This is a genomic window from Goodfellowiella coeruleoviolacea (assembly GCF_024171785.1).
GTDB lineage: Bacteria > Actinomycetota > Actinomycetes > Mycobacteriales > Pseudonocardiaceae > Goodfellowiella > Goodfellowiella coeruleoviolacea.
In genome coordinates this window covers 55,660-168,296 of sequence record NZ_JAMTCK010000004.1, presented here as the reverse complement: position 1 = coordinate 168,296, position 112,637 = coordinate 55,660, and the positions used below count along the sequence as shown (strand labels likewise).

The 112,637-nt window shown below is 72.7% G+C and carries 109 protein-coding genes and 3 tRNA genes (2 of these 112 only partly in view); 59 read left to right on the top strand and 53 right to left on the bottom strand.

Annotated elements, in window-relative coordinates:
* Positions 1-1,101, bottom strand: partial view of an MFS transporter gene (locus tag LX83_RS09610; RefSeq protein WP_253770137.1) — the 5' portion only. The gene continues 105 nt to the left of window position 1, outside the view; 1,101 of the gene's 1,206 nt are visible here — the first part of the coding sequence; its start codon is at positions 1,099-1,101; the stop codon falls past the left edge of the window.
* A gap of 380 nt (positions 1,102-1,481) precedes the next feature.
* Between LX83_RS09610 and LX83_RS09605 the strand changes: the two genes are divergently transcribed.
* From LX83_RS09605 to LX83_RS09595, 3 genes are all read left to right on the top strand, one after another.
* Positions 1,482-1,554, top strand: a tRNA-Arg gene (locus LX83_RS09605).
* A 654-nt stretch (positions 1,555-2,208) separates the two neighbouring features.
* Complete coding sequence (locus LX83_RS09600) at positions 2,209-2,946, top strand: EndoU domain-containing protein (protein ID WP_253769520.1); 738 nt, start codon at positions 2,209-2,211, stop codon at positions 2,944-2,946.
* Positions 2,943-3,317, top strand: coding sequence for a hypothetical protein (locus tag LX83_RS09595; RefSeq protein ID WP_253769518.1), 375 nt, complete (start codon positions 2,943-2,945; stop codon positions 3,315-3,317). Before LX83_RS09600 ends, LX83_RS09595 begins: the two co-directional genes overlap by 4 nt.
* Before the next feature lie 16 nt (positions 3,318-3,333).
* Here the strand turns inward: LX83_RS09595 and LX83_RS09590 are convergent, their stop codons facing one another.
* Complete coding sequence (locus tag LX83_RS09590; protein WP_253769516.1) at positions 3,334-4,098, bottom strand: SDR family oxidoreductase; 765 nt, start codon at positions 4,096-4,098, stop codon at positions 3,334-3,336.
* A 101-nt stretch (positions 4,099-4,199) separates the two neighbouring features.
* Here LX83_RS09590 and LX83_RS09585 point away from each other — a divergent pair, with 101 nt between their 5' ends.
* The gene (locus tag LX83_RS09585; protein WP_253769514.1) at positions 4,200-5,075 is read left to right on the top strand and encodes a helix-turn-helix transcriptional regulator; all 876 of its coding nucleotides are present in this window, start codon (positions 4,200-4,202) and stop codon (positions 5,073-5,075) included.
* Positions 5,076-5,120: 45 nt separating this feature from the next.
* On the top strand, positions 5,121-5,885 hold the full coding sequence (locus LX83_RS09580) for a TetR/AcrR family transcriptional regulator (RefSeq protein ID WP_253769512.1): 765 nt from the start codon (positions 5,121-5,123) through the stop codon (positions 5,883-5,885).
* Between the two features lie 128 nt (positions 5,886-6,013).
* Here LX83_RS09580 and LX83_RS09575 read toward each other — a convergent pair whose 3' ends face one another.
* The gene (locus LX83_RS09575) at positions 6,014-6,742 is read right to left on the bottom strand and encodes a YqeB family protein (RefSeq protein WP_253769510.1); all 729 of its coding nucleotides are present in this window, start codon (positions 6,740-6,742) and stop codon (positions 6,014-6,016) included.
* Positions 6,743-6,840: 98 nt separating this feature from the next.
* Positions 6,841-7,341 carry a MarR family winged helix-turn-helix transcriptional regulator gene (locus LX83_RS09570; protein WP_253769508.1) on the bottom strand — a complete coding sequence of 167 codons (501 nt, stop codon included), beginning with the start codon at positions 7,339-7,341 and terminating at the stop codon, positions 6,841-6,843.
* Between the two features lie 155 nt (positions 7,342-7,496).
* On the opposite strand from LX83_RS09570, the gene LX83_RS09565 reads away from it, so the two are divergent.
* A complete protein-coding gene (locus LX83_RS09565) occupies positions 7,497-8,351 on the top strand; it encodes an NAD(P)H-binding protein (RefSeq protein ID WP_253769506.1) in 855 nt (284 codons plus the stop codon).
* A gap of 4 nt (positions 8,352-8,355) precedes the next feature.
* On the opposite strand, the gene folE is transcribed toward LX83_RS09565, so the two are convergent.
* On the bottom strand, positions 8,356-9,033 hold the full coding sequence (folE, locus tag LX83_RS09560) for a GTP cyclohydrolase I FolE (RefSeq protein ID WP_253769505.1): 678 nt from the start codon (positions 9,031-9,033) through the stop codon (positions 8,356-8,358).
* Between the two features lie 132 nt (positions 9,034-9,165).
* Here folE and LX83_RS09555 point away from each other — a divergent pair, with 132 nt between their 5' ends.
* Complete coding sequence (locus LX83_RS09555) at positions 9,166-9,933, top strand: helix-turn-helix transcriptional regulator (RefSeq protein ID WP_308203939.1); 768 nt, start codon at positions 9,166-9,168, stop codon at positions 9,931-9,933.
* A 13-nt stretch (positions 9,934-9,946) separates the two neighbouring features.
* On the opposite strand, the gene LX83_RS09550 is transcribed toward LX83_RS09555, so the two are convergent.
* From LX83_RS09550 to LX83_RS09540, 3 genes are all read right to left on the bottom strand, one after another.
* Positions 9,947-10,615 carry a hypothetical protein gene (locus LX83_RS09550; protein ID WP_253769503.1) on the bottom strand — a complete coding sequence of 223 codons (669 nt, stop codon included), beginning with the start codon at positions 10,613-10,615 and terminating at the stop codon, positions 9,947-9,949.
* Between the two features lie 150 nt (positions 10,616-10,765).
* Positions 10,766-11,539, bottom strand: coding sequence for a phosphotransferase (locus tag LX83_RS09545; protein ID WP_253769501.1), 774 nt, complete (start codon positions 11,537-11,539; stop codon positions 10,766-10,768).
* The gene (locus tag LX83_RS09540) at positions 11,536-12,513 is read right to left on the bottom strand and encodes a helix-turn-helix domain-containing protein (RefSeq protein ID WP_253769499.1); all 978 of its coding nucleotides are present in this window, start codon (positions 12,511-12,513) and stop codon (positions 11,536-11,538) included. Before LX83_RS09540 ends, LX83_RS09545 begins: the two co-directional genes overlap by 4 nt.
* Positions 12,514-12,608: 95 nt before the next feature.
* On the opposite strand from LX83_RS09540, the gene LX83_RS09535 reads away from it, so the two are divergent.
* A complete protein-coding gene (locus LX83_RS09535) occupies positions 12,609-12,863 on the top strand; it encodes a hypothetical protein (RefSeq protein ID WP_253769497.1) in 255 nt (84 codons plus the stop codon).
* 229 nt (positions 12,864-13,092) lie between these two features.
* On the opposite strand, the gene lpdA is transcribed toward LX83_RS09535, so the two are convergent.
* Complete coding sequence (gene lpdA, locus LX83_RS09530) at positions 13,093-14,493, bottom strand: dihydrolipoyl dehydrogenase (protein WP_253769495.1); 1,401 nt, start codon at positions 14,491-14,493, stop codon at positions 13,093-13,095.
* Positions 14,494-14,754: 261 nt separating this feature from the next.
* On the opposite strand from lpdA, the gene LX83_RS09525 reads away from it, so the two are divergent.
* Positions 14,755-15,726, top strand: coding sequence for an aminoglycoside phosphotransferase family protein (locus LX83_RS09525; RefSeq protein WP_253769493.1), 972 nt, complete (start codon positions 14,755-14,757; stop codon positions 15,724-15,726).
* 136 nt (positions 15,727-15,862) lie between these two features.
* Here the strand turns inward: LX83_RS09525 and LX83_RS09520 are convergent, their stop codons facing one another.
* Positions 15,863-16,042: a hypothetical protein gene (locus tag LX83_RS09520; protein ID WP_253769491.1), complete on the bottom strand. Its 180-nt coding sequence runs from the start codon at positions 16,040-16,042 to the stop codon at positions 15,863-15,865.
* Between LX83_RS09520 and LX83_RS09515 the strand changes: the two genes are divergently transcribed.
* Positions 16,041-16,361, top strand: coding sequence for a hypothetical protein (locus LX83_RS09515; protein WP_253769489.1), 321 nt, complete (start codon positions 16,041-16,043; stop codon positions 16,359-16,361). The genes LX83_RS09520 and LX83_RS09515 overlap by 2 nt on opposite strands.
* 83 nt (positions 16,362-16,444) lie before the next feature.
* The gene (locus LX83_RS09510) at positions 16,445-17,344 is read left to right on the top strand and encodes a MerR family DNA-binding transcriptional regulator (protein ID WP_253769487.1); all 900 of its coding nucleotides are present in this window, start codon (positions 16,445-16,447) and stop codon (positions 17,342-17,344) included.
* Positions 17,345-17,354: 10 nt separating this feature from the next.
* Here LX83_RS09510 and LX83_RS09505 read toward each other — a convergent pair whose 3' ends face one another.
* The 6 genes from LX83_RS09505 to LX83_RS09480 form a co-directional block, all read right to left on the bottom strand.
* Positions 17,355-18,158, bottom strand: a complete 804-nt coding sequence (locus LX83_RS09505) for a MerR family transcriptional regulator (protein WP_253769485.1) — start codon at positions 18,156-18,158, stop codon at positions 17,355-17,357.
* Positions 18,151-18,336: a hypothetical protein gene (locus LX83_RS09500; protein ID WP_253769483.1), complete on the bottom strand. Its 186-nt coding sequence runs from the start codon at positions 18,334-18,336 to the stop codon at positions 18,151-18,153. The genes LX83_RS09505 and LX83_RS09500 overlap by 8 nt, the downstream gene beginning before the upstream one ends.
* 126 nt (positions 18,337-18,462) lie before the next feature.
* Positions 18,463-19,758 carry a choice-of-anchor Q domain-containing protein gene (locus LX83_RS09495; RefSeq protein WP_253769475.1) on the bottom strand — a complete coding sequence of 432 codons (1,296 nt, stop codon included), beginning with the start codon at positions 19,756-19,758 and terminating at the stop codon, positions 18,463-18,465.
* Between the two features lie 146 nt (positions 19,759-19,904).
* On the bottom strand, positions 19,905-21,119 hold the full coding sequence (manD, locus tag LX83_RS09490; RefSeq protein WP_253769473.1) for a D-mannonate dehydratase ManD: 1,215 nt from the start codon (positions 21,117-21,119) through the stop codon (positions 19,905-19,907).
* Positions 21,116-22,165: an alcohol dehydrogenase catalytic domain-containing protein gene (locus LX83_RS09485; RefSeq protein WP_253769471.1), complete on the bottom strand. Its 1,050-nt coding sequence runs from the start codon at positions 22,163-22,165 to the stop codon at positions 21,116-21,118. Before LX83_RS09485 ends, manD begins: the two co-directional genes overlap by 4 nt.
* On the bottom strand, positions 22,162-23,571 hold the full coding sequence (locus tag LX83_RS09480; RefSeq protein ID WP_253769469.1) for an MFS transporter: 1,410 nt from the start codon (positions 23,569-23,571) through the stop codon (positions 22,162-22,164). Before LX83_RS09480 ends, LX83_RS09485 begins: the two co-directional genes overlap by 4 nt.
* A gap of 222 nt (positions 23,572-23,793) precedes the next feature.
* On the opposite strand from LX83_RS09480, the gene LX83_RS09475 reads away from it, so the two are divergent.
* A complete protein-coding gene (locus LX83_RS09475) occupies positions 23,794-24,507 on the top strand; it encodes an IclR family transcriptional regulator (protein ID WP_253769467.1) in 714 nt (237 codons plus the stop codon).
* A gap of 20 nt (positions 24,508-24,527) precedes the next feature.
* On the opposite strand, the gene LX83_RS09470 is transcribed toward LX83_RS09475, so the two are convergent.
* Entirely contained in the window at positions 24,528-24,932 is a 405-nt protein-coding gene (locus tag LX83_RS09470) for a winged helix-turn-helix transcriptional regulator (protein WP_253769465.1), read from the bottom strand.
* 76 nt (positions 24,933-25,008) lie between these two features.
* On the opposite strand from LX83_RS09470, the gene LX83_RS09465 reads away from it, so the two are divergent.
* Complete coding sequence (locus LX83_RS09465; RefSeq protein ID WP_253769463.1) at positions 25,009-26,412, top strand: MFS transporter; 1,404 nt, start codon at positions 25,009-25,011, stop codon at positions 26,410-26,412.
* Between the two features lie 57 nt (positions 26,413-26,469).
* On the opposite strand, the gene LX83_RS09460 is transcribed toward LX83_RS09465, so the two are convergent.
* The gene (locus tag LX83_RS09460) at positions 26,470-26,943 is read right to left on the bottom strand and encodes a VOC family protein (RefSeq protein ID WP_253769461.1); all 474 of its coding nucleotides are present in this window, start codon (positions 26,941-26,943) and stop codon (positions 26,470-26,472) included.
* Positions 26,944-27,264: 321 nt separating this feature from the next.
* On the opposite strand from LX83_RS09460, the gene LX83_RS09455 reads away from it, so the two are divergent.
* Both LX83_RS09455 and LX83_RS09450 read left to right on the top strand, forming a co-directional pair.
* Complete coding sequence (locus LX83_RS09455) at positions 27,265-27,867, top strand: TetR/AcrR family transcriptional regulator (RefSeq protein ID WP_253769459.1); 603 nt, start codon at positions 27,265-27,267, stop codon at positions 27,865-27,867.
* 163 nt (positions 27,868-28,030) lie between these two features.
* On the top strand, positions 28,031-28,927 hold the full coding sequence (locus LX83_RS09450; protein WP_253769457.1) for an SAM-dependent methyltransferase: 897 nt from the start codon (positions 28,031-28,033) through the stop codon (positions 28,925-28,927).
* A gap of 13 nt (positions 28,928-28,940) precedes the next feature.
* Here LX83_RS09450 and LX83_RS09445 read toward each other — a convergent pair whose 3' ends face one another.
* The 6 genes from LX83_RS09445 to LX83_RS09420 form a co-directional block, all read right to left on the bottom strand.
* Positions 28,941-30,500: a glycoside hydrolase family 76 protein gene (locus tag LX83_RS09445; RefSeq protein ID WP_253769455.1), complete on the bottom strand. Its 1,560-nt coding sequence runs from the start codon at positions 30,498-30,500 to the stop codon at positions 28,941-28,943.
* A 142-nt stretch (positions 30,501-30,642) separates the two neighbouring features.
* Positions 30,643-31,587: an ROK family protein gene (locus tag LX83_RS09440; protein WP_253769453.1), complete on the bottom strand. Its 945-nt coding sequence runs from the start codon at positions 31,585-31,587 to the stop codon at positions 30,643-30,645.
* 41 nt (positions 31,588-31,628) lie between these two features.
* The gene (locus tag LX83_RS09435; protein WP_253769451.1) at positions 31,629-33,368 is read right to left on the bottom strand and encodes a dipeptide ABC transporter ATP-binding protein; all 1,740 of its coding nucleotides are present in this window, start codon (positions 33,366-33,368) and stop codon (positions 31,629-31,631) included.
* On the bottom strand, positions 33,365-34,270 hold the full coding sequence (locus tag LX83_RS09430) for an ABC transporter permease (protein WP_253769449.1): 906 nt from the start codon (positions 34,268-34,270) through the stop codon (positions 33,365-33,367). The genes LX83_RS09435 and LX83_RS09430 overlap by 4 nt, the downstream gene beginning before the upstream one ends.
* The gene (locus LX83_RS09425; protein ID WP_253769447.1) at positions 34,267-35,247 is read right to left on the bottom strand and encodes an ABC transporter permease; all 981 of its coding nucleotides are present in this window, start codon (positions 35,245-35,247) and stop codon (positions 34,267-34,269) included. The genes LX83_RS09430 and LX83_RS09425 overlap by 4 nt, the downstream gene beginning before the upstream one ends.
* A 5-nt stretch (positions 35,248-35,252) precedes the next feature.
* Complete coding sequence (locus LX83_RS09420; protein WP_253769445.1) at positions 35,253-37,082, bottom strand: peptide ABC transporter substrate-binding protein; 1,830 nt, start codon at positions 37,080-37,082, stop codon at positions 35,253-35,255.
* Between the two features lie 265 nt (positions 37,083-37,347).
* On the opposite strand from LX83_RS09420, the gene LX83_RS09415 reads away from it, so the two are divergent.
* From LX83_RS09415 to LX83_RS09400, 4 genes are all read left to right on the top strand, one after another.
* Positions 37,348-38,652, top strand: a complete 1,305-nt coding sequence (locus LX83_RS09415) for an ROK family transcriptional regulator (RefSeq protein WP_253769443.1) — start codon at positions 37,348-37,350, stop codon at positions 38,650-38,652.
* 107 nt (positions 38,653-38,759) lie between these two features.
* Positions 38,760-40,262, top strand: a complete 1,503-nt coding sequence (locus LX83_RS09410; RefSeq protein WP_253769440.1) for a M81 family metallopeptidase — start codon at positions 38,760-38,762, stop codon at positions 40,260-40,262.
* Complete coding sequence (locus tag LX83_RS09405) at positions 40,262-41,140, top strand: copper homeostasis protein CutC (protein WP_253769438.1); 879 nt, start codon at positions 40,262-40,264, stop codon at positions 41,138-41,140. Before LX83_RS09410 ends, LX83_RS09405 begins: the two co-directional genes overlap by 1 nt.
* Before the next feature lie 359 nt (positions 41,141-41,499).
* On the top strand, positions 41,500-42,147 hold the full coding sequence (locus LX83_RS09400) for a class I SAM-dependent DNA methyltransferase (RefSeq protein WP_253769436.1): 648 nt from the start codon (positions 41,500-41,502) through the stop codon (positions 42,145-42,147).
* Positions 42,148-42,205: 58 nt separating this feature from the next.
* Here LX83_RS09400 and LX83_RS09395 read toward each other — a convergent pair whose 3' ends face one another.
* The gene (locus LX83_RS09395; protein ID WP_253769434.1) at positions 42,206-42,520 is read right to left on the bottom strand and encodes a putative quinol monooxygenase; all 315 of its coding nucleotides are present in this window, start codon (positions 42,518-42,520) and stop codon (positions 42,206-42,208) included.
* A gap of 558 nt (positions 42,521-43,078) precedes the next feature.
* Here LX83_RS09395 and LX83_RS09390 point away from each other — a divergent pair.
* Positions 43,079-43,834 (top strand): cutinase family protein, encoded by a 756-nt coding sequence (locus LX83_RS09390; protein WP_253769432.1) that lies wholly within the window; start codon positions 43,079-43,081, stop codon positions 43,832-43,834.
* Between the two features lie 70 nt (positions 43,835-43,904).
* On the opposite strand, the gene LX83_RS09385 is transcribed toward LX83_RS09390, so the two are convergent.
* Positions 43,905-47,090, bottom strand: a complete 3,186-nt coding sequence (locus LX83_RS09385; protein ID WP_253769430.1) for an efflux RND transporter permease subunit — start codon at positions 47,088-47,090, stop codon at positions 43,905-43,907.
* 127 nt (positions 47,091-47,217) lie between these two features.
* On the opposite strand from LX83_RS09385, the gene LX83_RS09380 reads away from it, so the two are divergent.
* Positions 47,218-47,709 carry a MarR family winged helix-turn-helix transcriptional regulator gene (locus tag LX83_RS09380; protein ID WP_253769428.1) on the top strand — a complete coding sequence of 164 codons (492 nt, stop codon included), beginning with the start codon at positions 47,218-47,220 and terminating at the stop codon, positions 47,707-47,709.
* Between the two features lie 163 nt (positions 47,710-47,872).
* Positions 47,873-49,501, top strand: coding sequence for a beta-N-acetylhexosaminidase (locus tag LX83_RS09375; RefSeq protein ID WP_253769426.1), 1,629 nt, complete (start codon positions 47,873-47,875; stop codon positions 49,499-49,501).
* A 30-nt stretch (positions 49,502-49,531) separates the two neighbouring features.
* Here the strand turns inward: LX83_RS09375 and LX83_RS09370 are convergent, their stop codons facing one another.
* Positions 49,532-50,299: an SGNH/GDSL hydrolase family protein gene (locus tag LX83_RS09370; RefSeq protein ID WP_253769424.1), complete on the bottom strand. Its 768-nt coding sequence runs from the start codon at positions 50,297-50,299 to the stop codon at positions 49,532-49,534.
* Positions 50,300-50,423: 124 nt separating this feature from the next.
* Here LX83_RS09370 and LX83_RS09365 point away from each other — a divergent pair, with 124 nt between their 5' ends.
* Positions 50,424-51,077, top strand: a complete 654-nt coding sequence (locus LX83_RS09365; RefSeq protein ID WP_253769422.1) for a nucleoside/nucleotide kinase family protein — start codon at positions 50,424-50,426, stop codon at positions 51,075-51,077.
* Here the strand turns inward: LX83_RS09365 and LX83_RS09360 are convergent, their stop codons facing one another.
* The gene (locus tag LX83_RS09360; protein WP_253769419.1) at positions 51,078-52,286 is read right to left on the bottom strand and encodes a glycoside hydrolase family 16 protein; all 1,209 of its coding nucleotides are present in this window, start codon (positions 52,284-52,286) and stop codon (positions 51,078-51,080) included.
* A gap of 353 nt (positions 52,287-52,639) precedes the next feature.
* On the opposite strand from LX83_RS09360, the gene LX83_RS09355 reads away from it, so the two are divergent.
* Complete coding sequence (locus tag LX83_RS09355; RefSeq protein ID WP_253769417.1) at positions 52,640-53,206, top strand: 3'-5' exonuclease; 567 nt, start codon at positions 52,640-52,642, stop codon at positions 53,204-53,206.
* On the opposite strand, the gene LX83_RS09350 is transcribed toward LX83_RS09355, so the two are convergent.
* From LX83_RS09350 to LX83_RS09340, 3 genes are read right to left on the bottom strand one after another with little or no spacing between them, the layout of a single operon-like run.
* A complete protein-coding gene (locus tag LX83_RS09350; RefSeq protein ID WP_253769416.1) occupies positions 53,203-54,426 on the bottom strand; it encodes a metal-dependent hydrolase family protein in 1,224 nt (407 codons plus the stop codon). The genes LX83_RS09355 and LX83_RS09350 overlap by 4 nt on opposite strands.
* A complete protein-coding gene (locus LX83_RS09345) occupies positions 54,423-54,962 on the bottom strand; it encodes a GAF domain-containing protein (protein ID WP_253769414.1) in 540 nt (179 codons plus the stop codon). The genes LX83_RS09350 and LX83_RS09345 overlap by 4 nt, the downstream gene beginning before the upstream one ends.
* On the bottom strand, positions 54,959-56,371 hold the full coding sequence (locus LX83_RS09340) for an MFS transporter (RefSeq protein WP_253769412.1): 1,413 nt from the start codon (positions 56,369-56,371) through the stop codon (positions 54,959-54,961). The genes LX83_RS09345 and LX83_RS09340 overlap by 4 nt, the downstream gene beginning before the upstream one ends.
* Positions 56,372-56,474: 103 nt before the next feature.
* Between LX83_RS09340 and LX83_RS09335 the strand changes: the two genes are divergently transcribed.
* The 3 genes from LX83_RS09335 to LX83_RS09325 all read left to right on the top strand — a co-directional run bounded on the left by LX83_RS09335 (position 56,475) and on the right by LX83_RS09325 (position 58,677).
* Entirely contained in the window at positions 56,475-57,344 is an 870-nt protein-coding gene (locus tag LX83_RS09335) for a MurR/RpiR family transcriptional regulator (RefSeq protein ID WP_253769410.1), read from the top strand.
* Between the two features lie 50 nt (positions 57,345-57,394).
* Positions 57,395-57,715 (top strand): DUF6412 domain-containing protein, encoded by a 321-nt coding sequence (locus LX83_RS09330; protein WP_253769408.1) that lies wholly within the window; start codon positions 57,395-57,397, stop codon positions 57,713-57,715.
* A gap of 203 nt (positions 57,716-57,918) precedes the next feature.
* Positions 57,919-58,677, top strand: coding sequence for a YidC/Oxa1 family membrane protein insertase (locus LX83_RS09325; protein ID WP_253769406.1), 759 nt, complete (start codon positions 57,919-57,921; stop codon positions 58,675-58,677).
* Here the strand turns inward: LX83_RS09325 and LX83_RS09320 are convergent.
* Positions 58,659-60,326, bottom strand: coding sequence for a PucR family transcriptional regulator (locus LX83_RS09320; RefSeq protein ID WP_253769403.1), 1,668 nt, complete (start codon positions 60,324-60,326; stop codon positions 58,659-58,661). The two genes, LX83_RS09325 and LX83_RS09320, sit on opposite strands and share 19 nt — an antisense overlap.
* Positions 60,327-60,525: 199 nt before the next feature.
* On the opposite strand from LX83_RS09320, the gene pruA reads away from it, so the two are divergent.
* Together pruA and LX83_RS09310 are read left to right on the top strand one after the other, a co-directional pair.
* A complete protein-coding gene (gene pruA / locus LX83_RS09315; protein WP_253769401.1) occupies positions 60,526-62,151 on the top strand; it encodes an L-glutamate gamma-semialdehyde dehydrogenase in 1,626 nt (541 codons plus the stop codon).
* 497 nt (positions 62,152-62,648) lie between these two features.
* Positions 62,649-63,578, top strand: a complete 930-nt coding sequence (locus LX83_RS09310; RefSeq protein WP_253769399.1) for a proline dehydrogenase family protein — start codon at positions 62,649-62,651, stop codon at positions 63,576-63,578.
* A 288-nt stretch (positions 63,579-63,866) separates the two neighbouring features.
* On the opposite strand, the gene LX83_RS09305 is transcribed toward LX83_RS09310, so the two are convergent.
* From LX83_RS09305 to LX83_RS09295, 3 genes are all read right to left on the bottom strand, one after another.
* Positions 63,867-65,228 (bottom strand): MFS transporter, encoded by a 1,362-nt coding sequence (locus tag LX83_RS09305; RefSeq protein ID WP_253769397.1) that lies wholly within the window; start codon positions 65,226-65,228, stop codon positions 63,867-63,869.
* Between the two features lie 201 nt (positions 65,229-65,429).
* Positions 65,430-66,881 carry an ABC transporter substrate-binding protein gene (locus LX83_RS09300; protein ID WP_253769395.1) on the bottom strand — a complete coding sequence of 484 codons (1,452 nt, stop codon included), beginning with the start codon at positions 66,879-66,881 and terminating at the stop codon, positions 65,430-65,432.
* Positions 66,863-67,225, bottom strand: coding sequence for an ArsR/SmtB family transcription factor (locus tag LX83_RS09295; RefSeq protein ID WP_253769393.1), 363 nt, complete (start codon positions 67,223-67,225; stop codon positions 66,863-66,865). The genes LX83_RS09300 and LX83_RS09295 overlap by 19 nt, the downstream gene beginning before the upstream one ends.
* Positions 67,226-67,590: 365 nt before the next feature.
* On the opposite strand from LX83_RS09295, the gene LX83_RS09290 reads away from it, so the two are divergent.
* The 5 genes from LX83_RS09290 (at position 67,591) to LX83_RS09270 (ending at position 73,407) form a co-directional block, all read left to right on the top strand.
* The gene (locus LX83_RS09290) at positions 67,591-69,144 is read left to right on the top strand and encodes an amidase (protein WP_253769391.1); all 1,554 of its coding nucleotides are present in this window, start codon (positions 67,591-67,593) and stop codon (positions 69,142-69,144) included.
* A gap of 50 nt (positions 69,145-69,194) precedes the next feature.
* On the top strand, positions 69,195-69,524 hold the full coding sequence (locus LX83_RS09285) for a hypothetical protein (RefSeq protein WP_253769388.1): 330 nt from the start codon (positions 69,195-69,197) through the stop codon (positions 69,522-69,524).
* Between the two features lie 150 nt (positions 69,525-69,674).
* Positions 69,675-71,348: a bifunctional 3'-5' exonuclease/DNA polymerase gene (locus tag LX83_RS09280; RefSeq protein WP_253769386.1), complete on the top strand. Its 1,674-nt coding sequence runs from the start codon at positions 69,675-69,677 to the stop codon at positions 71,346-71,348.
* A gap of 143 nt (positions 71,349-71,491) precedes the next feature.
* Positions 71,492-72,622 (top strand): nucleotide disphospho-sugar-binding domain-containing protein, encoded by a 1,131-nt coding sequence (locus LX83_RS09275; RefSeq protein WP_253769385.1) that lies wholly within the window; start codon positions 71,492-71,494, stop codon positions 72,620-72,622.
* A 47-nt stretch (positions 72,623-72,669) separates the two neighbouring features.
* Positions 72,670-73,407 (top strand): helix-turn-helix domain-containing protein, encoded by a 738-nt coding sequence (locus LX83_RS09270; RefSeq protein WP_253769383.1) that lies wholly within the window; start codon positions 72,670-72,672, stop codon positions 73,405-73,407.
* On the opposite strand, the gene LX83_RS09265 is transcribed toward LX83_RS09270, so the two are convergent.
* The 3 genes from LX83_RS09265 to LX83_RS09255 are packed head-to-tail and all read right to left on the bottom strand — an operon-like array spanning position 73,361 to position 75,392.
* On the bottom strand, positions 73,361-74,284 hold the full coding sequence (locus tag LX83_RS09265) for a hypothetical protein (RefSeq protein WP_253769381.1): 924 nt from the start codon (positions 74,282-74,284) through the stop codon (positions 73,361-73,363). The two genes, LX83_RS09270 and LX83_RS09265, sit on opposite strands and share 47 nt — an antisense overlap.
* A 9-nt stretch (positions 74,285-74,293) precedes the next feature.
* Positions 74,294-74,521: a DUF397 domain-containing protein gene (locus LX83_RS09260; protein WP_308203938.1), complete on the bottom strand. Its 228-nt coding sequence runs from the start codon at positions 74,519-74,521 to the stop codon at positions 74,294-74,296.
* 13 nt (positions 74,522-74,534) lie between these two features.
* Complete coding sequence (locus LX83_RS09255; RefSeq protein ID WP_253769379.1) at positions 74,535-75,392, bottom strand: helix-turn-helix domain-containing protein; 858 nt, start codon at positions 75,390-75,392, stop codon at positions 74,535-74,537.
* A 119-nt stretch (positions 75,393-75,511) separates the two neighbouring features.
* Between LX83_RS09255 and LX83_RS09250 the strand changes: the two genes are divergently transcribed.
* The 11 genes from LX83_RS09250 to LX83_RS09205 all read left to right on the top strand — a co-directional run bounded on the left by LX83_RS09250 (position 75,512) and on the right by LX83_RS09205 (position 83,986).
* The gene (locus LX83_RS09250; RefSeq protein WP_253769377.1) at positions 75,512-75,958 is read left to right on the top strand and encodes a hypothetical protein; all 447 of its coding nucleotides are present in this window, start codon (positions 75,512-75,514) and stop codon (positions 75,956-75,958) included.
* Positions 75,955-76,155, top strand: a complete 201-nt coding sequence (locus tag LX83_RS09245; protein ID WP_253769375.1) for a hypothetical protein — start codon at positions 75,955-75,957, stop codon at positions 76,153-76,155. Before LX83_RS09250 ends, LX83_RS09245 begins: the two co-directional genes overlap by 4 nt.
* A gap of 303 nt (positions 76,156-76,458) precedes the next feature.
* The gene (locus LX83_RS09240) at positions 76,459-77,697 is read left to right on the top strand and encodes a hypothetical protein (protein ID WP_253769373.1); all 1,239 of its coding nucleotides are present in this window, start codon (positions 76,459-76,461) and stop codon (positions 77,695-77,697) included.
* Between the two features lie 174 nt (positions 77,698-77,871).
* Positions 77,872-78,078, top strand: coding sequence for a hypothetical protein (locus LX83_RS09235; RefSeq protein WP_253769372.1), 207 nt, complete (start codon positions 77,872-77,874; stop codon positions 78,076-78,078).
* A gap of 261 nt (positions 78,079-78,339) precedes the next feature.
* Positions 78,340-78,969: a DUF3558 domain-containing protein gene (locus LX83_RS09230; protein WP_253769366.1), complete on the top strand. Its 630-nt coding sequence runs from the start codon at positions 78,340-78,342 to the stop codon at positions 78,967-78,969.
* Positions 78,970-79,500: 531 nt separating this feature from the next.
* The gene (locus LX83_RS09225; protein ID WP_253769364.1) at positions 79,501-80,133 is read left to right on the top strand and encodes a DUF3558 domain-containing protein; all 633 of its coding nucleotides are present in this window, start codon (positions 79,501-79,503) and stop codon (positions 80,131-80,133) included.
* 135 nt (positions 80,134-80,268) lie between these two features.
* Positions 80,269-80,394, top strand: a complete 126-nt coding sequence (locus LX83_RS37765; protein WP_301327916.1) for a hypothetical protein — start codon at positions 80,269-80,271, stop codon at positions 80,392-80,394.
* A 176-nt stretch (positions 80,395-80,570) separates the two neighbouring features.
* Positions 80,571-81,041, top strand: coding sequence for a hypothetical protein (locus LX83_RS09220; RefSeq protein WP_253769362.1), 471 nt, complete (start codon positions 80,571-80,573; stop codon positions 81,039-81,041).
* Positions 81,038-81,679, top strand: a complete 642-nt coding sequence (locus tag LX83_RS09215) for a DUF3558 domain-containing protein (protein WP_253769360.1) — start codon at positions 81,038-81,040, stop codon at positions 81,677-81,679. The genes LX83_RS09220 and LX83_RS09215 overlap by 4 nt, the downstream gene beginning before the upstream one ends.
* Positions 81,679-83,076 (top strand): PPE domain-containing protein, encoded by a 1,398-nt coding sequence (locus LX83_RS37760; protein WP_301327915.1) that lies wholly within the window; start codon positions 81,679-81,681, stop codon positions 83,074-83,076. Before LX83_RS09215 ends, LX83_RS37760 begins: the two co-directional genes overlap by 1 nt.
* A gap of 67 nt (positions 83,077-83,143) precedes the next feature.
* A complete protein-coding gene (locus tag LX83_RS09205) occupies positions 83,144-83,986 on the top strand; it encodes an ESX secretion-associated protein EspG (RefSeq protein ID WP_253769357.1) in 843 nt (280 codons plus the stop codon).
* On the opposite strand, the gene LX83_RS09200 is transcribed toward LX83_RS09205, so the two are convergent.
* From LX83_RS09200 to LX83_RS09175, 6 genes are all read right to left on the bottom strand, one after another.
* Positions 83,967-84,944 carry a 2-hydroxyacid dehydrogenase gene (locus LX83_RS09200; protein ID WP_253769355.1) on the bottom strand — a complete coding sequence of 326 codons (978 nt, stop codon included), beginning with the start codon at positions 84,942-84,944 and terminating at the stop codon, positions 83,967-83,969. The genes LX83_RS09205 and LX83_RS09200 overlap by 20 nt on opposite strands.
* Positions 84,941-86,125, bottom strand: a complete 1,185-nt coding sequence (locus LX83_RS09195) for a lactate 2-monooxygenase (protein WP_253769354.1) — start codon at positions 86,123-86,125, stop codon at positions 84,941-84,943. Before LX83_RS09195 ends, LX83_RS09200 begins: the two co-directional genes overlap by 4 nt.
* A 74-nt stretch (positions 86,126-86,199) precedes the next feature.
* Positions 86,200-87,405, bottom strand: a complete 1,206-nt coding sequence (locus LX83_RS09190) for a cation:proton antiporter (protein WP_253769352.1) — start codon at positions 87,403-87,405, stop codon at positions 86,200-86,202.
* A 124-nt stretch (positions 87,406-87,529) separates the two neighbouring features.
* Positions 87,530-87,922, bottom strand: a complete 393-nt coding sequence (locus LX83_RS09185) for a hypothetical protein (protein WP_253769350.1) — start codon at positions 87,920-87,922, stop codon at positions 87,530-87,532.
* 69 nt (positions 87,923-87,991) lie between these two features.
* A complete protein-coding gene (locus LX83_RS09180) occupies positions 87,992-89,011 on the bottom strand; it encodes a tetratricopeptide repeat protein (protein WP_253769348.1) in 1,020 nt (339 codons plus the stop codon).
* 167 nt (positions 89,012-89,178) lie between these two features.
* Complete coding sequence (locus tag LX83_RS09175; protein ID WP_253769346.1) at positions 89,179-89,817, bottom strand: FMN-dependent NADH-azoreductase; 639 nt, start codon at positions 89,815-89,817, stop codon at positions 89,179-89,181.
* Between the two features lie 122 nt (positions 89,818-89,939).
* Between LX83_RS09175 and LX83_RS09170 the strand changes: the two genes are divergently transcribed.
* Entirely contained in the window at positions 89,940-90,449 is a 510-nt protein-coding gene (locus LX83_RS09170) for a MarR family winged helix-turn-helix transcriptional regulator (protein ID WP_253769344.1), read from the top strand.
* Between the two features lie 93 nt (positions 90,450-90,542).
* Here LX83_RS09170 and LX83_RS09165 read toward each other — a convergent pair whose 3' ends face one another.
* Entirely contained in the window at positions 90,543-91,976 is a 1,434-nt protein-coding gene (locus LX83_RS09165) for an MFS transporter (RefSeq protein ID WP_253769342.1), read from the bottom strand.
* Position 91,977: 1 nt separating this feature from the next.
* On the bottom strand, positions 91,978-92,415 hold the full coding sequence (locus LX83_RS09160) for a MarR family winged helix-turn-helix transcriptional regulator (RefSeq protein WP_253769340.1): 438 nt from the start codon (positions 92,413-92,415) through the stop codon (positions 91,978-91,980).
* Between the two features lie 362 nt (positions 92,416-92,777).
* Between LX83_RS09160 and LX83_RS09155 the strand changes: the two genes are divergently transcribed.
* The 3 genes from LX83_RS09155 (at position 92,778) to LX83_RS09145 (ending at position 96,481) form a co-directional block, all read left to right on the top strand.
* Positions 92,778-94,040, top strand: a complete 1,263-nt coding sequence (locus LX83_RS09155) for a Bcr/CflA family multidrug efflux MFS transporter (protein ID WP_253769338.1) — start codon at positions 92,778-92,780, stop codon at positions 94,038-94,040.
* 190 nt (positions 94,041-94,230) lie between these two features.
* A complete protein-coding gene (locus LX83_RS09150; RefSeq protein ID WP_253769336.1) occupies positions 94,231-95,475 on the top strand; it encodes an MFS transporter in 1,245 nt (414 codons plus the stop codon).
* A gap of 7 nt (positions 95,476-95,482) precedes the next feature.
* Positions 95,483-96,481 carry a small ribosomal subunit Rsm22 family protein gene (locus LX83_RS09145; protein WP_253769334.1) on the top strand — a complete coding sequence of 333 codons (999 nt, stop codon included), beginning with the start codon at positions 95,483-95,485 and terminating at the stop codon, positions 96,479-96,481.
* 21 nt (positions 96,482-96,502) lie between these two features.
* Here the strand turns inward: LX83_RS09145 and LX83_RS09140 are convergent, their stop codons facing one another.
* Positions 96,503-96,670, bottom strand: coding sequence for a hypothetical protein (locus tag LX83_RS09140; protein WP_253769332.1), 168 nt, complete (start codon positions 96,668-96,670; stop codon positions 96,503-96,505).
* A 100-nt stretch (positions 96,671-96,770) separates the two neighbouring features.
* On the opposite strand from LX83_RS09140, the gene LX83_RS09135 reads away from it, so the two are divergent.
* The 3 genes from LX83_RS09135 (at position 96,771) to LX83_RS09125 (ending at position 99,943) form a co-directional block, all read left to right on the top strand.
* A complete protein-coding gene (locus LX83_RS09135; protein WP_253769330.1) occupies positions 96,771-97,322 on the top strand; it encodes a GNAT family N-acetyltransferase in 552 nt (183 codons plus the stop codon).
* 136 nt (positions 97,323-97,458) lie between these two features.
* Positions 97,459-99,108 (top strand): AMP-binding protein, encoded by a 1,650-nt coding sequence (locus LX83_RS09130; protein ID WP_253769329.1) that lies wholly within the window; start codon positions 97,459-97,461, stop codon positions 99,106-99,108.
* A 145-nt stretch (positions 99,109-99,253) separates the two neighbouring features.
* Positions 99,254-99,943 carry a TMEM175 family protein gene (locus LX83_RS09125; protein ID WP_253769327.1) on the top strand — a complete coding sequence of 230 codons (690 nt, stop codon included), beginning with the start codon at positions 99,254-99,256 and terminating at the stop codon, positions 99,941-99,943.
* 29 nt (positions 99,944-99,972) lie between these two features.
* Here LX83_RS09125 and LX83_RS09120 read toward each other — a convergent pair whose 3' ends face one another.
* Complete coding sequence (locus LX83_RS09120; protein ID WP_253769325.1) at positions 99,973-103,740, bottom strand: glycoside hydrolase family 2 TIM barrel-domain containing protein; 3,768 nt, start codon at positions 103,738-103,740, stop codon at positions 99,973-99,975.
* 300 nt (positions 103,741-104,040) lie between these two features.
* Here LX83_RS09120 and LX83_RS09115 point away from each other — a divergent pair, with 300 nt between their 5' ends.
* On the top strand, positions 104,041-105,174 hold the full coding sequence (locus LX83_RS09115; RefSeq protein ID WP_253769322.1) for a sensor histidine kinase: 1,134 nt from the start codon (positions 104,041-104,043) through the stop codon (positions 105,172-105,174).
* Positions 105,171-105,845 (top strand): response regulator, encoded by a 675-nt coding sequence (locus tag LX83_RS09110; RefSeq protein WP_253769320.1) that lies wholly within the window; start codon positions 105,171-105,173, stop codon positions 105,843-105,845. Before LX83_RS09115 ends, LX83_RS09110 begins: the two co-directional genes overlap by 4 nt.
* A 111-nt stretch (positions 105,846-105,956) precedes the next feature.
* Here LX83_RS09110 and LX83_RS09105 read toward each other — a convergent pair whose 3' ends face one another.
* Positions 105,957-106,388 carry a DUF6223 family protein gene (locus LX83_RS09105; protein ID WP_253769318.1) on the bottom strand — a complete coding sequence of 144 codons (432 nt, stop codon included), beginning with the start codon at positions 106,386-106,388 and terminating at the stop codon, positions 105,957-105,959.
* A 207-nt stretch (positions 106,389-106,595) separates the two neighbouring features.
* Between LX83_RS09105 and LX83_RS09100 the strand changes: the two genes are divergently transcribed.
* The 5 genes from LX83_RS09100 to LX83_RS09080 all read left to right on the top strand — a co-directional run bounded on the left by LX83_RS09100 (position 106,596) and on the right by LX83_RS09080 (position 110,049).
* Positions 106,596-107,126 (top strand): PH domain-containing protein, encoded by a 531-nt coding sequence (locus LX83_RS09100; RefSeq protein ID WP_253769316.1) that lies wholly within the window; start codon positions 106,596-106,598, stop codon positions 107,124-107,126.
* Positions 107,123-108,769: a PH domain-containing protein gene (locus tag LX83_RS09095; RefSeq protein WP_253769314.1), complete on the top strand. Its 1,647-nt coding sequence runs from the start codon at positions 107,123-107,125 to the stop codon at positions 108,767-108,769. Before LX83_RS09100 ends, LX83_RS09095 begins: the two co-directional genes overlap by 4 nt.
* A gap of 10 nt (positions 108,770-108,779) precedes the next feature.
* Complete coding sequence (orn, locus tag LX83_RS09090) at positions 108,780-109,391, top strand: oligoribonuclease (protein WP_253769312.1); 612 nt, start codon at positions 108,780-108,782, stop codon at positions 109,389-109,391.
* A gap of 90 nt (positions 109,392-109,481) precedes the next feature.
* A tRNA-His gene (locus LX83_RS09085) sits at positions 109,482-109,557 on the top strand.
* A gap of 419 nt (positions 109,558-109,976) precedes the next feature.
* A tRNA-Lys gene (locus LX83_RS09080) sits at positions 109,977-110,049 on the top strand.
* 258 nt (positions 110,050-110,307) lie between these two features.
* On the opposite strand, the gene LX83_RS09075 is transcribed toward LX83_RS09080, so the two are convergent.
* The 4 genes in view from LX83_RS09075 to LX83_RS09060 are tightly spaced (at most 36 nt apart) and all read right to left on the bottom strand, a layout consistent with a single transcriptional unit that may run on beyond the window.
* On the bottom strand, positions 110,308-110,931 hold the full coding sequence (locus tag LX83_RS09075; protein ID WP_253769310.1) for a GTP-binding protein: 624 nt from the start codon (positions 110,929-110,931) through the stop codon (positions 110,308-110,310).
* Positions 110,912-111,283: a DUF742 domain-containing protein gene (locus LX83_RS09070; RefSeq protein WP_253769308.1), complete on the bottom strand. Its 372-nt coding sequence runs from the start codon at positions 111,281-111,283 to the stop codon at positions 110,912-110,914. Before LX83_RS09070 ends, LX83_RS09075 begins: the two co-directional genes overlap by 20 nt.
* The gene (locus LX83_RS09065) at positions 111,280-111,687 is read right to left on the bottom strand and encodes a roadblock/LC7 domain-containing protein (RefSeq protein WP_253769305.1); all 408 of its coding nucleotides are present in this window, start codon (positions 111,685-111,687) and stop codon (positions 111,280-111,282) included. Before LX83_RS09065 ends, LX83_RS09070 begins: the two co-directional genes overlap by 4 nt.
* A 36-nt stretch (positions 111,688-111,723) precedes the next feature.
* Positions 111,724-112,637, bottom strand: the 3' portion of a protein-coding gene (locus tag LX83_RS09060; RefSeq protein ID WP_253769302.1) for a sensor histidine kinase. It continues 2,059 nt past the right edge of the window; only the last 914 of its 2,973 coding nucleotides appear in the window; its start codon lies beyond the right edge, outside the window — the gene reads right to left on this strand; it ends in the stop codon at positions 111,724-111,726.

The window sequence follows — 112,637 nt, the reverse complement described above, 5'->3', positions numbered from 1 at the left end:
CGCGACCACGGCCATGGACACGGTCAGCGAACTCGCCTGGGCCAGCCCGCCGACCAGGGGTGGGCCCGCCAGGAAGCCGGTGTAGGAGACGGCGGTGACAAAGCCGATGGCGCTCTGCCCGCCGGTGCCGTCCGGCCGGCGGCCGACCCGGCTGGCCAGGTCCATGACGAGCGGGAAGGCGAACGCCAGCCCCATGCCGGCCAGCACGAACCCGGCGTAGGCGGTGGCCGCGACCGGCACCAGCACCGCGGTGGCCAGGCCCACCGCCGCCACCACGGCACCGGTGCCGAGCAGCCGGAACGGGCCCCACCGGCGTTGGGCGGGCTCGCCGAGCAGTCGGGTCAGGGCCATCGCCACGGCGAACCCGGAGAACGCGATCGCGGCGGCGCCCTCACCGCTGCCCCGCTCGGTCACCAGGAACAGCGCGGACCAGTCACTGGAGGCGCCCTCGGCGATGGCCGCGCACAGGGCGATCCCGGCCAGCAGCCACAGCACCGGCTGCCGGATCGGCGCCGGTCCGGGCGCGGCCGGCACGGCATCGGGGGTGGGTCGGCCGCTGGCCGCACCGGGCAGCGCCCTGGCCACCAGGCCGATCGCGGCGAGGCTGAGCACGGCGACCGCGGCCAGGTGCCGCAGCGGGCTCCACCCGGCGGTGGCGGCCAGTCCGGCCGCGGCCGAGCCGAGCAGGCCGCCGAAGCTGAACCCGGAGTGGAACTGCGGCATGAGTGGGCGGTCCAGCACCCGGCCCACCTCGGCCGCGGCCACGTTCATGGCCACGTCCCACAGGCACACCAGCAGGCCCATGCCGAACAGCACCACACCGAGCTGGACGGGGGAACCGGCCAGGCCGAGCAGCGGCAGCAGCAGTGACGCGAGCCCGCTGGCCAGCGCCAGCACCAGTCGTTCGCCGAGTCTGGCGCAGATCCGCCCGGCGAACGGGGCCATCAGCACCATGCCGACGCTGCTGCCGAGCAGCGCCAGGCCGAGGGTGCCCTCGGTCGCGCCGACCTGGGTGGTCAGCGCGGGCACCCGCGCCGCCCACGAGCCGTAGGTCGCGCCGTTGAGCACGAAGATGACGAACACGGCGGTGCGAGCCGACAGCACTGCGCTCCCTTCGGACGGGGCAGGCCCGGGGAGACCGAGAGAGTCGAGCGGGTGGGGATCGGTCGGCTCTCCCCGTCGGGCGTGTCCGCAATCCTCGGTGACGCGTGTCAGTGACGTCCAGTGTTCGTCCGGCTACCCGTGGCCGCTTCCGGCCGCACCGCCGCTGAGCTGGGGTTACGCTTGCGTGCGGGTACCGGACGGGGCCTGGCTGACCGGGTGGGGTGGTGGTCGGTCCACGGAGTGGCCAGGCCGGCCGGCATCCGCCCACGTCCACCAGATCACCCTTTCGGTGACGGCGGAGAAACGGAAGCGCCGTCACGAGCGATGTGGTGAGCGGAGGCCGTTACCCTGCCAGCGCCGGCAGGCACGCGGTCCCAGCCCCCGTAGCTCAGCGGAGAGAGCGAAGGACTTCTAATCCTTTGGTCGCAGGTTCGAGTCCTGCCGGGGGCACACGTTGACCAGCGGTTCTACCTCGCACAGCCGGAACGCCCCGTTCGCCCGTGGCCTGCGCCACGACGTGGACGGGGCGTTGTCGTGTGTCCGGCGCACAGCTCGGGGACGGGGTGGGGACAGTGGTGCACGCCGGCGTGAGTACCCACGCCGGCGGCCGGGTAATCACGACTTCAGGTAACGATCCGGTCACGAACAGCGGGCGCCGTCGATGCCGTCGGCTGGGCGCCGAGCCACCGAGCGGGACCGGCTGCTCGACAAGGTCGTTCAGATCGCCGCCGGTGTCGCCGACCACCCTGACGCGGGTGATGCGCCGCCTGCCCGCGGTGGTGCTGGACCGCGCCGACACCGAGCAGCCGCCACGATCCGCGGCGCTGGCGCGACCGAGGCACCGCACCAGCATTGTCCGGATCGCCACCGAAAATGACCCGCTTCCGAACTATGAACCCACCCGGCGGAAAGTCGGGAGACCACCGCGGGCACTTACTTAGTTTTTCCAGCAATCTCACCCCGACGGACTAACGATTAACTGCTTGCCCCATTCGGTACGCTGCGCATCAGGCGAACAAAAGCCGATCAGGGGGTTGTCGGTTGCCGGGGAAACCACCCACGTTTCAACAGATAGCGGACGCGTGCGAACACGCGGTTGATCTCATGGGCCACCTCGACCAACTCGTCTACCACGTCAGCGACCTCACCGATGAGATCGTGGGAATCCTCGTCGTTGTCGGTGCGGGCAGCACGCGCAACGACTTCGGTTTGGCAGTCGCCCGGTTCGGCGAACTCCGGGCGCGAATGCCAGGACTCGTCGCGCACTGCGAGAAGGCCAGGCAGCACGTGGCGACCTGGTTGGGCAGGGCACTGGGCATGACCCTCGCGGGCAGGCCGGTGTACCCGCTTCCTGACGAGGTCCCCGCCCCAACGCCGTTCGCGCTGCCCAAGTACCCGCTGCGGGAATGGGTGGACACCCACCTGTTCGAGGGGCATCTGAGAGGAACGCTCCTCTCAGGGGTGCATCATTTCCAGGACGGGGTGCTGCCACCAGGCATGTTCCTGGAAGATCGGGCACCAGACGACAGCAACGGCGTCTTCGCGGCCAAGGTAGGACAGGCGCTACCCGATGGAGAGGTGGCCGAGAAGGAGTTCTCCACCTTTTTCCCGAGCCACTGGAGCCGGGAAGAGGTAGCACATGCCATTCGCTCCGCGTTCGCCGACCGTCGCCGCCCTGCGCCTTCCGCGCAGAACCAGAATCCCCGCCGGAGCCTGTGGGAAGGCTATTATCGAGGAGTGCGCATCCGAGGCTTTGTGCTGCCTGGCAAAGACGCCATGACAGCGACCTTCGACGATGTGGGAACAGCCTGGCCGATGTACGAGCCCGGGAGGATGCGGTGAAAGCTCGGATCGATCGCCTGCCAGACGGCAGGCTCACCATCGAGATCGACACGAGAACCCATCCCGAGGCGCAGGTGCTCTACGACCTGATCACGGACACCGAGCCCCGCCCCGAACTGCTTGCGCGCGGGGCAGAACAGGCACGGCACGCGGGGCGGCTCGCCGCGGACAACCGCCCCTTCTTCAGTGGCAACCAGACCCTGGCTCAGGTAACTCCGGACGGCGTTCTTGTCGAGCATCTCTGGGAAGGGGACAAACTGCTGCTCAGCCACGAGGACTTCGTCGACTTCGTCGAGACGTACATGCGGTTGCTGGCGTTGCGGAGGACGGAAGCGGAAGCCAGAAGCAGTGCGGGCGGCCCAGCCCAGTAGTGGTGGCGGCGCCGGCTCACGCCTGGCGGGTGGGCAGCACGGTGACCTGGCCCAGGTTGACGTGGGCCGGCCGGCTGGTGGCGTAGGCGACCAGGTCGGCCACGTCCGCGGCGGCCAGGCCACCCAGGTTGTCGAACATCTGGCCGAGTTGGCCGGCCAGCTCCGGGTTGTCGATGTGCCCGCCGAGTTCGGTGTTGGTCAGCCCCGGCTCGATGTTGGTCACCCGCACGTCCTGGGGGCCGAACTCGGCGCGCAGCGCCGCGGACAGCTGGGTGAGCGCCGCCTTGGTCGCGCCGTAGACGGCGTAGTCGGGGAACACCACGTGCGCGCCGATGGAGGAGATGTTGACCAGGTCGGCGCGGTGGCCGGCGGCGGCGCTGGCCACCAGGTCGGGTGCGAAGCCCCGGATGACGCGCAGCGCGCCGGTCAGGTTGAGGTCGATCATGTGCTGCCACTCGTCGTCGCGGCCGTCCAGGATCGGGTTGGGCAGCATCACCCCGGCCGCGTTGACCACCAGGTCGGCCCGGCCGTGCTCCTGGTGGACCCGCCGCACCGCGGCGGCCACGGCGGCGGCGTCGGTCACGTCCACCGCGACCGGCAGGGCCTGGCCGCCGTTCGCGGTGATCCGCGCGGCCAGTTCGGTGAGCCGGTCCTGCCGGCGGGCCAGCAGGGCCACCCGGGCGCCGGACGCGGCGAGCAGTTCGGCGACGGCGGCGCCGATGCCGCTGGAGGCTCCGGTGACCACGGCGGTGCGGGTGGCGAGGCTGTCGTAGGAAGTCATGGGACAAGGGTGCGGCGCGGCCCGCGGCCCACCCAGGGCTTGGCCGTTCCCCAGGTCTGCCAGTACCAGGATGCGCCGAGGTGGTGGTCATACTCGGCGGTATGGAGCAACACCCCACCGGTGAGACCATCGGCGAGTTCCTGCGCGCGCGGCGCGCCCGCATCCGGCCCGAGGAGCTGGGCCTGCCCAGCTATGGGCGGCGGCGGGTGCCCGGGCTGCGCCGGGAGGAGCTGGCCCAGTTGGCCGGGGTGAGCGTCGACTACTACGTGCGGCTGGAGCAGGGCCGCAGCCCGAGCGTGTCGGACGCGGTGCTGGACGCGATCGGCCGGGTGTTGCGGCTGGACCGCACCGAGCAGGCCCACCTGCGGGCCCTGGTGCGGCCGGGCAGCAGCGCGGCCGCACCGGACCAGCGGGTGGTCCGGCCGGGGTTGCGGCGGGTGCTGGAGATGATGACCGACCTGCCGGCGTTCGTGCTCGGCCGGCGGATGGACTTCCTGGCGTGGAACCGGCTGGGCGACGCGGTGATGGGTTTCGAGCGGATGGCGCCGGCCGACCGCAACGCCGCCCGGTACGCGTTCCTGCACCCGGAGGCGCGCGCGTACTACCCGAACTGGGCCGAGGTGGCCGAGGAGACCGTGGCCCACCTGCACCTGGACGCCGGCCGGTACCCCGACGACCCGGAGCTGGCCGCGCTGCTCGGTGAGCTGTCCGCGCGCGACGAGACGTTCCGCCGGCTGTGGGCGCGGCACGACGTCAGGGAGAAGTCCCACGGCCGCAAGCTGATCCGCCACCCGGTGGTCGGCGAACTGGACCTGGGTTACGAGACGTTCCCGTCCCCGGGCGACGTGGACCAGCTGCTGGTGGTCTACACGGCCGAGGCGGGGTCGGCCACGCAGGAGCGGCTGCGGTTGTTGGCCAGCTGGCGGGCGGACGGCCCGGAGCGCACGCCCGCTGTCGTGCCGGGCCACCCGGGCTGATCAGGGCCCCGGCGCTGGTGATCATCGGTTCTAGGATGGGGCGGGATGGCAGCCGAGGACGCTGGGGCCGACCCGGGCAGCGTGGATCCCACGCGTGCCCTTGACCTGCTGTGGGGTCCGGCCCCGCAGCCGAGTCGCGGGCCCCGGCGCGGCCTGACCCTCGACCAGGTGGTGCGGGCCGCCGTCGAGGTGGCCGACGCCGAGGGGCTGGCGGCGCTGTCCATGCGCCGGGTGGCCGCCCAGCTCGGGGTGGGCACCACCTCGCTGTACACCTACGTGCCCGGCAAGACCGAGCTGTTCGCGCTGATGCTGGACCACATCGTCGGGGTTGGTCCGCTGCCGCACACCCTGCCCGGCGGGTGGCGGGAGCAGTTCGAGGCGTGGGCGCGGGAGGACTGGGTGGAGTTCCGCCGGCACCCGTGGACGATCCAGTTGGCGTCGATGCGCCTGGCGCCCGGGCCGCACCAGCTGGCGTGGTTCGACTCCGCGCTGCGGGTGCTGGCCGACACCGGGCTGTCCGAGCACGACATGGCCGCCGTGGTCGGCAGCGTGGACGGCTACGTGCGGGGCCTGGCCAGGCAGGCCGTGGACGCCAGTGAGATCGAGGCGCGCACCGGTGTCAGCGACGCGGCGTGGGACGCGGCCTACGAGCCGCACCTGGTGAAGTACGTCGACTTCAGCCGGTATCCGATGCTGCTGCGGGTGGCCAGGGCGGACGCGTTTCCCACCGCCGAGTCCACCTTCGAGTTCGGGCTGCGGCGGATGCTGGACGGTGTCGAGGCGTTCATCGCCGAGCGGGCCGCGCGCTGACGGGGTGTCAACCAGGGCTCTGGCCCGGCTCCGCCAGCCGGTCCGCCCCGGCTTCTCGGGGGCGTGGATAACGCTCCCGCCTGGCGGTGGCGTTCCCGCCTGGCGGTGGCGCTCCCGCCTGGTGGCGGTCAGCGGACCAGGCGCCAGTACTGGCGCTTGCCCTCCTCGCGCACGGCGACCCCGAGCTTGCCCAGTTCGGCGGCGAGGTCGGCGGCTTCGGCCGGGTCCGAGCCCAGGGCCTTGCCCCGGGCGCGCAGCAGGGAGTTGGCGCCGGCCGGCAGGTCGGGGGTGTCCTCGATCCAGCGCCGGTAGTCGTCGCGGTGCGGGTCACCGCCGTCCAGCCACGGGTAGCCGTGCGTGGTGAACGCGTGGCGCAGCTGCCCCTGGTTCAGTTCGCAGCGCTCCCTGGCCAGCGGCGCGGTGTCCGGGCCGAGCAGGGTGAGGTCCTTGCCGTCGAGGAAGACCGCGCTCACCCGGGCGCGGTCCACGGTCCGGGTGGCCTTGCCCCGGGTCAGCCCGACCTGGTGGGCGTCCACGGTCACGGTCAGCGCCTCGTTGCTGCCGATGGCGCCCAGCACCAGGCCGGCGAGCACGCCGAGCGCGGCGCCGCCGAACTGGCCGTAGGGGTCGGGGATGGACGCGACCAGCTTGAACAGCCCCTGCATGGGCGCCCACTCCAGGCCGGCGACCCAGTCTGCGATCAGCGCGAGCAGGCCGCCAGCCACCGCGCCGAGCAGCGGGAACCCCAGCCACAGCAGCAGGTGGGACCACATCGGCTCGGCGACCACGAGCTGCTCCGTCCGCGTCGCCGCGGTCGACGGCGTGGACTCCCACCCTGACGAGTCCTGGTTGCGCACGACTCCCCCACAGGAAACTCCGAACACGATCGGCTCAACTCCGAACGTTATACGGAGTTTTCCGGCGGGACAAACCGAGGCCGCTCCGGATGCCGCGGTCAGCCCTGGGCGGCGTCCTCGGCCAGGGCCTCCCGCTCGTAGGTGAGCAGGGTGTCGACGAACAGCCGCCGCTGCTCGGGCGTGAGCGGTTCCAGCGCCACCCGCCACGCCCGGGCGCCCCTGGACAGCCAGGCGTCCACCGCGGCCCGGTGCCGCTCGGCCACGCTGACGATGGTGCGGCGCCGGTCGGCCGGGTCCTCCCGCCGGTCCAGCACGCCCTGGCGGCTCAGCTCGCCGATCATCAGGCTGGCGGTCGCCGGCACCACCTCCAGCCGGGCGGCCAGCTCGTTGACCGTCATCGGGCCGTCGAACAGCAGGTAGGAGAGCAGCGAGAGGTGGCGCGGGGCCAGGGAGAACGACCGGAGCTGTTCCGGCACGGGCAGCCGCTTGACCCGCCCCACCACGCGCGGCATGAGCAGCAGCAGCGTGCGGATGCCCTCGTCCACGCTCAGCCCCGCCGCGTCGGCCGCGTCCGCGTGGGACCGCTCACCCGTTGACATAGCTATGACTCCAAAGTAGTTTTGCTTTCAAAGCTAAACCTCACTTCCGCGGCGCCGATCGTAGTGACCGCGACCCGCCGCGCTCCTCACCGTCCACCGTGGACTATCCACTGTGGACGTTCGATGCCCACCGCCACCCCGGGGAGAACACGCCCATGACCTTCCTTGTCACCGGAGCCCGCGGCCAGGTCGGCCGGCACGTGCTGCGCGGCCTGGTCGACGCCGGCCTGCCGGTGCGCGCCGCCAGCCGGGACGCCACCACCCTGGACCTGCCCGCCGGGGTCGAGTCCGTCAGCGTGGACCTCACCGCGGCCGAGACCCTGGACGCCGCCCTGCGCGGGGTGACCGGCGTCTTCCTCTACACCCAGCGCTCCGGCGTCGAGGACTTCGTCACCGCCGCCCGCGCCGCCGGCGTCGCCCACGTCGTCCAGCTGTCCTCGGGGTTCAGCGCCGCGCCCGACGCGGACACCAACCCAATCGCGCGACTGCACCTGCGGGTGGAGCGCGCGCTGGCCGACTCCGGCCTCGGCCACACCGTGCTGCGCCCCGGCGCGCTGGCCCACAACACCCTGGCCTGGGCCGAGTCCATCCGCACCCGCTCCGCCGTGGCGCTGACCCACCCCGACGCGCACGAGGCCGTCATCCACCCGGCCGACATCGCCGACGTGGCCGTGCGGGTGCTGGCCACCGGCGCGCACCAGGGCGAGACGCTCACGCTGACCGGCCCGGAGTCGCTCACCGCGCGCGACCAGGTGGCCATCCTCGCCGACGTGCTGGGCCGGCCGATCACGCTCACCGAACTCACCCGCGACCAGGCGCTGGCCCAGCGGCCGGCGGCCATCCCGGAGCCCGTCCTCGCGGTGCTGCTCGACACCGCGGCCAGCCACGTCGGCGTGCCCGCCGAGATCACCGACGTGGTGGGGACCATCACCGGCCACCCGGCCCGCACCTTCCGCGAGTGGGCGGTCGAGCACCGGGCGGCCTTCGCGGATCCGACCGCCTCGGCCTGACCGGTCAGGCGTTGACGCCGGTGAGGGCGAAGAACTCCTGCCGGGACCTGGCGTCCTCGCGCAGGGTGCCCAGCAGGGTGGAGGTGACCGTGCTGGCGCCCACGGCCTGCACGCCGCGCAGCGTCATGCAGGTGTGCTCGGCCTCGATCACCACGCCGACGCCCTTGGGGGACAGCTGGTCCGCCAGCCAGTCGGCGACCTGCTTGGTCAGGCGTTCCTGCACCTGCGGGCGGCACGCGAAGTGCTCGACGATCCTGGCCAGCTTGGACAGGCCGAGGATGCGCGCGCCGGGCAGGTAGCCGACGTGGGCCACGCCCACGAACGGCAGCAGGTGGTGTTCGCAGACCGAGCGCACCGGGATGCTCCTGGCCAGCACGAGTTCGTCGTAGCCCTCGTCGTTGGGGAACGTGGTCAGGTCGAACGGGCGCGGGGTGAACAGCTCGGCGTAGGCGTGCGCCATCCGCCTCGGCGTGTCGGCCAGGCTCTCCGACCCCAGTTCCACGCCGAGGGCGCGCAGGAACGCGCCGGCGGCCTGCTCGGCGGCGGCGAGATCAACGCCGTGGTCGGGTTCGTGGACCACGCGCAGCGCGGCCGCGGGGCGCGCCGGCGCGGCGCCGCTCTCCTCGCGGGTGACCGGCACCGCACGCACCCGGGGTGTCGCCTGCTGTCCTCCGCCGGCCATCGTCGACCTCCGCTCCACCCGGCAATTACGCCAACAAATCTTGGTCTTATTGCCCGGCCCGGGTCAAGGACGGCTGGCGGAATCGGTTGTTCGCCACATTGCGGAAAGACGGGTGGGCGATATGGTGCCCTGGTGACGACGGATCCGGCGATCAGTGCCGTGGCCGCGCTGGACGACCCGCTGCGGCGCGGGATGTACCGGTTCATCCGGCAGGCCCACCGGCCGGTGACCCGGGACGAGGCCGCCGCGTCGGTGGGCATCTCCCGCAAGCTGGCCGCGTTCCACCTGGACAAGCTGGTCGACGCGGGCCTGCTGCGGGCGCGCTACGAGCCGGCCGGCGGCATCCGCCGGGTCGGGCGCGCGCCCAAGGTCTACGAGCCGGCCGACACCGACATCCGGGTGAGCATCCCGGAGCGCCGGCACGAGCTGCTGGCCGACATCCTCCTCGGCGCGGTGCTCACCGAGGCAGGTGACGAGAACGCCCGCCAGGCCGCCGTGCGGGTGGCCGGTGAGCGCGGTGCGGAACTGGGCGGCGCCGAACGCGACCGCGCCCGGCCGGGCCGGCTCGGCGCGGAACGCGCCCTCACCCTGGCCGAGGGTGTGCTGGCCAGGCACGGCTTCGAGCCCGCCAGGCAGTCGCCGACCTGCGTGCGACTGCGCAACTGCCCGTTCCACCCGTTGGCGGCCAGCGCGCCCGACCTGGTGTGCGGCATCAACCACGCGTTCCTGTCCGGTGTGCTCACCGGGCTGCGCGCCGCCACCGTGCGGGCGGTGCTGGCGCCGCGGGCCGGCGAGTGCTGCGTGGAACTGCGCGCGGCGGCGGCCCCTCGGCAGGCGGCGGGCTCGACCGACGGCGGCGGGAGCGGGGACGCCGCCGCCCCGCGCCCTGGCGCGGACTGAACCGGCGGGCTGGTCAGCCCTGGGGGTGGGTGGGGTGGTTCGGCGGACCGCCCGGGGGCGGCGCCTGGTAGCCGGTCGGCGCCTGGTAGCCGGTCGGCGGCGGGTACCAGGGCACCGGCGGGTAGGGCGGGGCGGCCAGTGCCCGGTCCCGGGCCCGCCGGCGCCGCCGCAGCACGAGCAGGGTGATGACCAGCGCGCCGGCGGCCAGCAGGCCCAGCACGACGACCAGGACGACGACGAGGGCGATGGTGCCGAACTCCTCGGGTTCCCGGTCCAGTTCGGGGTTGCGCGGTCCGAGGCGCGCGCCGAGGGTCGCCCGGCCGGCGGCGACCACGGTGTGTCCGTTGACGTAGACCACCAGTTCGTCGATCCGGCGGGGATAGGTGTTCCACACCAGGCTGGCGATCCGCTCGGCGTCGACCCCGTCCACCTGGGTGGCGCCGGTCGGGGTCACCGCCTGGACGATCAGGCGGTCGGTGCCGTTGGTCTGCCGGTGTTCGACCTGGACCTGTCCGTAGCCGGCTTCGCTGATCCGCCGGCTCAGGCCGGCCACCTCGGTCAGCGTGGCGCAGCCGCCGACGAGCAGGATCGCCAGGACGGCGGTGAGCAGCCGGAGCGCGCCCCGGTGCGGGCGTCCTCGCGCGGGCGGCGCGGGGGCCGCCGGAAGCGGCGGAGTGGGCATGGGCACACGCTAGGTTCGCCGGATTCGCCGGTCCCGGCATTGCGCCAACCGTTATCGAGCTAAACCCGGTGCAGGCCGGGCCCGGCCCGCCGCTGCCCCGATCGGCGCGCCGCCCGCGACCGGACGGCCCAGCCGGCACGGGTGGGCCGGTCAGCGCGGCAGTCGGCGCAGCACACCGTCCACACCGGACCGGACGGTCTCCGCGTCGCCGGTGTCCAGCCCGTGCACCACCTCGTACCAGGGGCCGAGCCGGTGCCAGCGCAGGGCGTGCTCGCGCAGCCGAGGCGTGACGCCGTAGGCCTCGGCCAGGGCGGCGGTGAACGCGGGTGGCGTGCCGTGCAGTGCCCAGGCCAGGTCGATGGCGGCGTCGCCGAGGTGGGCGTCGGAGAAGTCGATCACGCCGGTCAGCCCGGCGTTGCCGGTGAGGACGTGTTCGGGGCCGAGGTCGCCGTGCACCACGGTGTCGGCCGGCAGGTCGGTGACGGCGGCCAGCAGGTCGCGGGCACGCGCGCGGGCCGCCGGCGGCAGCAGCGGCAGCACGTCCGCGCGGAACCGCGCCACGGTCTCGGCGCGCTCCCGCGCGGTCGGGCCGGCGCCGGGCAGGCCCAGGGCGAGCGCGCCGGCCGGGTCGGTGGTGTGCAGCGCGCGCAGGAACTCGCCCAGCTGGCGCCCGTGCTCGGCGGTGGGCTCGGCCAGCGGCTGTCCTGGCACCAGCGCGTGCCGGACCACCAGGGGCGCCTCGCGCACCACCCGAGGCACGGGCACGGCCAGTGGCAGGCGCGGCGCCAGCCACGGCATCAGCCGGGTCTCCAGCAGCAGCCGCCCGGCCACCTCCGGCCGGCGCGGCCGGCGCTCGATCCACCGCCCGTCCACCAGGCTGGCCGCGCTGTCCCAGCCCCCGGCGATCTCCACCGACCCGGTCACGGCGTGGCCAGCAGCGTGGTGGCGGGGCGGGTGGCGAAGGTGCGGCGGTAGTCGTGCGGGGTGACGCCGACCAGGCGGCGGAAGTGGTGGCGCAGCAGGGCGGCGGTGCCGAAGCCGCACCGGTGGGCGATGTCGTCGACGCCGAGGTCGGTGTCCTCCAGCAGCCGACGGGCGTGCAGCACGCGCTGGGTGGACAGCCAGCGGTTCGGGGTGGTGCCGGTTTCCGCGGCGAACCGGCGGGCGAAGGTGCGTTCGGACATGCGTGCCCTTCGGGCCAGGCTGGCCACGGTGTGCTCGCTGGCGAGGTTGTCCAGCATCCAGGTGAGCAGGGGTTGCAGGCTGTCGGCGGTGCAGTCGGGCACGGGCAGTTCGACGAACTGGCGCTGGCCGCCGTCGCGCTGCGGCGGCACCACCATGCGGCGGGCGATGGCGGTGGCCGGGCCGGAGCCGAGTTCCCGGCGCACCAGGTGCAGGCACGCGTCGATGCCGGCGGCGGTGCCGGCGCTGGTCACGATGCCGCCCTCGTCCACGAACAGCACGTCGGGGTCGACGCGGGCGCGGGGGAAGCGGCGGGCGAGTTCGGCGGCGTGCCGCCAGTGGGTGGTGCAGCGCCGCCCGTCCAGCAGGCCGGCCGCGCCGAGTTGGAACGCGCCGCTGCACACCGACAGCAGGGTGGCGCCGCGCTCGGCGGCCTGGCGCAGCGCGGCCAGCACCGCGGGCGGGTACTCGTCGCGCAGTTCGGCCGCGGGCACCGCGATCAGGTCGGCGTCGGCCAGCGCGGCCAGGCCGTGCTCGGGCACCAGCGACAGGCCGACGTTGGTGCGCACCGGCCGGCCCGGGTGTTCGGCGCAGGGCAGGAAGGTGAACGGGGGCACGCCGTCCTCGGTGCGGTCGATGCCGAACACCTCGCAGACCACGCCGAACTCGAACGGGGCGACCCCGTCGATGAGCACCACCGCCACGGTTTCCAGCACGCCGGCCAGCCTAACTCACCGATTGGCAGGATTTTGTGGTAGACGGTCAGCTCTGCCACTGTTGGCAGGATTTGGTGCGGCGGAAACTTCATGCCATGACGTCCGCACTGATCCTCATCCCGCTGGTGGCACTCGTCGGCTACGCGCTGGCCCGCAGCCACCGCCAACACCCCGACCTGGGCCACCGGTTGGTGGGCAGCGCGCAGGTGGTCGACCGGGACCTGGAGCGCGTCCGCCACGACCTGGCCGCCCGCGACCCCGAGCCCGCGTCGGCGCCGGCGCCGGTGGCCACCGGGCACCGCCGGGCCGTCCGCCGGCTCGGGCGGAACGGCGTCGCGCCGGCCCGGTGAGATCCGGCCCGGCAAGAACCAGTCCAGAAAGATCCGGCCCGGTGAGATCCGGCCCAGAAAGATCCGGCCCGGTGAGAACCAGTCCAGGAAAGATCCGGCCAGCCGAGTGCGGCCGGCCTGGTGATGCCGAGCCGGTCCGCGCCGGGGGCGGTCGGTGGAGCGGGCGGGAAACCCCGCGCTGTCCACCGCGCCCCCGGCGGCGCAACGGTGACCGGGTCCGGTCGGCGACTCAGAAGTTGATCATGTGGCCGGCCAGGCCGTGGATGGCCTCCTTGACGGCCTCGCCGAGGGTGGGGTGGGCGTGCACGTTGCGCGCCACCTCGTGCACGGTCAGGTCCCACTGCTGGGCCAGGGTCAGCTCGGGCAGCAGCTCGGTGACGTCCGGGCCGATCAGGTGGGCACCCAGCAGCTCGCCGTACTTGGCGTCGCTGAGGATCTTCACGAAGCCCGCGGAGTCACCGAGGCCGTGCGCCTTGCCGTTGGCGGTGAACGGGAACTTGGCCACCTTCACGTCGAAGCCCTCGGCCCGCGCCTGCGCCTCGGTCCAGCCGAAGCTGGCGACCTGCGGCTGGCAGTAGGTGGCCCGCGGGATCATCCGGTAGTCCAGCTCCATGGTCTCCGCGCCGGCGATCGTCTCGGCCGCCACGATGCCCATCGACTCGGCGGCGTGCGCGAGCATGAGCTTGGCGGTGACGTCACCGATGGCGAAGATGTGCGGCACGCTGGTGCGGCACCGGCCGTCCACGTCGATGGCGCCCCGCTCGGTCAGCGCCACCCCGGTGTTCTCCAGCCCGTAGCCCGTGACCTGCGGCTGGAACCCGATCGCCTGGAGCACCTTGTCGGCCTCCAGCACCTGCTGCTGGCCGTCCTTGGACACGGTGACGCGCACCTTCGGGCCGGAGTCGTCGATGGACTCCACCCGGGTGGAGGTGAGCACGTCGATGCCCAGCCGCTTGTAGCGCTTGGCCAGCTCGGCGGACACCTCCTCGTCCTCCAGCGGCACCATCCGGTCGAGGAACTCCACGATCGTCACCTTGACGCCGTAGTTGCGCAGCACGTAGGCGAACTCCACGCCGATGGCGCCGGCGCCCGCGATGACGATGCTCTCCGGCAGCTGGTCGCTGAGGATCTGCTCCTCGTAGGTGACGACCCGCTCGCTCTTCGCGGTGCCGGGCAGCAGCCTCGGCTGGGCACCGGCCGCGATGATGCAGTGGTTGAACGTGACGGTCTCGGTGGTGCCGTCCGCCTTGGTCACCACCAGGGTGTTGGCGTCGGTGAAGCTGCCGCGCCCCTCGAACTGGGTGATGGCGTTCTTCTTCATGAGGAAGTGCACGCCCTTGACCCGGCCGTCGGCGACCTTGCGGCTGCGGGCGAACGCGGCGCCGTAGTCGAAGCTGACCTGGCCGTTGACGGTGATGCCGAAGGTCTTCGCCTCGCTGGTGAACAGGTGGGCGAGTTCGGCGTTGCGCAGCAGCGCCTTGGACGGGATGCAGCCGACGTTCAGGCAGACCCCGCCCCAGTACTTCTCCTCGACGATCGCCGTCTTCAGCCCGAGCTGCGCCGACCGGATCGCGGCGACGTACCCACCCGGACCCGCGCCCAGGACCACGACGTCAAAGTGTGTGCTCATGCCCCGAACCCTATGCGCCGCAATCCGACCGCACCGCGCCCGCCCCACCCGTGCGCGCGGACATCCCCCCACGTGGCGGGCGTGCGGGTCGGGTCGGGTGGCGCGACGAGATCGACATCACGTGCGGTGACGCCGCGGTCGCGGTGCGGCGCGCACGGCCGCGCGGGATCCGCGGCGACGCGGGGTGCCCGGGCGAACGCCCGGTGTGAGCCAGATGAATTCTTTTCGCCCGCAGGGGGTGGGTGCGGCAGGATCCCGCCGGTGACCAATCCGGACCCTTCCGACAACACCGTCAGTGACCGCGCCGCGCACGCCGTGCGCCTGGCCACCGAGGCCGGCCGCCAGGTGGGGCTGCGGGCGACCGAGCCGCGCGTGCTGCACGACGTGTTCAACGTGCTCGTGCACCTCGCGCCCGACCCGGTGGTGGTGCGGGTGCCATCGCTGAGCCTGGCCTCGGTCGAGGAGCAGGCCGCCAAGCAACGCCGTGAGCTGGCCGTCACCGGCTGGCTGGCCGACCGGGGCGCGCCGGTTGTCCGGCCGAGTCCGCTGGTGCCGGACCAGCCCGTGGCGATCGAGGGGAAGTCGCTGACGTTCTGGGAGTTCGTCAGCGAGACCGAGCCCATGTCCGAGCTGGTCGCCGCCGGCGACATGGCGCGGGTCATGGACCGCTTCGTCGAGCAGACCGGGTGGGTGGCGCACCTGCACGACCTGCTCGCCGACTACCCCGGTGAGCTGCCCGTGCTGTCCCCGGTCGGGCCGGAGCTGGGCCGGTCGCTGGCCGAGCTGACCCGGCAGCCGCACTCCCCGCTGAGCACCGCGGACCTGGACCGCGCCCAGCAGGAGCACGCGGTGCTGGAGACGCTGCTGGCCGACCTGCCCCGGTACTTCCCCGACGCCCGTGTGCAGGCACTGCACGGTGACGCGCCCGCCTACAACGTGCTGCGCACCGCGACCGGCCACCTGTTCAGCGACTTCGAGGACACCACCCGGGGCCCGGTGGAGTGGGACCTGATCGTCGGCGTGGACAGCGCCGCGGCCGTGGCCGCCTACGAGCGGGCCGGCGGCAGGCGGGTGGACCCGGTGCTGCTGCGGGTGATGGACGGGGCGCGCCGCCTGCAGGCGACCGGTGCCCTGGCCCTGGTCCCGTTGATGCCGGAGCTGGGGCCGATGCTCGAACCCGTGGTGGCCCAGTGGCGGGACAGCGCCCCGCTGGCCCTGGACTCGCTGGGCTGAACCGCGGTGGGGCGCGCCGGGTCCGCCCGGCGCGTCCGGTCACCGGGTCCGCTGGCCGGTCAGTCACCGCCGCTGGTGTCCCAGCGGAACAGGTAGGACTCGGTGCGCACGGCGTTCCGTTCCATCAGTGTCCACATCAGACGAACAGCGGCAGCAGCCCGGTGGCCACCAGCACCCCGATGACCAGGATGGGCGCCACGAACCAGAGGATCAGCCGGACGACGGTGCGTGCCGGGTCGACCCCGGCGATGCCGCTGGCGAGGTAGATCGGCGCCGTGCCGGGCGGGGACGCGCCCTCGGTCGAGGCGAAGATCATGCTCGCGGTGGCGGTGGCGGTGGCGGTGGCGGCCGGGGGCCGGGGGCGCGCCGGCCGCGGTGAGCGCGCTGAACGCGACCCCGCCGACCGCGGCGATGGTGGCCGTCCCGGTCAGCGGCGCGGCGATGACGACCAGCGGCAGCCCCACGATGACCGCGACCAGCCACGGCGGCGCGTCCAGTCCGCCCATGACGGCGGTGAGCTGGTCCACCAGCCCCAGTTCACCGAGGCTGCCGGCGGCGGCGAAGGCGAACAGCAGGGTGACCAGGATGGTGAGCACCGGGATCCACACCACCACGCTGATGTCGTCGGCGGCTGACCGGCCGCCACCGTCCACACCGGACAGCCCAGGGCGGCCGACTGGACTCTCCCCCTGGGGGAGTGCCCACACTGGACCGCGTGATGAGCATCGGGGAGTTCGCGCAGCTGACCGGACTGAGCGTGAAGGCGCTGCGGCTGTACGCCGACCAGGGGGTGCTGACCCCGGCCGAGGTCGACACGTGGTCGCGCTACCGCCGCTACAGCGGCGCCCAGCTGGTCGACGGCGTCCGGCTCAAGGCGCTGCGCGACGCCGACGTCAGCCTGGCCGACGCGGCGGCGGCACTGGCCGACGAGCACCGGGCGGGCGCCCTGCTCGCCGCGCACCGCGCCCGGCTCGCCGCCCAGCGGGAACGCCAGGACGCGGCACTGGCCGCGGCCGAGGCGCTGTTCGCGGCGGAGCGGTGGCGGTCCGGCTGGCCGGTCGTCGAGCGGCGGACCGAGGCGCGGCCGTGGGCGGGTGTGGTGCTGCCGGTGCTGGACACCGACAGCACCGGCAGTGACGGCGCTGGTACCGACAGCGCTGGCAGCGCCGGCACGCACAGCGATGACCCGGACACCGACCGCGCCAACCAGGCGTTCGCCGTGCTGTGGCAGGCGCTGACGGCCGAGGGCAACCCGCCGGTCGGGCCGTTCTGGTCGTCGATGCGGGCCGCGGACTCGGACGCGGGCGCCGGGGAGGACGCCGTCGAGCTGCTGTGCTGCTGGCCGGTCGCCCGCCCGCTGCCGGCGGACTGGTCGGTGCCGGGCTGGAGGGTGGTGGTGGGGCAGCTGCCGGCCGGCCCCGAGCTGGCCGTGCGCTGGCGCCACGACCAGCCGATCCCCACCGTGCCGGGCGCGGTGCACCCCGCGGTGCTCGCCCTGCTCGCCACCGCCGACGAGCGCGGGGTGGACCTCGACCTGTCCCGGCTGCGCCAGATCGGCCTGCTGGAGGACGGCCAGCCCGTGGGCGTGGAGATCGCCGTGCCGCTGGCCCAGCCGTGATCGCCCGGCGCTACTGCCAGGTCGCGGTGTCCGGGTCGATGCCGTGGGCACGGGCACTGGCGTCGATGCTCTGCCGGAGCCACGTGGCGAGGCCGGCGCGGATGCCGTCGTAGTGGGCGGCGAATCCCGGATCGGCCTCGAACGTGCGGCCGAGGCAGACCTGCATCTGCCTGCTGAGGGGAAAGTACGACGCGAAGACCTCGCGGTGCCGCTCGACGAGTTGGTTGGCCTCCGGGCTACCGGGGGTGACGCCGGCGTCCACCGCGTCCGCCAGGGCGCGCTCCAGGTCGGCCACGGCGTCGGCGACGGCCTGCCACTCCTCCGGGCCGCGCGCGGCCGAGCGTTCGGCGTACTGCTGCCACTGCGTCGTGCCGCCGTAGCGCTGCCTGGCCTGGGCGTGCCGGTCCGGGTTCCACTGTGGACCGAAGATCGCGGCCTGCTGCTCGGCGCTCAGCAGCAGGCCGCGCTCGTGGGCGTCGATCATCCGGTCCAGTCCGGCGCCGAGCTGCTGGAGGCGTTCGAGCCGTTCGGCGACCTGGGTGCGCTGCGCGCGCAACGCGCCGAGCACGTCCGCGGTCGACTCGTCCAGGATGGACTGGATCCGGTCCAGGGCGAGACCCAGCTCGCGGTAGACGACGACGCGGTGCAGGCGTTCCAGATCACCAGCGGTGTAGAGCCGGTACCCGGCAGCCGTGCGCAGCGACGGTCGCGCCAGCCCGATCTCGTCCCAGTGGTGCAACGCGCGGACCGTCACGCCCAGCCGCGCCGAGACCTGACCGACGGTCAGGCCATCGGCGTCAGTGCAGTCAAGCATGGTCCCCATTGTCGCCGCGGCCGGAGTTCGGGGGCGCGATCCCGACGGCCGCGACGTCGCGGGCCTGCTGGCCGGCCGGGGGCATCGCGTGGATGCCGCGGAACAGCTCGGCCGGAACCGCGTCCGGGCCGGGCGCGGGCACCGGGCTGATCTCGGACGCCTCGTGGTGGTCGCGCACGCACCCCACCCTCCGGCCGCACGCGTCGTGAGGGTCAAGCCGGCGCGGTGTGCCCCGCCGCACTGCCCGTCGGGGGTGGGTGGGGCGCCCGGTCGTGTCGGCCGCCCCACCGGGAAGAACTCGGGGCTACTGGCGTTCGTAGGCGCCGGCGTCCACGGCGCCGCCCACGCCGGTCGGCTTGTCGTCCAGGTCGGTGGCCCAGTACTGCCTGACGCCCCGGTTGATCGCCGGGCTGCCGGCCTGCAGGTGCAGGTCGGTGGCGGAGACGTACCTGGGGTCGGCCACCGTGTCACCGGTGCCGGTCCTGAACTGGACCTGGCCGCCGGAGAAGACGTTGTGGTCGGAGGCGGTGAAGGTGTCGTCGGCGTAGCCGACCTTGCCGGCCGCGTACACGATGTTCTGCGACATGCTCAGGTGCTCGTTGGTGCACCCGGCGTAGCAGACCACGCCCTCGGCCTCGGCGTTGCCCAGGCGCAGCGAGTTGTTGCGGAACACGGTGTTGAACACCGGGCCGTTGGGGTCCTCGGCGCCGCGGGTGATCAGCCCGCCCCGGGTCTGGTCGCCGTAGATCGCGTTGTACTCGAAGTAGTTGTCGGTGCTGATCCCGTCCGGGTCGTCCGACCAGGTGCCGAGTTCGGTGAACGACTCGTTGTCGATCGAGGTGTTGTGGTGGATGTAGTTGTGCGAGGCGTAGAAGATCTCGATGGCCGCGCCGTCCAGCCCGTAGTCGTAGCTCCGCGCGATGGAGCCGCTGATGAGGTTCCAGCTGATGGTGGAGTTGTTGCCCTGCAACAGGATGCCGAACGCGCCCGAGTCGTTGTCCGGCTTCTCGTCGTTGACGCTCATGTGGTTGTTGTCGACGAGTTCGTTGCTGGTGACCTCGGTGGAGTCGGCCTCGGGCGCGATGAACACGCCGGCCGCCGCGCCGGTGACGTGGTTGTCGACCACCTGGTTGTGGTCGCCGGTGACGCTCACCCCGGCCCACGAGCAGCGGCCGGCGTTCTGGGCCACGCCCACCTGCAGGCCGGTGACGCGGAGGTAGTCGCCGGCCAGGTTCACGCAGGCGTCGTTGTGGCCCTTGATGACCGGCCGGGCGCCGCTGCCGTAGGCGCCGACGGTGATGCGGGCCGACTCCGTTCCGGACCTGGTCAGGTTCAGCTGGCCGGTCCAGGACTGGCCGCGCTTGAACAGCACGCTGTCACCGGGTTTGAGGTCGGCGCTGGCGACCTTGGTCAGGCTCTTCCACGCCGTGCCGGTGGACGTGCCCGCGGCGCTGTCGTTGCCGGCGCTCTGGTCGACGTAGTAGGTCCTGGCGGCCAGCGGGCTGGCCGCTGGCTCAGCCGAGGCCTGCGCGCCACCGGCGCTCAGGGCTGTGGCCACCCCCAGGGCGGTGGCCAGCGCGAACGACCCTCTTCGACGCACTTGTTACCTCTCCTTCGAGATCGCGGTGGTGATTTTCCAACGCGATCTCACTACAGGAGGGTCACTTCTGGCAATGATCGGCCCGGGGTGACCAGCACGGCTCGGTCGCACCGCCGTGCTGGTCACCCGTGCCTACGCCGGCCGGCTCACCAGTCGTGCACGCTGCCGTCGCGCAGCCGGTTCACCGGCAGGTAGGCGCGCTGGTACGGGTAGCGGGCCGCGGCCTGCTCGTCGATGTCCACGCCCAGGCCGGGCGCGTCGCCGGGGTGGAACAGGCCGTCGGTGAACGTGTAGTTGGTGTGGAAGACCTCCTGGTAGGGCTCCAGGTGGCCCATGTACTCCTGGATGCCGAAGTTCGGCACGGTCAGGTCCACGTGCAGGGCGGCGGCGAAGGACACCGGGGACAGGTCGCCGGCGCCGTGCGAGCCGGTGCGCACGCCGTGCAGCGCGGCCAGGTCGAACACCCGGCGCAGGTGGGTGATGCCGCCGGTGTGCGACACCGAGGTGCGGATGTAGTCGATCAGCCGCTCCTCGATCAGGTACTGGCAGTCCCAGATGGAGTTGAAGATCTCGCCGACCGCGATCGGCGTGGTGGTGTGCTGGCGGATGGTGCGGAACGCGGCCTGGTCCTCGGCCGGGGTGGGGTCCTCGATCCAGAACATCCGGTACGGCTCCAGCGACTTGCCCAGCCGGCCGGCCTCGATCGGGGTGAGCCGGTGGTGCACGTCGTGCAGCAGGTGGAAGCCGAAACCGAAGCGCTCCCGCACGGCCGCCATCACCTCGGGCACGAAGTCCAGGTAGGCGCCGGTCTCCCAGACGTGCTCGCTGGGCAGCTCGCCGTCGGCGGGCTCGTAGGTCAGGCCGGCGCTGTTGCCGCCGATGCCGTAGGTCTTCTCCAGCCCGGGCACGGCCGCCTGCACCCGCACCGCGCGGTAGCCCCGGTCCAGGAACCGCGCCACGTCGTCGAGCAGTTCGGGGATGGTCTGCCCGTTGGCGTGCCCGTAGACCAGCACACCGTCCCGGGCCGCCCCGCCGAGCAGCTGGTACACGGGCAGGCCGGCCACCTTGCCCTTGATGTCCCACAGCGCCACGTCCACCGCGGCGATCGCGGTCATGGTGACCGGGCCGCGCCGCCAGTAGGCGCCCTTGTACAGGTACTGCCAGATGTCCCCGATGCGGTGCGCGTCCCGGCCGATCAGCAGCGGGCACACGTGCTCGGTGAGGTAGGCGGCCACGGACAGCTCGCGGCCGTTGAGCGTGGCGTCCCCGATGCCGGTCACCCCGTCCTCGGTGGTGATCTTCAGGGTGACGTAGTTGCGCCCCGGGCAGGTGACGATGACCTTGGCGTCGACGATCTTCACGAAGTGCTCCTGGTCGGCAGGTCGACAACGATCTTGAGCTGGGTGCGGTCGGTCAGCGCCGTCTCGATGGCGGCGGCCGACTCGGCGAGCGGGAAGCGCGCGGTGACCAGCGGGGCCAGTGCCACCCGGCCGGATGCGGCCAGCGCGATGGCCGAGGCGAACGCGCCCGGCCCGTAGCGGAAGCAGCCCACCACGTCGACCTCCCAGCGCTGCAGGTGGCCCAGTGGCGTGGCCGCCTCGGCCGGCGGGGTGCCGACCAGCGCCAGCACCGCGCCCGGGGCCAACCCGGACAGGTCGGCGATGGCGGCCGGCGCGCCCGAGCACTCCAACTGCCGGTCGAACACGCCGTCGCCGGGGCCGGCGGCGACCTCGACGCCGGTGCCGGCCAGGGCGCGCTCGGCCCCGGCCCGGCGCTGCTCGGACACGTCCACCACGCGCACCCGCGCCGCCCCGGCCGCGCGCGCCGCCTGCGCGGCCAGCAGGCCGATCGGGCCGGCGCCGGTGACCAGCACGTGGTGGCCGGGCCGCACCCGGGCCCGCTCCACCGCCCAGCAGGCCACGGCCAGCGGCTCGATGAGCGCGGCCACCGCGTCCGGCAGGTCGTCCGGCAGCGGGTGGGCGAACTCCTCGGGCACGGCGACCTGGCCGCGCAGCAGCCCGTGGGTGGGCGGCGAGCCGAAGCAGATCCCGGTCGGGCACAGGTTGTAGCGGCCGGACCGGCAGGTGGCGCAGCGCCCGCACGGCCGCGCCGGCTCGATCGCCACCCGCTGGCCCACCCGCGCCGGGTCCACGCCCGCGCCGACCGCGCTGATCACGCCGTGGCCCTCGTGGCCGAGCACGGTGGGCGCGCGCAGCACGTTGGGGCCGTTGCGGCCGTCGGCGTAGTAGTGCAGGTCCGACCCGCACAGGCCGACCGAGCCCACGGCCACCAGCACCTGGCCGGCGCTGGGCGCGTCCACCGGGGCCGGTTGCACCCGCAGGTCGCGCGCGCCGTGCAGCACCGCGGCCATGCCCTGTTCGGTCCTGCCCTGTTCGGTCGTGCTCACGCGTTGACTCCCGTTCCGATCCGCAGCGGCTCCACCCGGCGGATGCCCACCGCGTAGGTGAGCGCCCCGACCACCGCGACCGCGCCGGCCAGCACCAGCGGCACCACGTAGGACCCGCCGCTGATGTCGAGCAGGATGCCGACCAGCGAGGGGCCGATGAACCCGGCGATGTTGGAGGCGAAGTTCTGGATGCCGGCCAGCGAGGACACCTGCGCGGGCTGCGGCGCCACGTCCGCGGGCAGCGAGGCCACGCTGGCGGCGGCGAAGGCGACGCTGGCGTAGCAGATGGCCAGCAGGGCCAGGGCCAGCCCGGCCGACTCGACCACCACGGCCAGCGCGATCACCGACGAGCACAGCATGCCGCCGGCCAGGCAGGTCTTGCGCGCCCGGTTCAGGCTCCAGCCTCGGCGCAGCAGGCTGTCCGACACGATGCCGCCGGCCAGGCTGCCGAAGATGGCCACGATGCCGGGGATGGTGCCGAACACGCCCAGCTGCAGCAGGTCGAAGCCGCGGGCCTTGACCAGGTAGCTGGGGAACCAGGTGATGAAGAAGTAGATGACGTAGTTGAGGCAGAAGAAGCCGAGCATCATCGCCCAGACCGTGCGGTAGCGGAACAGGTCCCGCCAGCGCACCTTCTCCGCCGGTGTCGACGACGCCGCCGCCTGCTGCTGGGCGCGGTCCTGCTCGATGTAGGCGCGCTCCTCCGGGGTGAGCTTGCGGTGCTTGTCCGGCTCCCGGTACAGGGCCAGCCAGCCGGCCGTCCACACCAGGGCCAGCGCGCCGGCGATGACGAACGCGATCCGCCAGCCCTGCCAGGCGATCAGCGCGGTCACCAGCGGCAGCGACACGACCGCGCCGACCCGCGAGCCGTTGTCCCACACGCTGTTGGCGAAGGCGCGTTCCCGGCGCGGGAACCAGCGGGAGACCACCTTGGCCGAGCCGGGGTAGGCGGTGGCCTCACCGACGCCGAGGCCGAGCCGGGCCAGGACCAGTTCCACCGGGCCGCGCACCAGGCCGGTGAGCATGGTGACCGCGCCCCAGATGAGGGCGCCGCCGGCGAACAGCGGCTTGACCCCGTAGCGGTCGATCAGCGAGCCGGCCGGCAGCTGGCACAGGGCGTAGCCGATGAAGAACGCGGCGAACAGGAAGCCCTCGACCGTGGGGCTGATGTGCAGGTCGCCCGACATGTACGGCAGGGCGACGCTGAGCGTGGTGCGGTCGATGTAGTTGACCATGAACGCGGCCGAGCAGAGCAGCACCATGCCCCACCGCACGTTGTTGCGCAGCCCCCGCGGCCGGGGGACCTCCAGGAAGTCCGGTGTGGACGCGTCCGAAGTGGACCCCTGCGGTCCGGCCGCGCCGGGCGCGGCCGATGACGTCACCGGTGACGTCGGCTCGGATGTCATGCCTACTCCTCTCCGGCGGGAAGCGACATGGCCTGTGCGGGCGGCCACCGGTGGGTCACGGTCAGCCCAAGCCATTCAGCGTTGCAAAACGGCATCTCGTGTTGTTGAATGGCGCGGACGTTAGCACCGCGTATCCCGGAGATGTCAATGGCCGACCCGCAGAAAACTGCTCCACCCAGGCGCGGGGGCAGGTCCTCCGAAGGGGGTAGCGCGATCACCAAGATGCTGCGGGTGCTGGAGGAGGTGGCCGGCAACGAGCCGCGCAAGCTCGCCGACATCGCCACCGCCGCCGGCGTCACCAAGCCGAGCGTGCACCGCATCCTGGCCGAGCTGACCGAACTGGGCTACGCGGTCGCCGACGGCGCCGGCTCCTACTCGGCCGGCCCCCGGCTGCGCGCCCTGGCCGCCGAGGTCGCCGACGGCACCGCCGCGGCCAGCATCGACCAGCTGCTCACCGCGTTGCAGCGCCAGGTCGGCCAGACCGTGCACCTGGCCCTGCGCAACGGCGACCACGCGGTCTACACGCAGAAGGTGGAGAGCGACCAGCCCTACCAGATGGCCTCCCGGGTGGGCATGCGGCTGCCCCTGCACTGCACGGCCATCGGCAAGAGCGTGCTGGCCCACCTGCCCGCCGACGAACTGGCCGCGGTGCTGGCCAGCACCGGCCTGCCCGGCCGCACGCCCGCCACCATCACCACACCCGAGCACCTGGCGCGGGAGCTGGCCGCGGTGCGCGAACGCGGTTACGCCATCGACGACGAGGAGAACGAGACCACCATCCGCTGCATCGGCGTGCCCGTGCTGGACGCCAGTGGCACCGCCATCGGCGGGATCAGCGTGTCCACGGTGAAGTTCCTGGTCACCGCCGAGCAGCTGGCGGGCTTCGCCCCGGCCCTGCGCGCCACCGCCGACCAGATCGCCCTGCTGCTGCGCTGACCCGGCCCGGTGGTGTCCGGTCAGGACACGGGCGTGACGGGCTCGGCGGACGTGGCGGGCTCGGCCGCGTCCCGCTCGACCAGCTGCCGCTTGTACCACGCGCCCCACAGCCGCAGCTGCTCGGCGGCGGGCGCGAAGCGGCGGCCGGCGTCGGTGAGGTCGTAGTCGACCCGGGGCGGCACCTGGTGGTGCACGGTGCGGGTGATGATGCCGTCCGCCTCCAGTTCGCGCAGCTGGCGGGTGAGCATGCGCTGGGTGATCCCGGGCAGCCGGCGGTGCAGCTCGCCGAACCGGTGCGGGTGCTCCAACAGGTACTCGACGATGACCAGCTTCCACTTGCCGCCGAGCACGCTGACCGCCACCTCGATGGCGCAGTGGTCGGCCATGTCCTGGACGCGTTCCCTGGCCATGCCCGCTACCTCCATCGGTATCCACCCCGACCGTACCGGTCAACGAAGACCGTACTTGCCCGCGCGGCCGGTGCCGGGTGACGGTGGGCCGGTGTCCGCGTCACCCGCCGTCCGCCACCCCTGGGCCGTGCTCGCCGTGCTGTGCGCCAGCCTGGTCATGGGCGCGATCGACTTCACCGTGCTGAACCTGGCCCTGCCCGACCTCACCGCCGACCTGTCGCTGCACGTGGACGAGCAGCTGTGGGTCGTGGACGTCTACCCGCTGACCAGTGCCGCGCTCATCATCACCGCGGGCACGCTGGCCGACCGGGTGGACCGCAAGCGGCTGTGGCTGGCCGGCATGGCCGTGTTCGGCGCCGCGTCCGCGCTGGCCGCGCTCGCCTGGTCCGGGCCGGTGGCCATCGCCGCGCGGGTCGTGCTCGGCGTGGGCCACGCCATGATCCTCACGGCCACGGTCGCCCTGCTGCGCGCCACGTTCCCCGACGCACGGCAGCGCAGCACCGCCGTGGGCATCTGGACCGCCAGCTCCAGCCTGGGCGCGGCACTGGGGCCGGTCCTGGGCGGCGTCCTGGTCGACCACCACGGCTGGCGCTCGGTGTTCGCCATCAACCTGCCGGTGGTGGCGGTGGCCCTGGTCGCCGGCGCCCTGCTGATCGCCCGCCAGCCCAGCGGCCCCGGCCGCCCCTGGGACGTGCGCAGCTCGGTGCTGTCGGTCGCCGCGATCGCCGGTGCGGTGTACGCGACCAACCACGCCACCACCAACCCCCTGGCCCTGACCGCGCTGCTCGCGGTGGCCGGCCTGGCCCTGGTGGTGGTGTTCGTGCGCCGGCAGCGGCGACTGGCCGAGCCCCTGCTGGACGTGCGCCTGTTCACCAACCGGCGGTTCACCCTGGCCGCGCTGCTCATCATGCTCAGCTACGGCAGCTACATCGGCTACCTCTACCTGGTGGCCCAACAGCTCCAGCTCGCCGAGGGCCGCACCCCCAGCCAGTCCGGCCTGGTCCTGCTCCCCCTGGCGCTGGCCAACGCCGCCGGCGCCGCCCTGGCCCCCCGGCTGGCCGCCCGCCTCGGCCCGCGCGCCACCACGATCGCCTCGCTGGCCGCGATCGGCGTGGCCCTGGCGCTGTTCGCCGGCTTCGGAGCGTCCGGCGCCGGCCCGCTCACCGCGCTGATCCTGCTCGGCTTCGGCGCGGGCGTGATCATGACCCTGGCCTCGGACGACCTGCTCTCCAGCGCCCCGGTGCACCGCGCCGGCGAGATCGGCGCCATCCAGGAGACCGCGTTCGCCCTCGGCTCCGGCCTGTCCCTGGCCGGCCTGGGCAGCCTCACCACCCTGGTGGCCAGCAGCCCGCCCACCGTCCCCAGTGGACAGTCCACTCCGGACTCACTGGGCACCGCGTTCACCGTGGCGAGCCTGACCATGACCGCGCTGACCGCCCTGGCCACCGCCGGCTACGCCTACCTGACCCGAAGCCGCGTCCAGGTCACCACATGAGTGACTCACCGGCCGCGGGACACCCCCAGTGTGGTCCCGCGGCCGGCGCGGGCTGGCCTACTCGCCGCGGTAGGCGCGCTCGATCTCGGCGATGTCGATCTTGGTCATCCGGTAGATCGCCGAGACGACGCGCTGGGCGGCCTCGGGGTCGGGCCCGTAGAGGTAGGCGTCCTCCACGGCCGCGGTGATCTGCCAGGACAGGCCGTAGCGGTCGGTGACCCAGCCGCACGGCTGGGTGGTGCCGCCCGCGCGCAGCCGCTCCCACAGCTCGTCGATCTCGGCCTGGGTGTCGCAGGCCACCAGCAGGGAGACGCCCTCGGTGAAGGTGAAGTGCGGGCCGCCGTTCACCGCGAGGAACTTCTGGCCGAGCATCTCGAACCGGATGGTGCGGACCGTGCCCTCCGGTCCCGGCTCGTCGGCCCGGAAGTGGGTGATGCCGGTGATCCGGGAGTTGGGGATCAGCGAGGTGTAGAACCGCACGGCCTCCTCGGCCTGGTTGTCGAAGGCCAGGTGGGTGACGATCTCGCGCATGTCGGTGTCCTCTCGGCCGATGCGTCCGGTGTTACCGGGTACGACCCGGCGGCGGCGGAGAACTCATCGCGGCACCCGCGGTGGTTCATCCGGTGGACAGGTCCGGGGCGCGGTGCTACGACTCTGGGCAGCCGGTTTTGGTCGGGTGACCAAGTCAGTGGTGGGAGGTTGGCATGGCGAGCACGGGTGGTCAGCCACGCAGGTGGTGGCAGGGCGTGGCGTCCCGGCAACCGAGGGACGGGGCCGAGGCGAGCTGACAACGTCCGGTCGGCGGCCCGGAACGGCGACCGGCCGGGCCGCCGGCGGCGATAGGGTGCCCCGGTGTCCCGCGCACCCGGCGAACAGCGGCGGTCCCAGATCATCGTGGCCGCCAGGGCGGTGTTGGCCCGCTGCGGTGTCGAGGCGACCACGACCAGGGAGATCGCGGCCGAGGCCGGGGTGCGGGTCGGGCTGCTGCACTACTACTTCGCGTCCAAGACCGAGATCCTCAGCGCCGTCATCCACGACACCACGGCCGGCCTGGTGACCGCGATCGGCACGCTGTCCGGCCCCGGCGCGGACCTGGAGCGGTGCGTGGGCGACCTGCTGGCACTGGGTGAGCCGGCCAGGGCCGAGCAGGTGGGGCTGCGGCTGTCCATGCTGCAGCTCACGGTGACGTTGCTGCGCACCCCGGCGCTGGCCCCGATCGCCGAGGCCAAGTACGCGGAACTCACCTCGGCCATCGCCACCCGGCTGACCGCCTGCGTGGCCGAGCGGCCGCTCGACCGGGAGGCCGCCACCCAGCTCGCCCGGTTGCTGATCGCGCTGGTCGACGGGATCACCGTGCTCGGCCCCACACTGCCGGCCGCCGAGCGGGGCGCGCTGCTGGCCAACGCGCGGCGCTGCGCGCTCGGCGTGGTCGGCGACCTCGTGGCGCAGGACTGACCGCGGCCAGCCCCAGGGTCCGGGTCGAGTCCGGACAAAGCCGGACAAGGCGGACCACGGGGTGTGGTGCGCGCCACCCACGGGCTGACCGCCGGTAATGCTCTGCCCCGCCCCGCCGTTGCACCGCGCGTACCCGTGGTTTCCGAGCGTGAGGTGAGACATCGTGGACACGGCAGGAGACAGCGGCACCAGCATGGCCCAGGTGAGCTTGACGGCACTGGCCGTGGCCTCGGCGCGGGCGGCCGAGACCAGGCGGCCCGACCGGCTCTTCGACGACGCCCTGGCCCAGCACTTCATCGCCGCGGCCGGCCCGGACGTGCCGTTCACCGCGGGGCCGGCCGAGTCGACCGGCCCGGACGGGGCGGCGCGGCCCGGGCTGGAGCCGCTGGGCGACTACGTGGCGATCCGCACCCGGTTCTTCGACGACTTCTTCACCGAGGCCGCCTCGGCTGGCTGCCGGCAGGCGGTGATCCTGGCCGCCGGCCTGGACACCAGGGCGTTCCGGCTGGACTGGCCGGCCGGCACCCGGGTGTTCGAGCTGGACATGCCGGAACTGGTGGCGTTCAAGGAGCGGGTGCTGACCGAACGGGCCGCGCACCCGGTGGCCGAGCGGGTGGTGGTCCCGGTGGACCTGCGCACGGACTGGCCGGCCGCGCTGCTGGCCGCCGGACTGGACGCCGACCAGCCCACGGCGTGGCTGGCCGAGGGCCTGCTGCCGTACCTGACCCCGGCCGACGCCGACCGGCTGCTCGCCGGGATCAGCCGGCTCTCCCCGGCCGGCAGCCGCCTGGCCGTCGAGCACATCGACCCGGCCCTGTTCGCCCACCCGAGGGTGCGGCGGACCAACGAGGAGATCGGGTTCCCGGCCGACCAGCTGATCCAGGGCGGCCCCGGTCGGCCGCCGCGGCGGTGGCTGGCCGAGCAAGGCTGGCACGCCACGGCGTTCACCGTGGCCGAGCGGGCCCGCGCCTACGGCCGGGCGGTGCCGCCGATCTTCGACCCGGCCGGCCCGGACCCGGTGGCCGGTGACAACCTGGTCTCGGCCACCCGGGTGGGCTGACCGGGTCGGCGGGTCAGCCGGTGGCGTTCATCAGGTCGACCGCGCTGTGCTGGCGGGCCGCGTCGCTGCGCTGGAACGGGCCCGCCCACGGCTGGTCGTAGGAGTCGGCGCTGGACCGGTCCCGCGTGTGGGCCGAGTCCGCCTGCCGGGTGAGGTAGCCGGTGTAGGGGTGGTCGGGCAGGACCCGGTTCAGCGCGGCCAGGCCGCGCACGTACCCGCCCTTGAAGGACGGGACGTCCCCGCCACCGCCGTTGTCGAACAGGATGCCGCCGGGGTTGAGCGTGCTGTCCGATGTGGACGCGTTCGCCAGGGTGCGGGCCCGGTCGAGCAGGGCCGGGTCACCGGTGGCGCGGGACAGCTCGACCAGCGCGGCCAGTGGCACGCCCTGGTTGTAGCTCCACGCCGTCTGGTTGTTGTTCCGGCAGGTGTCGGTGGTCAGGCCGTCGTTGACCAGGTTGGCGCTGTTGATCATCCCGCTGTTCTGGAACCACGCCCACCCGGCGCGGGCGCGGTCCAGGAAGGCGGTGTCACCGGGGATCCTGTTGTGCAGTGCCGCGTTGAGCTGGATGTAGAGCGCGTTGGTGATGGCGTTCTTGTAGGTCCGGCTCGACGTCCACCACACGCCGCCACCGCACACCGCGTCCCAGTACCCCGCCATGTGTTCGGCGTCGACCCGGGCGGTGTCCAGGTAGCGGCGCTCACCGGTCAGGTCGTAGGCGGCGATCCAGGCCAGCCCCCACCACGCGGTGTCGTCGTTGTACTCGTTGACGAAGTCGCCGTCCCACGCGTCGCGGTTGCGCTCGTAGGTGCGCGCGATGGTGTAGCGGTAGCTGCCCATCCCGCTCACCCGGATGTTGTCGATGATCGCGGTGAGCGCGTTGGCCGAGTTCCACCAGCCGGTGGTGTCGAACAGGCCGGTGCCGAGGTTGTAGCGCTGCATCAGCGCGGTGGCCGCGGCCGTGCGGCGGTCCCAGGCGTTCCAGGTGGTGCGGTACCAGCTCGTGCAGGCGATGGTGGCGGAACCCGACGGCTGACCGCAGGCGCGCAGCAGGCCGACGCCCAGGTTGGCCCAGTCGTCCACGTTGTACATGAGGGTGCGCCACCCGCCGTGGCCCGACGGCACCCGGGTCTCACCCAGCTTCGACCCGGACGCCCAACTGGCCCCGGCGTCGAACGAGCGGTCCAGCCACACCGCGTCGCCGGCGCCGCCGCCGGAGATGACGCCCCAGCCCATGGTCTCGGTGTTGTCGAAGCGCAGCGAGACCTGCCGCCCGCCGACGGACACGGTCTGCGCGACGCGTTCACCCGACGACAGCGCCGGATCGCGCGCGTCGCAGTGGGTGTTGCACACCGCGGCCCGCGCGGTCGGCGGCTGTTGCCCGGGCTGGGCCGAGGTGTCCGGCCGGGTCGGCGAGTGCCGCGCGCTGGGCGGCAGGGCGGGATCACGCGTGTCGCAGTAGCCGTCGACGCAGACCGCCGCCGGCGTCGTGGGGTGCGGCGGTGCTGTCGGCTCGGGTGGGGTGATCGGCAGGAGGGACAACACCAGGGACGCGAGAACGGCGGTGTGCGGCACGGGACCTCACCATCGGGTCGTGCTGGCGGACAGGTGTGTGAGCGCTCTCACACCGCAGGCTAGGGTTCGCGCCGCGCGACCGTCAACACCGCCGGGTGGACAGGTTTCGGGTCAACCGCACCGGTTTGTGCCCGCCCCTCGGTCACCGGCTGGCCGGCACACCCCCGATCCGGGCGAGGGCCAGTGCGGCGGCGCCGATGGCCACCGCGTACTCGCCGAGCACGCCCGGCCGCACCCGCACGGGCTCGCCGGTGAGCAGCGGGCGCTCGCGCAGCACCCGCGTCACCGCGTCGGCCAGCAGCGGCCAGGACCGCACCACGCTGCCGCCGACCACGGCGAGGTCCACGCCGAGCAGGCCGCACCCGGTGGCGATGGCCTCGCCCAGGAACCGGCCGGCTTCCCGGTAGATCCGCAGCGCGTCGGCGTCACCGGCCCGCGCGGCCTCGGCCACGGCCGCGGCGGTCCGCTCCTGCCCGGTGGCCTCGGTGTAGCGGCGGCCGAGGGAGCGGCCGGACGCGTACGCCTCCAGGTGGCCGATCTGCCCGCAGGTGCACCGGCGGTCGCCGAACCGGCCGACGTGCCCGATCTCGCCGGCCCCGGCCGGGCCGCCGTGCAGCAGCACGCCGTCCACCAGCAGCGCGCCACCCACGCCGGTGCCCAGGGTGATGGCCATGGCGTGCCGGGGCGCCGGCTGCTCGCCGGCGGCCAGCTCCCCGAGCAGGAACGCGTTCACGTCGTTGTCCGTCCACACCGGACACCCGCCCAGCAGCCCGGACAGCTCCTGGTTGACGTCGGTGCCGACCCAGTCGCGGAACGAGTCGCTGGCCGCGAGCACCCGGCCGGTGTCCGGGTCGATCACGCCGGCCGCGCCCACGCCGACCCCGGCCAGCGCGGTCGCGGGCGTGCCGGTGTCGGCCAGCAGGGTGCGCACCGCGCTGGCCGCCGCCGCGAGCATGGCCGCACCGCCCTGGGCGGCCGGGGTGGCCAGCCGGGTGGTGGCCAGCGGGCGCGGCCCGCCGTCGCTGAGCACCGCCAGCGTGGTGGTGCCGCCGATGTCCACGCCGGCCAGCACTGCCCCGCCGGTCACCGGGCCACCGGCGGTTGGACCACCGGTCACCGTCCCGCCGGTCACCGGGCGGCACCGGTGGTCGTGCCGGCGGCCCGGTCGCCGCGGCGCCGGCGTTGCCGCACCGGGTCGGGCACCGGGGAGGACATCACCAGCTGCCGGGTGTACTCCTGGCCGGCGTTGGTCAGGATGTCCCGGCGCGGCCCGTCCTCGATGATCCGCCCGGCCCGCATCACCGCCACCCGGTCGCAGACCGCGTCGACCACGGCCAGGTCGTGGCTGATGAACAGGCAGGCGAAGCCGAGTTCGCGGTGCAGCCGGGTGAGCACGTCCAGCACGGTCGCCTGCACCGAGACGTCCAGCGCGCTGGTGGGTTCGTCGGCCACGAGCAGTTTCGGCCGCAGCACCAGGGCCCTGGCCAGGCTCACCCGCTGGCGCTGGCCGCCGGACAGCTCGTGCGGGAACCGGTGGTGGACCGCGCTGCCCAGCTCCACCGCGTCGAGCAGTTCCGCGACCCGCCTGGCGCGTTCGGCGCGGTCGCGGACCCGGTGCACCAGCAGGGGTTCGGCCACGCACTGGGCCACGGTCATCCTGGGGTCCAGTGAGGACGCCGGGTCCTGGAACACCACGCCGAGCTGACCGCGCAGTGCCCGGCCGGCCCGGCCCCTGGCCCGGCGCAGCGGGGTGCCGAACACGCGCACCTCGCCGGCGTCGGGGGTGATCAGGCCCAGCGCGCACTGGCCGAGGGTGGACTTGCCGGACCCGGACTCGCCGACCAGGCCCAGCATCTCGCCCGGGGCCAGCCGCAGGCTGACCCGGTCCAGCGCGCGCAGGCCGGTGCCCCGCCCGGTGGCGTAGCTGACCACCACGTCGGTCAGTTCCAGCGCGGCCGGCGCGGCCCCCGTGTCCGGTTCGGACGAAGCGTTCCCGGTGTCCACTTCGGACGCCTTAGTGTCACCGTCCACACCGGAGTCGGTGGCGCGGTCACGGTCGCCCAGCTTGGGCACGGCGGCCAGCAGCGCGCGCGTGTAGTCGTGGCTCGGGGCGGCGAACAGCCGCTCGGTGCCGGCCTGCTCGACCAGTTCGCCGTGGCGCATCACCAGCACCCGGTCGGCGATGTCGGCGACCACGCCCATGTTGTGGGTGATCAGCAGGACCGCGGTGCCGTCGGTGTCGCGGATGTCGCGCAGCAGGTCGAGGATCCCGGCCTGCACGGTGACGTCCAGCGCGGTGGTCGGCTCGTCGGCGATGATCAGCCGGGGCCGGCAGGACAGCGCCACGGCGATCACCACGCGCTGGCGCTGGCCGCCGGACAGCTGGTGCGGGTACTGGCGCAGCCGGCGTTCCGGTTCGGGGATGCCCACCCGGTGCAGCAGCCGCACCGCCTCGGCCCGGAAGTCCCGGGACCTGCGCTCCTGCGGGGTGGCGTGGTTGCGCATGGCCTCAACCAGTTGCGCGCCGATGGTGTGCAGCGGGTTCAGCGCGGTCATCGGCTCCTGGAAGATCATGGCCGCGTCCTTGCCGCGCACCCGGCGCAGCTGTTCGCCGCGCAGCGCCAGCACGTCCCTGCCGAGCAGCTGGATGCCGCCGCTGACGTGCGCGTTGGGCGCGAGCAGTTGGAGCACGGCCATGGCCGTGGTGCTCTTGCCCGAGCCGGACTCGCCGACCACGGCGACGATCTCCCGTTCCCGCACGGCGAAGGACACGCCGGACACCGCGGTCACCGGCCCGCTGCTGGTACGGAAGTCCACGGACAGCCCGTCCACCCGCAGCACGGGTTCGTTGTCACTGGTCGCGCTCACCGGTCACGTCCCCTCACCTCGAATGCGTCCCGCAGGCCGTCGCCGACGAAGTTGAACGCGCACACCACCAGCACGATCGCGATGCCCGGCGGCAGGATCAGCCACCAGCTGCTGTCGTAGGTGTAGGTGATGCCCTTGCTGAGCATGCCGCCCCAGTCGGTGGCCGGCGGTTGCAGGCCCAGGCCGAGGAAGCTCACGTAGGCGACCAGCAGGATGGCGTCGGCGATCTGGAAGGTGGCGGCCACCACGACCGTGCCGATCGCGTTGGGCAGGATGTGCCGGAACACCGCGCGGGCCCGGCCGCCGCCGACCACCCGCAGCGCCCTGACGTAGTCGCGTTCCCGCAGCGTCACGGTTTCCGCGCGCATCAGCCTGGCCGGCACCAGCCAGGACACCCCACCGATGACCAGCGCTAGCACCCACGTGTTCGGGGTGACCAGGGTGGCGGCCACCAGCAGCAGGAACAGCGCGGGGATGGCCACGCCCGCGTCCACGACCCGCATCAGCACCAGGTCCAGCCAGCCGCCGACGTAGCCGGCCACCGCGCCCCACAGCGCGCCAAGCGCGGTGGCGATGAGTCCGGCGACCACGCCGATCAGCAGCGAGACCTGGCCGGCCACCATGAGCCGGCCGAGCGTGTCGTAGCCGAGGTCGTCGGTGCCCAGCGGGTGCCCGGCGCTGCCCGGGGCCAGCCGCGCCGCGCCGAGGTCGGTGTGCACCTGGTCGGTGACGTAGAGCAGCGGACCCAGGTAGCAGAACAGCACCAGCCCGACCAGGAGGGCCAGGCCGACCAGGGCCAGCCGGTGCCGGGCGAACCGGCGCAGCAGGCCGGCGGCGCGCGGCGTCTCCCGGTGGGTCAGGCCGGAGGTGGGGTCGAGTTCGACCAGTGGTGGGGTTGTCATGACCGGCCGGCCCCCTTCGCTCGACTGGACTGGGCGGTGCGCACCCGGGGGTCGATCAGCAGTTGCGCCAGGTCGGCCAGGAGCGAGCCGACCACCGTGGCGACCGCGATGACCAGCACGACGCCGAGCAGCACCGGGTAGTCCGAGGTGCGGGCCGCGTTCCACAGCAGCAGACCGACCCCGGGGTAGTTGAACATGGACTCCACCACGAGCGCGCCGCCGAAGATGACCGGCACGTAGTAGCCGAGCATGGCCACCACCGAGGTGAGCGAGTTGCGCCAGACGTGCCGCCACAGGATGACCCGCTCCGGGGTGCCCTTGGCGCGCGCGGTGCGCACGTAGTCCTCGGCCAGGTTGTCCACGACGGACGCCCGCGCGTAGCGGCTGAACGCGGCCACGGTGGCGCCGGCCCCGGCGATCACCGGCAGCACCAGGGACCGGGGCTGGGACAGCAGTTCGCCGATGCTCTCCCCCTGCGCGGCCTGCGCCGGGAACACCGGCCACAACTGGGTGAACACGATGATCAGCAGCAGCGACAGGAAGAACACCGGCGTGGCGTAGAGCACGAAGGTCAGGCCGGTGGCCAGGTAGTCGAAGCGGCTGTTGCGCCGCACCGCCTGGGCCACGCCCAGGGGCAGCGCCACCAGGATGGCCAGCAGGGTGGACGCCACGGTGAGCAGCAGGGTGCGCGGCAGCCGCTGCGCCAGCAGCGTGCCCACCGGCGAGTTCAGCGTGTAGGACGCGCCGAGGTCGCCGCGCAGCAGCCGGGTCAGGTAGTCCCAGTACTGCACGTGCACCGGCTGGTCAAAGCCGTGGTCGTGGTTGAACTGCTCGATCTGCTGCGGGGTGGCCTCCGGGCCGAGCACGCCGCGCGCCGGGCCGCCGGGCAGCAGGTGCAGCAGCAGGAAGGTGATCAGGCTGACCAGGAACACCACGACCGCGGCCAGCAGCAGTCGCCTGAGGACAACGCGCCACACGGGCCTCACCTCGTCCAGTACCAGCGCTGCGGCGCCATGTTGGCCAGTGGGTTCTGGCTCACCCCGCGCAGCGCCGAGTCGATGGCGGAGACCTGGTATGCGGGGTTGGGCAGCCAGATCACCGGCAGGTCGGTCGCCAGGTGGGCGCTGTAGTCCCGCATGGCGTCGTTCGCCTCCTCCTGGGTGGACTTGGTGATCAGCTCGTCGGCGAGCGGGTCGGAGTAGTTGCCGAAGTTGGCCGACGAGCCGGTGGCGAACAGCCGGTCGCCGGTCGGGTCGGCCGGGAAGTACCAGCTGCCCTGGGTGCCGAAGAAGGACAGCTGCCAGTCGCAGCCGGGTTCGTCGGCCTGGCACGGCACGGTGGCGTTGAGCACCGAGTTCAGCGGCTGCTGGCTGATGGTCAGCTCGATGCCCACTTTGGACAGTGACGACTTGAGTTCCTGCATGGTGCCGTCGGTCTCGGTGGAGCCGGACTCGGCCAGGATGTGCATGCTCAGCCGGGTGCCCTCGGCCACGCCGGGCCCGCACTGGTCGGCTCCGCCGCCGGCGTTGGCGCACACCGCGATGCCGTCGTCGCCTGGCCGCCAGCCGTGCGCGGTGAGCAGCTGCCTGGCGCCGTCCAGGTCGAACGGGTAGGGGTTGGCGCGCTGCTGGTCGGACAGGTAGTCCGAGTCCACGCCCTGCGGCACCGGCCCGTAGCCCACGGTGGCCGCGCCCCGCCACAGCACCCGGGTGATGGCGGCCTGGTCCACCGACTTCTGGATGGCCTGGCGCACGTAGAGCTGCCGGAACACCGCGCCCATGGCCGGGTTGTTGAAGTTGTACGGGATGTAGGTGATGGCCCACCCGTTCCACGGGGTGACCTGGTAGCCCTGGGCCTCGATCAGCGCGCGCTGGCCGAGGTTGGACACGGGCAGGTAGCCGTAGTCCACGCCGCCGGCGCGCAGCACGTTGTACTCGGCGGCGGCGCTGGTGAACGTCTCGAAGCGCACCTCGTCCAGGTGGGCCGGGTCGGGTCCGGTGTACCTGTCGTTGCGCACCAGGGTGACCTGACCGTCCACGGTGAACTGGGCCAGTCTGAACGGGCCGGCCACCACCTGCCACAGCGGGTTGGTGCCGTAGGAGCCGAGGTCCTTGGCCGCGGCGACCAGCTGGTCGAACACGGCGGTGGCGCCGTCCGGGGTGCGGTCGAAGTCGCCCACGGGTCCGTCCGCGCTGGTGCGGTCCCACACCGCCTGCGGCAGCGGGGTGATCAGGGTGAGCTGGTTGGCGGTGAACCAGTCCTGGTTGTAGGGCTTGTCCAGGTGCAGCACGAACGTGTCGGCGCTGACCGTCTCGAACGCGGTGATGCTGTCCGGCACGCGGCCGGCCGAGTAGCCGGCCCAGCGCTTCTTGTTGGCCTTGATCAGGTTCAGCCAGAACTCGACGTCCCGGCTGGTCACCGGCGTGCCCGTGGACCAGGTGAGGTGGTTGAGGGTGATGGTGACGCTGCGCCCGTCGGCCGCGTACACCGGCGGCTTGGCCGCGCCGGCCGCCTCGTCCATCGTCAGCTTGCCGTTGACCTCGCCGAACGCGTACAGCCTCGGGTACATCGTGGACTGGATCGACGAGTTGTAGCTGGCGGTGTAGCCGGACATGCCGATGGGCAGGATCCAGTTGGGCGTGGCCGAGGGCGGCAGCGCGAACGACACCGAGCCGCCCTCGACGGGCACGCCGTTGCCGCCGCCGTGCGGGCGGACGGACTGCGCGCACCCGGTCAGGACCAGGCCGGCCAGCAGGGGCACGGCCAGCAGGGCCAGCGCCCTGGTGAGGTGCCTGGGTCGGGACACGGTCATGTTCCTCCTCGCGACATCAACCACGCACCCTTGTTCCAGCGTCGAAATAAGTTCCGGTGATGCGAACGGTTCCCGCCCGAACTGACCAATTCCGGGAAACCGCCCGGCTTCCCCTGACTTGACGGCGGTACCAGCGGACCAACATGCTTGAGCGGAAGTTGGCGGAAATTAGAACACCGAACACCGGTGCAGAAAATTACGTCCTGGTAAAGATGTTCCGGCCGACTTGCTCCAATACCGAAACAAGTAGTCGGGAGAGTGACGCGTGGCATCTTCCTGGTCCGCGCCGGACTCGGCGGTCGGCGCCCGCCTGCTCCAGCTGGTCGCCCGCGGCCAGGCCCGCTCGCGCACCGACCTGGCCCGGCTGCTGTCCCTGGCGCCGTCCACGGTGTCGCTGCGGGTGCAGGCCCTGCTCGCGGCCGGGGTGCTGACCGAGACCGGCGACGGCCCGTCGCAGGGCGGCCGGCGGCCCCGGCTGCTGTCGGTCAACGCGGGCGCGGGCCACGTGCTCATGGCCGATCTGGGTTCCCAGCACGCCCGGATCGGCGCGATGGACATCGGCGGCGGCCTGCTCGCGGTCGAGGAGGTGCCGCTGCGCCTGGCCGACGGCCCCGCCGCCACCATCGCCGCGCTGGCCACCGCGTTCGCCGAGCTGACCGGGCGCGCCGCGCCACCGGGCCGGCTGCTCGGCATCGGCGTGGGCATTCCCGGGCCGGTCGACGTGACCACCGGCTCGGTCACCCTGCCCTCGCGCATGCCCAACTGGCGCGGCTTCGCCATCCAGGACGCGCTGGCGCAGCGGTTCGGCGTGCCGATCGTGGTGGACAACGACGCCAACCTGATGGCCGTGGGCGAGTCCCGCGGCCGGGAGCGGATCAGCGACCACCTGGTGGTGGTCAAGGCCGGCGCGGGCATCGGCACCGGGGTGATCTCCGGCGGTGTGGTGCACCGCGGCGCCGCGGGCGTGGCCGGCGACATCAGCCACGTGCGGGTCGGCTCCGGCGGCACCACCCCGTGCAGCTGCGGCAACCTGGGCTGCCTGGAGACCGTGGCCAGTGGCGCCGCCCTGGTGCGCGAGCTGCGGGCCAGCGGGATCGACGTGGCCAGCACCGCGGACGTGGTCGCACACGCGCAGAACGCCGAGCCCACCGTGATCACGGCGGTGCGCCGGGCCGGCGCGCAGCTCGGCGAGGTGCTGGCCACGGTGACCAACTTCTTCAACCCACACGCGGTGCTGCTCGGCGGCATGCTGTCCACATCGGAGGCGTTCGTCGCGGCCGTGCGCAGCGCCCTGTACGAGCGCTGCCTGCCGCTGGCCACCCGCGCGCTGGAGATCGAGCGGGTGCGCGCCGGCGCGGACGCCGGCCTGCTCGGCGCCGGCCTGCTGTGCCTGGACGCCGTGCTGGACGCGGCACTGCACACCGTGCCGGACGCGGCACCGCCCGCCGGGGCAGCTGCGGCACCGCCCACCGTGCCGGACGCGGCACTGCACACCGTGCCGGACGCGGCACCGCCCGCCGGGGCAGCTGCGGCACCGCCCACCGTGCCGGACGCGGCACCACCCGCCTGACACAACGCGGCACCGCCCGCCTGACACAACGCGGCACCGCCGCGGTCGTGATCCCACCCCTGCCCGAGCCCCGCCACCTGAAGCCAATCCCAGGAGAAAGGCCCCTCGTGAACGCTTCCCGGCCGCGCGTCGGCATCACCGGCATCGCCATCGAGTCCAGCACGTTCTCCCCGCACCGCACCACGCTGGCCGACTTCCGGGTCACCCGGGGTGAGCAGCTGCTGGCCCGCTACGACTTCCTGCGGCCGGGCAGCGCGCTGCGGGAGAGCGTGGAGTGGGTGCCGATCCTGCACGCGGTGTCCCTGCCCGGCGGCCCGGTCACCCCCGACACCTACACCGAGCTGGCCACCGAGATCACCGACCGGCTGGCCGGCCTGGCCGAACCGCTGGACGGGCTGTTCTTCGACATCCACGGGGCCATGACCGTGCTGGGCCGCACCGACGTGGAGGCCGACCTGATCGAGTCGATCCGCGCGGTGATCGGCCCGGACGTGCTGGTGTCCGCGTCGATGGACCTGCACGGCAACGTGTCCCGCCGGCTGGCCGCCGCCCTGGACCTGGTCACCGCCTACCGGATGGCCCCGCACGAGGACGCCTGGCAGACCAGGGAACGGGCCGTGCGCAACCTGGTGGACCGGCTGCACTCCGGCGCGGGCCGGCCGCACAAGGCGTGGGTGCAGGTGCCGGTGCTGCTGCCGGGTGAGAAGACCAGCACCCGCATCGAGCCGGCCAGGAGCCTGTACGCGCGGCTGGACGAGGTGGAGCGGCTGGACGGGGTGCTCGACGCGGCCATCTGGGTCGGCTACGCCTGGGCGGACGAGCCGCGCTGCCAGGCCGCGGTGGTGGTCACCGGGGACGACCCGGCGGTGGTCACCGCGCAGGCCGGGCAGCTGGCCTCGGCGTACTGGGCGGCGCGCGCCGACTTCGCGTTCGTGGCACCCACCGGGTCGCTGGCCGAGTGCCTGGACACGGCGCTGACCAGCCCGGCCCGCCCGTTCTTCATCAGCGACTCCGGCGACAACCCCACGGCCGGCGGCGCCGGTGACGTGTCCGCGACCCTGGCGCACCTGCTGGCCACGCCCGCACTCACCAGCGGTGAGCGCACCACCATCTACGCGTCCATTGTGGACCCCGAGGCCACGGCACAGGCGCTGGCCGCCGGGGTGGGCGCGCGGGTGGACGTCGCGGTGGGCGGCAAGATCGACTCGGGGCCGGCCGGTCCGGTCGCGCTGACCGGGGTGGTCACCGCGCTGCGCACCGACGACCCGGTGGCCGGCACGGTGGCCGTGCTGACCGTGGGCGGGCCCGCCGGTGCCGCGCGGTCCGGTGCTGGGCTGCACGTGATCGTGACCGAGCGGCGCAAGCCCTACCACCTGGAGTCGGACTTCACCGCGCTCGGCCTGAACCCGCGCGCGGCCGACCTGGTGATCGTCAAGATCGGTTACCTGGAGCCGGAACTCTACGAGATGGCCGAGGACTGGCGGTTGGCGCTCACCCCCGGCGGCGTCGACCAGGACCTGCTCCGCTTGGGGCACAAGGGAATCGTCCGGCCGATGTTCCCGTTCGACCCGGACATGGCCGACCCCGACCTGACCCCGGAGCTGGTGTGATGATCCGCCTGGAACTGTCCGTGGACACCCTGGCCGGCGCGGTGGCCGCGGACGCGCTGGGCGCGGACCGGGTCGAGCTGTGCGCGGCGGCCGTGGACGGCGGCCTCACCCCGAGCCGGGGCGTGGTGGCGCGGGCGGTGCGCGGGTGCCACCGTGCCGAGGTGCACGTGCTCATCCGGCCGCGCGGCGGCGACTTCACCTACACCGGCGACGAGGTGGCGGCGATGGTCGCGGACATCGCCGACGCGGTCGAGGCGGGCGCGGCCGGCGTGGTGACCGGCGCGCTGGACGCGGCCGGGCGGGTGGACCGGGCGGTGCTGCGGGAACTGGTGGCCGCCGCGCGGGGCCGGCCGGTGACCTTCCACCGGGCCATCGACGTGTCCGCCGACCCGCTGGCCGCCCTGGCCGAGGTGGCCGATCTCGGGGTGGCGCGGGTGCTCACCTCGGGCGCGGCCACCACGGCCGAGGCCGGTGCGGCGCTGATCGCCGAGATGGTCCGGCAGGCACCGCCCGGCGTGGCGATCATGGCGTGCGGCGGCATCCGGCCGCACAACGCGCGGGCCGTGCTGGCCGCGACCGGCGTGCGCGACCTGCACGCGGCACCGCGCCGGCCGGTGCGGTCGGCGGCACTGGGCGCGGACCGGGCGGGCGCCGTCGGCCAGCCGGGCACTGTCGGCCAGCCGGGCGCCGTCGGCCAGCCGGGCGGCGCCGGCCAGCGGGTGAGCTTCGCCAGCGGCAACCCGCCGGCCGGCTACGACCGGTACGAACTGGACGAGCAGGCAGCACGCGAACTGCGCGCGATCACCGCGGGGCCGTTCCGCGGGACGCCGGTGGACGGGACGCCGGTGGCCGGTGCGCCGTTCGACCCGGCGGGCTGACCGCGCGGGGCGGGGTAACCGCGCGGGCCGGCGGTGCGGGGCGAGCGGGCGGGCTGGCCCGGCCAGGTGAGCGGGCGGGCCGGGGCGGCGGGGCCGGCGTGCCGGCTGCTGGCGTGGCAGGGTGACATAGCACGGATCAGTGGGCCGCCGGCGAACATCACCCGTTCGAGCACGGGGTTGTCCACAGTGGCCCGGGTTGTCCACAGGTGCGGCCGCGCGGGGCGGTGTCCGGGGTGGGGGTGGGTAGGCTGGACCTGGGGTCGCCCCCCTGGGAGGGCGGGGGCTGGGTTCGGGCCGGTTTCCCCACCACCCGACCAGTTCCGTCGACCGCGCCAACCCGGCCGGCTACGGTCGGCCCGGTGAGTGCCACGCCGTCGGACATCGTCGAAGCCGGCTACGACCGCATCGCCGCCCGGTACCTGGCCTGGAGCGAGCAGGTCGAGGGCGATCCCCGGCTGCGGTTCCTGCACGACCTGCTCGCCCGGCTGCCCGCCCACCCGGCAGTGCTCGATCTCGGCTGCGGCGCTGGCCTGCCGTGCCTCGCCCTGCTCGCCGCGCGGGGTGAGGCCGTCGGCGTGGACCTGTCCGGTGACCAGCTCGCCCTGGCCCGCCAGCGCGTTCCCACCGCGCGCCTGGTCAAGGGTGACATGACCGCGGTCGAGTTCCCGCCGGCCAGTTTCGACGCGGTCACCGCGTTCTACTCGATCGGGCACGTGCCGCGCGACGAGCACGGCGCCCTGTTCCAGCGCGTCGCCTCCTGGTTGCGGCCGGGCGGGCACTTCCTGGCCGCGCTGCCCAGCGGGGACGGCCACGGCACGGTCGACGACTGGCTGGGCGCGCCGATGTTCTTCAGCGGCCACGACCCGCGCACCAGCCGCCGGCTGCTCGCCGAGGCCGGACTGGACGTGCTGGTCGACGAGATCGTCACGATGCGCGAACCCGAGGGCCCGGCGAGCTTCCAGTGGGTGCTCGCCGCCCGCCCCGGCTCGGCCTACGGCGTGTTCTAGAAGTCGTCGTTCGATCAGGGAGCGGCGCGAGCCGGACAGATGGCTTCCGAAACACGCCCTAACCGGCGGTCACGCCCTTGCCGCCGGCCGGGCGCAGTTCGACGCGCTCCGGTGGGCCGGCCAGCAGCGGCAGCGCCTGCTGGATCAGCTCGGCCGCGCCCGGCGCGGTCAGTGACGCGTCGTGCTCGGCCTGGCTGTCCCACACCTCGGTCACCCACACCACGTCCGGCTCGGTCACCGACTCGTTGACCACGTACAGCTGGCAGCCGGGCACCGCACCGGTCTGCCCGGCCGCGGTCAGCAGCACGTCGACCAGGGCGGCGCGCTGCCCAGGCCGCGCCACGAACTTCACGTACAGCCCGAAGCCACTCATCAGACGCCTTTCCCGGTCGCGGTGTCGCCGATGGCATTCTCACCCCGGTGCCTGACATCCGCTGACCGGTGCGGGGGCGCGGTGTGGCAGCGCACGCGGGCCGTCGTCCGAACCGGGCGACACCGGGTCGACCGGCCGGTGCGGGCCCGATTTCCGCGGAAATGCGGACAGTCCGACAAAAGGTGTCCACACCACCGGCGGTCCAGACCAGAACACGTGTTTTCGCGCGGCCGGCCGCGTCCGCCGACCCCCACCAATTGGGCAGCCGCACACGGAATCGGCGATCAGCCAGGGCGACGGCACACACCTCGCCCGGCACCCGCTCGCGGGGTTGCCGCGCAGGTCACCGCCTGGCTGGCCGCACCGGGGGTGCTCCACCACCCACCAACCACAAAAGGCGACTTCACCGGGCGAGCCGCCGGGGACACAAATGCCACCCGCACCCATTCGGTGATCAATCGCACGGCGTCCACCGGCTGGAAACCGGTCTTGACCCGGTTATTCACCGTGGCAATACTGCGGGCCCAGGAATCCGCTTTCCACACACAGGAGTCACGCATGCTCCACAGCAGTGGTCCCGCACCGCGCCGCGGTGACTCGACGACGCCCCGCACCGGCCGCCCGGTGTCGCGCCGCGCCGCCGCTGCCGCGGCGCTCGCCCTGGTCGGTGTGACCGCCGCCGTGTCCGCGGCGACACCCGCGTCAGCGGCCCCCTCCTCCTCGACCGCCTCCACCGCCTCGACCCGCGCGGCCTGCGCCGACCTGGAGGTGGTGTTCGCGCGCGGCACCGGGGAGGTGCCCGGCCTTGGCATCACGGGAACGCCGCTGGTCTCGGCGGTGAAGTCCGCCCTGCCCGGGGTCAGCGTGGCCTCCTACGCGGTGAACTACGCGGCCAACGTCTCGCAGACCAGCGCCGGCCCCGGTGCCACCGACATGAGCAACCACATCAAGGCTGTGGCCGCGCAGTGCCCGGACACCAGGTTCGCGGTGGGCGGGTACTCGCAGGGGGCCAGCGTCACCGACATCGCCATCGGCATCCGCACCGTGCTCGGCGTGGGCGGCACGATTCCGGCGGACCTCGCGCCCCGGGTGGTCGCGGTGATCGCCTTCGGCAACCCGCTCGGCCTGTCCGGCCGGACCATCGCGACGGCCAGCCCCACCTACGGGCCCAAGTCGCTGGAGTTCTGCAACCGCGGCGACTCGGTGTGCGGCGGCACCGGGACCGGCCCCGGCTACGGCCACCTCAGCTACGCCTACGACGGCAGCGTGCCGGCGGCGGCGGAGTTCATCGCCGCGCGCTACACCGCGTCCTGACCGGCGCCGGCAACGCGCGGGGCGGCCGGCACTCTCCCGGACCGCCCCGCGCCTGCTCCGCGAACCCGACCTACTCGGGCGCCCCGGCCAGTTCGGGCACCCGGTCCACCTCACTGTCCACATCGGACACGTTGCCGTGCCGGCGCTGGCGCCGCCGGCGCATCCGCTCCTTGGTGTTCTCCACGATGGTGTACAGCGCGGGCACCAGCAGCAGGGTCAGCAGGGTGGAACTGATCAGGCCGCCGATCACCACCACGGCCAGCGGCTGGGAGATGAACCCGCCACCGCCGGTCAACCCCAGGGACATGGGCACCAGCGCGCAGATGGTGGCGGCGGCGGTCATCAGGATCGGCCGGAGCCGGCGCCGGCCGCCCTCGATCACGGCCTCGCGCACGCTCATGCCGTCCGCCCGGTACTGGTTGACCAGGTCGATCAGCACGATCGCGTTGGTCACCACGATGCCGACCAGCATCAGCATGCCGATCAGCGCCGGCACGCCCAGCGGGGTGCCGGTCAGCAGCAGCAGCCCGATGGCGCCGGTGGCGGCGAACGGGATGGACACCAGCAGGATCAGCGGCTGGACCAGGCTGCGGAAGGTGGCGACCATGATGACGAACACGATGGCGATGGCCACCAGCAGGGCCAGGCCCAGGTCGGCGAACGCGTCCTGCTGGTTGGCGCTGACGCCGCCGAGCTTGTAGCTGGCCGAGCCCGGCAGCTGCAGGCCGTCCAGCTTGCGCTGCAACTCGGTGGTGAGGCCGCCGATGTTCTGCGCGCTGGCCTTGCCGCTGACCGTGACGCTGCGTTCCCCGTCGGTCCGCCGGATCTGCACCGGACCGTCCACCTGGGACACTTCGGCGACCGCGTCCAGCCGGATCGGTCCGGCCGCCGTGGGCAGTTGCAGGGCGCGCAGCTCGTCCGGGGTGGTCGGGGCGGTGCCGGTGCGCAGCACCACGTCCTGTTCCACGCCGTTGGTGGTGAGCTGGGTGACGGTGGCGCCGCGGAAGGCCTGGGAGACCAGTTGTCCCACGGTGGCCTCGGTCAGCCCGTGGCGGGCGGCGGCCTGCTGGTCGACCCGCACGCCCAGCCGGGGCGCGCTGACCGACAGGTCGCTGGTCACGTCGGTGAGCCCGGTGATCTCGCCCATGGCCCGCTGCACGGTGTCGGCGGCGGTGCGCAGTTCGGCGTCGTCGGCGGCGGACACGATGACCTGGATCTGGTCGGAGTTGAAGCCGGCGCCCCCGCCGCCGGCGCCGATGGTGATCGTGCCGGCGTCGGTGAGGGTCGCGGTGCGCTCGCGCAGCACGCGTTCCACCTCGGCGGCGTCGGCGTCGTCGGTCAGGGTGACCGAGTAGTTGGCCTTGGCGGCGCTGCCGCCGCCACCGCCGAAGCCGGCGAACATGCCGCCGCCGGAGCCGACGGTCACCTGGTAGGTCTGCACGCCGTCGGTGTCGGCGAGCACCGCCTCGACCTTCTTGGCGGCCTCGTCGGTGGTGGCCAGGCTGGTGCCCACGGGCAGTTCCTGGCTGAGGCTGAGGGTGTTCTGGCCGGTCTGGTCGATGAAGTTGGTCTCCAGCCTGGGCACCAGGGCGAGCGTGCCGGCGAGCACACCGGCGGCCAGCACCAGGGTGACGGCCCGGCGGCGGGTGACGAAGCGCAGCACCGGGATGTAGGCGCGCTGCAGCGGGCTGCGCAGCTCGCGCTCCTCGGCCTGGGCGCGCACGGCGGCCAGGTCGGCGCCGGGCGCCGGCGGCTTGAGGAACCAGTAGGACAGCACCGGGATCACGGTCAGCGCGACCAGCAGGGAGGCCAGCAGCGCCACGGTGACGGTGATGGCGAACGGCGCGAACAGCTCGCCGACCATGCCGCCGACCGCGGCGATCGGCAGGAACACGGCCACGGTGGTCAGGGTGGACGCGGTGACCGCGCCGGCCACCTCGCGGACGCCGGTGATGATCGCGTGGCGTTTGTCCTCGCCGTAGCCGAGGTGGCGTTTGATGTTCTCCAGCACCACGATCGAGTCGTCGACCACCCGGCCGACCGCGATGGTCAGCGCGCCCAGGGTGAGCAGGTTCAGCGAGTAGTCGCCGGCCCACAGCACGATCAGGGCGATCACCACGGACAGCGGGATGGACACGGCCGTGACCAGGGTGGAGCGCACCGAGAACAGGAACACCAGGATCACCAGCACGGCGAAGACCAGGCCGAGCAGGCCCTCGGTGGTCAGTCCCTCGATGGACTGCTCCACGAACGGCGCCTGGTCGAACACCACGGTCAGCTTGGCGCCCTCGCCCAGGGCGGCGGCCAGGTCGGGCAGCTTGTCGCGCACGGCGTGCGAGACGTCCACGGCGTTGCCGTCCGGGGTGACGGTGATGGACACGCCGAGGCTGTCCTTGCCGTCGGTGCGGGTGATCGAGGTCTGCGCGGCCGTGGTCGGCTCGATCGTGGCCACGTCGCCCAGCCGCACGGCGGCGGGGGCGCCGGTGCGGCCGCCGGGCGCGGTGGTGCCGGTGGCGGTCGGTGTCAGGTAGAGGTCGCGCAGCTGGTCCACGCTGGTCAGCCGGTCGCCGACCTGGACGGTGAGGCTCTGCGTGCCCTGGGTGACGCTGCCGGCGGGCAGCGGCCGGCCGCTGGCCTGCAGCGCGCTGGTCACGCTGGCGGCGCTGAGCCCGGCGCGGGCCAGCGCGGCGTTGTCCACGGTGATGGTGACGGTCTGGGTGCGGGCGCCGGTGATGCTGGCCTCGCGCACGCCGTCGATCTCCTGCAGCGCGGGCACCAGCACCCGGTCCAGCCGGTCGGCCAGCTGCTGCGGGTCGCCGTCGGAGGTGGCGGCCAGCGTCACGGCGGGCAGGTCGTCGGTGCTGCCCGCGACCACGGTGGGCTCGACCCCGTCGGGGAGCTGGCTCTTGATCCGGTCCACGGCGCGCTGCATCTTGCCGACCACGTCGTCGGTGGCGGTGCCGAAGTCGAACGAGGCCTGCACCGTGGCCATGCTGTCCTGGGAGGTGGAGCTGACCGTGGTCAGCCCGGCCACGCCGCGCAGCGCCTCCTCGATCGGCCGGCTCACCTGCTGCTCGACCACCTCGGCTGAGGCGCCCTGGTAGGGGGCGACAACCGCGGCGGCCGGGAACTCCAGGGAGGGTAAGAGCTGTTGTTTGAGTGACGGGATCGCATAGACCCCGAACGCGGTCGCCACCACGGCGACCAGCGCGATCAGAGCCCGGTTGGCCAGGCTCAGCCTGGCGAGTGCGGTCATGTGACGCCCCCAGTCGATTACTTCGGCCTAGGCTAATACTTAGTGCGACGCTAACTTTCCTCCATAGTACGAGCTGTTACCGTCACGGCCTTGCGACGGGTAGGAAAACTGGACTGAGGAGCACACCGTGGCCGGCAAGGAGGAACTCGTCTCGCGGGTGCTCTGGGCTCAGCAGGAGCTGCAGCGGACCCTGGCCATCCACCGCCGTGACCCGCTGATGAGCCTCCAACTGACCACGCAGCAGCTGAAGACGCTGCTGGTGGTGGCCGCCGCGCCGGAGGGCTCCTCCGGCCACGAACTCACCGCGGAACTCAACGTCAGCCTGGCCACGGTCAGCGGCCTGGTGGACCGGCTGGCCAGTCAGGGGCTGGTGCGCCGCCGGGAGGACCCGCACGACCGGCGGGTGCGGCGGGTGCTGGCCACCGACCAGGGCCACGAACTGATCCGCAACCTCCAGGAGGCCAGTTCGGGGGTGCTCCGCCAGCTGTTCAGCGGGCTGTCCACCACCGAACTTGGGCAGCTGGAGACGTTGGTGCGGCGGCTGATCGACATCGCGCGGAAGATGGCCGACAGCCCCACCCCCACCGCCGAGGCCGCCGAGGACCGCTCCCTCGGTTGAACCGCTACCGCCGGACGGCCGCCCGTCCACCCAGTGGTCTGAACCAAAAATTGGTCTATACCTTGACAGGTTTTCGGGCAGCTGTAACCGTGATTCGGCCGTGACCGAGCGCACTACCGAGAGCATGCGGCCAGGGAGGAAACCTGTGGCTAGTACTCGACGGATGACTCACCAACGGTCTCGACCAACCCGGGTGCTGGCGGCGGTGCTGCTCGCCGCGGTCACCGGGCTGGCGCCCGGCGTGGTGGCCACCGCGTCGGCCGCCGAACCGACGCCAACCACCGCTGCCCCCCAGGAGAACAGGATGCGCGACGTGGTGCCCGCCCCGGTGGCGGCGACACCGGACCCGAAGGCCACCTTCCGACTCACCAGATCCACCCGGATCCACACCCAGGCCGGCGCCCCGGCCGCGGCCGAGGTCGGCGCGTACCTGGCCGGCCTGCTGCGCCCGGCCACCGGCTTCGACCTGCCGGTCACCCCGGTGCACGGCCGGCCGACCGGCGGCATCAACCTGCTGCTGACCGGCGCCGACGCCAGGGTCGGCCAGGAGGGCTACCAGCTGGACGTGACCGACCGGGCCGTGGTGATCCGGGCCAACACCAGGGCCGGCCTGGTCAACGGCGTGCAGACGCTGCGCCAGCTGCTGCCGGCCCAGGTGGGCAGCGCCACCCCGCAGCGGGTGGACTGGACCGTCCCGGGTGGACACGTCGTGGACTGGCCCCGGTTCGCTGAGCGGGGCGCGATGCTGGACGTGGCCAGGCACTTCTTCCCGGTCGCCGACGTCAAGCGCTACATCGACGAACTGGCCCTCTACAAGATCAACACGCTGCACCTGCACCTGGCCGACGACCAGGGGTGGCGCATCGAGATCACCAGCTGGCCGCGGCTGGCCAGCTACGGTGGCAGCACCCAGGTCGGCGGCGGCACCGGCGGCTACTACACGCAGGAGCAGTACCGGGACATCGTGGCCTACGCCCAGGCGCGCAACATCACGATCATCCCCGAGATCGACATGCCCGGCCACACCAACGCCGCGCTGGCCTCCTACCCGGAGCTGAACTGCGACGGCGTGGCCCCGCCGCTGTACACCGGCACCGAGGTGGGCTTCAGCTCGCTGTGCGTGCCGCTGGAGCGCACCTACGAGTTCGTCGACGACGTGGTGCGCGAGGTGGCCGCGCTGACCCCGGGCAGGTACCTGCACATCGGCGGCGACGAGGCGCACTCCACCGAGGAGGCCGACTACCGGGCGTTCATGGCGCGGGTGCTGCCGATCGTGACCAAGTACGGCAAGGTTCCGGCCGGCTGGCACGAGTTCCTCAAGGCCACCCCGCCCACCGAGTCCCGGCCGCAGTACTGGGGCACGGCCACGGTGGACCAGGAGGTGGCCGAGGCGGTGGCGCGCGGCACCAAGGTCGTGCTGTCCCCGGCGAACAAGACCTACCTGGACATGAAGTACGACGAGAACACGCCGCTGGGCCTGAAGTGGGCCGGCTACATCGAGGTGCGCGACGCCTACGACTGGAACCCGGGCGACTACCTGGACGGCGTCGCCGAGGAGGACGTGCTCGGCGTGGAGGCTCCACTGTGGTCGGAGACGCTGACCACGATGGACGAGATCGAGTTCATGGCCTTCCCCCGGCTGCCCGCCATCGCCGAGCTGGGCTGGTCCGCCGCGGCCAGCCACGACTGGACCGACTTCGCCCGCCGGCTGGCCGCGCAGGCGCCGCGCTGGCAGGCCATGGGCATCAACTACTACCGCTCACCGCAGGTCCCCTGGCCCGGCCAGGGCTGAACCACACCGGCCGCGCGGGGTGCCCACCGCTCAGGCACCGCGCGCGGCCGGCACCCTGGCCAGGACCGGGGCCGTGAGTTCCGCGGCGAGTTCCCGGTAGCCCACGGCGGAGGGGTGGAACCGGTCGGTGGCGAAGAACTCGGTGCTGTCGCTGATCCGCGCGGCCGGCAGCGGCACGTGCCCGACGTCCAGGCCGGCGCAGGTGCGCGCCAGCACCCGGTCCATCAGCCCGGCGCGCACCGCGAACACCCCGCGCAGCGGTTGGGGCAGCGCGGGAAACCGGCGCAGCGGTGGGATGCCCAGCGCCAGCACGGGCACGGCCGCGCCCACCCGCGAGCGGACCGCGTGCAGCAGCGCGGTCAGGTCCGCGCGCCAGGCACGCACCCGGCGGTAGGCCAGCAGGTCGTTGATGCCCACCGAGACGACCACGATGTCGGGCCGCCACCGGGTTGACGGGTCGACCAACCGCCCGGTCAGCTCCCGCGCGGTGCTGAGGGCGGTGGCCCCGGTGCGCGCGGCCACCCGCCAGGACACGGCCCGGCCGGTGCTGGCGGCGACCCGCGCGGCCAGCTGGCCGGCCAGGCCCGCGCTGTTGTGGGCCACGCCGACGCCCGCGGCCAGTGAGTCACCGAGCACGGCCAGCCGCAGCACCGGCCCGCTGCCGGCGACCAGACCGGTGTCGGCCTCCGCCTCGGGCAGGCGGGGTGTGCGGCGCCGCACCAGACCACCCTGTGCCAGCAGCACCGGCAACAACAGCAGGTTCGCCGGCTGCGCGAGCCGCATCGCGTATTCGGTCACCGAAAACCTCTCCCCAGCCCCAGTCGCGAAACATCGTTATCCTACGGCCCCGCCGCGGCCGGACGTAGGGTTTCGGGCAGCTGGATCCACCGGCACGACCGGAACGACACTGGGAGGTTCGCACGTGGCCAGGCAGGCGATTCGGCCCATCTCACCCGACGCGCTGGTGGCGGAGCTGGCCGAGCGGATCGCCGGGCTGGCCGGTGCCCGCTGGACGCGGGTGCTGGTGGACGGGGCGCCCGCGACCCAGCCCGGTCGGCTCGCCGACCAGCTGGTCGACCCGCTGCGGCTGCGCGGCCGGCCGGTGCTGCGGGTGTCCACTCAGGACTTCCTGCGGCCGGCCTCGCTGCGCTTCGAGCGCGGGCGCACCGACCCGGACTCCTACTACGAGGACTGGCTGGACGTGGGCGGGCTGGTCCGGGAGGTCCTCGACCCGCTGGGGCCGACCGGCACCGGGCGGCTGCTGCCCACGCTGTGGGACGCCCGCGCCGACCGGGCCAGCCGCGCCGACTACGTGGCGCTGCCGCCCGGCGGGGTGCTGCTGGTGGACGGCGCGCTGCTGCTCGGCCGGGGCCTGCCGGCCGAGCTGTCCGTGCACCTGCGGATGTCCGCGGCCGCGCTGGCCCGGCGCACCGACGCCGACGAGCGGTGGACGCTGCCGGCGTTCGCCCGCTACGCCGAGCAGCGCCGCCCCGAGGAGCACGCGGACGTCGTGGTCCGCTGTGACGACCCCGCCCACCCCGCGGTGCTCGTCACCGGCCCGGACCAGCGGCGCTGATCACGCCTGCGGCTTGGCGTGGGCGCGCACCCAGTCGACCTCCAGCGTGGCCGGGAAGATGCTGTTGTCGTCGGGCCGGGGAACCCACTCGGCGTCGTCGCTGCCCACCGCCAGGTTCAGGATCAGGGCGTGCGGGTGCTGGAAGGACCGGGCCCAGTTGGCGCCGGCCTCGGCGGCGGTCACGGTGTGCGTGACCACGCCGTCGATCGACCACTTGAGGTAGCCGGTGGCGCTGGCGTCCCAGTCCACGGCGTAGGTGTGCCAGCCGTCGATGGTCCCCGCACCGGGCAGCGCCGGCTGGGCGGGGAACTGGACCCTGCTGTCCTCGTCGGGCCCGGTGTGGATGTTCTGCATGACGCTGGTGGGGTGCTGGCCGAGGATCTCCACGATGTCGATCTCACCGGAGGCCGGCCAGGGCACGGTGGCGTTGTTGGCGCCGACCGTCCAGAACGCGGGCCACAGGCCGGCGCCCACCGAGGAGCGCATCCGCGCCTCCAGGTGGCCGCCCCGCTGCGACCAGTGCGGCGCGCCGTCGTTGTTCTCCCAGTCCAGCATGGTCAGCCGGGCGGACTTGTAGGCACAGCTGGTGGCACCGCACCGGGCGGTGCTGTTGGGCGTGTACTGGGCGGTGAGCACGAGGTGGCCGTTGCCGTCGAGCTTGGCGTTGTCCATCGAGTACTCGGCCAGGGTGCCGGTGCAGCCCTGCTGCCAGCAGGGGTCGTTGAACCACAGCGGGGTGCTCAGGCCCTCGTTCGGGCCCTTGCCGGCCGCGCCGGTGAACTCGTGGTTGAGCGTCACCGGGTTGTTCGGGTCGGCCGTCACCGTGAACGTCCTGCGCGGGGTGAGTTCGGTCCAGACGTCGTTGTGCAGGTAGGCGACGAAGTAGGTGTAGGTGCCCACCGGGAAGGACCGGGACGCGGTGGTGAACGTGGACGCGGTGGTGGTGAGCCGGAAGTCCTCCACCGCCCCGGGGAAGTCGACGTTCTCCCCGGCCGAGTCGCGCACGGCGATGGTGAGCGCCTGCACGGTCAGCGCCTGGCTGGCCCGCACCGCGGCGGTGGCGGTCAACTGCCGGCCGGCCACCGGCGCGGTCACGCTGACCGCCAGCGAGTCCACGGTGACGGTGCTCGCGGCCGATGCCGGAGCGGCGTTGACCGTTGCCGCGCCGAGCACGGCGGCGGCGATCAACCCCCTGACGAATCTGCGCATGTACTGCCCCCTCGGCGAGTAGGTGAGCGCTTCGCGATCAACAACGGCGCGGAACTGTAATGCCCGGGCGCACCGCGCGGAAGGGGCGACACAACCAGGTACCTGGGCAGATCCGGCCAGCGCGCCGGCGGGCCGGCCCGCCCCGGGTCGGCACTGCCCGCCCCTCGGCTCACGCGGTGTGACGACGTGCGGCGGTCAGCTGTGCGCCGCCGACCGCCAGGTGCCGCCACACCGCGCCGACACCGACACCGACACACAGTCCACTGTGGACGCGACGGGGCTGTCCGTCCACTGTGGTCCTGCCGGGAAAATGGGGTGCCGCCCGGCGAGCGGGGTGGCTAGCCTCGCCGCTCATGGGTGACGGGGCACGGCTGTTGAACGTCGTCGACGTGGAGGCCACCTGCTGGGCGGGCACGCCGCCGGCGGGTCAGGTCAGCGAGATCATCGAGATCGGGCTGACCGTGGTCGACGTGGTCGCGGGCACGCGGGTCAGCCGGCACCGCCTCCTCGTGCGCCCGGAGCGCTCCGCGGTCAGCCCGTTCTGCACCGAGCTGACCGGGCTCACCCAGGCCGAGGTGGCCACCGGCACCAGCTTCGCCGAGGCGTGCCGGCGGCTGGCCACCGAGCACACCGCCGGCACGCGGGGCTGGGCCAGTTGGGGCGACTACGACCGCAAGCAGTTCCTGCGCCAGTGCGCGGCCACCGGGGTGGCCTACCCGTTCGGCCGGCGGCACATCAACGCCAAGGCGGTCTTCGCCACCGCCTTCGACCTGCCCCGACCGGTCGGCATGGCCACCGCCCTGGACATCGCCGGCCTGCCGTTGGAGGGCCGGCACCACCGGGGCGGCGACGACGCGTGGAACATCGCCGCCCTGGTGCTGCGCCTGGTCGAGCGCCGCGCCTGGCCGGGCAGTCGCTAGACGCCCCCGGCCACCACCTGTCCACTTTGGACGACCGCGCGGATGTGCCTGGGGTCGGCGAGCACGCCGATGTCGGCCAGCGGGTCGCCGTCGAGCACGATCAGGTCGGCGTGCGCGCCCACCGCGAGCGTGCCGACCTCGCCGGCCAGGTTCACCAGTTCGGCCGCGGTGACCGTGGCCGCGCGGATCACCTCGATGGGCTGCTGCACCTGCGCCCGGATGCGGAACTCCTCGTTCTGGTGCCGGTGCATGCCGCCGAGCAGGTCGCTGCCGTAGACCAGGCGGACACCGCCGCGCGCGGCCCGCTCCAGCGCGGCCAGCCCGGCGTCGAGCACCTCGTCCACCTTGCGCCAGCTGCGCTCGGGCAGCCCGTGCTCGATGCCCTCCTGCTTGAGCGCCCAGTAGGTGACCAGGGTGGGCACCAGGAACGCGTCGTGCTCGCGCAGCAGCGCCACGCTCTCGTCGTCGATCAGGTTGCCGTGCTCGATGGAGCGGATGCCGGCGCGCAGCGCCCGGTTGACCGAGCGGGCGGTGTAGGCGTGCGCGGCCACGTACCGGTTGGCCGCCTCGGCCTCGGCCACGATCGCGCGCAGCTCCTCGTCGGAGTACTGGGTGGAGTCGATCCGGTCGGTGGGCGAGGCCACCCCGCCGGAGGCCATCACCTTGAGGTGGTGCGCGCCCTTGCGCAGTTCGTCGCGGGCGGCGGCGCGCACCGCGTCCACCCCGTCGGCGACCCGGCCCAGCCCGGCGCAGCACGGGTGGTCGTCGGCCAGGTGGGTGCCCCGGCCGCGGTTGTCGCCGTGGCCGCCGGTCTGGCTGAGCGCCCGGCCGCAGAACAGCAGCCTCGGCCCGCGGATCAGGCCCTCGGCCTGGGCGTCGGCCAGGCCGTAGTCGGCGCCGGCGGCGTCGCGCACGGTGGTGAACCCGCGGTCCAGCATCTGGCCCATGATGCGAGCGCTGTGCGCGGCCACGTAGCTGGGCGACCAGGTGGTGAGCGCGCCGAGGTCGGCGGTGGCCGCGGTGACGTGCACGTGCGCGTCGACCAGCCCGGGCAGCACCACCGCGCCGGCGACATCCACTGTGGACGCACCGGCCGGCGCGGTCAGGCGCGGCCCGGATTCGGCGATCCGTCCGTCCACACTGAGCAGATCGCCCTCGTGGTAGTCGCCGGACACCACGTCGAGCACGCGGGCGTTGCGGACGAGCAGGGATGTGGTCACCACGGTCCTCCCGACTGGGTTGGGTTCTCCGCCGCCGGCCGGTCCCGGCGGGCCACCACGGCGCGCAGCGCGGGGACCGCGAGCGCGGCCAGCTGCGCCGCCCTGGTGACGGCGGCGTCGTCGTAGCGCCCCTCGGCGTCGAGGATGTTGAGCACGCCGAGGGTCCGGCCGTCGTCCACCACGGGCACGTTGATGACCGCGCCGCAGCCGAGCGCGTCGATCAGCTCGTGGTCGCTGAAGATCTCCCGCACGGCCGCGCGGTCCGCGCCCAGGTAGGGCCGCTGGCCGTGGACGCACCGCTCCAGCCAGCCGGCGGCCACCTCGACCGACTTCTCGCCGCCGACCGGGTACTGCTCGGGGTGGCTGGTGTGGGCGCGGTGCAGCACCCGCCGGCCGGGCAGCCAGGCCAGCACGGTGAACAGCCGCACGCCGACCGCCGCCCTGACCCGCGCCTCCACCTCCGCGAACACCTCGGCCACCCCGGCGGGGTAGGCGGTGCCGCCCCGCTGGTCGGTCCCGTCTTCCCGCCCGGTCATGCCCTGTTCTCCTCCGCCGCGCGCGGCTGGGCCGGCGGGGCCGCCGGTCCCGGCTCGGTGAGGTCCTCCAGGGAACGCCCGGCCGTGGACACCCCGAACAGCACGGTGCACAACACGCCGACCACGAGCACCGCCGTGGTCAGGCCGAACACCCCGGCGAAGCCGAGGCTGGCCGCGAACACCCCGATGATGGACGGCGCGAGGATGCTGCCCACCCGGCCGAACGCGCTGGCCAACCCGCTGCCGCTGGCCCGGATCCAGGTCGGGAACACCTCGGGTGTGTAGGAGTAGACGCCCGCGTAGGTGCCGTTGAGGAAGAAGGACAGCACCGCGCCGGCCACGGTGATCATCACCGGGTCGCTCATCTGGCTGAGCCAGAACGCGGACACCGCCGACCCGGCCAGGTACAGCGCGATGGTGTTCTTGCGGTCCAGCCGCTCGGAGACCCAGGCGGCCGAGAAGTACCCGGGGATCTGCGCCAGGTAGATGATGATGGAGAACTCGAAGCTCTTGGTCACGGTGATGCCGCGCTGCACGAGCAGCGTGGGGATCCAGGAGAAGAACCCGTAGTAGGAGAAGGTGATCACGAACCAGATCAGCCAGGTGATCGCGGTCCGGCGGGCCATGCCCGGCCCCCACAGGTGGCGCAGCGCGGAGATCAGGCCCAGCTTGGGCGCTGCCGCGGCCACCTCAGGTGTGTCCGGTGTGGACGGCACGGGCGGCAGCGGGGCGCGGGTCGCCGCCGCCACCCGCCGCTCCAGGTCGGTGACGACCACCTCGGCCTCGGCGTGGCGTCCGTTGGCGATGAGGAAGCGCGGTGACTCCGGCAGCGAGCGCCGCCACCACAGCAGCATCACCACGGGCAGCGCGGTGATCACCTGCGCGACGCGCCAGCCCTCCCCCATGGTCGGCACCACGAACCGGCCGATCAGGGCGGCGGCGACGAACCCGAAGGAGAAGAACCCGGACAGCGCGCCCACGAACCAGCCGCGGCGCGCGGCCGGCACGAACTCCGACAGGAACGGGGCGATGATGGCGCTCTCCGCGCCGGTGCCCAGGCCGGCGAGCACCCGGGCGCCCAGGAACACCTCGTAGTTCGGGGCGACCGCGGCGACCAGGGTGAACGCCGCGTAGAACGCGAGCGCCCACATCATCACCCGGCGGCGGCCAATCCGGTCGCCGAGCAGGCCGGCGATGGTCGCGCCGAACAGGAAGCCGAACGGGGTGGCCGAGCCGATCAGGCCGAGCTGGCCGTTGTCCAGCCCCCACTCCTGGCCGACGCTGGGCAGCAGGAACGCGATCACGGCCGCGTCCATGCCGTCGAAGGTGTAGCCCAGGCCGCCGAGCAGCAGCAGACCGTAGTGTGGCCGGCTCAGCGGGAGCCGGTCCAGCCGCGCCAACAGGGACATGCGCCCTCCGGATGGTTCTCGGATTTCACGCAAACTAAGCTGCGGTCCTGCGAAAATGCAATGGTCATTGCGAATTTGTCGGTAACGTTCAGGGGACGGGCACGTGACCGAGACCGGGGACGCGGTGGAGCACTGGCTGCGCGGCCGGGTGCCCGAACGGGGGCTCAAACCCAAGGCGGCGGCCGTGCTGGAGGTGCTGCTGTCCCAGCCGCGGCGGGCCTGTTTCGGCTCCGCCGCCGACCTGGCCGAGCTGGCCGGGGTCAACGTCGCCACCGTCACCCGCACCGCGCAGGCCCTCGGCTTCGCCGGCTGGCCGGCGCTGCAACAGGAGTTGCGGGCCCGCTACCTGTCCTCGCTGAGCGCCTCGGACGTGGCCGAGCACCACGAGGTCAGCGGCAGCCCGGCGCTGGCGTCGCTGCACCGCGACCTGGACGGGATCGGCGCGCTGGCCCGGCGGGTGGCCGAGGTGGACGTGGCCGGCCTGGCCACCGCCATCGCCTCGGCCGGGCGCACCCTGGTGGTGGCCAAGGGCAGCTACGCGGCCGTGGGTGCGGCCCTCACCCACAACGCCAGGCTGGCCGGCTACCCGGTGGAGCTGGCCAGCGACGACGCCGACCTGGCCAACGCGCTGGCCCGGCTGGGCGAGGGGGACGTGCTGCTGGCGATCAGCTTCTGGCGGCTCTACCAGAGCACGGTGCTGGCCACCGAGCAGGCGCACGCCCGGGGCGCCCGGGTGTTCGTGCTGACCGACGTCGCGGACCCGGCCCTGGTGCGCACCGCCGAGCAGGTGCTGCTGGTGCCGGCCGAGGGCGTGGCGTTCTTCCCGTCGCTGACCCCGGGGCTGGCCTTGGCCCAGGCCGTGGTCGCCCAGCTCGCCGCGGTGGACCCGGCCCGCACCCGCGCGCACATCGAGGCGGCCGAGGCGCAGTGGCTGCGGCTGGGCCTGCTGCACCGCCAGCCCCGGCGCCCGTAGCGGGGTTCCGTAGACTGGCCGGGAGTCGGCGAGCGGGTGCGGGAGGCGTGATGGGCGAGCTGTCGCTGGTCACCACCGTGCTCACCCTGCTGTTCCCGACGTGGTCGGCGGCGCTGGTCGAGTCGACGTCCGGCCCGGGCGGTCTGCTGGCGGTGGCCTCCCTGGTGGCCGCGGCCGGCGTGGTGGTCGTGCTGGTGGTGTGCCACGCGCACGCCGGCCGGCTCGACGTGGCCAGCTCACCGATCCGCACCCGGGCCCAGGCCCTGCGGGAACGCTCCCGCCGCGCGGCCTTCCTGCGCCTGCGCGACCCGGACGCGGCCGGCCGGTCCCGGCCCCGCGCCCCCGGCCAGCGGCACCCGTCGGTCGGCTAGGTCCGGCGCCGCACCCGGCGCCGCTGACCCCCACCGGCCCTTCTTCCTGTCCACGCGTGCTTTTCCTTCACCGCGCCGTGCCCGCGTGCCGGCGCGGCCCACCGCGCCTGTCCGCTGTGGACGGTGCGGGGCACCGCCCTGCCCGTCCACTGTGGATGGTTGCGCGCTCCTCGCCGCGACTTCGACATGACGGAGTGCTGTCCGTGTTCGGTTTCCTCGACGTGCCCGTTTCCGGCGCGTACCACCTCGTTTCCTGGCTCGCCTCGATCACCCGGCCGCTGGCCGGCGAGTTCGCCACCACCCTGGCCATCGTGCTGTTCACCGCGGGCGTCCGGCTGCTGTTGCTGCCGCTGAGCCGGGCGGCGGTGCGCGGTGAACGCGCCCGCGCCTCGCTCGCACCGCAACTGCGCGAGCTGCGCGAACGCCACCGGGACGACCCGCAGCGGCTCCAGCAGGAGGTGCTCGCGCTGCACCAGCGGTCGGGCACCTCGCTGTTCGCCGGCTGCCTGCCGATGCTCGCCCAGCTGCCCTTCTTCACCGTGCTGTACCGGCTGTTCAGCTCGTCCTCGATCGGCGCGGCCCCCAACGGCCTGCTCGACCACGCCCTGTTCGGCGCGCCGCTGGGCGCGCACTGGCTGGACGTGCTGGGCGCGCCCTCGGGGTTCTGGCCGGCCGGCGGCGCGGTGTTCCTGGGGTTGTTCGCGCTGCTGGCGGTGGTGGCCTGGTGCTCGTCCCGGTGGCAGGCCCGCCAGGCGCTGCTCGCCGGCACCCCGGCCGGGCCCGGGGTGCCCGCTGGCTGGCTGGTGCGCGTGCTGCCGTTCGGCACACTGCTGGGCGCCGCGGTGCTGCCCCTGGCCGCCGGCGTCTACCTGCTCACCTCCACCACCTGGGCGGTGATCGAGCGGGCGGTGCTGCGCCGCGGCCCGGTGGGCGCGCCGGCCGGTCAGGACAGCCGCAGCTGAAGCTGGGCGAACAGCCGCTGCCTCGGGTCGTCGAGGTCGAGGCCGGTGACCTCGACGGCCCGGCGCACCCGGTAGCGCAGCGTGTTGGGGTGGACGTGCAGCCGGTGGGCGGCGGTGCGCACGTCGCCGAACGCGTCGAGGTAGGCCAGCAGCGACTCGGCCAGGCTGCTGTCGTGTTCGGCGTCGTGCGCCAGCAGGACACCCAGGCGGGGGTCGCGCACCTCGGGGTTGGCGGCCAGCAGCGCCAGGGTCTCGCTGAGCAGCACCTGGGACCGCACCTGGCCCAGGGTGGCCACGTCGCCGGCGACGTCGCGGGCCATGGCCGCGAGCACCCGGTCGGCCTCCTGCCGGGACCGGGGCACCTCGTCCAGGGTGGGCACGGGTGAGCCGACCGCGGCCTGCACGGTCATGCCCAGGTGGCGGCGGGCGGTGGCCACCACCTCCCTGGTCATGCCCAGCACGGCCGGCGGCACCGGGCAGTCCGCCGCCGGCGCCCCGGTCGGCGGCTCGGGCAGCTCGGGCAGGTCGGGCAGCAGCACGTAGGTGCGGGTGCCGACCGGGGTGACCAGGGCACTGCGCCGGTAGGCGGCGGCGTGCACGGAGATCAGGTTGGTCATCTCGGCGCGCTTGAGTTCCAGTTCGGCCCGGCCGATGCCGGCCCGGCCGCTGGTGCGCAGGGTGAACACGGCCACGGCGGCCGGCCGGGTGGCGTCCGCGCCGATCTGCTCGGCCACCGACTCGGCGTCGGTGCGCCCGTCCAGCAGGGCGGCCAGCAGGTTCTCCCGGAACCGCAGCCCGGCGGTGGGCTCGTTGCGCTGCCGGATCAGGTGCAGGGCGGTGACCCGGGCCGCGCCCAGCAGGGCGCGTTCGGCCGCCTCGCTGAGGGGTTCGCGGCCCTCCTGCACCCAGATGGTGCCCAGCAGCTGGTCGCCGACGTGCATGCCCACGGCGAGCCGGCCGCGGATGCCCAGTTCGGGCCGTTCGGCGATGCGGACCACCTCCTCGCTGGCCCGCAGCCGCTCGTAGACGCCCCACTCGCGCAGCAGCGCCAGGTAGGGCTCGGGGCCCTGGCGGCCCAGGATGGACAGCCGGCGCAGCTCGTCGACCTCGTCGGAGGAGCGGGAGTAGGCCAGCACCCGGTTGGCGGTGTCCTCGATGCTGACCGTGCCGCCGGTCAGCGCGGCGATGGTCTGGGCCAGCGAGAACAGGTCGCCCAGCCCCTCGCCGGGGCTGGCCTCGGCACTGGCCAGCACACCGCGGGCCAGGGTGGCCAGCCGTTCCCAGCGCGCCTCGGGCGGCACGCCGAGCAGTGCGACGCCGGTGTCCACGGCGGCCTGGCGCAGCACCGTGGCCTGCTCGGCGGAGTCCACCTTGACCAGCACGGCCGCGGCCCCGGCGCGGCCGGCGGCCCGCACGGCGGACACGGCCGCCCGGCCCCGCGCGCCGATCACCAGCACCAGGTCGCCGGGACGGGCGTCGAGGTCGTCGTCGGGGTCGGAGATGACCACGTCGCGGGCTTCCACGCCGAGGCCGCGCGGCGCCACCAGTGGCTCGATCAGCGGGTCGCCCAGGGTGATGAGCACCTGCCGGAGGCTGGCGCGGGCGCGCTGCGGCGGCGCACTGGCCGAGGCGGCGACGGCACCGTCCACTGCTGGCCCCTTTGTTCGACCCGACAACGCTGTGGCCTCAATCCTAGGCGCGCGAACAACGGAAGCGCGGCCGGCGGGGCCTAGTTTCTGCAGTAAGCACCGCTGGTCAGGCCGTCGATGCCCAGCCCGACGCCGGAGGGTTGGCCGCGCGTGTCGGTGGGCATTGAACGACAAGGCGCGAGTCGTGAAGGAGCTTCCCGTGGATGCCGTGACAAACGTTCCCGCCCCGGTGAACGAGCCGGTGCTCGGCTACGCCCCTGGTAGCCCGGAGCGGGCCAAGTTGGAGGCCAAGCTCGCGGAGCTGGCCAAGGAGCCGGTCGAGCTGACCATGACCATCGGGGGGCAGCGCCGGCTGGGTGGCGGCGAGCGGATCGACGTGGTTCAGCCGCACAAGCACCGCGCGGTGCTGGGCACGATGGGCAACGCCACCCAGGAGGACACGCGCGAGGCCCTGGCCGCGGCGCGGCAGGCCGCTCCGGCGTGGCGGGCGCTGTCCTATGACGACCGGGCCGCGATCCTGCTGCGCGCCGCCGACCTGTTGAGCGGCCCGTGGCGGGCCACGCTCAACGCGGCCACCATGCTGGGCCAGTCCAAGACCGCCATCCAGGCCGAGATCGACTCGGCGTGCGAGCTGGCCGACTTCTGGCGGTTCAACGTCCACTTCGGACGGCAGGTGCTGGAGCAGCAGCCGAACAGCTCCCCGGGGGTGTGGAACCGGCTGGACCACCGTCCGCTGGAGGGCTTCGTCTACGCGATCACCCCGTTCAACTTCACCGCGATCGCCGGCAACCTGCCGACCGCGCCCGCGCTGATGGGCAACGTGGTGCTGTGGAAGCCCTCGCCCACCCAGACCCTGGCCGCGCACCTGACCATGCGGCTGCTGGAGGAGGCCGGCCTGCCGCCGGGCGTGATCAACCTGGTGACCGGTGACGGGCTGGCCGTGTCCGAGGTGGCCCTGGCCGACCCGGACCTGGCCGGCATCCACTTCACCGGGTCGACCAGGACGTTCCAGCACCTGTGGTCGACGGTGGGCGCGAACATCGCCCGCTACCGGGGTTACCCGCGGCTGGTCGGCGAGACCGGCGGCAAGGACTTCGTCCTGGCGCACCCGTCGGCCGACGTGGACGTGCTGCGCACCGCCCTGGTCCGGGGCGCGTTCGAGTACCAGGGGCAGAAGTGCTCGGCGGCGTCGCGCGCGTACGTGCCCCGGTCGGTGTGGCAGCGGATGCGTGACGACTTCCTCGCCGAGGTGGAGTCGTTGACCGTGGGTGATGTCACCGACCTGAGCAACTTCATGGGCGCGGTGATCGACCGCCGGGCGTTCGACAAGCTGTCCGGGGTGTTGGACCGGGCGCGGTCGGACTCGGCCCTGGAGGTGGTGGCCGGCGGCACGGCCGACGACAGCGAGGGCTACTTCGTGCGGCCCACGGTGCTGCTGGGCAGCGACCCGGAGCACGAGGTGTTCACCACCGAGTACTTCGGCCCGGTGCTGGCGGTGCACGTGTACGAGGACGGCGACTACGACCGGGTGGTGCGCCAGCTGGAGCGCGCCGCCCCGTACGGGCTGACCGGCGCGGTCATCGCGAGGGACCGGGCGGCGATCGCCTCGGCCAGCGAGGAGCTGCGGTTCGCGGCGGGCAACTTCTACATCAACGACAAGCCCACCGGCGCGGTCGTCGGCCAGCAGCCGTTCGGCGGCTCCCGGGCCTCGGGCACCAACGACAAGGCGGGCTCGATCCTGAACCTGCTGCGCTGGACCAGCCCGAGGTCGATCAAGGAGACCTTTGTGCCGCCGACCTCGTACCGCTACCCCCACCAGGGCTGACCCGCACCGCCACCCCAGGGGCCGCACCGGCCACCACGGCCGCGCCGCCCCTGGGGACGGTGGGTTCGGTTCGGCTGTCAACGCACCAGAACACACCCCCGCCCTCCCAGGGGGGCGACCCCGCTCCAGCCTATCCACCCCACCCCCCACCGGTACCGCGTCGGCCCGGCCTGGGGACAACTCCGCAGCCTGTGGACAACACCGGCCACGAGCGGGTGAAAACCGCGGCCGCGATCCAGATCCGTGGTAGCGGCCCCACCTCAGCCACCCCACCACCCGCCGACGCGCACAACCGGCCACCGCACCACCCCGGCCACGCACCGCGGGCCGGCGCGCGACCGGCTCACCGGCACGCCGGGCCGGCGCGCGTCGAGCCAGCGCACACCACCCGGGCCCGGCACGGCCGACGCCAGCCCACCCGGCCCCGGCCACCCGGACCCGTCCACCCGCCCCGGCCCGCCAGCACGGCGCCAGCCCTCGCCACCTCGGAGGTTCGCATGCTCCGCTCCACGTTGTTGGCCGCGTCCCGCTCCCGGCTGGCCCGCAGGCTCGTCGAGGGAGCGCCGCTCACCCGCTCGGTGGTCGACCGGTTCATCCCCGGGGCCACCCTCGACGACGCGCTCGCGGTCACCGGCGCGCTGGCCGCCGACGGCCGGTACGTCACCCTGGACCACCTCGGCGAGGACACCACCGACATCCACCAGGCCACCGCCACCGTCGACGCCTACCTGCGGCTGCTGCGCCGGCTCGACGAGGCCGGGCTGACCGGGCGCGCCGAGGTGTCGGTGAAGCTGTCCGCGGTCGGCCAGTTCCTGCCGGACATCGGCGAGAAGGTCGCCCTGGACAACGCGCGCAGGATCTGCGAGGCCGCCGCGACCGTGGGCACCACGGTGACCCTGGACATGGAGGACCACACCACCACCGACTCCACCCTCGGCATCCTGCGCGAGCTGCGCGCGGACTTCCCCTGGGTGGGCGCCGTGCTCCAGGCCTACCTCCGGCGCACCGAGGGCGACTGCCGGGACCTGGCCGGGCCGGGTTCGCGGGTCCGCCTGTGCAAGGGCGCCTACCAGGAGCCGGCCTCGGTCGCCTTCGCGCAGAAGTCCGAGGTGGACCTCTCCTACGTGCGGTGCCTCAAGGTCCTGATGGCCGGGCAGGGCTACCCCATGGTGGCCTCGCACGACCCCCGGATGATCGCCATCGCCGCCAAGCTGGCCCACCAGGCCGGCCGGGCCGCGGACAGCTACGAGTTCCAGATGCTCTACGGCATCCGCGACGCCGAGCAGCGGCGCATCGCCGACGAGGGCAACCGGATGCGCGTGTACCTGCCCTACGGGGACGAGTGGTACGGCTACTTCATGCGCAGGCTGGCCGAACGCCCGGCCAACGTCGCGTTCTTCCTGCGCTCGCTCGTCACCCGCAACTGACCCGGCAGCGGAACACCCACCGCGCCGAAGATCCACTTCGGACATCCGCTCAGGACGTTCCCCGGACATCCAGAGCGGACATCCACAGCGGACGTCCAGAAAGAACATCCACAACGGACGCCTCCACCGTCCACCAAGGACAGCGTCCACCAAGGACAGCGTCCACCAAGAACAACTGGCCGCGCCGCCCTCCCGGTGGCACAGCAGTGGTCCCGCCCCGCCGGGCGAACACCCAGCAGGACGGGACCGACCACCACCAGTTTCAGTTGTCGTTCAGCACGGAGGCGCTCAGGCCGGGGCGACGGCCAGTGCCGGCTCCCGCTCGTCGCCGAGGGGCTGGCCGGCCTCGACCGGCGCGCCGGCCTCGGCGAACACCACGGCCGGCTCGGCGACCGGCTGACCGTGCTGGTCGCTGGCCAGCTGGCCGTGCTGGCCGGTGGCCGGCAGCACGGCGGCGACCGCCACGCCAGCGGCCGAGCCAGCGGCGTTCGGCACGGCGGCCCGCCGCTCGCGGCGGTCCAGCAGCCCGGACAGCAGCGCCAGCGACACACCCACCACGGCCAGCACCGCGCCGACCGCGTTCGGGGCGGTGTAGCCGTAGCCGGCCTGGATGACCAGGCCGCCCAGGTAGGCGCCGGCCGCGTTGGCGATGTTGGACGCCGACTGGTTGGCGGCGGCGGCCAGGGTCGGGGCCTCGGCGGCCTTGTCCATCAGCCGGGTCTGCACCGCGGGCGAGGCGGCCATGGAGCACGCGCCGATCAGGAACACGGTGATCGCGGCCAGGACCTGGTTGTGCGCGGTGACCACGAACAGCGCCAGCATCGCGCCCAGCGCGATCATCGCCCCGTACAGGGTGGGCATGAGCGCGCGGTCGGCCAGCCGGCCGCCGACCAGGTTGCCGGTGGTGGTGCCCAGGCCGAACAGCACGAGCAGCAGGGTCACGCCGCCCACGCCGAACCCGGCGACCTCGGTCATCATCGGGGTGATGTAGGTGTAGGTGGCGAACACGCCGCCGAAGCCCAGGGTGACCACGCCGAGCGAGAGCCACACCTGGCCCTTGCGGAAGGCGGCCAGCTCCTTGCCGAGGCTGGCCCCGGTCGCGCGGGGCTGGCGGGGCACCAGCAGGCTGATGCCGATCATGCTGAGCACACCGATGACGCTGACCCCCCAGAAACTGGTGCGCCAGCTCATGTGCGAGCCGATGATGGTGCTCAGCGGCACACCGAGCACGTTGGCCAGGGTGAGGCCGAGGAACATCAGGGACACGGCCCTGGCTCGCTTGTTCTCGGCGACCATGCTCGCGGCGACCACCGAGCCGACGCCGAAGAAGGCGCCGTGCGGCAGCCCGGCGAGCACCCGGGAGGCCATCATCAAGTCGTAGGTGGGGGCCAGTGCGGTGGCCACGTTGCCGACGGTGAACAGCCCCATCATGCCGAGCAGCATGGTCTTCCGACGCAGTCGGACCGCGACGGCGGTGAGCAGCGGGGCACCGATCACCACGCCCAGGGCGTAGCCGGTGATGAGATGCCCGGCGGCGGGAATGGACACCCCGAAGTCAGCGGCGACCTGAGGCAGCAGCCCCATGATCACGAATTCGGTCGTGCCGATCCCGAAGGCGGCAATGGCGAGCGCCAGCAGTGCGATGGGCAAGGAAGGTCGTTCTCCTGAAACTGGTACGGGCTGATGGGCAACGATCTGCCGCGTCGTCGCGCACAGCACGGCGTGGTGCACCTGGAAGGTGTGGATCTCGGCCTCGAACGTGGTCGGGCCGCCCGCCGCTAAATCGCTACAGTAACCAACCAACCGCCCGCGTCGTGGCTTCCTGTTCCGCCGGGTGAATCAGGCCACTTCTCAGTTCGCGGAGATGCGGAACCCACCGGGGATGGATTCCGCCAGGTAGAGGGCTTTTTCACCGGTGCGCCGCTGCTCGGGCTGTGCGGAAGGCCACGTCGGGGAGAATCGCTGTGCCCGCACCGCGCTGACCAGTTCGGTGAGGTTGGCGTCGGTGTTGAGCGCGCCGGAGGCGGCCAGCATGTGGATGGCCTCGTACACGGACTCGGTGATGCTGGACAGGGGTGGGGCGGTGGCGCCGAAGGTGGCCCGGTAGCGGCGCAGGAACGCGGTGTTGCCGTCCGAGCCCAGTTCCTGGAAGTAGTTGAACGTCGTCCACACGCCGCGCGCGGCGTCGTCGCCGGTGAACTCGCGGGTGGACTCGTCGAACGCGAGGGACAGCGTGCGGGTGGTGTCGCGCAGCCCGGCGGCGTAGGACTGCCGTTCGAACCGGGCCTCGTCCGAGCCGACGAAGGTGGACACGATCAGGTCGGCGCCGGCGGCGGCGATGTCCTCGATGAGGTCGTCGAACCGGGTGGTGCCCAGGGCGCGGTACTGCTCGCCGACGACGACCCCGCCGATCCGCTCGATCTCGGCGCGCGCGACCCGGTTGGTCGTCCTCGGCCACACGTAGTCGTTGCCGACCAGGTAGCAGCGCTTGCCGCCGGCTTCCCGGACCAGGGTGGGCAGGGCCAGGCGCAGTTGGCCGCGCGGGCGTTCGCCCAGCCGCATGACGCCGGGCCGGAACCGGCCGCCCTCGTTGACCGGGGTGTAGATCAGCAGCGCGCCCAGCCGCCTGGCCAGCGGGGCGACCGCGTCGAACACCTCGGAGGTGACGTTGGTGACGACGGCGCGGCAGCCCTCGACGGCCACCATGCGGCGGAACTGGACGGCGCCCACCTCGGGCTTGCTGGCGTCGTCCCTGAGCACCACGTGCACCTTGTGGCCGGTGCCGGCGACGCCGCCGTCGGCGTTGACCTCGGCCGCGGCCATCCTGGCCAGGTTCTCCGTGGCCGCGGCGAACACGCTGGCCGGCCCGGACTTGCTGGTGAGCACGCCGATGCGGACGGTCGCGGGCGGGGTGGGTTCCTCCAGCGGGTCGTAGCCGCGCTGGCGCAGCAGCCAGGTGACGGCGTCCTCGGGCACCTCCACGCCGAGCCGGACCACCGTGCCTCGGCCGCCGGACACGGGGGTGAGGGTGCAGATCAGCCGGCCGACCCAGGGTGACTGCTGGTCGATCACCAGGCGGTGCGGTGGGGTGAGGCTGGCGATCCGGCCGAACGCGTCGACGGTGGACCCGTTCGGGTCGTCCGGGTTGAGCGGCAGCTCGAACTGCACCAGCGCGCCGACGCGCAGCGCCTGGTAGTCGGCGCCGAACAGCCAGCCGGCGGTGCGGTCGCTGCCGAGCAGGGCGAAGACGTCAGCGGGTGGCAGTGCGAGGTGCCGCTGCTGGCTCAGTACGAGATTCCCCACCGGGGCGTGTCCTTGTCGGTGCCGGTCGGGTCGGGCGCGTCCGAGGCTGCTGCGGGTTCCTGGTCGGCGCTGGCCTCAGCCGCTCGGGCCAGCCCGTCGAGGGAGGCGCCGTAGAGGCTGTTCAGGAACGAGATCACCTCGTGCACGGGCTCAACCCGCAACGAGTAGTACCGGTACTTGCCGGCGCGCCGCTCCTTGACCAGCCCGGCGTCCCGCAGGACCCGCAGCTGCATGGAGACGGCTGTCCGGCCGATGTGGGTGAACTGCTCGGCGATCTGGGTCACGGTCAGCTCGCCGTGTTCGGACAGCAGGCTCAGCACCGCGCGCCGAGTGTCGTCGGCCAACGCGCCGAAGGGCGACGAACCGCAACTCACAGCCCCCACCAACCAGTCTGGTTCCCTTGTCGATGCGTCCACCGTACTCAACGTGACGATGCGGTGGCAACGAGTGACCAGAAGTGCCACCCGGTCGGTGAGCGGTTCTCACCCGATCGACGCGTCACGATCGATTGACACATTTCCCGCGGCGTCATTACCCTTCGGCTACTCGCAGCAGTCATGCGACAGCGATAAGTAACAATTGACTCCGTTCAGCTCAGTGAACACCGCTGTCCAGCCCAGTCCGGGCACGACGCGGCGGAGCACTCTCCCGTCCCCCATTCCCCATCTCCATCCCCATCCCACCACCGACACCGAGGAGATCACCGTCCATGGGAATGTCTCCACCGACCAACGCTGATCTCCGTGAGATCGCCCGCCGCTACCACCTGCGGCTCGACGAGTCCGACCTGGACTCCTTCCGCGGCCTGGTCACCGCGGCGCTGATCTCCTTCGACGTGGTCGAGGCGCTCTACCGGGCGGCCCGACCGGTGCCGCCGGCGCGCCAGCACCGGCGGCCCGACGCGCACGAGAACCCGCTCGGCGCCTGGTACGTGCGCACCGACCTGAGCCACTCCGTGGACGGTCCGCTGGCCGGCCGCACCGTGGCGGTCAAGGACAACATCGAAGTGGCCGGCGTGCCGATGGCCAACGGCTCCCAGGCGGTGGAGGGCTTCGTCCCCGCCCTGGACGCCACCGTGGTGTCGCGGGTGCTCGACGCCGGCGCCACCATCACCGGCAAGGCCGTGTGCGAGGACCTGTGCTTCTCCGCCGGCAGCCACACCTCGGCGTGCGGGCCGGTGCGCAACCCCTGGGACCGGGACCGGATGAGCGGCGGCTCGTCCTCCGGCTGCGCCGCGCTGGTGGCGGCCGGCGAGGTGGACCTGGCCATCGGCGGCGACCAGGGCGGCTCCATCCGCATCCCGGCCGCGTTCTGCGGGGTGGTCGGGCACAAGCCCACCCACGGCCTGGTGCCCTACACGGGCGCGTTCCCCATCGAGGCCACCCTGGACCACCTGGGGCCGATCACCGCCACCACACGCGATGCCGCGCTGCTGCTCACCGTGCTGGCCGGGCCGGACGGGCAGGACCCCAGGCAGGACCCGGACCCGAGGCCCCGGGACTACCTGGACGGGCTGGACGCCGACGTGGCCGGGCTGCGGGTGGGCGTGCTCGACGAGGGGTTCGGCCTGCCCGGCCTGTCCGATCCGGACGTGGACCGGGCGGTGCTGGCCGCCACCCGGGTGCTCGCCGAGATCGGCGCGAGCGTGCGCCGGGTGAGCGTGCCCTGGCACCGCCACGGCCAGCACCTGTGGAGCGTGATCGCCACCGAGGGCGCCACCGCGCAGATGATCGACGGCAACGCCTACGGGATGAACTGGGTGGGCCGCTACGACCCGGAGCTGATCGCCCACTACGGGCAGGGCCGGCTCGACCACGCCGACGCCCTGTCCGAGGTGGTCAAGTTCGTGGTGCTGGGCGGGCGCTACTCGATCGAGCGCTACCACGGCCGGTACTACGCCATGGCCCGCAACCTGGCCCCCACCCTGGCCGACGCCTACGACCGGGCGCTCGCCGAGGTCGACGTGCTGGTCATGCCGACCGTGCCGTGCCTGCCGCAGCGCTTCCCGTGCGGCGCGGGCGGCCGGGAGGAGCAGGTGGCCAGGGCGCTGGAGCTGATCCCCAACACCGCCCCGTTCGACGTCACCGGCCACCCGGCCATCTCGGTGCCGGCCGGCCTGGTCGACGGGCTGCCGGTGGGGCTGATGATCGTGGCGCCCCGCCACGCCGACCACCTGTGCCTGCGGCTGGCACACGCCTACGAGACCGCGGTCGGCGGGTTTCCCGCACCCGCGCTCGGCCAGCCGGCCATGGCCACCGACTGACCGGCCCGCCTGCGCGGCAACCAGCTCGCCAACGAGAAGGTGCGAACCACATGAGCGCGGTATTTCCCGCCCGGTTGCTCCCGCACGCGGCACGCGGCCAGTCCGACCGCGTCTGCCACCTCTTCCTGGTCCGCCCCGACCTGGACCAGCCCCCACTGGCCGAGCCAGGGCTGGACGAGCCCGGACTCGGCCAGGGCAGCCCGCTGGCCGCCGGCGCGGCCAGCCAGGTGGTGCTGACCGCCCTGTGCGGGCAGGCGCTGAAGTTGGCCGACGCCGAACGGCTCGGCCACCTGCGTGGTGTGTTGCCCTGCCTCGCCTGCCTGGTCAGTCCCAGGCTGAGCGAGACGGAGATCCCGAAGTGGCTGATGGCCCCGGACTGACGGGCGTCATCCGCCGCTGGCCCGCCTGTCCTCCCCAGGCGGGCCAGCCCACCCCACACCCGCCAGACGAAGTGACCCTCGTTCGCCAGAGCGTCGGTCGTGTCAGACCACTGGGCCAGCGCTGTCAGTGGGCCGGCGCAGAATCAGTCCGTGCTGGTAGCGATGGTTCCCCAGGGGGAGAACGCGGGCAGGCTGCGCCGGCTCGCCGAGGACGGCTCACCGGACGGACCGGTCATCCACAGCACCGACCTGGCCGCGGCCGTGGCCGAACTGGACCGGCAGCACCAGCCCCGCTGGCTGTGGTCGAGCACCCCGGAGGTGTACCCGGCGCTGCTGCGCGCCGGGGTGCGGGTGGGGCGCTGCCACGACCTGGCCGTGGCCGAGGGACTGCTGCTCGGCTTCCACGGCCGGCACGGCGAACCCCGTGGCCTGGCCGCCAGCTGGGCCCGGTGCCGGGGGCTGCCGGTCCCCGACGACCCGCCGCCGCGCAAGCGCGAGGCCCAGCCCGCCCTGTTCGAGCCGGAGACCGACCCGCTGCCCGACGGCGCCGACCCGCTGGACGCGCTCGTCGCCAGCTACGCCGCGCAGGTCGAGGCGATCGCCGCCCTGCCCCACCCGGAGCCGATGCGGCTGCTGGTGGCCGCCGACTCGGCCGGTTGCCTGGCCGCCGCCGAGATGTCCCACCACGGGCTGCCGTGGCGGGTGGACGTGCACGAGGAACTGCTCGTGGACCTGCTCGGCCCCAAGCCCGCCCCGGGCACCCGGCCACGCCGGCTGGCGGAACTGGCCGACGCGATCACCGCGGCCTTCGGCGGCCGGCAGGTGAACCCGGACAGCCCGCCGAGCGTGGTGCGGGCCTTCGCCAAGGACGGGGTGGAGGTGGCCTCCACCCGGGCCTGGGTGCTGCGCAAGGTCGACCACCCGGCCGTGCCGCCGCTGCTGGAGTACAAGGAACTGGCCAGGCTGTACGCGGCGCACGGCTGGTCGTGGCTGGAGTCCTGGGTCACCGACGGGCGGTTCCGGCCGGAGTACGTGGTCGGCGGGGTGGTGTCCGGCCGCTGGGCCACCCGGGGCGGGGCCGCGCTGCAGCTGCCGCGCGCGCTGCGCAGGGCGGTGCGCGCTGATCCGGGCTGGCGGCTGGTGGTGGCCGACGCCGCCCAGTTGGAGCCCAGGGTGCTCGCCGCGCTGTCCGCGGACCGGCGGATGGCCGAGGTGGCCAGCACCGGCGACCTCTACGCGAGCCTGGCGGCCGACTCGTTCGACGGTGACCGCGGCCGGGCCAAGATCGCCCTGCTGTCGGCCATGTACGGGGGCATGGGCGGGGAGGCCGGCGCGCTGCTCGCGGTGCTGCGGCGGCGCTTCCCGGACGCGGTCGGCTACGTGGAGGCGGCGGCCAGGGCGGGGGAACAGGGCCGGCTGGTGCGGTCCCGGCTGGGCCGCACCAGCCCACCGCCGTCCTCGGCCTGGCGTGAGCTGACCGGGCAGCCCGAGCCGGACGAGAACACCGCGCGCCGGTCACTGCGGGCCGCCCGCGAGTGGGGCCGGTTCACCCGCAACTTCGTGGTGCAGGCCAGTGCCTCGGACTGGGCCTCGGCCATGCTGGCCGCGCTGCGCCGCCGGCTGGCCGCGCACGCCCCAGCCGCCCAACTGGTGTTCTTCCAGCACGACGAGGTGATGGCGCACTGCCCGGCCGAGGTGGCCGAGACCGTGGCCGAGCAGGTCGCCCTGGCCGGCCAGGAGGCCAGCCGGCTGGTGTTCGGCCCGACCCCGGTGCGCTTCCCGCTCACCGCCGCGGTGGTGGACTGCTACGCGGACGCGAAGTAAGTGGGCGGGCGGCTGGGTAAAGAACTTCTCAACAAGCGATGAAAAGTGTGTGGCCCACCACAGACCGGCCTGCCGGCACGTCCTCCGGAGTACGTTCGGCTGGGACGTGATCGTTTGAGACTTCCTCCCAAGGCAGGGTTGCCATGCGCGTCCTGATCGTTTCCTCGCCCGGCATCGGGCACGTCTTCCCCATGGTTTCGCTGGCCTGGGCGGTCCGCGCCGCCGGCCACGACGTCCTGGTCGCCACCACCGGCCAGGCCCTGGCCGCGGCCGACGCCGGACTGCACACCGTGGACATCGCGCCCGGATTCAGCTTCGAGACCAACATGCGCGACGCCGCCGCGCGGCACCCGCACCTGATGGCGCTGGCGCGCGGTGGGCTGACCGATCCCCGCCAGGTCGTCGAGTTATTCGGCGTGGTGACCCGACCACTGGTGCCGGCGGTGCTGGCCGCCGCCGAGCGGTGGCGGCCCGACCTGATCGTGCACTCCCCCACGGACGGCGGCGCCCTGCTCGCCGCCGCGCGGCTCGGCGTTCCCGTCGTGCACCACGGCTTCGGCTTCTTCAGCGCCGGCCCGGTGGCGCAGGCGATGCGGGAGAACATGGCCGACGTGTACGCGGAGCACGGGCTGACCAGCGGGGCCACCCGCTCGGTCACGCTCGACGTGGCCCCGCCGAGCATGCTCGCCGAGCCGGACGACTTCGGCTGGGCCATGCGATACGTGCCCTACAACGGCGGTGGCGTGCTGCCCGACTGGCTGGCCCAGGACACCGGCGGCCGGCCGCGGATCGCCGTCACCCTCGGCACGGTGGCGCCCAGGGTCACCGGCCTGGGCCCGGTGGAGCGCCTGCTCGCCGTGGCGCCCCGCGTCGACGCGGAGTTCGTGCTCGCGCTCGGCGGGGCGGACCTGAGCGGGTTCGGCGAGCTGCCCGCCAACGTCCACGCGGTCGACTGGATCCCGCTCGGCCCGCTGGCCAGCACCTGCGCCGCCGTGATCCACCACGGTGGTGCCGGCACCACGCTGACCGTGCTCGACGCGGGTGTCCCCCAGCTCGTGCTGCCCAGCGGCGCGGACCGGCACATCAACGCCAGGGCCGTGGCCGCCAGGGGCGCCGGCCTGGCCGCCACCGACGAGGACCTGGACGTGGCCCTGGTGGAACAGCTGCTGGGGGACGACAAGCTGCGCACCGCCGCCCAGGAGGTGCGGGCCGAGATGGCCGCCATGCCCGCCCCGGCCACCCTGGTCCCCCGCCTGGTGGAACTCGCCGGCTGACCTGGGCGGTGTCCTGGCTGGCGATCCGGGCGGCGCACACTGACCGGGTGAGCCGATACTGGGAGCGGACGGTGCCGAGCGCGCTGTCCTCCTCGGTGGTCTGCCTGTGGAGCCGGTCGGCCACCGAGGACGACACCGCCCCGTTCCGGGTGGTGCCGGACGGGTGCACCGACCTGATCTGGGTGCCCGCCACCGGGCAGCTCCTGGTCGCCGGTCCGGACACCGGCCACCAGCTGGCAACCGCCCGGCCAGGCCGGATGGTGGGCATCCGCTTCGGCCCCGGTGTCGGCCCCGCCGTGCTGGCCAACCCCGGCCACACTCTGCGCGACCTGCGGATTCCCCTCAACGACCTGTGGCCCCGCGACCAGGTGGACCAGCTGACCGAGCAGTTGGCCCTGGCCGCCGGCCCGGCCGAGGTGGACGCCGTGCTGGTGCGCGCGGTCGCGGCCCGACTGCGCCAGCGGCCACCCGACCCGGCGGCACCGGCGATCGTGGCCGGCGTGCGCCGCGGCGAGCCGGCCAGGGCCGTGGCCGACCAGCTCGGGCTGAGCGAGCGGCAGCTGCACCGGCGCTGCCTGGCCGCGTTCGGCTACGGCCCCAAGACACTGCACCGGGTGCTGCGCTTCCACGGCGCGCTCGACCTGGCCCGGGCGGGCGTGCCGTTCGCCGACGTCGCGGCCACCGCCGGCTACGCCGACCAGGCGCACCTGTCCCGCGAGGTGAAGGCGCTGTCCGGGATCAGTCTCGGTGCCCTGGTGGGGTCGGGAACCCGGTCCGGGGGTTGAGCCGCCCGTACGCGCGCAGGGTCAGCAGTGCCTCGATCGTCACGATCGGCCGCCACTCGAACTGGGCGACCGGCGTCCACACCGGCCAGGGCAGCATCCAGCCGCCGTCGGCCTGCTGCCCGGCGACCAGGCTGGTCAGGCCCTGCTCGATCTCCGCGTCGGTGAACCAGTGCCGGGCCAGGCTGGTCGGCTGGGGCGCGTAGTCGTGCGGCTTGTGCAGCTGCCCGCCCGCGTAACCCGGCGGCAGACTCGACGCCGAACCGTCAGCCAGGTCCACCAGCCGCTGCTCGCGCACGATCAACCCCAGCCGCTGCGCCTCGGCCACGGCCCGCTGCCGGTCCGGCACGTGGTCCAGGAACCCCACGCAGGCGCTGATCTCGTAGGGGTGCGCCGTGGTGAGCTGCCCGATCCAGGCCCAGCAGAAGTCGGTCGCCGGCCCCAGCCACGGGTGCTCGACCAGGTTCTTGTGCAGCAGCCCGGCGATCGGTCCGGTCGGCAGGATGTGCCCGCTGGGACACTCGACCACCCGCCACCACTGCGCGTGCGGATACCCGCGCATGGTGGGCAGCACGTGCGGCAGGCCCCCGTCCCGGCCGGTGACCGTGGCCAGGAAGTCGCACAGGTCCAGCACGGTGGCCGAGTCACCCATGCCGATCTCGTCCAGCACCCGCAACGCGACCAGCGCGTGCAGCGGCTGACTGGTGGGCCCGCGCCCGTCCGGCTCCAACGCGTGCCCGAACCCGCCGTCGAGGTTCTGGTGGGCGATCACCGCGGCCCGCAACGGCGTGGCCTGCCCAGCCCGGAAGTGGAACTCGAACCGGCGCTGCTCCAGCGCCCGGCCGTTGCGCCAGATGAAATCCTCGGCAGCGTCAAGCATGTGACGACCCTAGGCAGCCCCCGCCCCCGCCGACGGCAGCGAACCGGCCCCCGGGCGGGTGAAGCTACCCAGAAACCCCTGCCACTCGCCCGTGCCGAACCACAGCGCCACCCCCGGCCGCTTGGAGTCCCGCACCCCCACCCGGCCACCCACCACCACAACCTCAACGCAGTTGCCGGCCTGTGAGCCGCTGTAGCTGCTCCTACGCCAGCGTGTCCCGTCGAGGTCCGTGGTCACAGCGCTCCCTCAGTTACGTGAACTCCTTAGCTATGGTAGCGATGAGGTCGCGTGACTCGTTCTCATCGAGCGCCGCCTTCCGCAGCCGCGTGAAGACCAGGTTGTAGCGGCCCACCAGTTCCGCTGGCTTGTCCACATAGGACGCGCCTTCGACGTCTTCCACGTAGACGATCAGTTCGTCGTGCTCGGGAAAGTGGAGTATCGAGAACGGCAGCCCCTGCACCGGATGTTGTGGCGCGTTGAATGGCAGGACCCGCAGATCAACGTTTGGTAGCTCGGAGGCCTCAAGAAGTTTGACCAACTGACCGCGCATCGTCTTGGCGTCCCACACGATCTTGCGAAGCGCGGCCTCGGTCAACACGATCACGAGATCCAACGGGTCTTCTCGCACCAACACCCGCTGACGTGCCATCCGAGCTTCGAGCGGCGCCTTGACCACATGGTTGCCCATCTCAGGTTCCCACGCTTGCAAGGTGGCCCGGGCATAGTCCTCGGTCTGCAACAAGCCGGGCACGATCTCGATCTCGTAGCTTCTGATCTGGCTGGCAGCCGCTTCGAGCGTCATGTAGCGCCGGAACCAGTTGGGAATGCCGTCCCGGTAGGGAGCCCACCACTCACGGTCCCTCGGTTGCTCGTTGATCGCCACCAGGGAGTCGGCGTGCTCCGGCGCGACGCCGTAGAAGGCAAGCAGCGCACGCAGTTCATCCGTTCTGATGCCGAGCGCACCACGCTCGATCTTGCTGATCTTCGGTTGTCCACACCCCAGGTGATCCGCAGCGTGCTGTGCGGTCTTGCGGGCGGCGAGTCGGAACCTGCGCAGTTCGGTGCCGACCTGCATACGTCTGGTGAAGGAGGTGGGGACATCGGGCATACGAGCAGTCTGCCAACCCAAGGAGAGTATTTAAGGAAAGCCCACTCGAACGAGTGAATAGACTATTCCAGCCGTCGATTCGCTCCCTAAGTTCGATGCCAGTCTTCGAAGGGAGCCCCATGGCGTCACCGACCTTCACCCGGGACACCACGCGGTTCTGCCGGCGGGTGGTGTCCTACCTGCCCGGGCAGTACACCTGCCACAGCCAGCTCGAACTGAGTGCGGACGGGCGATCTGTCCTGCTGCACCTCGCCCTGCTGGCCCGGTTCAGCGTGGCCCTCAACCGACACGAGACCGCCCGACTGCTGCGCGCGCTCGACGCCGAGTCCGTCGCCCACGTCAACGTCCAGCACGAGCGGACCGGGCACCACGACCTGGTGGTGCGGCCGCACCGCGACCTGCTGGACCTCCCGGCGCACGCGCGATGTGCCCCAGTCATGCGGCTGGACCTGTGCACGTCCGCCGAGCACGGCATCCAACTGATCTTTCCCGCCCCGGAGCTGTACGCGCTGCGCCAGGCCCTGTCCGCCGCGTACCTCCAGTCAACCGTGGAGGTAGCGCGTTGACCGACATCCCGCCGCTGCCCGGGACCTGGTGGGCGTACTACACCGACCAGGCCGGGCGGCGCGCCGTGCTCACGATCGCCGTGGCGGGGCGGCACCTCGTGCTGACCACGGCAGCGGGCGCACAGCTCCGGCTCACCGCGACCGAGGCGGCCATGCTGCTGGAGAACCTGGAATGCGCCACCGGCCAGTTGCGGTGAGCTACCAGATGATCACACATTGATCACCATGACCACCCGGCGGCCCACACCCCGCTAGAACGTCCGGCGGAACAACATCAACCAGCTGACCCGGCACTCAGCCGGTCAGGGGGGACCAACCACATGAGTTACCCAATCGGGGGTCCTGATCGGCCAGGCCCCTGGCAGGGCCCGCCACCCCAGCAGCCGCCCGGCGCACCCCGGGCCCCCCGGCAACAACACCCACCCGGCCCGAACGCACCCGGACCCTGGCCGCCCAGCGGCCCACCGCCACGACGCCGCAACGGCGGAATCATCGCCCTGGTGATCGTGCTGATCCTGATCGCCGCGGTCGTGGCGGCGGTCGTCGTCTTCGTCAACACCCTCAGCACCGACGCCCGCGAAGCCGACTCCACCCCAACCCTGGGCACGGCCAAAGCCGCGACCACCGGTTCCGCCGATCCAGCGCAGGAGGCCGAGCAGCACATCCTCAGCCAGAAGATCACGTCCCAGACCATCGACTACGGGACCACCGGGGTGTTCGACGCCTGTGCCGTACTGCCCCTGTCCGTGCTGGAGGCCAACGGGATCAAGCCCTACCCCCACGGGCTGCTGAACCACCAGTACATCGAGAAATCCGTGTCGGGCGACCGAGCAACGGTCAGGGACTCGGCCCACGACATCACCACGTGCTCGTACCTGGTACCCGGTTCCGGGACGTCGGCCGACGGCACCGACGCGGGCAGGACCGGTCTTTTCAGTCTCGACATCAAGCAGACGCCGTTCAACCGCGTTTTCACCTTCGACCTCGCCAGCCGCGACGGCGACACCACCCGTTCCGCGGCCGGCCTGACCGTGTACCTCAGGGGTGACGGCAACAGGCTCGAAGCACGCACCGGAAACGAGAACGTGTTCGTCCGCCTCGCCGCTCACGACGTGAACACCGAGTACGGCGGTGTCGACATCAAGACGGTCTTCAACAAGATCGTTGACGAGGTGGCCGCCAACCTGGCCAAGGGCCCCACCCAGCAGGCCAGGTTCACCAACGGCGGCTCGTACTCCGGCGTGCCATCAGCCTGCGAGTGGTTCACCGCTGACGTGTTCACCCAGGCCACCGGCGCCCCGGATTCCGGTTGGGTCCGCGAAACCTCATCGCACGACGAGACCTGGGTCGCCGAGTTCGATGGCACGAACTCGTTCCAGATCAGCCAGGAGTGCTCTCGTTCAGCCCCGGACGTGGTCAACAACCGGGACTCGGACAGCTACCTGAAGGTGCGCTTCGAGGTCTACCGGGACGAGACAGCGGCCACGCACGCCGACTACAACTACTGCGACCCCAGCTCCCCCACAATCGCCCTCACCGGCAAGCCGGTTCCGGCGAGCGAGAAGGTCGGCGACGGCGCGGCCTGCGTGAGCGTGATCGGCTCCCCCGAGTACCACTTCCGGGTCGGCCGCGTCGCCGTGTCCATGGGACCCGCCAAGTGGGTCGGCGACGACCTGACCAAGATCGCCACCGCACTGACCCCGGCAGCCAAGAAACTGGCCACCACCCTGCCCAACTGACGTCAGCCACCAGGCAAATGTCCGGCTCATCCCGGTGATCCGGGGAGTGGTCGACCCGCTCTCCGGATCACCACCGCTCCCACCCCGTGAAGATGCCGAACCCGAGCTTTCGGAAACCAACCCTGTGACATCATCCCCGCGACGGTGAGCGGTAGGCGCTGAGGGGGCAGGACCATGGCGACCAGCAACGTCGGCGGTGCGATCGGTGCGGCTGTCGGAGCAGCAGCCGGAGCAGCGGTGGGCGCCGCCGCACAGCGCGTCAACTTCGTCGCGGAGACGCCCGTCATGGGAGCCGCCGGCGGCGGCCTGCCCGGGGTGACAAGCACCAACTTCAGCGTCGCCCCCGAGAAGGCCCAGAAACTGCTGGAAGGGCTTGCCTAAGCACGTAACCAACTCCAGGCTCTGTACGACCAGTCTTGGCAGCTTCGCGAGGTCGGTTCGCCAGGCGAGGAGCCCTACAGCGGGTAACGACCATTGCTATGCGAGCGGCTCCAGCGAAAGTGAAGGCGACTACGTCTGGTCGAATCAGAAGGCACAGGAAGCGCCGCAAAACACGATCGACAACCTCCAGGCAGCACTGGACAACTACCGTCGCGTGGAAGAATCAAACCAGCAAGCGTTCAGCTCCGGAGGGGCGAATCAGTGAAGCGTACGACTCTGGCCATCGTCGCAGCGAGCGCGATCATCGCCCTCGCCCCCGGCTGTTCGAGCGAAACTCCTGGCAACCCCACAACCAGTAATGAGCGGACTGCCGCGACTGGCACCTCTACAAGCGCAAAAAAATCTTCTGGAGCACCTCAGAACGGCGTGGCCCCGGCCATCACCGAACCTGAGTTGAGCCTCGGTCAGGCTGCTGATTCGCCGTGCGATCTCCTCAATGCCGAGCAACTGTCATCCCTGAGCGTCTCCAAGCCAGGCACTGCCAGCCAGGGCGCTTCTGGCCCGCAGTGCCAGTGGCTCGCTGACAGCCAGGCCAAGGGAACGAACTTCAACGGGGTGATTTTGAAGAACGGCCTTGACGGCTTGTACGAGAACAAGGGGAACTTCCCCGTCTTCGAGCCAAACAAGGTGCAGAATTACCCATCGGTGGACTCGGATCTGACTGACGCGAAACACGGGGCTTGCACGACCGCCGTTGGCATCGCCAAGGGCACGGCATTCGCCATCCAGGTTCGCGTTAATGACAGAAGCTCGACCGACTACACAAGCCCCTGCACTGTCTCAAGCCGAATCGCCGAACTCGTCATCAACAACTTGAAGGGTGCTAGATGATGACTGAGGGAATTGAGATGGATCCGACCAGTCTCGGGCTCACGCAGATAGGACTGGCGTTGAACGAATCTTCGAATCGCACTACAGGCAGCGCTCTCCGAGGCAACGAAGATCGGCCTGGAGTTCGTACCGGATAACGCTGTACTGCACGGCAAAGCACATCTGCAGCGCAACACCCTCGTGGTACCAGCAACGAGTTTCGACGACTACACCCCTGATCGGAATCCCTGTAGGTAAGCAACGGGAGGCTGGTCGACACCGAGAGGAACAGGACCATGTAAGACCGAAGGAATTCTAGGCCAATTCGGCCCAACTGTGAGAAGCTGGTTCCCCAGCAAGAGTCCTTAAAGCGATAAGTCACGCTAGCTATGCGCCTCTCCACCGAATAAGAAGAAGGCAGAATACGACTGAGTCAAGCTGAAAACCCAGAAGACCCTTGAGAAACAGTCAAGGAATTCAGGGAAGTGATGGACAAGTATCGCACATCGAAGAAGCAAACCAGCAGGCTTTCAGGTCTGGAGGACCATACTCGTGAGGCACACCATTCGGATCGTGCTCGCGACTGGAGTCACAGTCGTCGCCTTGGCCAGTTGCTCCAACCAAAATCCCGGTAGCCCCACCACTGGAGATACTTCCACCTCGAATACATCGTCAAACAGGAGCACTGACTCGCCCAGCAGCGAAAAGCCGAACTCCAATGGGGCCGCTCCGGCAATCAGCGGCCCAGAGCTAAGCGTGGCGAATTTCTCAAGCAACGCATGCCAAGCATTTACGTCCGAGCAGCTCACCACACTCGGACTACAACCAGACGGCACCCCACGCAACAATGGCGCAAGCTGCACATGGCGACCAGAAGATCTGGTTGCGGCGTCGACATACATGGTGACTTTTCCACCTGCCGGGACCACGCTGGACAGGTACTACAAGAACAAAGCACAATATCCGGCTTTCGAAGAATCCGAGGTGGCCAACTACCCAGCAGCCAACTTCGACATAACCGACGCAAAACATGGACAGTGCAGCACCATCGTGGGCGTCGCCAAAGACGCCGTCTTCATAGTGCAGGCAAGCGCCGGCTCAGATGATCCTCAGTACTCGACCCCCTGCACCCTGTCCGCCAAGGCTGCGGAGATCGTTGTGAACAACTTGAAGGGTGATAGATGACGGCAGGCGACGTCAACATGGACATGGCCATCAGCGGCTCGAACGCCTCTTGAGGATGTGCGGCTGACGATCAGACGCGGACTTCGGCATCTGCTGCGGCCCCGGCTCCCCACGGTCACCCTTACCGGCAAGCCCGTGCCCGCGACCGAGAAGGTCGGCGACGACACGGGACCCGCCAAGTGGGTCGGCGACGACCTGACCAAGATCGCCACCGCACTGACCCCGGCAGCCAAGAAACTGGCCACCACCCTGCCCAACTGACGTCAGCCACCAGGCAAATGTCCGACTCATCCCGGTGATCCGGGGAGTGGTCGACCCGCTCTCCGGACCGCCGCCGTCCCCGCCCCGTGAAGATGCCGAACCCGAGCTTTCGGGAACCAACCCTGTGACATCATCCTCTAAGAGGAGGAGTGGTAGGCACTGAGGGGAGCAGGACCATGGCGACCAGCGACGTCGGCGGTGCGATCGGTGCGGCTGTCGGAGCAGCAGCCGGAGCAGCGGTCGGCGCCGCCGCGCAGCGCGTCAACTTCGTCGCACAGACCCCTGTCATGGGAGCCGGTGGCGCACTGTCCGGCGTGGCGAGCACGAACTTCAGTGTTGCCCCAGACGAGGCGGAACGACTCATGAACGGGCTGCTCGCCGCACGGGATCGCCTTGAAGAACTCTACAACGAAGCAGGGCCGATCACCGAGATCCCCTCTCCCGGCAAGGACCCTTACAGCGGATACGCCACACTAGCGACGCGTGATACTGCCGGAGATAAAGAAGGGGGTTATCGATGGGCAAACAAACTGGCGCGCGACTCCCTGCAAACAACGATTGAGAACATCGATGCAGCCCTGAAACAGTACCGCCAGACAGAAGAAGCAAACCAGCAGGCTTTCAGCTCCGGAGGAGCAAATCAGTGAGGCGTACAACTCTGGCCGCCATTGCCGTGAGCGCGACACTTGTTGCCCTAGCTGGGTGCTCCAACGAAAGTCCTGGACAAGCTTCCGGCACCACAACTCCCGCCCCTACCAGCAAGGGCACGCCCGCCACCTCGAACAGTGGCTCAACAGACTCCTCGGCAACAGGAGAAGCTCCGACGATCAACGAGCCGGAGTTGGACCTGAGCAAGTTCTCCGGCTCAGAGTGCGAACTGCTCAAGTCAGACCAGTTGAGCAGCTTCGGAATCTCGAAAGCAGGCACACCCGACCAGGGAACAACTGGCGCCCAGTGCGAATACAAAGCAGATGATCGGGTACGCGGCCTGAACTTCACCCTGTCCACGCTGGAGAAGATCAACGGCCTGGACGGAATTTATCAGAAGAAGGACAGTTATCCCGTTTTCAGGCCAGGCGAGGTCACCGGATACCCTTCCGTCAATTTCGACGGAACAAACGCTTCGCAGGGTGACTGCTCCACCGCTGTCGGAACAGCGAAGGGCGCAGGTTTCATGATTCAGGTAAACCTGCACGATCGCAGTTCAGCGGAGTACACGAGCCCCTGCAACGTGTCATCGCAAATCGCGGGGCTGGTAGTGAGCAATCTGAAGGGGGGCAGATAATGGCAGGCGACGTCGAAATGGACATGGCCGGGCTGGCCATGATCCAGATGGGCGTGGGGGCGGAGAAGATCTACAGCTGGTTCACCGAGAGCAGGGGGCCAGGGCCGTCCACCGACACCAGCGACGCCACGTGGACGAAGCTGGCACAAGGACATGCCGAAGTCCGCGCCCTCCTGGACACGGCCATCAGCAGTTCAGAGGCGAGCTGGGAAGGCGCCGCCGGGGACCAGATGCGAAGCAAGACTTCACCGCTGAGCACCTGGGCCGATGCCACCAGTCAAACCGCACTGCAGGCGTCGAACAAGTCCGCGGAGTTGAGTAGTGCGTACCGACAGGCGCAGAACTCGGTGCAGAAGCCGGTCGAGGTGCCGGACAAGCCCTGGTACAACGACTTCGTTCCGTGGAGCACGGACTACGACGACAAGCTCCAGCAGAGCCAGCAGGTCAACCAGGCGAACGTCCAAGTTCTGAGTGCCTACGGCAGCCAGACCAACGCCATCACCGCGTCCATGCCCAAGTTCTCGGCTCCGGATCAGATCGGCTCGGACGGCAGCATCGACCAGACGAACGTGACGCCGCCGGATTCGGGGAAGCCGCCGGAGAAGATCGGGGGCGGGACTGGCGACACCGGGGGTGGCAACGTGCCCACGCCGGGTGGCGGCAATGGCGGCGGGTCGATTCCCTCGCCGTTCGGTGGTGGCGGCTCCGGTGGGGGCGGTGGCGGCTACGGCGGTGGGGGCGGCGGTGGCGGTGGGAGCGTGGTGCCTCCCATCGGCTCGGTGCCGGGTGGGTCTGACGGGACGCACAAGTCCGATCTGCGGCCGGGTCCCGGTATCACGACCCCGCCGAACGTCGGTGTTCCCTACCGCCCGCCGTCGGTTGATTCGAACGTGCCCGGCGTGCCCGGGTTCGTGCCCCCGGGCGGGTTCGGTGGCGGCCAGGGCGGCACCGGCGGTGGTGCTGGTGGCCGGGGTCTCGGTGGCGGCATCGGTGGGATGAAGGGCGGCGCTGGCGGCGGCTTCGGTGGCCGGGTGCCCGGTGTCGGTGGCATGGGTGCCGGTGGCGTTGGTGGTGCGGCTGGACGTGGCTTCGGGCCGGGCGGCAGCGGGTTCGGGCCGGGTGGCTCGGCGGCCGCGGCGCTCGGCCAGGAGGGCCAGGCCGGGACGCGCGGTGGCGGCTTCGGGCCGGCGGGCGCGGGTGCGGCCGGGGCCCGGGGCGCCATGGGCGCGGCCGGTGGCATGGGCGCGGCCGGTGGCATGGGTGCCGCTGGTGGTCGCGGCGGCAAGGGCGAGGAGGACAAGGAGCACAAGGCCGCGTCCTACCTCGTGGAGACCGAGGACGTGTTCGGTGACGGGCAACTGGTCGCGCCGCCGGTCATCGGGGACACCAGCCGCTGAGGCACGAGATCGGGAAGGGGTGCGTTCCGGGAGCGGCGGCTGAGCGCGGCTGCCGGGACGCACCACTGTGGACGGATTCGAGGAACACGGGGGAAACGTGCTGCGCTCCAGGGTGATGCTCCCGGTCGTGGCGTTGTACAACGCCTGGCAGGCGGAGGGGTTGCCAGAGCTGCACCGGGCGCTGATCGCGCAGTTCCCGGACATCGATGACGACGAGGACCTGAGCAAACTGGGTGGGCTCTACCGGCAGGGCTGGGCCGACCTGGAGCGCAGCGGGCTGGCCAGGGGCGGCAAGGTGCACCCCGACCTCGCTGGCGCGCTGCGGCTGGTCGCGCAGGCCAGCACCGAGTACTTCGGCTGGTTCAACCGGGGCGAGGAGGGGCACACCCGCTCCGTGCTGGTGGCCTCCGACGGGGACCGGGCGCTGCGGATCATCATGACCCCGGACCTGCAGTTCGTGCTGGAGCCGGTGCGGCCGGAGGACGCCGCGCCCTCGCTGGTCTCGGCACTGCCCGAGGCACCACCGGGCAAGGGCAGCGTGATCTCGCTGCCCGCTGACGCGCTCAACGCCAAGCCGAAGCGGGCCCGCGACCCCTACGAGGAGGAGGGCGGCGGCTCGCTGCTGGTGGCCGCTGGTGGGGGCGCGCCGGCCGCGGCGCCGGCCGAGCAGTTGCGGCGGCTGCTGCAGCAGCAGCGGTTGGGTGGCGGCCAGTTGTACGCGGCGGCCCGGGACCGGTACGGCAAGCGCAGCCGGTGCCGCGCGCCACTGACCTACATGGACCTGGAGTCCGGGCGCTACCTGTCGCTGCAGCAGCCGGGTCAGGACGGCAGCCCGTGGGTCACCGTCCTGCCGGCGGAGTTCCGGACCTTGGTGGCCCGGCTGCAGCAGCTCACCCAGACACTGGTCTAGCCGGGCCGGCGACCACGTCGAGCGGGGGTTGCCCGGCGGCCACGCGGCGCACGTTGTCGAGTGCGGCGGCGGCGATGCGCAGCACGGTCTCCCGGGTGACGCCGGCGGCGTGGGGGGACAGCACCACGTTGGGGGCGCGCAGCAGGGCCAGGTCGGCCGGGGGTGGTTCCGGGTCGAACACGTCGATGCCGGCGCCGCCGAGGCGGCCCGCGGCCAGGGCCTCGGCCAGCGCGTCCTGGTCGACCAGGGCGCCCCGGGCGGTGTTGACCAGGATGGCGGTGGGCTTCATCAGGGCCAGCCGCCGCCGGTCCAGCAGGTGGCGGGTGTCCGGGCGCAGCGGCGCGTGCAGTGACACGTAGTCGGCGGTGGCGAGCAGTTCGTCGAGTTCCACGTGCCGGGCCCGGTAGTCGGCGGCCGCCGGCACCGGTCTCGGTCCACTGTAGACGATCCGCATGTCGAACGCGGTGGCGCGGCGGGCCAACTGCTGGCCGATCGCGCCGAGGCCGACGATGCCGAGGGTCTTGCCGAACAGCTCGGTGAGGCCGGGCCGCAGCCTGGGCAGTGCCCACTCGCCGTCGCGCAGGGCCTGGTGGCCGGGGACGAGTTGCTTGGCCAGCGCCAGCATCAGCGCCATGGCGTGCTCGGCCACGTCCTGTGCCTCGGCCTGGCTGGAGCCGATGGTGCTCACGGTGACGCCGTGCCGCTCGGCGGCGGCCAGGTCGACGTGGTCGACGCCGTGGCTGGCGCACTGCACGAACCGCAGGGCTTCCGCCGCGGCCAGGTGGTCGGCGTTCACCGGGGCGAGCGCGGTGAGCAGGAACTCGGCGCGGCGCAGCGCGTCCCGGTCCTGGCCGGTGTCCTCGACGGCGGTGATCTCGTGCTCGGCGAGGGCGCCGCCCAGTGCCTGGGCCAGTTTCGCGCCGCCGAGGGTCGGGGCGATGACGACGAGGCCTCTCACGCGTGGCTCCTGGACAGGGTGTCGGGACCGAGGTCGGCGGGGCTGCGGTGGCCGGTCAGGCCCAGGGTGATGTCCAGGTCGGCCAGCAGGCCGCGCAGCACCTGGCGCAGCCCGGACTCGCCGTCGTGGGCCAGCCCGTACACGTAGGGCCGGCCCACCAGCACGGCCTGAGCGCCCAGGGCGAGGGCCTTGATGATGTCGGCGCCGGTGCGCACCCCGGAGTCGAACAGCACGGCCAGCTGGTCGCCGACGGCCTCGGCGATGCCGGGCAGCGCGTCCAGTGAGCCGATGGCGCCGTCCACCTGGCGGCCACCGTGGTTGGACACCACGATCCCGTCCACGCCGGCGTCCACGGCGCGGCGGGCGTCGTCGGGGTGCTGGATGCCCTTGAGCAGGATCGGCCGGTCCCAGTGCTGGCGCAGGAACGCGAGCTGGTCCCAGCCGCGGTCGGTGCCGGTGTAGGTGGCGACCCAGCGCAGCACGGCGGCGGGCGTGTCCTGTTCGGGTGGGGCGGCGAGTGTCGCGCGGAACGCCGGGTCGGCGAAGGTGTTGGCCACGCCGGTGCCGCGCAGGAACGGCAGGTACCCGTGGTCGAGGTCGTGTGGTCGCCAGGCCAGCGTCCAGGTGTCCAGGGTGACCACGAGCGCCTGGTAGCCGGCGGCGGCGGCGCGGTTGAGCAGGCTCACGCACACCTCGGGGTCGTTGGGCCAGTACAGCTGGAACCAGCGCGGGCCGTCGCCGTTGGCCTCGGCCACCTCCTCCAGGGTGTGCGAGGAGTGGGTGGACAACACCACGGGCAGGCCGAGTTCGCTGGCCACGCGCGCGGTGGCCAGCTCACCCTCGGGGTGCACGATGGACTGGGCGCCGACCGGGGCCAGCAGCACCGGGGCGCTGGCCCGGGTGCCCAGCACGGTGGTGGCCAGCTGGCGGACGGTGGCCTCGCGCAGCATGCGCGGCACGATCCGCCAGTGGTCGAACGCCTCCCGGTTGGCCCTGGCGGTGGCGCCGCTGCCGGCCGCGCCGGCCACGTACCAGAACGCCTCGGGGCGCAGCCGCTGGCGGGCCGAGGCTTCCAGTGCCTCGGGGTCGGTGGTCACCTCGGGCCGCTGGCCACCGACGCCCTGCAGGTAGATCTCGTTCTGGAAGGTGGAGTGCGGCGGGGTCGCGCCGGTCGGGCTCATGCCAGGCTCCTTTCGACCCGTGCGAGTCTGCTCCCGGCCGGAGGCCCCCGTCTACCGCTGGGTAACCGGTGGTGCTACCCGCGGTCGCCGGTCGCCCTGGCCGCCGGGAACAGGCGGGCGGGCAGCAGCCAGGTGAGCCGGTCGGAGCGCAGCGCGGCGAGCGGGCCGATGATGGCCAGCAGCAGCACGTAGCCGGCCACGAACGGCACGATCCGCTCGTCCAGGCCGGCCGTGCTGGCCAGGGCCGCGAGCACCAGGGAGAACTCGCCCCTGGTCAGCACGGTGAGGCCGATGTTGACGCCGGCGAGGCGGTCGTAGGAGTGCAGCCGGGCGGCCGCCGCGCCCGCGGCCAGGTTGAGCACGATGGTCAGCAGCACGGCGACCAGCACCGGCAGCACGACCGTGCCGACCGCGCCCGGGTCGATGCTCATGCCGAAGATGAAGAAGAACAGCGCGCCGAACGCGTCGCGCAGCGGCAGCACCAGCTTGTGCACCCGGGGCGCGACCCGGGAGCCGCCGAGCACCATGCCGACCATGAACGCGCCGATCGCGTCGGACACGCCGAGTTCCTCGGCCACGGCCGCGCCGAGCACGGCCAGCCCGACGAAGCAGACGGTGAGCAGTTCGTCGTCGGCGGAGGCGAGCAGCTTGCTGACCAGGGCGCCGCCCCAGCGCGCGAGCGCGGCCAGCACCAGCAGGAACGCGAAGGCCTTGGCGATGTCGAGCAGGGCGGGACCGAGGCTGTCGGCGCCGTCCAGCACCGGCTGCAGCAGGGCGAGGTAGAGGGCGAGGAACACGTCCTCGATCACGATGATGCCGAGGATCAGCCGGGATTCGCGGTTGCCCATGCGGCCCGCCTCGACGAGCAGCTTGGTGACGATCGCCGAGGAGGAGATGCCCACGGCCCCGGCGATCACCAGTGCCTCCCTGGTGCCCCAGCCCAGGGCGAAACCCAGGGCGAGGCCGCCGCCGATGTTGAGCACCAGGTAGCCGACACCGGCCAGCACCAGTTTGCGCCCGCCGGAGATCAGGTCGTCGAGGGAGAACTCCAGGCCGAGGTAGAACAGCAGGAACACCAGGCCGAGGCTGGCCAGCATGCTCATCCCCGTCTCACTCTCACTGTCCACCAGGGACAGTCCGGGAGTGTTGGGACCGAACAGGAAACCGGCCAGCATGAACAGCGGGATGGTGGGCAGGCCGATGCGCACGCCGGCGCGGGCGATCAGCCCGGCGGCGAGGAAGGCGCCGCCCACGGCGAGCAGGGCGTGTCCGGTGGTCAAGGAGAGCCTCCTTGCGGTGTGGTGGGGCCAGCGGCCGGCGGCACCGAGGCGGGTGCGGGCCGGCCGGGCCGGGGCCAGGGCAGGCGGGGGCGGCCGGACGCGCTGCTGGGCTGGCCGTCCGGTGCTAGGCGGGAACCGCGGACGGCGGGGCCCTGGCGCCCACCGGGAGCGGGGCGTCGGCCCGTGGTGTCCGGTCCGGCCGGGCGCGGTCGACGTGGGCGTGGCGGGCCGGTTCGGGTAAGGCGGCGGGCCGCGGCGCCAGCAGGTCGGGCTGGCCGGGCAGGTGCGGCTGGTGCGAGCCGGCACTGGCGGGCGCGGCGAGGAGGCAGGCGGGGTGGGTGGAGCGCTGGTGGGTCCTGGCCGGCGGGGTGTGCGCACCGGCCAGCCGAACAGCGTCCACAGTGGACGGGTTGGGCGCGGTCGCGGGTGCCGGGATCGCCGCCGTCGCGAACAGGAGGGTGAACAGGAGGGTGAGCAGGAACCGGTGGAGCGGTGGCCGCCGTCCGGTTCTCCCCATGCACACGCTCCCCGATGGACTCCTTCGCCGCCCCACTCTACCAGGGCTTTTAGTCCACAGTGGACATAATCACCGGGGGTGGCGCGGGCGCGCGCCCGGTCGGCACAGCACGCCGGCGGCCAGCGCGCAGCCGAACGCCACGGCCAGCGTGCTCAGTCCTCTCGTGCCCGAGGCCAGCGCCAGGGCCCAGCCGGCGGTCAGCAGCACGGCCAGGGCGAGCAGCGCCGCGGCGGCGCCGACCAGCCGGCGTTCCCGCGCCACCCGGGCCACCAGCCGCCGCCCCACCGCCGGCATCCGCGCCAGCGGCAGCGCCGCCACCGCCACCGCCAGCCCGACCAGCAGCAGGGCCGGCGCGGTCAGCGCGGTGCTGGGTGCCGGCAGACCGGCCAACAGCAGCAGCAGCGTGCCCACGGCCACCAGGCCGACCAGCCGGCGCACCAGGGCGCGCAGTGCCCGCTCGGCACCGGCCAGCGCCTGGGGCAGGTCGGCGCCGGTCAGCCCGCCGGCGCCGGCGGCGCGGGCCCGGTTGCGGTGCACGGCGTCGAGGTTGGCGCGCACCTCGGGGTCGTGCGGGTCGATGTCCAGGGCGGCCCGGTAGGCCCACTGCGCGGTGGCCCAGTCCCTGGCGCGCATGGCCGCGTCACCGAGCACCTGGTAGGGCCGGGCCTGGTCGCCGGCCAGCTCCACCGCGCGGCGGGCCGCGCCGAGCGCGTCGCCGGCCAGGGTGGGGTGGCTGGCCAGCGCCTCGGCCAGCACCACGTGGCAGCGCCAGTCCAGCGGCTTGCACCGCACCGACTCGCGCGCGGCCACCACGGCCTCGGCCGGCCGGTCCAGTTCGGCCAGGGCCAGCGCGGCCAGCCGCTGGGCCCAGGCCGGATCGCCGCCGAGCACGATGGCCCGCTTGGCCGCGGTCAGCGCCGGGTCGGGTTCGCCGGCGTCCAGGTGGGCGGCGGCCAGGTGGCACCAGGCGTCGGCGTGCTCGGGGTGGCTGAGCAGCACCGGCCGGAGCAGTGCCACGGCCTGGCCGGGCTGGCCGGCCGCGGTGAGTTCTGCGGCGCGCAGCAGCGTCGCGGTGACCTGGTCGACCATGCGCCCTCCGCCTCGGCCCGGATCGCGTGGGTGCCCAGAGTCTGGCAGTTCGGTCACCGTCCGGGAACGCCGGCGGCCCGGCCGGTCCGGGATGCGTGCGGAACGCCGGGGAGCCGACCGGGCCGGGCGGCCGCGCGGCGGGGCGAGGTGATGAGCTGCGCGGGGATTCAGACGCTGGCCAGCTCGCGGGCCCGCTCGTGCGCGTTGGCCAGGGACTCGACCGCCTTGTCGCGCAGGTCGAACATGGCCTCGACCGCGTGCGCCAGGGTCAGCTCGGCGTGGATGAACTCCAGGTTGCGGTCCAGGCCGATCATGCTGAACACGGCCCGCAGGTAGGGCTCCTGGTAGTCGAAGCCCTCGCGCGGGGTGCCCGGCGCGTAGGAGCCGCCGCGCGCGGTGACCACGACGACCTTCTTGTCGACCAGGGCGCCCTCGCCGGTGGCCTGGTTGAGCATGAAACCGGGGTGGATGATCCGGTCCAGCCAGGTCTTCAGGGTGGCCGGAATGCTGAAGTTGTACATGGGCACGCCGAGCAGGATCGTGTCGGCGGCCCGGACCTCCTCGATCAGCGGTTCGCTGATCGCCCAGCCGGCCCGCTGCTCGGGGGTGCGCTGCTCGGGCGCGACCTGACCGGCGGTGTAGGCGGCGGCGTCGAGGTAGGGCACCGGGTTCTCGCCGAGGTGCCGGTAGACGTAGCCGCCGCCGGGGTTGGCGGCGCGCCAGTGCTCGACGAAGGCGGCGGTGACCTTCTGGCTGACCGAGTCCTCGCCCCGGATGCTCGCGTCGATGTGCAGCAGGTTGGGCATGGTGACGTGCCTTTCATCCCTTGATGTTTCAACCATAAGTTACGACGCGAGATGTTCCGAGTCAAGACGATATGAGTCGAGAACGTCCCTACTCGGAGGTTGTCTCCGGTACCATGACCGACATGGACGTCGCCGAGTGCGGTTCGGAGGACCCCGAGGTCACCTGCCAGGAAGTGCGGGCCTGCGCCCAGCACGTCGACCTGAACTGGCTGCTGCACCGGGTGGCGCAGCGGCTCGGCAACGCCATGCAGGCCGAGGCCGAGCGGCACGGCATCGGCATCCGGGGCCAGCTGGTGCTCACCGCGCTCGCCCAGGAGCAGCGCCGCACCCAACTGGCCCTCAGCCACGCGCTCGGCCTGGACAAGACCACCATGACCAGCGTGCTCGACCGGCTGGAGCAGAGCGGCCTTGTGGTGCGCAAGCCCGACCCCAACGACCGGCGGGTGCGGCTGCCCGAGCTGACCGAGCAGGGCCGGGCACTGCAGGCGGTGGTGGCCGACGCGCTGGCCCGGGTGGAGCGGGGGTTCGTGGCCGGCATCGACCAGGCCGACCAGGAGCGGCTGCGCGCGGTCCTGTTGGAACTGGCCTACGGCGGGCACGGCGAGATCCCGGACAACGGCTCCTGCCTGTGACGGGCTGCCCAGTGACGGCCTGCCCTGTGCCGATCTCCCCTGGGGCGGTCGCCCCGGTGCTGGTTGGCGCTGGTCCGGTCGCCGCCGGGCGGCTCACCCGGTCCGCAGGCCGCGGCTGACCAGCGCGGTGACCAGCAGCGCGGCACTGATCACGGCCACCGCCACGGCCAGCCGGTGCAGCCCGGCGTCCGAGGCAGGGCCGGCGAAGCACAGTTCGATCAGGCAGGCGGCCAGGTTCGCGCCCACGTACTGCGAGGTCCGGTACAGCCCGGAGGCGCCACCGATCTGGTCGGCCGGCGCCGCCCGGTACAGCGCGGTCTGGTTGCCCAGGTTGTTGAACCCGTTGGGCACGCCCAGCACCGCGGCCACCCCGACCAGCAGCAGCACCGGCGTGGCCCGGTCCACGCCGAACAGCAGCGCGCTGCCAGTCAGCAGCACGGCCGAGCCGATGACCAGCAGCAGGCGTGGCCCGGTGCGCCGCTCCAGCCGGGTGGCCAGCGCCACGGTGAGCACGCCCAGCCCGGCCACCGGCAGCAGCACCAGGCCGGCGCCGGCCGGGTCCAGTCCCCTGGCCTGCTGCATCCACGCGGGCAGGCCGTAGAAGATCGAGTAGAACGCCACGAAGGTCAGGCCGGTGCGCAGGTAGGTGGCGGTGAGCGCGTGGTTGGCGGCCAGCAGCCGCACGTCCACGAACGGCCGCCGCACCCGCAGTTCCCACCACACCAGCACGGCCACCAGCACCCCGAGCACACCCAGCAGCCCCCAGTCCGGCTGGCCGGACAGCGACAGCAGCCACAGCATCAGCGTGGCCGTGGTGCTGGTGAACACGCCCATCCCGAGCAGGTCCAGCCAGCTCAGCACGCTCGGCCGACGCCCGCCCCCGCCCCTCGGCGCACCGGCCCACGGCGGGGCCGGATCGGCCGGCAGGAAGCGCAGTCCGAGCAGCCCGGCCGCGGCCGCGATCGGCAGGTTGACCAGGAAGATCGCCCGCCAACCGGCCACCTGCACCAGCACCCCGCCCAGGGCCGGTCCCAGGGCCACGGCGATCTGGCTGGCCGCGGCGAGCACGCTCAGCCCACTGCCCGAACTGGGCAGGCCGCGCCGGTCAGCCTCGGCCCGCACCAGGGCCAGGCCGGCCGGGAACGGCGCGGCCGTGCCGATGCCCAGCACCACCCGGGTGGCCACCAGCCAGCCAATGCTGGGCGCGAACGCCCCGGCCGTGGCGGCCACGCCGACCAGCACCAGCCCGGCCAGGAACACCCGGCGCGCGCCGAGCAGGTCGGCCAGCCGGCCCATGGTCGGCGCGGCCACGGCCGTGGCCAGGTACAGGCCGGAAATCAGCCAGGAGGCGGACGCGCCCGCGTCGAACTCGTCGCGGATCTGCACCAGGGCGACCGCGATCATCGACGAGTTGATCGGCTGCAACAGGATGCCCACGGCGACGGGCAGCACCAGCCTGGCCGGCAGCCCGGCCCGGCGGTCGTCCCTGCTGTCGGAGTCCTTGTCCGTCGACGTGGGCACGGCCATGTCAGCACTCCGCGAGTCGGTCCATCAGCCTGCCGGCCGCGCGCAGCACCTCGCACTCCACCGGGGTCAGCGCCTCGGTCATGGCCACGGCCAGCCATTCATCCCGGCGGCGGCGGTCCTCGGCGAGCAGGTCCCGCCCGGCCTGGCTGATTTCCAGCACCATCTGCCGCCGGTCGCGCGGATCGCGACTGCGCACCAGCAGTCCGCGTTCCTCCAGATCCGCGACGACCCGGGTAATCGACTGCGGCTGAATGCGTTCACATTCGGCGAGTTCGGTCGCGGTGGCCGGCCCCTCCCGGTCCAGTCGGCCGAGCAGCGTCAGCTTTGTGACGCTGATGCCGTGGTCGGGCCGCTGCTGGCGCAGCCGTCTGGCCAACCGCATGACACTCAATCGCACCGCGTGCGCATCCTCAGCCACTTGATCCTGCCGGTCGGTCACTTCGCAAGTGTGACTTAACACTTTTCGCCGTGTTAATAGGCCGATCCGGGGGCGGGCAAGACATTTGTGCATTCGAACAGTGAAAATCAGTTAAGGCCGGCTTGGTATTTTGCATATACCCATTGGCCCATTCGGTCGCGCGCACCTCTTTTCGAAAACCAGGGGGGCGCGCGTGCCGGCGGACGTGACGCACACCGCACCCGCGGGTGGAACAGCGTCCGGTACCGCGGTGGTTGATCAGCGCTGGGCGGTGGTTCCCGATCGGGGGTGCCGCGAGACGCCTGCGCGGCGCACGGCGGGGCCGGCAGGCGAGAGCCCGGTGGAACCCCGCGGAGTCGAGCGATGCGACAGGGAGTTGCGGCATGAGCACCGAGACGATCACACCGAGCCGATCACGAACACTGCGGTTCCTCCTCATCCTCGGCGGGCTCACCGCGTTCGGGCCGCTGTCCATCGACATGTACCTGCCGGCGTTTCCCACCATCGCCGCGGACTTCGGCACGGGCCCGGCCCAGGTGCAGCTGAGCCTGACCGCCTGTGTGATCGGCCTGGCGGTCGGCCAGCTGCTGGCCGGGCCGCTGAGCGACTCGCTCGGCCGACGCCGGCCGCTGCTGATCGGCCTGGCGGTGTACTGCGTGGCCTCCCTGCTGTGCGCGTTCGCCCCCAGCGCGCTCACCCTGACCGGGCTGCGCCTGGTGCAGGGCCTCGGTGCCGCCGCCGGCATCGTGATCGCCAGGGCGGTGGTGCGCGACCTGTACAGCGGGGTCGCCGTCGCCCGCTTCTTCTCCACGCTGATGCTGGTCACCGGTCTGGCCCCGATCCTCGCCCCGGTGCTCGGCGGGCAGCTGATGCGGCTGACCTCGTGGCGCGGCGTGTTCGTGGCGCTGACCGCGATCGGCGTGCTGCTGCTGGTGGTGGCCGTGCTGGCGCTGCCCGAGACGCTGCCGGCCGCGCAGCGCCGGCCCGGCAGCCTCGGCACCACCCTGCGCACCTTCGGTCAGCTGCTGGTCCACCGGGGCTTCATCGGCTACGCCCTGGCCGCCGGGCTGGCCTTCGCCGCGATGTTCGCCTACATCTCCGGCTCGTCGTTCGTGCTGCAGGACGTCTACGGCCTGAGCCCGCAGACCTACAGCATCGTGTTCGGCGCCAACGCCCTGGGCCTGGTCGTGCTCGGCCAGCTCAACGGCCGGCTGGTCGGCCGGGTGTCCACCACCGCCCTGCTGACCACCGGGCTGGGCATGACCGTGGTCGGCGGGGTGCTGCTGCTGGTCGCCGCCGTGCTCGGGTTGGGCCTGGTCGGCATCCTGCCGCCGCTGTTCCTGCTGGTCTCCAGCATGGGCATGGTGATGCCCAACGCCACCACGCTGGCCCTGGCCGCCTACCCGCAGGCCGCGGGCACGGCCTCGGCCCTGCTGGGCACCGCCCAGTTCGTGGTCGGCGGCGTCGCGGCCCCGCTGGTCGGCCTGGGCGGCGAGCACACGGCCGTGCCCATGGCCGCGGTGATGGCCGCGTTCGGCGTGCTGGGACTGGCCGCCTACGCGCTGCTGGCCCGGGGCAGCGCCGCCGCACTCACCGAGGACGGGCCGAGCGCGCCGACCGTGCTGGCCGAGGCCGCCGCGGAGTGACGGGGGCTGGCTCGCCCGCCGCGGGCTGACGGCGCGGTCGCCCGCCGCGGGCTGACGGCGCGGTCGCCCGCCGCGCAAATCCGTGTGAGCGTTCCGGTCCGGCAGGTAGTGTCACGCTGTTTCCCGCCGCCGGTTCCGGACCGCCCAGGAGTTCCCGTTGTTGTTTCGCCGCCGGCCGCGGCCTGCCGGTTTGGGCCCTGACTTCGCCAAGCTGTGGACGGCCAACGCGGTCTCCAACATCGGTGACGGCATCAGCCTGGCGGCCGGCCCGCTGCTGATCGCCTCGCTCACCGACGACCCGAGGCTGGTGGCCGGCGGCGCGTTCGTGCAGCTGCTGCCGTGGCTGTTGTTCTCGCTGGTCAGTGGCGTGTTCGTGGACCGGCTGGACCGGCGGCGGCTGGTCGCCGTGGTCAACGTGCTGCGCGCGGTGGTGATCGGCGGGCTGACCGCGGCCGTGGCGCTGGACGCGGTCGGCGTGCCCGTGGTGTACGTGGCGTTCTTCCTGCTCGGCACCGGCGAGACCCTGGCGGACAACGCCTCGGCGGCGCTGCTGCCCAGCATCGTCCCGGCCGAAGGCCTGGCCAGGGCGAACGCCCGGATGTTCTTCGTGCACCAAGTCGGCAACCAGCTGATCGCGCCCCCGCTGGGCGCCGTGCTGTTCGGGATCGCGGCCGCGCTGCCGTTCGGGGTCGACGCGGCGAGCTTCGTGGTGGCCGCGGTGCTGGTGCTGAGCCTGCGGTACCGGCCGCCGGCAGTCGAGGCGGCGGCCCAGCCGGTGCGGCGCTCGGTGCGCGTCGAGATCGCCGAGGGGGTGCGCTGGCTGTGGCGGCAGCGGGTGCTGCGGATGCTGGCGCTGTGCCTGTGCCTGATGAACGTCACGCTGGACGCCGGGATCGCGATCCTCGTGCTCTACGCGCGGGAGCGGCTGGGGCTCGACGGGGTCGGCTACGGCGTGCTGCTGGCCAGCATCGCGGTGGGCGGGATGCTCGGCTCCGTGCTGGCCCGGCCGCTGATGGACCGGTTCGGCGCGGCCGTGCTGCTGCGCGTGGGACTGGTCATCGAGACGCTCACCCACGTGGGGCTGGCGCTGGCCCGCACGCCGTGGCTGGCCCTGGTCGTGCTGGTGGTCTTCGGGGTGCACGGCACCGTCTGGGGCGTGGTCACCATGACCGTGCGGCAGCGGGTCATCCCCGGTCCGCTGTTCGGCCGGGTCACCAGCGTGTTCTACCTGTTCAGCCGCAGTGGCGCCGCGCTGGGCTCGCTGGCCGGCGGGGTGCTGGCCGCCGAGCTGGGCGTGACCGCGCCGTTCTGGTGCTCGGCCGCGGTCATGACCGTGGTCACCGCGGTGGCCGTGCCGCTGTTCACCCGCGCCGAGCTGGCCGCGACCACCGGCGCGACCGACCGCGCCGCGCCGGCCACCACCGGCAAGGCATGATGCCGGCGTGGTTGACCTCCCCGACGCGCTGCGCGCCGCCCTGCTCACCGAGACCGCCGGCATGCCGCGCAAGCAGCTCGTCGCCGCCACCCAGCGGCTGATCGGCCAGTACCGGTCCGGGTCCGCGCCGGGCGCGCCGATCCTGGCGTCGGCCACCGACGCCGCCGCCTACGCCGCCTACCGGATGCCGGCCACCTACGCGGCCATCCGCGGCGCGCTGGCCGAGGCCGCCCGGTCGGCCCCGGACTTCGCGCCCCGCACCCAGCTCGACATCGGTGGCGGCACGGGCGCGGCGCTGTGGGCGGCGGCCGCGGTGTTCCCCACGCTGACCGGCTCGACCGTGGTGGAGCAGAGCGCGTCAGCCACGGCCGTGGGCCGGCGGCTGGCCGGGGCCGCGCCGTGGCCGGCGGTGCGGTCGGCCACCTGGCTGGCCGGCACGCTGGCCCAGCACGCGGTGCTGCCCGGCGCCGACCTGGTCACCGCCGCCTACCTGCTCACCGAGCTGGGCGAGGCCGAGCAGCGCGGCCTGGTCGACCGGATGGCCGCGGCCGGCCAGGTGGTCGTGCTGGTCGAGCCGGGCACGCCAGCGGGGTTCCAGCGGGTGGCCGCGGCCCGCCGGCGGCTGACCGACGCGGGCCTGCACGTGCTGGCGCCCTGCCCGCACGGCAACGCCTGCCCGCTGGCGGAGTCCACCGCGGCCGGGGACTGGTGCCACTTCGCCGCCCGGGTCAACCGGTCCGCCGAGCACCGCCAGCTCAAGGAGGCCAGCCTGGGCCACGAGGACGAGAAGTTCTCCTACCTGGTCGCGGCCAGGTTCACCGGTCGGCCCGGCGCCGGGCGGGTGCTGCGGCACCCGGTGCAGCGCAAGGGCCAGGTGCTGCTGCAGGTGTGCGGGCAGGACGGCACCGTGGCGCGCACCCTGGTGACCAAGCGGCACGGCCGCGACTACCAGCGGGCCCGCAAGGTCCGCTGGGGTGATGCCTGGCCGCCGCCGGACGGGGACTGACGATCGGGGTGGTGCGCCCGGTCAGCCCGGGTAGGTGGTGGCCTCCCGGATCGGCCACTCGGCGTCGGCGGCCTGGATGGCGCCGGGCACCGGCTCGTCGTCCAGCGCGCTGACCCACTCGGTCGGGTTGATCCGCTCGGGCAGGGCGTGCCACTTCGCCCGGGGGTCGTGCTCGGTGTGCTCACTCATGCCGTCATGGTGCGCGGTGCCGCCGCCCCGGGGTGCACCGCTGCCGGGTTGTCACCCGAGTGGCGCAACGGCGGCCGACCGCGACGGTAGGGTCCGACGGGTGAGTGAGACCACCAACACGGGGTTGACGATCCGCCGCGGCTCAGTCGCTGACGTGGACACCGTGCTCGGCCTGTTCGACGACGCGGTGCGCTGGCTGGTGTCGCGAGGCCGCACCGGGCAGTGGGGCAGCGAGCCCTTCTCCACCAATCCCAAGCGGGTCCAGCAGGTCACCTCCTGGCTGGACGAGGGCGAGCTGTGGCTGGCCGAGCACGGCGGTCCGACCAGGCCGGCCGGGGCGCTGGTGGTGGGCCCGACCGCACACCACTACGTGCCCGCCTCGGACGTGCCCGAGCTGTACGTGCTCGGCCTGGTGGGCAGCAGGCAGCCGTGGGCGAGGGGGGCGGGCCGGCTGCTGCTCGACCACGCCCGCGCCGAGGCGGTGCGGCGCGGGGCGCACCGGCTGCGGGTGGACTGCTACGCCGGTGACGACCGGGCCCTGGTGCGGTTCTACACCTCGGCCGGGTTCACCCCCACGCAGACCTTCACCGTGGGCGAATGGCCCGGCCAGCTCCTGGAGATCGACCTGTCCGGGGCGTCGGCCGGCGCCTGACCCGGCGTCCCGGTCACCCCGGTCTTTTTCGGTCAACCTCTTCCTACCCGCCAGTAGGGATGTCACCATCAGGTGGCAGCCGATCGCACAAGTCCACTGTGGACGGACAGATCGCGGGGTGAGCCGGGTGCGGGTGATGTCTGGACGCGGAGCCGACCGGAGCTGGTCGGCAGCTGCCCTCGGGCTGGTCGACCGGGTCGCGCTGCCCCTGCACGCGGGCTACACGCTGTGGCGCGCCGGCGTGCTGCGCCCGATGCGGCCGACCGCGCTGCGCGCGGTGCTGGCCGGCTGGCGGCACTGGCAGCTCACCCTGCCGTTCGGCTACCTGGTGGGCGCGGCCAGGCACCCGGACCGGCCGGCCATCGTCGACGAACTGGGCAGCCTCAGCTACGCGCAGGTGGCCGAGCGCACCGCCCGGCTGGCCGCCGGCTTCGCCGGGATGGGCGTGCGGGCCGGCGACACCGTGGCCGTGCTCTGCCGCAACCACCGCGGCCTGGTCGAGGCGGCCGTGGCCACCGCCCGGCTCGGCGCGCACACCGCGCTGCTCAACACCGGGCTGAGCGCCACCCAGGTGGCCGCGGTGCTGCGCGAGCAGGACGCCAGCCTGGTCGTGGCCGACGCCGAGTTCCGGCCGCTGCTGCGCACCGCGCCGCGCAAGGCGCGCCGGGTGATCGCCTGGCAGGACGGGCCGACCCGCAGCACCACCCTGGCGGAGCTGATCGCCGCCGCGCCGGCCGGCCCGCCGCCCCGGCCGGACCGGCACGGCCGGCTGGTGGTGCTGACCTCGGGCACCACCGGCACCCCCAAGGGCGCGCGCCGGCCGCACCCGCGCGGCCTGTCCGCGCCCGCCGCGCTGCTGTCCCGGATCCCGCTGCGCCACGGCCGGCCGCTGCTGGTGGCCGCGCCGCTGTTCCACACCTGGGGGCTGGCCGGGCTGCAACTGGGCCTGGTGCTCGGCGCGACCCTGGTGCTGCGCCGCCGCTTCGACGCCGAGCGGCTGCTGGCCGACATCGCCGGGCACCGGGTGGACAGCGTGTTCGCCGTGCCGGTGATGCTGCAGCGCGTCCTGGAGCTGCCCCACGAGATCCGCCACGCGCACGACGTGTCCTCGCTGCGGGTGGTCGCCTGCAGCGGGTCGGCGCTGCCCGCGCCGGTGGCCGCGGACTTCCAGCGCCGGTTCGGGCCGGTGCTCTACAACGTGTACGGGTCCACCGAGGTGTCCTGGGTCAGCGTGGCCACCCCGGCCGAGCTGCGCGCGGCCCCGCACACCGCCGGCCGGCCGCCGGTGGGCACCCGGGTGCGGCTGCTGGACGAGCACGGCCGGCCCGTGCCGGCCGGGCAGCCCGGGCGGATCTTCGTGGCCAACTCCATGCTGTTCGAGGGCTACACCGACGGCGCGGCCAAGGAGGTCAGGCAGGGCCTGATGGCCACCGGCGACGTGGGCCGGCTGGAGCCGTCCGGGCTGCTGGCCGTGGTCGGCCGGGACGACGAGATGATCATCTCGGGTGGGGAGAACGTCTACCCGCGCGAGGTGGAGGACGTCATCGCCGGGCTGCCCGGGGTGCGCGAGGCCGCCGTGCTGGGCGTGCCCGACGAGCGGTACGGCCAGCGCCTGGCCGCGTACGTGGTGCGGGCCGACGGCGCCGAACTGGACGCGGACGCGGTGCGCGGGCACGTGCGGGAGCGGCTGGCCCGCTTCTGCGTGCCGCGCGACGTGGTGTTCCTGGACGCCCTGCCGCGCAACGCCACCGGCAAGGTCCTCAAGCGCGCCCTGGGCACCGACTAGGCCACGCCGATCCCGTTCCCACCCGCCCGGTCCTGGCGTATCTTGCTGGCGATTCGATCGCTGCGGGGCGACCGGCCGGCGACACCAGCGGTCGGGTGCGGGCGCGCCGCCGCGGCCAGCCTCCCGACCTTCGTTGGAGTCCCCCATGGCCAACGCCCTGCCCGAACCGTCCCACCCCGCACCGGCTGCGGACACCGGCACGCCCGGCATCTCGTCCGCCCGCCTGCAGGCGTTCAGCGACGCCGTCATCGCGATCGCGGCCACGTTGCTGGTGCTGGAGATCAAACTGCCCGAGCACGAGGGCGTGTGGGCCGGGCTGCGCCACGAGTTACCCGCGCTGGCCAGCTACGCGGTGAGCTTCCTGGTCATCGGGATCGTCTGGATCCACCACCACAACCTGTTCCACCGGGTGCGGCAGGTGGACCGGGCGCTGCTGCTGCTCAACCTCGGCCTGCTGCTCACGGTGAGCTTCCTGCCGGTGCCCACGGCCACCCTGGGCAGCCGCCTCGACGGGGCGGACGCCACGGCGGCCGCGGTCTTCTACTCGCTGGCGGTGGGGCTGACCTCGGTGTGGTTCCTGCTGTTCTGGCACCACCTGTGCCGCCGGCCGCACCTGCTGGTGCCCGGCGCGCTCGCCGAGGCGCGGCTGGCCCGCCGCCACGCCGTGACCGGGCCGGTCGTCTACTTCGCCGCCGCCGCGCTGGCGCTGGTCACCCCGGTGGGTTCGCTGGGGCTCAACGCCGCGCTGATCGGCTACCTCATCGTCAACCGCCGCTCCCCCACCGCCCGCACCCGGCCGGGCGCGGCCGCCGGCGCCGCCCCCGACCGGTCCTGACCCGCCCTGACCGGCCCTGACCGGCGGGGTCAGCGCGTGCCGGCCGGGCGGCCGGCGCGCACCTCGTCGGCGTTCAGCGGCCGGATCACCAGGGAGTGGTCGTAGTCCTGGTCGGGCCGCACCTGGTAGCGCTGGCGCACCGGGTTGGGGGTGTCGCCGACCCCGGTCACCGCGTGGTCGGCGTGCAGCGTCACCCAGCCGTTGTTGCGCTGCCGCTGGAACGGGTAGTGGGCCCGGTCCAGCTCGTCGTAGGGGGTCACGCTCACGTCCGGGGCGCCGGCCACCAGCAGCCCGCCGGAGCGCCCGTCGGTGAGCAGCGCCCACCGGGTGTCGGTGTGGTTGCCGTGGTCCTGCGGCCGCAGGTAGTCCACGTACTGCTCGTCCACCGTGGACGACCACACGCCCACGGGGGTGCCGTCCCTGCGGTCGTTGTAGCTCTCCTGCGGGCCCCGGCCGTACCAGGCGAAGTGCTGGAAGGTGTCCGGCACGGCCAGGCGCACGCCGATCCGGGGCAGGTAGGGCAGGGTGCGCACGTCCCCGCGCGGGCTGACCTGCTGGCGCAGGCCGATGGTGCCGGCCGCGTCCACCCGGTAGGTCAGCACCTGCGCGAACGAGGCGTTGGGCGTGTCCGGCGCGGCCACCACGGCGTTCGCGGTGACCGTGGCCGCGCCCGGGTCGGTCTGGCTGACCCGCACCTCGGTCGCGGTGGTGGCCAGCCGGTCCAGGCCGGCCGCCCGCCAGTCCTCGCCCTCGTCATTGCCCCAGGTGTAGGTCTCGTTGCTGATCGGCGCGCGCCAGGCGTCCAGTTGGGGCCCGCCGCGCAGCAGGTCCACACCGCGCACCCGCATGCTGCTCAGCGCGCCGGTGCGCTTGTCGAAGACGTACCGGAACTCGCGGCCGGACAGGGTCACCGCGTCGGCCGTCTCGGTGACCTCGACCCGGCCCCTGGCCGGGGGCGGGGCCGCGCCGGGCACGACGGTGCCGCCGAGCGCGAACTGGTCGTGCGCCAGCACCGAACCGGCCGGCAGCAGCGGCTGGGCCCGGGTGGTCACCGCCCGCACGGTCAGCCAGCGCTCGGCATCGCGCGGGTTGGCCGGCAGCCGCAGGTCGAGTGTGCCGGTGCCGCCGGGCTGGACGCGGGGCCGCTGCCGGCCGCTGGCCACGGTCCGCTCGCCCTCGGTGACGCTCCAGCGCAGCTCCACGTCCCCGGTGTCGACGAACTGCCGCTCGTTGTGCACGCTGAGGGTGCCGTTGGCGTAGCCGAACCGCAGCGGCTGGTGCGCCCAGGCCAGCTGCGCGGTCTCCGGTTGCGGGGTCCGGTCCGCCCCGATGAGACCGTCCACACCGGACAGGCTCTGGCCGTAGGACAGGTAGGTCCGGCCGGTGTCGTCGATCCGGTCGAAGTCCAGGGCGAGCACCGCGTCGCCGACCGGGTCGGCGCCGGCGGCCAGCTGCTCGGCGCTGAGCGCCCGGTCGTACACGCGCACGTCGTCGACGGCGCCGTTGGCCATCCGGCCGGCGTAGTTGTCCTGCATCACCTCGTTGTTGCGGCCGATGTTGACCGGGAACGAGGACTGGTCGATCGTGCCGGTGAAGGCCAGGGCGCCGACCTGCGCGCCGTCCAGGTACAGCCGCAGCTGGGCACCGTCGTAGGTGCCGGTGACCCGGTGCCAGGTGTCGGGGAAGTCGGCCGGCACGGCCGCGCGCACGGTGCGCCACGTTCCACTGTGGACGAAGAACTCCAGGGTGTGCTCGTCGGACATCTTCAGCGCGAACTGGTGGTCCCCTTTGGACAGGATGGTGAAGTCACCGGTCCACGGCCGGTTCGGCTTCACCCACGCGTCCAGGGTGAGCGCTCTGCCGGCGATGTCCAGCCTCGGGTCGCGGTAGACCTCCACGAAGTCGTCCAGGCCGGAGAAGTTCAGCGCGCTGCCCCGGTGCCCGGCCACCACCTCCGGCGCGCCGGTGAGGTGCGCCATGATCTGGTTGCCTGACGAGTCCGGGGTGGTGCGCAGCGGCTGGCGGATGTTCTGCTCGGCCCAGTCCCAGATGAACCCGCCCTGCAGCACCGGGTTGGCCCGGATGGTGTCCCAGAACTCCCGGAAGTTGCCCAGGCTGTTGCCCATGGCGTGGGCGTACTCGCCCATGATGATCGGCTTGGTGGTCCGCTCGGCCTGCTGGGCGAGGCGTTCCGGGGTGGGGTAGCGCGGCCCCCACACGTCCGCGAACGGCGCGTCCCCGTCGGGTGAGTTGGACTGGTGGTACAGCGGCCGGGTCGGGTCGTTGGCCCTGGCCCACTCGGCCATGGCGTGGTGCGCGGCGCCCAGCCCGGCCTCGTTGCCGGTGTCCCACAGGAACACGCTGGGGTGGTTCTTGTCCCGCTGCACCATGCCCACGAACTGGTCCAGGTAGGCGTCCCGCCACTCGGGCCGGTCGGCCAGGCAGTTGCTCGGGCACGACTCGTGGTTGTGCGTCTCGACGTCCACCTCGTCGTCGATCCACAGCCCGTGCTCGTCGGCCAGGTCGTAGAAGTGCGGGTCGGACGGGTAGTGCGAGGTGCGCACGGCGTTGACGTTGAGCCGCTTCATCAGCGCCACGTCCTGTTCCTGGCGCTGGCGCGGCACGTGCCGGCCGTGGTCCGGGTCGGTCTCGGCGCGGTTGACGCCCTTGAACAGCACCCGCTTGCCGTTGACCAGCAGCTGCCGGTCGGCGATGGCGATCTCGCGGAAGCCGATCCGCTGCTGGGTGATGTGGCCGACCCGCCCGTCCGGGCCGGCCAGGGTGAGCACCAGGGTGTACAGGGTGGGGGTCTCGTCGGTCCACTTGGCCGGATTGGCCACCGGCGTGCTCAGCACCAGCTCGGCGGTGTCCCCGTCCAGCTGGACCGTCCCGCTGGCGCCGGCCACCCGCCGGCCGCCGGCGTCGTGCAGCTCCGCCCGCGCGGTGTGCTGCCCGGACGGCCCGTTGTCCTTGCGCGCCACCGAGATCCGCGCGGTCAGCGTGGCGTTGACGTGGTTGTCGTCCAGGTCCGTGGTGACCGTGACGTCCCGCAGGTAGCTGGTGGGCGTGGCGTAGAGCCACACCGAGCGGAAGATGCCGGAGTAGCGCCACTGGTCGTAGTCCTCCAGGTAGGAGCCGGCGCCCCAGCGGTGCACCTGCACGGCGATCCGGTTGCGGCCGGGGTGCAGCGCCGAGGAGACGTCGAACTCCGCCGGGGTGTAGCCGCCCTGGTCGTAGCCGACGTAGCTGCCGTTGACCCACACGAAGTAGCCGGAGGTGACGCCCTCGAAGCGGAGGAACGTGCTTCGACCGTCCCATGTGGACGGAACGTCGAGGGTGCGCACGTACGCGGCGGTCGGGTTGACGTCCCTGGGCACCGCCGGCGGGTTGTCCGGCCACACCTCGCTGGGCACGTTGCGGAACACCGGGTGGTCCAGCCCGTCGGTCTGCCAGGTGTGCGGCACCGACACGCTCCGCCAGCCGCTGACGTCGTAGTCGTCGGCGAAGAACCCGGCCGGCACGTCCTCGGGCCGGTCCGACATGTCGATCTTCCAGTCGCCGTCCAGGCTGAGCGTGTAGGGCGTGTTCTCCTCGTGCCGCACGGCCGCGGCCACGTCGGCGTAGGGCCGCAGCACCGCGTGCGGCGCCTGCTGGCCCTCCCCGGTCATCCCGGGGTTCTCCAGGTAGGCGTACACGTCGGGCCCGGACGCCTGTTCGGCCACCGCCGGGGTGAGCCCCAGCACGGACACGGCCGCGGCAACCGCCGCGGCGACACTGGATCGAACACCACGGCCCATGCCAAACCTCCCAAAGGCGACACAGTCAAACGACATATCACTGTTTCCAACAGGAATCGTCAATCCGCCATCAGCACTACCCCCCGTCCACTTCCGGCCATCCGCCTACCCAACCCCGCGAGTCGACTTTGCAAACCCCGCGAGTTGGCATTTCACGCAGGCCCGTTCGGGTGAACGGTGGTGCTGCCCCGCCGCTGCCCGACCGCTGCCCCGCCGCTGCCCGAGCGCTGCCCCGCCAACGCCACCGGCCCAGTCGGCCGGTCCGGCGCCCGTGCACCCGGTGGAAGTTAGGCTCGACGCATGTCTAGGTGGCCATGGCGAGGCCGGTCCGCGAACACCGGCCTGGTGCTCGCCGTTGGTCTCATCGCCGTCGTCGGCCTGCTGGTGCAGTCGCACGGCATCGACACCGCCGCTGACTGGACGGCGCTGCTGGCCGTGCTGGTCTCGACCGGCGTACTGGCCCTCCGCCGCCGCCACCCGGTGCCGGTGGGGGTGGCGGCGCTGGCCGCTGTCGCCGCGTACGGGGCGCTGCTGCACCAGCCCGGCCCGATCATGCTGGTGTTCGTCGTGGCGCTCTACACCGTCGTCGACGAGGGGCACCTCGCCTCGGCCATCGGACTCGGTCTCGCCTCGGTGATCGCCTTCGCCGTCGCGGACGGCGCGGGCCGGTCCACGAACACCATGAACGGGGCGGTGCTGCTGCACGCCGGGTGGCTCATCGCGGTGATCGTCGGCGTGACCCGCAACCGCCGGGCCTACCTCGCCGAGGCGCAGGCCCGCGCGCTCGCCGCCGAGCAGCGGCTGGCGGAGCAGGCCCGGCGACAGGCCACCGAGGAGCGGTTGCGCATCGCCCGCGAGCTGCACGACGCGCTCGGCCACCACCTCTCGCTGATCAACGTGCAGGCCAGTGCCGCGCTGCACCGCCCGGACCCCGACCGCGCCGAGCAGGCGCTCACCGCGATCAAGCAGACGAGCAGGGAGACGCTGCGCGAGTTGCGCAGGACCCTGGTCGTGCTGCGGCGGGACGACGACGCGCCGAGCACACCCGCCCCCGGCCTGAACCGCCTCGGTGATCTGGTCACGGCGGCGGGGCGATCCGGGGTGGCGATCCGCACGGAGTTCGCCGAGACCCCACCGCTGCCGCCGGAGGTCGACCTGGCGGCGTACCGGATCGTCCAGGAGGCACTCACCAACGTGACCCGGCACGCGGGCGCGACCACCGCGGTGGTCCGGGTCCGCCCCGAGCACGACGACGTGCTGGTGGAGGTCGAGGACGACGGCACCGGCACACCGGGCACGCCGGGCAGCGGAATTCGCGGCATGGACGAGCGGGCCCGGGCGCTGGGCGGTTCGCTGATCACGGGCCCGCGACCGGAAGGCGGCTTCCGGGTGTGCGCCCGCCTGCCGCTGCGGCCGGGTACGGCACCGGCGTGAGCGCCAGCGCGGTTCGGGTGCTGCTCGCCGACGACCAGACCCTGGTGCGCGCCGGCTTCCGGTCCATCCTGGACGGTGAGGACGGCATCGAGGTGGTCGGCGAGGCCGCCGACGGCGCCGACGCGGTGCGGCTCGCCCGGCACCTGCGGGCCGACGTCGTCCTCATGGACATCCGGATGCCCGGGCTGGACGGCCTGGCCGCCACCCAGAAGATCACCGCGAGTTCCGCCGTCCGCGTGATCATCCTGACCACGTTCGACCTGGACGACTACGTCTACGGCGCGCTGCGGTCCGGTGCGAGCGGCTTCCTGGTCAAGGACACCGAGCCGGCGGAGCTGATCCACGCGGTGCGGGTGGTGGCTCGCGGTGACGCGCTGATCGCGCCGGCGATCACCCGCCGGCTGATCGCCGAGTTCGCCGCCCGGGTCAGGCACCCGGACCCGGGGCCGCGGCTGAGCGCGCTCACCGAACGGGAGCGCGAGGTGCTGGCACTGGTCGCCGCCGGCCTGTCCAACGACGAGATCGCGGCCCGGCTGGTGCTGAGCCCGGCCACCGTGAAAACGCACGTCAGCCGGATCATGACCAAGGCCCAGGTCCGCGACCGCGCCCAGTTGGTGATCCTCGCGTACGAGTCCGGCCTGGCCGTCCCGGGCTGGCTCACCCGCTCCTGACCAGCACCCAGGGCGCCGCCGCCCGGCCCGCCCGGTGCCCGGTGCCCCGGCGAACGTCAGCTCGCCTGGCACGAGGCCGCACTGAGCCGGCAGCCCGGCCGGCGCAGGCGGTCAGCCGGTGCGCCGGGAGCGGGTCCGCGCCAGCCCGCCGAGGACCACGCCGGCCAGCCCCAGCATCATGGCCACGATGGCCCCGCCCAGCCCGTTTCCCGTGCCCAGGCCACCGGAGGAGGTGGCGGCGACCAGCCCGCCGAGGACCACGCCGACCAGCCCCAGCACCATGCCCGCGACGGTCCCGCCCAGCCGGTTGCCGGTGCCCGGACCACGGCCGGAGCGGGACAGCGCCCGCGCGCCGATGGCCGCGCCGACCAGCCCCAGCACGGCTGCCACGATGGCCCCGAGGCGCCCGGTGCTCAGCGTGAGCACACCGACGGCGGCCTCGTGCGCCACGACGTGCGCGGAGGCGTGCGCTGCCTCGGGTGCCGCAAGCCCGAGGGCGCCGAGCGGGGCGGCGGTGGCGATCAGCGGGTGCCGGACGAACATGGAGTTCCCTTCGCTCGTGGGACGGATGCGGCGGCAGCGTATGGAACGGCGTGCTCCCGGGTCGTCCTGCCGGAGTTGCCGATGGGCCTACCACCCGGGTGGTAGGCGCTCGCGGCGTCGTACCACCGCGGTTGGTGCCCCTGGGACACCCGTTCACGCACCGCCGAACAGCTGAACTCGACCACCCCGGTCAGGCAGAGTGGAGCCGTGAACAGCCCGGACACCACCGTCCCGCCCCCGTATCCGCTCGCCGGCCAACTGCGGCTGCGCGAACCCGAGCACCGGGTCAGTCGCCGCGCCGTCACCTGGTGGACGCTGCGGGCGCTGATCGGCTGGCTGGTGCTGATGATCCCGCAGCTGGTCGCCCTGCTGGTGCTGCCCGGCACCGGGTGGCTGGCGTGGACCCTGCTGGCCAGCGCCGTGCTCGGGGTGGCGCACACCGCGGTGATGCCCACCTGGCGCTACCGCGTGCACCGCTGGGAGACCACCCCGCAGGCCGTGTACACCCAGGCCGGCTGGATCAACCAGGAGTGGCGGGTCGCCCCGACCTCGCGCATCCAGACCGTGGACACCAAGCGCGGGCCGCTGCAGCAGGCGCTGAACCTGGCCACGGTCACCGTGACCACGGCATCGGCGGCCGGCCCGCTGCACATCGAGGGCCTGGACCACGACCTGGCCGTGCGACTGGTCGACGAACTCACCGAGACCACCCAGGCCAGCAAGGGCGACGCCACGTGAGCGCGCCCGAGCACACCCCGCCGACCGGCCTGGACCTGCCCGCCGCCCCACCACTGGTCGAGCACCCCGAGGTCGAGTGGCGCCGGCTCGACCCGAGGATGCTCGTGGTCACCCCGCTCAACTCGCTGATCAGCCTGCTGCCGGTGCTCGTCGGCGTGGTCCTGTTCAGCTCGGGCGACTGGGGCCGGCTGGCCTTCGGCGCGGCCCTGGTGGTGCTGGTGGTCGCCGCCGGTGTGGTGCGCTGGCTGACCACCCGCTACCGGATCACCGACGACCAGGTCGAACTGCACACCGGCTGGCTGGTGCGCAAGCGGCTGGCCACGCCGCGCGAGCGCATCCGCACCGTCGACCTCACCGCCAAGCCGGCCCACCGGCTGTTCGGCCTGTCCACCGTGCGGGTGGGCACCGGCAGGCAGGCGCTCGGCTCCGAGGCGGCCACGCTCGCCCTGGACGCGGTCACCTCGGCCGAGGCCGAACGGCTCCGCCAGGTGCTGCTGCGCCGCCCGACCAGCGCGCGGGACACCCCGGGCGCCCCGGACAGCCCGGACACGCCGAACGCCCCGGTCCCGCCGCCGGCCACCGTGTTGGCCGCGTTCTCCCCCGCCTGGCTGCGCTACGCGCCGCTGAGCACGTCCGGGCTGGCCGCGGCCGGCGCGCTGTTCACCACCGCCCTGAACCTGGCCGACGACCTGCGCATCAACCTCGACGAGGTGGCCCGGGTGCGCGCGGCCGTGCGCTGGCTGGTCGAGTCGCCGCTGCCGGTGATCATCACCACCCTGGCCGGCGCCGCACTGGTCCTGGTGCTGGTCTGCTCGATGCTGGTCTACCTGGTGCAGTTCTGGGGCCACCGGCTGACCCGGGAGGCCGACAACACCATCCGGGCCAGGCGCGGGCTGCTCACCACCCGCTCGGTCTCGGTCAAGGAGCACCAGCTGCGCGGGGTGGAGGTGAGCGAGCCCCTGCTGGTGCGCGCCGGCCGGGGCGCCCGCGTCGCCGCGGTGACCACCGGGCTCGGCCGCACCGGCGAGAGCAGCCTGCTGCTGCCGCCCGTGCCCCGGGCACTGGCCCAGCGGGTGGCCGCCGCGGTGCTGCGCCTGCCCACCGCGCCGACCAGCGCGCCGCTGACCCGCCACCCCAGGCGCGCGCTGGCCCGCCGGCTGGTGCGCGCGGTGACCCCGGTGCCGGTGCTGGCCGCGGCGCTGTGGGCCGCGCACGCCCTGGCCTGGCTGCCCGCCTGGCCGGCGCGGCTCGCCCTGGTCGCCGTGCTGCCGGCGGTGCTGCTCGCGGTGGACCGCTACCGCGCCCTCGGCCACGCCCTGACCGACGAGTACCTGGTCAGCCGGGCCAACTCGGTGGTGCGCCGCACGGTGGCGCTGCGCCGCACCGGGATCATCGGCTGGCGGGTGTCCCAGTCGTGGTTCCAGCGGCGGGCCGGCCTGCTGACCCTGATGGCGACCACCGCCGCCGGGCACGGCGGCTACGAGGTGCAGGACGTGGGGCAGACCCGGGGGCTGGCCCTGGCCGACGCCGCCGTGCCCGGGCTGCTCACCCCGTTCCTGGTGCCGGTCACCGGGCCCCACCAGGGCCAGGACCCGGGCGAGCCGGCCGGAGACGACCAGCCGGTGCGGCGGTCGGCCGGATAGGCTCAGCCGGGTGACGGATCGCTTGGTGTGGATCGACTGCGAGATGACCGGCCTGGACCTGGGCAAGGACGCCCTGATAGAGATCGCCGCCCTGGTCACCGACGGGGAGCTGAAGGTGCTCGGGGACGGGGTTGACGTGGTGATCCACGCCGAGGACGACGTGTTGGCCACCATGCCCGAGGTGGTGCGGGATATGCACAGCCGCTCCGGGCTGACCGAGGAGGTCCGGCGGTCCACGGTCTCGCTGGCCGAGGCCGAGCGGCTGGTGCTCGACTACGTCAAGCGCTGGGTCCCCGACCCCCGCACCGCGCCGCTGGCCGGCAACTCCATCGCCACCGACCGGGGCTTCATCGCCAGGGACATGCCCGAACTGGACGCCCACCTGCACTACCGGATGGTGGACGTGTCCTCGGTCAAGGAGCTGTGCCGGCGCTGGTACCCGCGCGTCTACTACGCGCAGCCGGGCAAGGGCCTGGCCCACCGGGCCCTGGCCGACATCAAGGAGTCCATCCGGGAGCTGGCCTACTACCGGCGCACCGCGTTCGTGCCGCAGCCCGGCCCCAGCTCGGAACAGGCCCAGGCGGTGGCCGCCGAACTGCTCCGCGGCGACCGGCCGAGCTGAGCTTCCCGGGTTCGGGTATCCCGTTTTTGGGTTGGCCGGGCGACACGCTACGATATGCCAGCCACGGCGGCCGAGCGGCCGCCGAACGTGGTGGGTGTAGCTCAGTTGGTAGAGCACTGGGTTGTGGTCCCAGGTGTCGCGGGTTCAAATCCCGTCACTCACCCCATCCGAGGGCCCCGCGTCAATGACGCGGGGCCCTCGTCGCGTTTCCGGCCGGCCTGTCCATGCCACGCGCCGGCGTGATGATCACCACATCGCCACCGCTCCCCCGTTCAGCGGTTGGCCGCCGCTCCGACGCACTGCTCCACCTCTGCGCCAGTCGTGTGGCGATCTTCACACCCACTCTTGCCAGGTCGGCGGGCTCACCGCAGAACACGGCCCTGACCAGCGGTTTTGTCGAGACCATCGGTGGCGAGCGCCCCACTCGACCACCCGCAACCAGCCCCAGCACCCGGCAACGGACCGCGACCGACCCGGGCCCCGAACCACTCGTTCGGCCCCTTGCACCCCCGCTGACCTGCTGATTGGAGTTCCGCGCGAAGCGTGTGCTACTGTTCTCCCATCGCACGGAGCAAGATCGTGTGAGCGCCGCTAGCTCAACTGGCAGAGCAGCTGGCTCTTAACCAGCGGGTTCGGGGTTCGAGTCCCTGGCGGCGCACTCAAGGCGAAACGCCGATCAGCAAGTCCGCACAGACGAGCTGGTCGGCGTTTCGCTTTTCCGCGTTCAGCCCCGCGGTTCAGCACCCCCGCGTTCAGGCCCCGCGGTTCAGGCCCCCGGTTCAGCACCCCGCGATCAGCGTTCTCCGGGGGCCGTGCCCCGTTCCACGCCTTCCGGACAACACAACGGGGGCCTGGCCCACGTGGTGGTGGTCCAGGCCCCCGCTGGTGTTCACGACGGCGGTCGGCACGGCGACGATCAGCTGCTGGTGACCGCCGGGGAGCGGTCGCCGGCCAGGGCCGGCGCCAACGCGATGATGTACTCGATCAGCGTGAGCAGCACCTGCTTGCAGGACTCCCGCTGCCGCACGTCGCACAGGATGATCGGCACCTTCTCGTCCACGGCGAGCGCCTGGCGGACCTCCTCCGGCTGGTAGAGGTCGGCCCCGTCAAAGCAGTTGACCGCCACGATGAACGGGATGTTCCGCCGCTCGAAGAAGTCGACCGACGGGAAACAGCTGTCCAGCCGCCGGGTGTCGGCCAGCACCACCGCGCCGAGGGCGCCGTAGGCCAACTCGTCCCACATGAACCAGAACCGGCCCTGACCCGGCGTGCCGAACAGGTACAGGATGAGTTCGGAGCTGATGGTGATCCGACCGAAGTCCAGCGCCACGGTCGTGGTGGTCTTGCCCTCCACCCCGGCCAGGTCGTCCACGCCCACGCTGAGTTCGGTCAGCATTTCCTCGGTGCTCAGCGGAGGAATCTCGCTCACCGAGCCGACCATGGTGGTCTTGCCAACTCCGAAACCACCGGCGACCAGAATCTTGACCGCTGTGGCGTTCAGATTCGGACCGCCCTGCCGTTCAGAGTCTACGGACGCCATCGAGCACCGCCTGAAGTAGGTTCTTGTCTGGGACTCTCGTGGCCCGCATCGGTGGCCGGAAAATCATGTAACCGCTATCGATGAGGTCACTCAACAACACTTTGACCACGACCAGTGGCAGATCGAGCTGCGCCGAAACCTCCGCGACGGAGAGAGGACGCTGGCACAGCCGGAGTATCTCCGCGTACTCCGGGTCCAATGTCACCGTGTCCACATCGGCTCGGACCGCCACGACGAGCGTGATCATATCGAGTTTGTTGCTCGCCGGACGAGTCCGTCCGCGCGTCATCGCGTAAGGACGGACCAGTGGGCCTGCCGCCTCGTCAAACCACGACTCGTCGCCGCTCATCATGCGGTTCCAGCGGTCCTGGGCGCAGAACTCAGATAGGTTCCGACCCGCTTGATGAGCAGGTTCATCTCGTAGGCGACCATGCCGACATCGGCCTCCTCGCTGCCGAGCACGGCCAGGCAGGCGCCCTGGCCGGCGGCTGTCACGAACAGGAAGGCGTGTTCCATCTCGACGATGGTCTGGCGGACCTGACCGCCACCGAAGTGTCGCCCCGTCCCTCTGGCCAGGCTCTGGAAGGCCGACGCCATCGCGGACAGGTGTTCCGCGTCCTCCTTGGACAGCTCACGGGAACCACCGATGAGCAGTCCGTCGGCCGACAACACAACCGCGTGATTGGCCCCGACCACACGTTCGACCAGGTCATCGAGCAACCAATTCAGGTCGGTCGCCGTACTGGGCTTCGCCATTACGTCCTCAGTCCGCTCTTCTCTAATGGTTTGTCGTCACAGCTCGGATTCATCGGCATTGCGTCCCTGGCGGGACCCCCGCTGGAACGCCGACATCATGTCGCGAATCTCCTCAGGGGAACGCCATGAACTGGGGCTCGACCCCTCCTCAGTCGAGGTTGTCGAACTCTCAAGCAACTGTGGGGCAAGGTTCGCCTGGCGCTTGCGCTGTGGCAGACGCGGCCGGGTGTCCTGCCCCCCCGATCCGGCTGGCATGTTCTCCACCGGTACCTCGCCCCGGATAGCGGACGCCGACGAGCGCTGGGGAGTGTTCCGCCAGCCACTGTCACCGCCCTCCCGCGAATCAGATCGATCATCCTCCAAGGTCCGAAACGCCGAATGACGCCCGTTCTCCTGGAACCGTGGCTCAGCGCCCTCGGCAGTGCCCTCGCCGTCCCGTCCGCCGCCACGGTTCGCGTCGCGGCCGGAGTCAACGGCGTGGTCATCCCGCACCGAGCCGTTCCGAATGATGTTCCATTCTGATCGCCCTCGGGTAGCAGTGATCTGGGTGGCGTCATCGTCGTCGGTCGGTGTCAGGTTGGTGTGCTGCTGTGTGGCCTGCTGATCTTGATCATCATCGCCGGCCGGGCCACGCGCGGGCTCAGCGGGTTCGCCGCCCTCCCCGCCGTCCAGCGACTTCAGGTGCCGGGTCCAGAAGTTGCCCAGCTCCGAGTGGGGGCCGAGGCCGAAGTTGTACTCGTCGGCCGGGTCGTCGCCGGCACCGACCGCCTCGGGCCGGCGGCCGGCCGGGATGCTGGCGGCCTGCTCCGGCTCGCGGTCCTGGTCGACGTCCTGGTCGGCCTTGGGCTCGGGCACCGCGCGCAGGCTGGCCCGCCGGCTCGGGTCCCGGCGCCGCGGCGCCAGCCTGGGCAGCACCGTGGTGGCGTCGTCGTCGTCCGCCGAGGAGGACG

Excerpts from the sequence above, each read along its gene's own strand:
- LX83_RS09170 (WP_253769344.1), top strand. The coding sequence starts at position 89,940 with ATGGACGTCGCCGAGTGCGGTTCGGAGGACCCCGAGGTCACCTGCCAG.
- LX83_RS09265 (WP_253769381.1), bottom strand. The coding sequence starts at position 74,284 with ATGCTTGACGCTGCCGAGGATTTCATCTGGCGCAACGGCCGGGCGCTG.
- LX83_RS09565 (WP_253769506.1), top strand. The coding sequence starts at position 7,497 with ATGACCTTCCTTGTCACCGGAGCCCGCGGCCAGGTCGGCCGGCACGTG.
- LX83_RS09275 (WP_253769385.1), top strand. The coding sequence starts at position 71,492 with ATGCGCGTCCTGATCGTTTCCTCGCCCGGCATCGGGCACGTCTTCCCC.
- LX83_RS09115 (WP_253769322.1), top strand. The coding sequence starts at position 104,041 with ATGTCTAGGTGGCCATGGCGAGGCCGGTCCGCGAACACCGGCCTGGTG.
- LX83_RS09120 (WP_253769325.1), bottom strand. The coding sequence starts at position 103,740 with ATGGGCCGTGGTGTTCGATCCAGTGTCGCCGCGGCGGTTGCCGCGGCC.
- LX83_RS09125 (WP_253769327.1), top strand. The coding sequence starts at position 99,254 with ATGGCCAACGCCCTGCCCGAACCGTCCCACCCCGCACCGGCTGCGGAC.
- LX83_RS09070 (WP_253769308.1), bottom strand. The coding sequence starts at position 111,283 with ATGATGAGCGGCGACGAGTCGTGGTTTGACGAGGCGGCAGGCCCACTG.
- LX83_RS09390 (WP_253769432.1), top strand. The coding sequence starts at position 43,079 with ATGCTCCACAGCAGTGGTCCCGCACCGCGCCGCGGTGACTCGACGACG.
- LX83_RS09185 (WP_253769350.1), bottom strand. The coding sequence starts at position 87,922 with ATGGGGAGAACCGGACGGCGGCCACCGCTCCACCGGTTCCTGCTCACC.
- LX83_RS09430 (WP_253769449.1), bottom strand. The coding sequence starts at position 34,270 with ATGACAACCCCACCACTGGTCGAACTCGACCCCACCTCCGGCCTGACC.
- LX83_RS09130 (WP_253769329.1), top strand. The coding sequence starts at position 97,459 with ATGTCTGGACGCGGAGCCGACCGGAGCTGGTCGGCAGCTGCCCTCGGG.
- LX83_RS09590 (WP_253769516.1), bottom strand. The coding sequence starts at position 4,098 with ATGACTTCCTACGACAGCCTCGCCACCCGCACCGCCGTGGTCACCGGA.
- LX83_RS09290 (WP_253769391.1), top strand. The coding sequence starts at position 67,591 with ATGGGAATGTCTCCACCGACCAACGCTGATCTCCGTGAGATCGCCCGC.
- LX83_RS09195 (WP_253769354.1), bottom strand. The coding sequence starts at position 86,125 with ATGAGCCCGACCGGCGCGACCCCGCCGCACTCCACCTTCCAGAACGAG.
- LX83_RS09285 (WP_253769388.1), top strand. The coding sequence starts at position 69,195 with ATGAGCGCGGTATTTCCCGCCCGGTTGCTCCCGCACGCGGCACGCGGC.
- LX83_RS09355 (WP_253769417.1), top strand. The coding sequence starts at position 52,640 with ATGGGTGACGGGGCACGGCTGTTGAACGTCGTCGACGTGGAGGCCACC.
- LX83_RS09585 (WP_253769514.1), top strand. The coding sequence starts at position 4,200 with ATGGAGCAACACCCCACCGGTGAGACCATCGGCGAGTTCCTGCGCGCG.
- LX83_RS09505 (WP_253769485.1), bottom strand. The coding sequence starts at position 18,158 with ATGCTTGACTGCACTGACGCCGATGGCCTGACCGTCGGTCAGGTCTCG.
- LX83_RS09065 (WP_253769305.1), bottom strand. The coding sequence starts at position 111,687 with ATGGCGAAGCCCAGTACGGCGACCGACCTGAATTGGTTGCTCGATGAC.
- LX83_RS09165 (WP_253769342.1), bottom strand. The coding sequence starts at position 91,976 with ATGGCCGTGCCCACGTCGACGGACAAGGACTCCGACAGCAGGGACGAC.
- LX83_RS09360 (WP_253769419.1), bottom strand. The coding sequence starts at position 52,286 with ATGCGCAGATTCGTCAGGGGGTTGATCGCCGCCGCCGTGCTCGGCGCG.
- LX83_RS09175 (WP_253769346.1), bottom strand. The coding sequence starts at position 89,817 with ATGCCCAACCTGCTGCACATCGACGCGAGCATCCGGGGCGAGGACTCG.
- LX83_RS09405 (WP_253769438.1), top strand. The coding sequence starts at position 40,262 with ATGATCCGCCTGGAACTGTCCGTGGACACCCTGGCCGGCGCGGTGGCC.
- LX83_RS09395 (WP_253769434.1), bottom strand. The coding sequence starts at position 42,520 with ATGAGTGGCTTCGGGCTGTACGTGAAGTTCGTGGCGCGGCCTGGGCAG.
- LX83_RS09535 (WP_253769497.1), top strand. The coding sequence starts at position 12,609 with ATGACGTCCGCACTGATCCTCATCCCGCTGGTGGCACTCGTCGGCTAC.
- LX83_RS09105 (WP_253769318.1), bottom strand. The coding sequence starts at position 106,388 with ATGTTCGTCCGGCACCCGCTGATCGCCACCGCCGCCCCGCTCGGCGCC.
- LX83_RS09580 (WP_253769512.1), top strand. The coding sequence starts at position 5,121 with ATGGCAGCCGAGGACGCTGGGGCCGACCCGGGCAGCGTGGATCCCACG.
- LX83_RS09385 (WP_253769430.1), bottom strand. The coding sequence starts at position 47,090 with ATGACCGCACTCGCCAGGCTGAGCCTGGCCAACCGGGCTCTGATCGCG.
- LX83_RS09330 (WP_253769408.1), top strand. The coding sequence starts at position 57,395 with ATGGGCGAGCTGTCGCTGGTCACCACCGTGCTCACCCTGCTGTTCCCG.
- LX83_RS09310 (WP_253769399.1), top strand. The coding sequence starts at position 62,649 with ATGCTCCGCTCCACGTTGTTGGCCGCGTCCCGCTCCCGGCTGGCCCGC.
- LX83_RS09550 (WP_253769503.1), bottom strand. The coding sequence starts at position 10,615 with ATGCCCACTCCGCCGCTTCCGGCGGCCCCCGCGCCGCCCGCGCGAGGA.
- LX83_RS09180 (WP_253769348.1), bottom strand. The coding sequence starts at position 89,011 with ATGGTCGACCAGGTCACCGCGACGCTGCTGCGCGCCGCAGAACTCACC.
- LX83_RS09140 (WP_253769332.1), bottom strand. The coding sequence starts at position 96,670 with ATGAGTGAGCACACCGAGCACGACCCCCGGGCGAAGTGGCACGCCCTG.
- LX83_RS09375 (WP_253769426.1), top strand. The coding sequence starts at position 47,873 with ATGACTCACCAACGGTCTCGACCAACCCGGGTGCTGGCGGCGGTGCTG.
- LX83_RS09480 (WP_253769469.1), bottom strand. The coding sequence starts at position 23,571 with ATGACATCCGAGCCGACGTCACCGGTGACGTCATCGGCCGCGCCCGGC.
- LX83_RS09460 (WP_253769461.1), bottom strand. The coding sequence starts at position 26,943 with ATGCGCGAGATCGTCACCCACCTGGCCTTCGACAACCAGGCCGAGGAG.
- LX83_RS09475 (WP_253769467.1), top strand. The coding sequence starts at position 23,794 with ATGCTGCGGGTGCTGGAGGAGGTGGCCGGCAACGAGCCGCGCAAGCTC.
- folE (WP_253769505.1), bottom strand. The coding sequence starts at position 9,033 with ATGGCCGGCGGAGGACAGCAGGCGACACCCCGGGTGCGTGCGGTGCCG.
- LX83_RS09255 (WP_253769379.1), bottom strand. The coding sequence starts at position 75,392 with ATGCCCGATGTCCCCACCTCCTTCACCAGACGTATGCAGGTCGGCACC.
- LX83_RS09075 (WP_253769310.1), bottom strand. The coding sequence starts at position 110,931 with ATGGCGTCCGTAGACTCTGAACGGCAGGGCGGTCCGAATCTGAACGCC.
- LX83_RS37760 (WP_301327915.1), top strand. The coding sequence starts at position 81,679 with ATGGCAGGCGACGTCGAAATGGACATGGCCGGGCTGGCCATGATCCAG.
- LX83_RS09420 (WP_253769445.1), bottom strand. The coding sequence starts at position 37,082 with ATGACCGTGTCCCGACCCAGGCACCTCACCAGGGCGCTGGCCCTGCTG.
- LX83_RS09510 (WP_253769487.1), top strand. The coding sequence starts at position 16,445 with ATGAGCATCGGGGAGTTCGCGCAGCTGACCGGACTGAGCGTGAAGGCG.
- LX83_RS09235 (WP_253769372.1), top strand. The coding sequence starts at position 77,872 with ATGGCGACCAGCAACGTCGGCGGTGCGATCGGTGCGGCTGTCGGAGCA.
- LX83_RS09515 (WP_253769489.1), top strand. The coding sequence starts at position 16,041 with ATGCTCGCGGTGGCGGTGGCGGTGGCGGTGGCGGCCGGGGGCCGGGGG.
- LX83_RS09220 (WP_253769362.1), top strand. The coding sequence starts at position 80,571 with ATGGCGACCAGCGACGTCGGCGGTGCGATCGGTGCGGCTGTCGGAGCA.
- LX83_RS09470 (WP_253769465.1), bottom strand. The coding sequence starts at position 24,932 with ATGGAGGTAGCGGGCATGGCCAGGGAACGCGTCCAGGACATGGCCGAC.
- LX83_RS09570 (WP_253769508.1), bottom strand. The coding sequence starts at position 7,341 with ATGTCAACGGGTGAGCGGTCCCACGCGGACGCGGCCGACGCGGCGGGG.
- LX83_RS09155 (WP_253769338.1), top strand. The coding sequence starts at position 92,778 with ATGAGCACCGAGACGATCACACCGAGCCGATCACGAACACTGCGGTTC.
- LX83_RS09345 (WP_253769414.1), bottom strand. The coding sequence starts at position 54,962 with ATGACCGGGCGGGAAGACGGGACCGACCAGCGGGGCGGCACCGCCTAC.
- lpdA (WP_253769495.1), bottom strand. The coding sequence starts at position 14,493 with ATGAGCACACACTTTGACGTCGTGGTCCTGGGCGCGGGTCCGGGTGGG.
- LX83_RS09600 (WP_253769520.1), top strand. The coding sequence starts at position 2,209 with ATGGGCCACCTCGACCAACTCGTCTACCACGTCAGCGACCTCACCGAT.
- LX83_RS09520 (WP_253769491.1), bottom strand. The coding sequence starts at position 16,042 with ATGATCTTCGCCTCGACCGAGGGCGCGTCCCCGCCCGGCACGGCGCCG.
- LX83_RS09340 (WP_253769412.1), bottom strand. The coding sequence starts at position 56,371 with ATGTCCCTGTTGGCGCGGCTGGACCGGCTCCCGCTGAGCCGGCCACAC.
- LX83_RS09250 (WP_253769377.1), top strand. The coding sequence starts at position 75,512 with ATGGCGTCACCGACCTTCACCCGGGACACCACGCGGTTCTGCCGGCGG.